The 113809-nt window shown below is 40.9% G+C and carries 114 protein-coding genes, 8 tRNA genes, 2 other RNA genes, 5 pseudogenes and 1 other annotated feature (2 of these 130 cut by a window edge); of the genes and pseudogenes, 71 read left to right on the top strand and 58 right to left on the bottom strand.

Annotated features, from left to right (window positions below; genetic code table 11):
• The 5 genes from A6B41_RS09210 to A6B41_RS09190 form a co-directional block, all read right to left on the bottom strand.
• On the bottom strand, nt 1-146 hold the 5' portion of the coding sequence (locus A6B41_RS09210) for a PTS mannose/fructose/sorbose transporter subunit IIC (protein WP_027073761.1). It extends 655 nt beyond the left edge of the window; 146 of the gene's 801 nt are visible here — the first part of the coding sequence; the start codon lies at nt 144-146; its stop codon lies beyond the left edge, outside the window.
• 11 nt (nt 147-157) lie between these two features.
• Nucleotides 158-1135 (bottom strand): PTS mannose transporter subunit IIAB, encoded by a 978-nt coding sequence (gene manX, locus A6B41_RS09205; protein WP_027073762.1) that lies wholly within the window; start codon nt 1133-1135, stop codon nt 158-160.
• 289 nt (nt 1136-1424) lie between these two features.
• Nucleotides 1425-3701 carry a bifunctional glutamate--cysteine ligase GshA/glutathione synthetase GshB gene (gshAB, locus tag A6B41_RS09200; protein WP_027073763.1) on the bottom strand — a complete coding sequence of 759 codons (2277 nt, stop codon included), beginning with the start codon at nt 3699-3701 and terminating at the stop codon, nt 1425-1427.
• 166 nt (nt 3702-3867) lie between these two features.
• A complete protein-coding gene (gene asd / locus A6B41_RS09195) occupies nt 3868-4758 on the bottom strand; it encodes an archaetidylserine decarboxylase (RefSeq protein WP_027073764.1) in 891 nt (296 codons plus the stop codon).
• A 166-nt stretch (nt 4759-4924) separates the two neighbouring features.
• Entirely contained in the window at nt 4925-5269 is a 345-nt protein-coding gene (locus A6B41_RS09190; protein WP_027073765.1) for a ComEA family DNA-binding protein, read from the bottom strand.
• A 296-nt stretch (nt 5270-5565) separates the two neighbouring features.
• Between A6B41_RS09190 and A6B41_RS09185 the strand changes: the two genes are divergently transcribed.
• The 13 genes from A6B41_RS09185 (at nt 5566) to cysE (ending at nt 18513) form a co-directional block, all read left to right on the top strand.
• Nucleotides 5566-6852: a LysM-like peptidoglycan-binding domain-containing protein gene (locus A6B41_RS09185; RefSeq protein ID WP_027073766.1), complete on the top strand. Its 1287-nt coding sequence runs from the start codon at nt 5566-5568 to the stop codon at nt 6850-6852.
• Between the two features lie 56 nt (nt 6853-6908).
• A complete protein-coding gene (locus A6B41_RS09180) occupies nt 6909-7325 on the top strand; it encodes an MliC family protein (protein ID WP_027073767.1) in 417 nt (138 codons plus the stop codon).
• Between the two features lie 31 nt (nt 7326-7356).
• The gene (waaF, locus tag A6B41_RS09175) at nt 7357-8394 is read left to right on the top strand and encodes a lipopolysaccharide heptosyltransferase II (RefSeq protein WP_027073768.1); all 1038 of its coding nucleotides are present in this window, start codon (nt 7357-7359) and stop codon (nt 8392-8394) included.
• 66 nt (nt 8395-8460) lie between these two features.
• The gene (rfaC, locus tag A6B41_RS09170; protein ID WP_027073769.1) at nt 8461-9420 is read left to right on the top strand and encodes a lipopolysaccharide heptosyltransferase RfaC; all 960 of its coding nucleotides are present in this window, start codon (nt 8461-8463) and stop codon (nt 9418-9420) included.
• Nucleotides 9421-9539: 119 nt separating this feature from the next.
• Nucleotides 9540-9914 carry a 30S ribosomal protein S12 gene (gene rpsL, locus A6B41_RS09165; protein ID WP_005543325.1) on the top strand — a complete coding sequence of 125 codons (375 nt, stop codon included), beginning with the start codon at nt 9540-9542 and terminating at the stop codon, nt 9912-9914.
• Between the two features lie 130 nt (nt 9915-10044).
• The gene (rpsG, locus tag A6B41_RS09160) at nt 10045-10515 is read left to right on the top strand and encodes a 30S ribosomal protein S7 (protein ID WP_027073770.1); all 471 of its coding nucleotides are present in this window, start codon (nt 10045-10047) and stop codon (nt 10513-10515) included.
• Nucleotides 10516-10611: 96 nt separating this feature from the next.
• Entirely contained in the window at nt 10612-12714 is a 2103-nt protein-coding gene (gene fusA, locus A6B41_RS09155; protein ID WP_027073771.1) for an elongation factor G, read from the top strand.
• Nucleotides 12715-12771: 57 nt separating this feature from the next.
• Nucleotides 12772-13956: an elongation factor Tu gene (tuf, locus tag A6B41_RS09150; protein ID WP_027073920.1), complete on the top strand. Its 1185-nt coding sequence runs from the start codon at nt 12772-12774 to the stop codon at nt 13954-13956.
• Nucleotides 13957-14268: 312 nt separating this feature from the next.
• Entirely contained in the window at nt 14269-15567 is a 1299-nt protein-coding gene (gene tig, locus A6B41_RS09145) for a trigger factor (protein ID WP_027073964.1), read from the top strand.
• A gap of 161 nt (nt 15568-15728) precedes the next feature.
• On the top strand, nt 15729-16181 hold the full coding sequence (locus A6B41_RS09140) for a rhodanese-like domain-containing protein (protein ID WP_027073965.1): 453 nt from the start codon (nt 15729-15731) through the stop codon (nt 16179-16181).
• Between the two features lie 20 nt (nt 16182-16201).
• On the top strand, nt 16202-16696 hold the full coding sequence (gene secB, locus A6B41_RS09135; RefSeq protein WP_027073966.1) for a protein-export chaperone SecB: 495 nt from the start codon (nt 16202-16204) through the stop codon (nt 16694-16696).
• Nucleotides 16677-17687 (top strand): NAD(P)H-dependent glycerol-3-phosphate dehydrogenase, encoded by a 1011-nt coding sequence (gpsA, locus tag A6B41_RS09130; protein ID WP_027073967.1) that lies wholly within the window; start codon nt 16677-16679, stop codon nt 17685-17687. The genes secB and gpsA overlap by 20 nt, the downstream gene beginning before the upstream one ends.
• 10 nt (nt 17688-17697) lie before the next feature.
• Complete coding sequence (cysE, locus tag A6B41_RS09125; RefSeq protein ID WP_027073968.1) at nt 17698-18513, top strand: serine O-acetyltransferase; 816 nt, start codon at nt 17698-17700, stop codon at nt 18511-18513.
• A 75-nt stretch (nt 18514-18588) separates the two neighbouring features.
• Here cysE and A6B41_RS09120 read toward each other — a convergent pair whose 3' ends face one another.
• The 21 genes and pseudogenes from A6B41_RS09120 to A6B41_RS09020 form a co-directional block, all read right to left on the bottom strand.
• On the bottom strand, nt 18589-18813 hold the full coding sequence (locus A6B41_RS09120; protein WP_027073969.1) for a sulfurtransferase TusA family protein: 225 nt from the start codon (nt 18811-18813) through the stop codon (nt 18589-18591).
• Between the two features lie 12 nt (nt 18814-18825).
• Nucleotides 18826-19824: pseudogene (locus A6B41_RS09115) on the bottom strand (YeeE/YedE family protein); the annotation flags it as partial.
• A 383-nt stretch (nt 19825-20207) separates the two neighbouring features.
• The gene (locus tag A6B41_RS09110; protein ID WP_027073970.1) at nt 20208-21047 is read right to left on the bottom strand and encodes a DUF5906 domain-containing protein; all 840 of its coding nucleotides are present in this window, start codon (nt 21045-21047) and stop codon (nt 20208-20210) included.
• Between the two features lie 18 nt (nt 21048-21065).
• Nucleotides 21066-21971: a hypothetical protein gene (locus A6B41_RS09105; protein ID WP_027073971.1), complete on the bottom strand. Its 906-nt coding sequence runs from the start codon at nt 21969-21971 to the stop codon at nt 21066-21068.
• Nucleotides 21971-22162, bottom strand: a complete 192-nt coding sequence (locus A6B41_RS09100) for a hypothetical protein (RefSeq protein ID WP_027073972.1) — start codon at nt 22160-22162, stop codon at nt 21971-21973. The genes A6B41_RS09105 and A6B41_RS09100 overlap by 1 nt, the downstream gene beginning before the upstream one ends.
• A complete protein-coding gene (locus A6B41_RS09095; RefSeq protein ID WP_050436776.1) occupies nt 22155-22739 on the bottom strand; it encodes an ash family protein in 585 nt (194 codons plus the stop codon). The genes A6B41_RS09100 and A6B41_RS09095 overlap by 8 nt, the downstream gene beginning before the upstream one ends.
• 93 nt (nt 22740-22832) lie before the next feature.
• A complete protein-coding gene (locus tag A6B41_RS09090) occupies nt 22833-23123 on the bottom strand; it encodes a terminase small subunit (protein ID WP_050436777.1) in 291 nt (96 codons plus the stop codon).
• 67 nt (nt 23124-23190) lie between these two features.
• Entirely contained in the window at nt 23191-23526 is a 336-nt protein-coding gene (locus tag A6B41_RS09085; protein WP_050436778.1) for a hypothetical protein, read from the bottom strand.
• A gap of 106 nt (nt 23527-23632) precedes the next feature.
• Nucleotides 23633-23896 (bottom strand): hypothetical protein, encoded by a 264-nt coding sequence (locus A6B41_RS09080; protein WP_237052468.1) that lies wholly within the window; start codon nt 23894-23896, stop codon nt 23633-23635.
• A 14-nt stretch (nt 23897-23910) separates the two neighbouring features.
• On the bottom strand, nt 23911-24342 hold the full coding sequence (locus A6B41_RS09075; protein ID WP_032847326.1) for a terminase small subunit: 432 nt from the start codon (nt 24340-24342) through the stop codon (nt 23911-23913).
• Nucleotides 24339-24779: a hypothetical protein gene (locus A6B41_RS09070; RefSeq protein ID WP_027073973.1), complete on the bottom strand. Its 441-nt coding sequence runs from the start codon at nt 24777-24779 to the stop codon at nt 24339-24341. The genes A6B41_RS09075 and A6B41_RS09070 overlap by 4 nt, the downstream gene beginning before the upstream one ends.
• Nucleotides 24780-24928: 149 nt before the next feature.
• Complete coding sequence (locus A6B41_RS11200; RefSeq protein ID WP_167325174.1) at nt 24929-25066, bottom strand: hypothetical protein; 138 nt, start codon at nt 25064-25066, stop codon at nt 24929-24931.
• Between the two features lie 22 nt (nt 25067-25088).
• A complete protein-coding gene (locus A6B41_RS09060; RefSeq protein ID WP_032847329.1) occupies nt 25089-25817 on the bottom strand; it encodes an antA/AntB antirepressor family protein in 729 nt (242 codons plus the stop codon).
• A 10-nt stretch (nt 25818-25827) separates the two neighbouring features.
• On the bottom strand, nt 25828-26046 hold the full coding sequence (locus A6B41_RS09055) for a helix-turn-helix transcriptional regulator (RefSeq protein WP_027073975.1): 219 nt from the start codon (nt 26044-26046) through the stop codon (nt 25828-25830).
• Between the two features lie 170 nt (nt 26047-26216).
• Nucleotides 26217-27209, bottom strand: coding sequence for a hypothetical protein (locus tag A6B41_RS09050; RefSeq protein WP_027073976.1), 993 nt, complete (start codon nt 27207-27209; stop codon nt 26217-26219).
• A gap of 371 nt (nt 27210-27580) precedes the next feature.
• Complete coding sequence (locus A6B41_RS09045) at nt 27581-27889, bottom strand: helix-turn-helix domain-containing protein (RefSeq protein ID WP_027073977.1); 309 nt, start codon at nt 27887-27889, stop codon at nt 27581-27583.
• An 8-nt stretch (nt 27890-27897) separates the two neighbouring features.
• Nucleotides 27898-28230: a hypothetical protein gene (locus tag A6B41_RS09040; RefSeq protein ID WP_027073978.1), complete on the bottom strand. Its 333-nt coding sequence runs from the start codon at nt 28228-28230 to the stop codon at nt 27898-27900.
• A gap of 327 nt (nt 28231-28557) precedes the next feature.
• Nucleotides 28558-29784: an integrase arm-type DNA-binding domain-containing protein gene (locus tag A6B41_RS09035; RefSeq protein ID WP_027073979.1), complete on the bottom strand. Its 1227-nt coding sequence runs from the start codon at nt 29782-29784 to the stop codon at nt 28558-28560.
• 272 nt (nt 29785-30056) lie between these two features.
• Nucleotides 30057-30423, bottom strand: a transfer-messenger RNA (tmRNA) gene (gene ssrA, locus A6B41_RS09030).
• A gap of 71 nt (nt 30424-30494) precedes the next feature.
• Nucleotides 30495-31868 (bottom strand): rhodanese-like domain-containing protein, encoded by a 1374-nt coding sequence (locus A6B41_RS09025; protein WP_027073980.1) that lies wholly within the window; start codon nt 31866-31868, stop codon nt 30495-30497.
• Between the two features lie 8 nt (nt 31869-31876).
• Nucleotides 31877-32869 (bottom strand): YeeE/YedE family protein, encoded by a 993-nt coding sequence (locus tag A6B41_RS09020; RefSeq protein WP_027073981.1) that lies wholly within the window; start codon nt 32867-32869, stop codon nt 31877-31879.
• A gap of 190 nt (nt 32870-33059) precedes the next feature.
• On the opposite strand from A6B41_RS09020, the gene A6B41_RS09015 reads away from it, so the two are divergent.
• The 3 genes from A6B41_RS09015 (at nt 33060) to A6B41_RS09005 (ending at nt 35978) form a co-directional block, all read left to right on the top strand.
• Nucleotides 33060-34397, top strand: coding sequence for an MFS transporter (locus A6B41_RS09015; protein WP_027073982.1), 1338 nt, complete (start codon nt 33060-33062; stop codon nt 34395-34397).
• A gap of 150 nt (nt 34398-34547) precedes the next feature.
• Nucleotides 34548-35507: an RNA polymerase sigma factor RpoH gene (gene rpoH, locus A6B41_RS09010; RefSeq protein WP_027073983.1), complete on the top strand. Its 960-nt coding sequence runs from the start codon at nt 34548-34550 to the stop codon at nt 35505-35507.
• A 162-nt stretch (nt 35508-35669) separates the two neighbouring features.
• Nucleotides 35670-35978 (top strand): DUF3144 domain-containing protein, encoded by a 309-nt coding sequence (locus tag A6B41_RS09005; protein WP_032847334.1) that lies wholly within the window; start codon nt 35670-35672, stop codon nt 35976-35978.
• An 11-nt stretch (nt 35979-35989) separates the two neighbouring features.
• Here the strand turns inward: A6B41_RS09005 and A6B41_RS09000 are convergent, their stop codons facing one another.
• The 3 genes from A6B41_RS09000 to A6B41_RS08990 all read right to left on the bottom strand — a co-directional run bounded on the left by A6B41_RS09000 (nt 35990) and on the right by A6B41_RS08990 (nt 37281).
• Entirely contained in the window at nt 35990-36298 is a 309-nt protein-coding gene (locus A6B41_RS09000) for a BrnA antitoxin family protein (protein WP_027073985.1), read from the bottom strand.
• Between the two features lie 20 nt (nt 36299-36318).
• Nucleotides 36319-36558, bottom strand: coding sequence for a BrnT family toxin (locus A6B41_RS08995; RefSeq protein WP_237052467.1), 240 nt, complete (start codon nt 36556-36558; stop codon nt 36319-36321).
• Nucleotides 36559-36741: 183 nt separating this feature from the next.
• Entirely contained in the window at nt 36742-37281 is a 540-nt protein-coding gene (locus tag A6B41_RS08990; protein ID WP_027073986.1) for a KdsC family phosphatase, read from the bottom strand.
• 69 nt (nt 37282-37350) lie between these two features.
• Here A6B41_RS08990 and A6B41_RS08985 point away from each other — a divergent pair, with 69 nt between their 5' ends.
• Both A6B41_RS08985 and typA read left to right on the top strand, forming a co-directional pair.
• A complete protein-coding gene (locus A6B41_RS08985) occupies nt 37351-38034 on the top strand; it encodes a YggS family pyridoxal phosphate-dependent enzyme (RefSeq protein ID WP_027073987.1) in 684 nt (227 codons plus the stop codon).
• A gap of 164 nt (nt 38035-38198) precedes the next feature.
• The gene (gene typA, locus A6B41_RS08980; RefSeq protein WP_027073988.1) at nt 38199-40046 is read left to right on the top strand and encodes a translational GTPase TypA; all 1848 of its coding nucleotides are present in this window, start codon (nt 38199-38201) and stop codon (nt 40044-40046) included.
• 49 nt (nt 40047-40095) lie between these two features.
• On the opposite strand, the gene rimI is transcribed toward typA, so the two are convergent.
• Both rimI and A6B41_RS08970 read right to left on the bottom strand, forming a co-directional pair.
• Nucleotides 40096-40533: a ribosomal protein S18-alanine N-acetyltransferase gene (gene rimI, locus A6B41_RS08975; protein ID WP_027073989.1), complete on the bottom strand. Its 438-nt coding sequence runs from the start codon at nt 40531-40533 to the stop codon at nt 40096-40098.
• Nucleotides 40526-40948 carry a DNA polymerase III subunit psi gene (locus A6B41_RS08970; protein ID WP_027073990.1) on the bottom strand — a complete coding sequence of 141 codons (423 nt, stop codon included), beginning with the start codon at nt 40946-40948 and terminating at the stop codon, nt 40526-40528. The genes rimI and A6B41_RS08970 overlap by 8 nt, the downstream gene beginning before the upstream one ends.
• A gap of 143 nt (nt 40949-41091) precedes the next feature.
• Here A6B41_RS08970 and rsmC point away from each other — a divergent pair, with 143 nt between their 5' ends.
• From rsmC to hisIE, 13 genes and pseudogenes are all read left to right on the top strand, one after another.
• On the top strand, nt 41092-42078 hold the full coding sequence (gene rsmC, locus A6B41_RS08965; protein ID WP_027073991.1) for a 16S rRNA (guanine(1207)-N(2))-methyltransferase RsmC: 987 nt from the start codon (nt 41092-41094) through the stop codon (nt 42076-42078).
• Between the two features lie 120 nt (nt 42079-42198).
• Nucleotides 42199-42321 (top strand) — a sequence feature (His leader region).
• Between the two features lie 22 nt (nt 42322-42343).
• A pseudogene (rhuM, locus tag A6B41_RS08960) lies at nt 42344-43336 on the top strand (RhuM family protein).
• A gap of 17 nt (nt 43337-43353) precedes the next feature.
• Nucleotides 43354-44412, top strand: coding sequence for a histidinol-phosphate transaminase (gene hisC / locus A6B41_RS08955; protein WP_027073992.1), 1059 nt, complete (start codon nt 43354-43356; stop codon nt 44410-44412).
• Between the two features lie 9 nt (nt 44413-44421).
• Nucleotides 44422-44877: an IS200/IS605 family transposase gene (gene tnpA, locus A6B41_RS08950; RefSeq protein WP_027073993.1), complete on the top strand. Its 456-nt coding sequence runs from the start codon at nt 44422-44424 to the stop codon at nt 44875-44877.
• A gap of 149 nt (nt 44878-45026) precedes the next feature.
• Complete coding sequence (gene hisB, locus A6B41_RS08945) at nt 45027-46115, top strand: bifunctional histidinol-phosphatase/imidazoleglycerol-phosphate dehydratase HisB (RefSeq protein ID WP_027073994.1); 1089 nt, start codon at nt 45027-45029, stop codon at nt 46113-46115.
• A gap of 90 nt (nt 46116-46205) precedes the next feature.
• The gene (locus A6B41_RS08940; RefSeq protein ID WP_027073995.1) at nt 46206-46895 is read left to right on the top strand and encodes a GNAT family N-acetyltransferase; all 690 of its coding nucleotides are present in this window, start codon (nt 46206-46208) and stop codon (nt 46893-46895) included.
• An 8-nt stretch (nt 46896-46903) separates the two neighbouring features.
• A complete protein-coding gene (gene hisH, locus A6B41_RS08935; protein ID WP_027073996.1) occupies nt 46904-47497 on the top strand; it encodes an imidazole glycerol phosphate synthase subunit HisH in 594 nt (197 codons plus the stop codon).
• A 98-nt stretch (nt 47498-47595) separates the two neighbouring features.
• Nucleotides 47596-48425: pseudogene (locus A6B41_RS11195) on the top strand (BRO-N domain-containing protein).
• Between the two features lie 98 nt (nt 48426-48523).
• The gene (locus A6B41_RS08920; RefSeq protein ID WP_050436779.1) at nt 48524-48934 is read left to right on the top strand and encodes an endonuclease domain-containing protein; all 411 of its coding nucleotides are present in this window, start codon (nt 48524-48526) and stop codon (nt 48932-48934) included.
• Between the two features lie 11 nt (nt 48935-48945).
• Nucleotides 48946-49695 (top strand): 1-(5-phosphoribosyl)-5-[(5-phosphoribosylamino)methylideneamino]imidazole-4-carboxamide isomerase, encoded by a 750-nt coding sequence (hisA, locus tag A6B41_RS08915; protein WP_027073997.1) that lies wholly within the window; start codon nt 48946-48948, stop codon nt 49693-49695.
• The gene (gene hisF / locus A6B41_RS08910; RefSeq protein ID WP_027073998.1) at nt 49677-50456 is read left to right on the top strand and encodes an imidazole glycerol phosphate synthase subunit HisF; all 780 of its coding nucleotides are present in this window, start codon (nt 49677-49679) and stop codon (nt 50454-50456) included. Before hisA ends, hisF begins: the two co-directional genes overlap by 19 nt.
• A 21-nt stretch (nt 50457-50477) precedes the next feature.
• Complete coding sequence (locus A6B41_RS08905) at nt 50478-51122, top strand: hypothetical protein (protein WP_032847338.1); 645 nt, start codon at nt 50478-50480, stop codon at nt 51120-51122.
• A complete protein-coding gene (hisIE, locus tag A6B41_RS08900) occupies nt 51115-51762 on the top strand; it encodes a bifunctional phosphoribosyl-AMP cyclohydrolase/phosphoribosyl-ATP diphosphatase HisIE (protein ID WP_027073999.1) in 648 nt (215 codons plus the stop codon). The genes A6B41_RS08905 and hisIE overlap by 8 nt, the downstream gene beginning before the upstream one ends.
• A gap of 81 nt (nt 51763-51843) precedes the next feature.
• Here hisIE and hslO read toward each other — a convergent pair whose 3' ends face one another.
• Both hslO and hslR read right to left on the bottom strand, forming a co-directional pair.
• Nucleotides 51844-52737, bottom strand: a complete 894-nt coding sequence (hslO, locus tag A6B41_RS08895) for an Hsp33 family molecular chaperone HslO (RefSeq protein ID WP_027074000.1) — start codon at nt 52735-52737, stop codon at nt 51844-51846.
• 214 nt (nt 52738-52951) lie between these two features.
• Nucleotides 52952-53362: a ribosome-associated heat shock protein Hsp15 gene (gene hslR / locus A6B41_RS08890; protein WP_027074001.1), complete on the bottom strand. Its 411-nt coding sequence runs from the start codon at nt 53360-53362 to the stop codon at nt 52952-52954.
• Nucleotides 53363-53448: 86 nt separating this feature from the next.
• On the opposite strand from hslR, the gene nudE reads away from it, so the two are divergent.
• The 7 genes and pseudogenes from nudE to A6B41_RS08855 all read left to right on the top strand — a co-directional run bounded on the left by nudE (nt 53449) and on the right by A6B41_RS08855 (nt 59621).
• Complete coding sequence (gene nudE, locus A6B41_RS08885; protein ID WP_027074002.1) at nt 53449-53988, top strand: ADP compounds hydrolase NudE; 540 nt, start codon at nt 53449-53451, stop codon at nt 53986-53988.
• 23 nt (nt 53989-54011) lie between these two features.
• Nucleotides 54012-54815 (top strand): 3'(2'),5'-bisphosphate nucleotidase CysQ, encoded by an 804-nt coding sequence (gene cysQ, locus A6B41_RS08880; protein WP_027074003.1) that lies wholly within the window; start codon nt 54012-54014, stop codon nt 54813-54815.
• 76 nt (nt 54816-54891) lie between these two features.
• The gene (zwf, locus tag A6B41_RS08875) at nt 54892-56379 is read left to right on the top strand and encodes a glucose-6-phosphate dehydrogenase (RefSeq protein ID WP_027074004.1); all 1488 of its coding nucleotides are present in this window, start codon (nt 54892-54894) and stop codon (nt 56377-56379) included.
• A gap of 51 nt (nt 56380-56430) precedes the next feature.
• Entirely contained in the window at nt 56431-57129 is a 699-nt protein-coding gene (gene pgl, locus A6B41_RS08870) for a 6-phosphogluconolactonase (protein WP_027074005.1), read from the top strand.
• 24 nt (nt 57130-57153) lie between these two features.
• Nucleotides 57154-57270 (top strand): annotated as a pseudogene (locus tag A6B41_RS08865) (aspartate/glutamate racemase); the annotation flags it as partial.
• A 168-nt stretch (nt 57271-57438) separates the two neighbouring features.
• Nucleotides 57439-58893 carry a decarboxylating NADP(+)-dependent phosphogluconate dehydrogenase gene (gene gnd, locus A6B41_RS08860; protein ID WP_027074006.1) on the top strand — a complete coding sequence of 485 codons (1455 nt, stop codon included), beginning with the start codon at nt 57439-57441 and terminating at the stop codon, nt 58891-58893.
• A gap of 134 nt (nt 58894-59027) precedes the next feature.
• A complete protein-coding gene (locus tag A6B41_RS08855) occupies nt 59028-59621 on the top strand; it encodes an SGNH/GDSL hydrolase family protein (RefSeq protein ID WP_027074007.1) in 594 nt (197 codons plus the stop codon).
• A gap of 70 nt (nt 59622-59691) precedes the next feature.
• Here the strand turns inward: A6B41_RS08855 and A6B41_RS08850 are convergent, their stop codons facing one another.
• The 6 genes and pseudogenes from A6B41_RS08850 to A6B41_RS08825 form a co-directional block, all read right to left on the bottom strand.
• Complete coding sequence (locus A6B41_RS08850; RefSeq protein ID WP_027074008.1) at nt 59692-62556, bottom strand: valine--tRNA ligase; 2865 nt, start codon at nt 62554-62556, stop codon at nt 59692-59694.
• An 83-nt stretch (nt 62557-62639) separates the two neighbouring features.
• Nucleotides 62640-63212 carry a hypothetical protein gene (locus A6B41_RS08845; protein WP_027074009.1) on the bottom strand — a complete coding sequence of 191 codons (573 nt, stop codon included), beginning with the start codon at nt 63210-63212 and terminating at the stop codon, nt 62640-62642.
• A gap of 204 nt (nt 63213-63416) precedes the next feature.
• Nucleotides 63417-64012, bottom strand: a pseudogene (locus A6B41_RS08840) (hypothetical protein).
• Nucleotides 64002-64172, bottom strand: a complete 171-nt coding sequence (locus tag A6B41_RS08835) for a hypothetical protein (protein ID WP_167325175.1) — start codon at nt 64170-64172, stop codon at nt 64002-64004. Before A6B41_RS08835 ends, A6B41_RS08840 begins: the two are co-directional and overlap by 11 nt.
• A 1-nt stretch (nt 64173) precedes the next feature.
• Nucleotides 64174-64608, bottom strand: coding sequence for a GNAT family N-acetyltransferase (locus tag A6B41_RS08830; protein ID WP_032847350.1), 435 nt, complete (start codon nt 64606-64608; stop codon nt 64174-64176).
• Entirely contained in the window at nt 64608-65045 is a 438-nt protein-coding gene (locus tag A6B41_RS08825) for a DNA polymerase III subunit chi (RefSeq protein ID WP_027074012.1), read from the bottom strand. Before A6B41_RS08825 ends, A6B41_RS08830 begins: the two co-directional genes overlap by 1 nt.
• A 244-nt stretch (nt 65046-65289) precedes the next feature.
• Between A6B41_RS08825 and lysM the strand changes: the two genes are divergently transcribed.
• The gene (gene lysM, locus A6B41_RS08820; RefSeq protein ID WP_027074013.1) at nt 65290-65733 is read left to right on the top strand and encodes a peptidoglycan-binding protein LysM; all 444 of its coding nucleotides are present in this window, start codon (nt 65290-65292) and stop codon (nt 65731-65733) included.
• Nucleotides 65734-65839: 106 nt separating this feature from the next.
• On the opposite strand, the gene A6B41_RS08815 is transcribed toward lysM, so the two are convergent.
• The 5 genes from A6B41_RS08815 to ubiD form a co-directional block, all read right to left on the bottom strand.
• Nucleotides 65840-66178 carry a glycine zipper 2TM domain-containing protein gene (locus A6B41_RS08815; RefSeq protein WP_032847352.1) on the bottom strand — a complete coding sequence of 113 codons (339 nt, stop codon included), beginning with the start codon at nt 66176-66178 and terminating at the stop codon, nt 65840-65842.
• 128 nt (nt 66179-66306) lie between these two features.
• Nucleotides 66307-66642, bottom strand: a complete 336-nt coding sequence (locus A6B41_RS08810) for a hypothetical protein (RefSeq protein WP_027074014.1) — start codon at nt 66640-66642, stop codon at nt 66307-66309.
• A gap of 147 nt (nt 66643-66789) precedes the next feature.
• On the bottom strand, nt 66790-69735 hold the full coding sequence (gene rne, locus A6B41_RS08805) for a ribonuclease E (RefSeq protein ID WP_027074015.1): 2946 nt from the start codon (nt 69733-69735) through the stop codon (nt 66790-66792).
• A gap of 552 nt (nt 69736-70287) precedes the next feature.
• Nucleotides 70288-70812: an isoprenylcysteine carboxyl methyltransferase family protein gene (locus tag A6B41_RS08800; RefSeq protein WP_027074016.1), complete on the bottom strand. Its 525-nt coding sequence runs from the start codon at nt 70810-70812 to the stop codon at nt 70288-70290.
• Nucleotides 70813-70949: 137 nt separating this feature from the next.
• Entirely contained in the window at nt 70950-72413 is a 1464-nt protein-coding gene (gene ubiD / locus A6B41_RS08795; protein ID WP_027074017.1) for a 4-hydroxy-3-polyprenylbenzoate decarboxylase, read from the bottom strand.
• Nucleotides 72414-72567: 154 nt separating this feature from the next.
• Here ubiD and znuA point away from each other — a divergent pair, with 154 nt between their 5' ends.
• On the top strand, nt 72568-73539 hold the full coding sequence (gene znuA / locus A6B41_RS08790) for a zinc ABC transporter substrate-binding protein ZnuA (protein WP_027074018.1): 972 nt from the start codon (nt 72568-72570) through the stop codon (nt 73537-73539).
• A 61-nt stretch (nt 73540-73600) separates the two neighbouring features.
• Here znuA and A6B41_RS08785 read toward each other — a convergent pair whose 3' ends face one another.
• Nucleotides 73601-74083 carry a hypothetical protein gene (locus A6B41_RS08785; RefSeq protein WP_027074019.1) on the bottom strand — a complete coding sequence of 161 codons (483 nt, stop codon included), beginning with the start codon at nt 74081-74083 and terminating at the stop codon, nt 73601-73603.
• Nucleotides 74084-74150: 67 nt separating this feature from the next.
• A complete protein-coding gene (locus A6B41_RS08780; protein ID WP_027074020.1) occupies nt 74151-74471 on the bottom strand; it encodes a zinc ribbon domain-containing protein YjdM in 321 nt (106 codons plus the stop codon).
• Nucleotides 74472-74614: 143 nt separating this feature from the next.
• Here A6B41_RS08780 and rnr point away from each other — a divergent pair, with 143 nt between their 5' ends.
• The 19 genes from rnr to recN all read left to right on the top strand — a co-directional run bounded on the left by rnr (nt 74615) and on the right by recN (nt 97861).
• A complete protein-coding gene (gene rnr / locus A6B41_RS08775) occupies nt 74615-77005 on the top strand; it encodes a ribonuclease R (RefSeq protein ID WP_027074021.1) in 2391 nt (796 codons plus the stop codon).
• Complete coding sequence (locus A6B41_RS08770; protein WP_027074022.1) at nt 77006-77275, top strand: hypothetical protein; 270 nt, start codon at nt 77006-77008, stop codon at nt 77273-77275.
• A gap of 245 nt (nt 77276-77520) precedes the next feature.
• Entirely contained in the window at nt 77521-77979 is a 459-nt protein-coding gene (mraZ, locus tag A6B41_RS08765; protein ID WP_027074023.1) for a division/cell wall cluster transcriptional repressor MraZ, read from the top strand.
• A gap of 19 nt (nt 77980-77998) precedes the next feature.
• Nucleotides 77999-78937 carry a 16S rRNA (cytosine(1402)-N(4))-methyltransferase RsmH gene (rsmH, locus tag A6B41_RS08760; protein ID WP_027074024.1) on the top strand — a complete coding sequence of 313 codons (939 nt, stop codon included), beginning with the start codon at nt 77999-78001 and terminating at the stop codon, nt 78935-78937.
• 15 nt (nt 78938-78952) lie between these two features.
• Nucleotides 78953-79264 (top strand): cell division protein FtsL, encoded by a 312-nt coding sequence (gene ftsL / locus A6B41_RS08755; RefSeq protein ID WP_027074025.1) that lies wholly within the window; start codon nt 78953-78955, stop codon nt 79262-79264.
• Between the two features lie 2 nt (nt 79265-79266).
• Nucleotides 79267-81327 (top strand): penicillin-binding transpeptidase domain-containing protein, encoded by a 2061-nt coding sequence (locus A6B41_RS08750; RefSeq protein ID WP_027074026.1) that lies wholly within the window; start codon nt 79267-79269, stop codon nt 81325-81327.
• An 8-nt stretch (nt 81328-81335) separates the two neighbouring features.
• Nucleotides 81336-82829, top strand: coding sequence for a UDP-N-acetylmuramoyl-L-alanyl-D-glutamate--2,6-diaminopimelate ligase (gene murE, locus A6B41_RS08745; protein WP_027074027.1), 1494 nt, complete (start codon nt 81336-81338; stop codon nt 82827-82829).
• Nucleotides 82830-83045: 216 nt separating this feature from the next.
• On the top strand, nt 83046-84440 hold the full coding sequence (murF, locus tag A6B41_RS08740) for a UDP-N-acetylmuramoyl-tripeptide--D-alanyl-D-alanine ligase (protein WP_027074028.1): 1395 nt from the start codon (nt 83046-83048) through the stop codon (nt 84438-84440).
• Between the two features lie 22 nt (nt 84441-84462).
• Nucleotides 84463-85545 carry a phospho-N-acetylmuramoyl-pentapeptide-transferase gene (gene mraY / locus A6B41_RS08735; RefSeq protein ID WP_027074029.1) on the top strand — a complete coding sequence of 361 codons (1083 nt, stop codon included), beginning with the start codon at nt 84463-84465 and terminating at the stop codon, nt 85543-85545.
• A gap of 63 nt (nt 85546-85608) precedes the next feature.
• Nucleotides 85609-86916, top strand: a complete 1308-nt coding sequence (gene murD, locus A6B41_RS08730; protein ID WP_027074030.1) for a UDP-N-acetylmuramoyl-L-alanine--D-glutamate ligase — start codon at nt 85609-85611, stop codon at nt 86914-86916.
• A gap of 8 nt (nt 86917-86924) precedes the next feature.
• On the top strand, nt 86925-88103 hold the full coding sequence (gene ftsW, locus A6B41_RS08725; RefSeq protein WP_027074031.1) for a putative lipid II flippase FtsW: 1179 nt from the start codon (nt 86925-86927) through the stop codon (nt 88101-88103).
• A gap of 124 nt (nt 88104-88227) precedes the next feature.
• A complete protein-coding gene (murG, locus tag A6B41_RS08720; RefSeq protein WP_027074032.1) occupies nt 88228-89283 on the top strand; it encodes an undecaprenyldiphospho-muramoylpentapeptide beta-N-acetylglucosaminyltransferase in 1056 nt (351 codons plus the stop codon).
• Nucleotides 89284-89365: 82 nt separating this feature from the next.
• Nucleotides 89366-90793, top strand: coding sequence for a UDP-N-acetylmuramate--L-alanine ligase (murC, locus tag A6B41_RS08715; RefSeq protein ID WP_027074033.1), 1428 nt, complete (start codon nt 89366-89368; stop codon nt 90791-90793).
• Between the two features lie 15 nt (nt 90794-90808).
• Nucleotides 90809-91720 carry a D-alanine--D-alanine ligase gene (locus tag A6B41_RS08710; protein WP_027074034.1) on the top strand — a complete coding sequence of 304 codons (912 nt, stop codon included), beginning with the start codon at nt 90809-90811 and terminating at the stop codon, nt 91718-91720.
• Nucleotides 91720-92511: a cell division protein FtsQ/DivIB gene (locus A6B41_RS08705; RefSeq protein WP_027074035.1), complete on the top strand. Its 792-nt coding sequence runs from the start codon at nt 91720-91722 to the stop codon at nt 92509-92511. The genes A6B41_RS08710 and A6B41_RS08705 overlap by 1 nt, the downstream gene beginning before the upstream one ends.
• Nucleotides 92512-92532: 21 nt before the next feature.
• Nucleotides 92533-93804: a cell division protein FtsA gene (gene ftsA, locus A6B41_RS08700; protein WP_027074036.1), complete on the top strand. Its 1272-nt coding sequence runs from the start codon at nt 92533-92535 to the stop codon at nt 93802-93804.
• Nucleotides 93805-93835: 31 nt separating this feature from the next.
• Nucleotides 93836-95068, top strand: a complete 1233-nt coding sequence (ftsZ, locus tag A6B41_RS08695) for a cell division protein FtsZ (protein ID WP_027074037.1) — start codon at nt 93836-93838, stop codon at nt 95066-95068.
• Nucleotides 95069-95099: 31 nt separating this feature from the next.
• A complete protein-coding gene (gene lpxC, locus A6B41_RS08690) occupies nt 95100-96020 on the top strand; it encodes a UDP-3-O-acyl-N-acetylglucosamine deacetylase (protein ID WP_027074038.1) in 921 nt (306 codons plus the stop codon).
• A 161-nt stretch (nt 96021-96181) separates the two neighbouring features.
• Nucleotides 96182-97861 carry a DNA repair protein RecN gene (gene recN, locus A6B41_RS08685; RefSeq protein WP_027074039.1) on the top strand — a complete coding sequence of 560 codons (1680 nt, stop codon included), beginning with the start codon at nt 96182-96184 and terminating at the stop codon, nt 97859-97861.
• Nucleotides 97862-97913: 52 nt separating this feature from the next.
• On the opposite strand, the gene A6B41_RS08680 is transcribed toward recN, so the two are convergent.
• Nucleotides 97914-97989: transfer RNA gene (locus A6B41_RS08680), tRNA-Ala, on the bottom strand.
• A 79-nt stretch (nt 97990-98068) separates the two neighbouring features.
• A complete protein-coding gene (gene gltX, locus A6B41_RS08675) occupies nt 98069-99508 on the bottom strand; it encodes a glutamate--tRNA ligase (RefSeq protein ID WP_027074040.1) in 1440 nt (479 codons plus the stop codon).
• A gap of 175 nt (nt 99509-99683) precedes the next feature.
• On the opposite strand from gltX, the gene A6B41_RS08670 reads away from it, so the two are divergent.
• From A6B41_RS08670 to A6B41_RS08655, 4 genes are all read left to right on the top strand, one after another.
• Nucleotides 99684-99759 (top strand) — tRNA-Val (locus tag A6B41_RS08670).
• Between the two features lie 53 nt (nt 99760-99812).
• Nucleotides 99813-99888, top strand: a tRNA-Val gene (locus tag A6B41_RS08665).
• A gap of 51 nt (nt 99889-99939) precedes the next feature.
• A tRNA-Val gene (locus A6B41_RS08660) sits at nt 99940-100015 on the top strand.
• A 49-nt stretch (nt 100016-100064) separates the two neighbouring features.
• Nucleotides 100065-100140, top strand: a tRNA-Val gene (locus tag A6B41_RS08655).
• A gap of 136 nt (nt 100141-100276) precedes the next feature.
• Here the strand turns inward: A6B41_RS08655 and mltF are convergent.
• The 5 genes from mltF to A6B41_RS08630 all read right to left on the bottom strand — a co-directional run bounded on the left by mltF (nt 100277) and on the right by A6B41_RS08630 (nt 102978).
• Entirely contained in the window at nt 100277-101773 is a 1497-nt protein-coding gene (gene mltF, locus A6B41_RS08650; RefSeq protein ID WP_027074041.1) for a membrane-bound lytic murein transglycosylase MltF, read from the bottom strand.
• 119 nt (nt 101774-101892) lie between these two features.
• Nucleotides 101893-101969, bottom strand: a tRNA-Arg gene (locus A6B41_RS08645).
• A 65-nt stretch (nt 101970-102034) separates the two neighbouring features.
• A tRNA-Arg gene (locus A6B41_RS08640) sits at nt 102035-102111 on the bottom strand.
• A gap of 13 nt (nt 102112-102124) precedes the next feature.
• Nucleotides 102125-102219 (bottom strand) — tRNA-Ser (locus A6B41_RS08635).
• A 210-nt stretch (nt 102220-102429) separates the two neighbouring features.
• Nucleotides 102430-102978 carry a hypothetical protein gene (locus A6B41_RS08630; RefSeq protein WP_027074042.1) on the bottom strand — a complete coding sequence of 183 codons (549 nt, stop codon included), beginning with the start codon at nt 102976-102978 and terminating at the stop codon, nt 102430-102432.
• Nucleotides 102979-103070: 92 nt separating this feature from the next.
• Between A6B41_RS08630 and A6B41_RS08625 the strand changes: the two genes are divergently transcribed.
• Entirely contained in the window at nt 103071-103922 is an 852-nt protein-coding gene (locus A6B41_RS08625; RefSeq protein WP_027074043.1) for a thymidylate synthase, read from the top strand.
• Nucleotides 103923-103983: 61 nt separating this feature from the next.
• On the opposite strand, the gene A6B41_RS08620 is transcribed toward A6B41_RS08625, so the two are convergent.
• The 4 genes from A6B41_RS08620 to A6B41_RS08605 all read right to left on the bottom strand — a co-directional run bounded on the left by A6B41_RS08620 (nt 103984) and on the right by A6B41_RS08605 (nt 106800).
• Nucleotides 103984-104274: an HU family DNA-binding protein gene (locus tag A6B41_RS08620; protein ID WP_226318009.1), complete on the bottom strand. Its 291-nt coding sequence runs from the start codon at nt 104272-104274 to the stop codon at nt 103984-103986.
• Nucleotides 104275-104392: 118 nt separating this feature from the next.
• Nucleotides 104393-104983, bottom strand: a complete 591-nt coding sequence (locus A6B41_RS08615; protein ID WP_027074044.1) for a YjaG family protein — start codon at nt 104981-104983, stop codon at nt 104393-104395.
• Between the two features lie 85 nt (nt 104984-105068).
• Nucleotides 105069-106133, bottom strand: coding sequence for a uroporphyrinogen decarboxylase (gene hemE / locus A6B41_RS08610; RefSeq protein WP_027074045.1), 1065 nt, complete (start codon nt 106131-106133; stop codon nt 105069-105071).
• A gap of 109 nt (nt 106134-106242) precedes the next feature.
• A complete protein-coding gene (locus A6B41_RS08605; protein ID WP_027074046.1) occupies nt 106243-106800 on the bottom strand; it encodes a UPF0149 family protein in 558 nt (185 codons plus the stop codon).
• A gap of 79 nt (nt 106801-106879) precedes the next feature.
• Between A6B41_RS08605 and A6B41_RS08600 the strand changes: the two genes are divergently transcribed.
• The 7 genes from A6B41_RS08600 (at nt 106880) to A6B41_RS08570 (ending at nt 113297) form a co-directional block, all read left to right on the top strand.
• Nucleotides 106880-107170: a cell division protein ZapA gene (locus A6B41_RS08600; protein WP_027074047.1), complete on the top strand. Its 291-nt coding sequence runs from the start codon at nt 106880-106882 to the stop codon at nt 107168-107170.
• Between the two features lie 104 nt (nt 107171-107274).
• A non-coding RNA gene (ssrS, locus tag A6B41_RS08595) (6S RNA) lies at nt 107275-107469 on the top strand.
• Nucleotides 107470-108048 carry a 5-formyltetrahydrofolate cyclo-ligase gene (locus A6B41_RS08590; RefSeq protein ID WP_027074048.1) on the top strand — a complete coding sequence of 193 codons (579 nt, stop codon included), beginning with the start codon at nt 107470-107472 and terminating at the stop codon, nt 108046-108048.
• Nucleotides 108045-108833, top strand: a complete 789-nt coding sequence (locus A6B41_RS08585; RefSeq protein ID WP_027074049.1) for an IclR family transcriptional regulator — start codon at nt 108045-108047, stop codon at nt 108831-108833. The genes A6B41_RS08590 and A6B41_RS08585 overlap by 4 nt, the downstream gene beginning before the upstream one ends.
• A gap of 126 nt (nt 108834-108959) precedes the next feature.
• Nucleotides 108960-110474: a sodium/proline symporter PutP gene (gene putP / locus A6B41_RS08580; RefSeq protein ID WP_027074050.1), complete on the top strand. Its 1515-nt coding sequence runs from the start codon at nt 108960-108962 to the stop codon at nt 110472-110474.
• A 72-nt stretch (nt 110475-110546) separates the two neighbouring features.
• Nucleotides 110547-111704, top strand: coding sequence for an MFS transporter (locus A6B41_RS08575; RefSeq protein ID WP_027074051.1), 1158 nt, complete (start codon nt 110547-110549; stop codon nt 111702-111704).
• Between the two features lie 186 nt (nt 111705-111890).
• A complete protein-coding gene (locus A6B41_RS08570) occupies nt 111891-113297 on the top strand; it encodes a cytochrome-c peroxidase (RefSeq protein ID WP_027074052.1) in 1407 nt (468 codons plus the stop codon).
• A gap of 69 nt (nt 113298-113366) precedes the next feature.
• Here A6B41_RS08570 and rsmI read toward each other — a convergent pair whose 3' ends face one another.
• Nucleotides 113367-113809 carry the 3' portion of a 16S rRNA (cytidine(1402)-2'-O)-methyltransferase gene (rsmI, locus tag A6B41_RS08565; protein WP_027074053.1) on the bottom strand. The gene runs 430 nt beyond the window's last position, so the window shows 443 of its 873 coding nt (coding positions 431-873); its start codon lies beyond the right edge, outside the window; its stop codon occupies nt 113367-113369.

Below are 113809 nucleotides of genomic sequence, written 5' to 3'. Positions count from 1 at the left end.
CCGGTTGTCACATCACCTAATACTAACCCAATCATTGTACAAGCAATAAGTGGGCGGTGAGTTTGCCACTCATCAAGAATTGAACCCATACCGGAGATACAGGCAACGAGGAATAAAAGCACAATTTGTAATGCTGAGAGTTCCATATTGATTTCCTTTAAATTAAGTTATGTTTTTTCAATAAATCCATCATATATTGACGGCTATCGCTTGATACTTTACGTACCTCTAATTCAACACCTTTAGCATCAATTGCTTTAAATGCATTAATATCTTGTTGATCCACTGCGACAGCGTGGCTGACCATTTTTTTCCCTTCTTTATGGGAGATGCCGCCAACATTGATGCTACTAAGTGGAATTCCACCCTCTATGAGAGCTAATACATCAGTTGGATTTGTAAATAAAAGCATGACACGATCGTTGGCATATTCAGGGTTGTTGTACACTCGAATCATTTTAGCGACATCAACTACGTGGGCAGTAACACCAAGTGGTGCAACGCTTTTTAGCATGGTAGTACGGACACTATCTTTTGCTACTCCATCATTAACGACAATAATACGGCTAACTTTGCTTTCTTTCGTCCAAACTGTCGCAACTTGGCCATGGATAAGGCGATCATCAATACGAGCAAGAGCAATTGTCATACGGCGACCATCATCAATAATTTCAGGTTGCGGTGCTACCGTTGCTTCTTGGGCTACTGTAGGCTCAGAAGGAGTGGCTACTTCAGGTTGGTGATTAAGAGAGCGAATGCCTGTTGAGCCGGCTTCTAATGCCACCTCAACTAATTCTTCTAGAGATTCAACGTCATCGCGGGCCATACAAGTGTTGACTAACATTGGAATGTTAACACCTGCAACAACATCCATACCGGTTTTTCCATCTTGGAAACGGTTTGCGGCATTAAATGGACTACCGCCCCACATATCCACTAAAAACAGCACTTGATCGCAGTTTGATAATGGACCTTCAAGAAGGGCTTGATATTTACCCATTATAGTTTCTGCATTTTCTCCGGGAACAAAATCAATGTAGGCTACATTTTCTTGTTCCCCGATTAACATCTCAGTGGTTTTGAGAAGTTGTTCTGCAGCAACACCATGGGTCGCTACAATAATAGCAATGCTCATGTATTACTCCTTTAGAGGGATTTAAGTTTATTTAACGGGCGTGATTTTAATATGATAATTATTTTAAACAATAAATTAATTATGAAAGTGTGATCTATATCACAGATGTTAAAATGCTTTGCCTGTAAAATGGTCAAAATGTATTTTGTTTATAACATATTTGTAACAAACGACTATTTTATATAGGGTGATTTGAGAGGGCGGAATCTCTATTTGGAGTCCTGTTATACTTAGGTAAGATTGAGGGTAATTGCATAAGCAATTACCCCTAATTTGAAATGAGAGAAAACTAAGATCTAATTTCCGGAAACAGCATCTTAATGATAGCTTTTGTTAAGCGCCGAGATTTTCCTTGATAAGGGAAAATATGCATCATCATCATTGGATTGAAATTTGCTTCGATAACGCCCCAAGAATCAAGATTAGGCTGTGCAGGCTGAGTGAGATCTTGAATGATTAAATCCACCCCGCAAACTTTAGCTCCCATTGCATGAGCAATGCCGACAGCAAGTTGTTTATAGCTCTCATGCATTTGGTCAGTCATATCAATGGAATCTCCACCGGTACTGATATTAGAGTTAGCCCTTAGTTGTGCTACCTGATCTTTTTCCGGTATAGAATCGACGGTTAAGCCTTGTTCTTTGAGCTGTAGTTGCTCAATTTCACCTAAGGCAATTTTCTTAAGCGGGGTGCGAGAACCATCGCCACGTAGAGGATCAGTATTTTTCATTTCTACTAATTCCTTCACGCTGTGAATACCGTCACCAATGACGTTTGCCGGCACTCGCAGCAGGACTGCTAAGGTTTCATCACCTAAGACAAAAAAGCGATACTCAGTACCGATCAAATAATCTTCTACCATCACTTCTTTATCTTCACGGAAGGCAATTTCAATAGCTTTTGCAAAATCTTCTCGATTTTTAACCGCTTGTTGGAAAATAGTAATGCCCAAACCGTAGTTAGTGGATTTGGGCTTAATCACCACTGCTTTTCCCTCAAAAAGCGGATAGTGAGCAACAGCCTGTTCAATTGTGGTAAATTCCACACTTTTCGGCACATTAAATCCGGCTTTTGCCAATACTTTTTTGGTCACGACTTTGTTTTCCATAATCAACGGCGAAATATATTGATCGTGGCTGGTCATATTGCCGTTTTTCACATATTCCAAATGATTGCCAAATTGGAGGGCAAGGAATTGGTCGTTTTCGTCTAATAATTCGACATTAATACCTTGTTGAATCAAATCAAAGAATAGCGCTTGGGTAGAAAGTTCCATATTGTCAAATGCAGATAAAGCATAAAAACGATCGAAGGCTTGAGCTTTATAATCTTGGGCTAATTTTGCACCTAAAGATTTATAGCTGCCAAATTGCTCTATAGCCTTAATTAAACGTCCATTAAGTGTTTTGCGAGGATCGGCAAATTGGGATAATTTTTCACGCACGAGAGCCTTTATTTCCTCTGAGGCATTTAATTCGTTCAGCATTACCAAGATTTGCGTTAAGATGGTTTCCCCTTCGGCTCGGAAAGCAGTTTCAGTACGAGGATCTTCCAACGCCACTTGGTAAAGTGTCTGTTTGCCGATTTCTACCTCTTTTTGACCGCTTGTTTCTTCCAGCCAAAGCATGCCAAGTAAGAAATAGTGGATAAATTTTGCATCATCTAGCGTTATGCCGTAAGGCGCAAATGGATTTAAATCAAATAAGCGAAATTCAGCGTATTTCACACCACTTTCTAATAAATCACGTGCTTTTTTGCCACCACGTAAGCGCACGTTGGAATAGAATTCTTTCTCTGCAATTAACAAACCTTTTTCCACTTGAGCTTCAAGGCTTTCAACGTAGCTTTCCAAGCTATCGTGATTGACTACTACATTCGGCGAATTGACATAGCCATAAGGGCTGGAACGCAAACTACGGACTAATTGCCCCTCTGCAAGCGGTGATTTTCCGTAAAAATATTGCGATTCCACTGTTGGTGTAGCGGCAAGTAAGTAAAGCAAGATCCACTGATAACGCAAGAAGTTATTGGTAAGCTTCATATAAAGTGCGTTTTGGAAGGTTTTTAAATCTTGATATTCCGTTTGCAAAGCAAAGGCTTTTTCCACAAACTCAACGGAAAGTTGGAAATTATAATGTATGCCGCTGACCATTTGTTTATACTTACCGTAATTGGCAGATAGATGTTCTCGATATTTGACATCTTCCGGATTATCGAGCTGTGCTTCTTGAATCAGCTCTTCCGGTGGTAAGCCGGCAGGCATGCTCAATGGGAAGATATATTCATCTTCAGGCAAAGAGCGTAAAACCACTTCGTGAATGGCAGAAAGCCAGCGAAAAGTATCTTCCAATTTTGCATTGGGTGGTGTGATTAACTCTAATTGACTTTCGGCAAAATCAGTTTGGATATAAGGATGATATGAGCGATTACCAAAAATAGCTGGATGTGGGGTGGTGACAATATTGCCTTTAATATCAATACGTTGGCTCTCTTTTTCCAAACCAAAACAGCCTTGTTGGAATAGGAGTGCTAAATGATTTTCTCGGATAATTTGTTGTAATTTCATCATCTATCCTTTTAAAAAATGGAATGAATACCTTAGCACGATAACATAAATAAAAGGCTTAGTGAAATAGTGGGTTTTAGTTTATTGGAATGAGGTAGATGATTTTGTTATAAGAAATCTGCACCTAAATTTAGATGCAGATTTGTGTTTTATTTTGGTGATTTAATTAGATGAGTTGCCCTAAAGCCTCACCCATTCGGGTTTTAGCGCCTGCTGTTAATTCAGGTTTTAAGGCCACTTTTCCTTTCGGGAATAGGTTAATCACAGTTGAGCCTAAGCGGAAAGCGCCCATTTCATCACCTTTTTTCAGATGAATTGCTTTCTCACCTTCGTTTTCGTAGTTCCAGACAATGACTTCATCGGCACGAGGAGGGTTAATTACGCCAGCCCAAACGGTACTCATGCTTGCGGTGACGGTTGCACCCACTAAAATTTGTACCATTGGTCCGAATGCGGTATCGAATTCGCAGATAACTCGCTCATTACGGGCAAACAGATTTGGTACGTGTTCGGCTAAAAACGGATTCACCGAAAATAATTCGCCCGGCACGTAGATCATTTTGCGTAATGTGGCATCACACGGCATATGGACACGATGGTAATCACTTGGTGATAAATAAGTAGTAATAAATGTACCGTCTTGGAATTTTCCTGCCATTTCTAGATCATTGGCTAATAAAGTTTCTAAGGTAAAGAAATGCCCTTTAGCCTGTAATAAGCGATTATTAGAAATATCACCTGATTCACTGACTTTACCGTCTGCAGGTAAGCAAAGCGTATTAGTATCTGCATTAATTGGGCGAGCATTTTCTTTTAGCTCACGAATAAAAAATTCATTGAAAGTAGAATAATCAGATGCTTCGGTTTTTGCTGCTTCAGATAAATTTACGTTGTACTGTTTAGCAAATAATTTAATGATAAAGTGGGTGACTGCTCCCCATTTTTGTTCAGCTAACCAACCTGCTGCACGGGTAATAGCAAGTTGCGGTAGTAAATAGTGCAGAGCGATTTTTACTCTTTGTAAATAAGTTGGAGTCGGGTATGATTTTAATTGCATTACGATTATCCTCTCTTAATTAAAAACCTGGTTGTGTTTTTAAATGAGGGCGAAGTATAACAAATACAATACAAAATACATAAAAAAATTAGAAATGTTGAAGTGGCTACAAAGAAAAAAACAGAAAAGAGGACTTTGTAGATTACCCACTTCAACGTATTTTCTATTATTCTAAAACGATATTAGCGCGATTTTTTTCTAAAGTTGCTTGCCCAATTCCTGAAACTTCAGTGAGTTGTTCTATACTTTTAAAATTACCGTTTTTAGTACGGTAATCTACAATCGCCTGTGCTTTTTTCTCACCTATACCAACTAATTTATCCTGTAGTTCGGCTGCACTTGCTAGGTTAATGTTAACCGCATTAGGGTTGATTTTACTTTGGTTTGTAACTTGTTCCACCGCTTGAGTAGACGATGTTTGTTCCGTATTAGTGATAGGTTGGGTTTGGGCGAAAGTATGGCTGGATAAACCGATTAATAAGCTTAAGGTAAATGCTTTTATTTTTTTCATAGTTATGTCCTTGTTGTTGAGTGAATTTCAAGTCAGAGATTAAAAGTGAATAAGATTTACTGCAACGTGAGAAAATAAATTTTTCGATATGGATCGAAAAAATAGAAAAAGCATAAACTTATCCTCTTGCATTTGGTCTGAAATAAGGTGAGATTGAGAGAATTTGCAAAAAATTAAGAAAAAATGACCGCTATTTACGTAAATTTATTTTAAATAAAGTGATGAATTGTTTTAAATGCTTTAAAATAGTAACATTTTTATTTAGCTTGAATTAATTAACTCTATTTGGAATTAACATGACACAAAATAACTTTCGTAAAGAGCCTGTTTTCGGTGAACCTTTAACGCCTACTGAAGAGAATGCAGTAGCAGAATCTAATCCAACAACTGAACGTAACAAACCTTATGTTTCTTTACATTCAACTCAAACGCCCGGCCATACCTTCACGCCGATTATGAAACGCCCGGAGCCTGTTGAACAGCCGCAAGCTGAACAAATGGCAAAATCGGCAAAAGAGTTTCAATTTACGCCAACTTCAGAGGAAGTTGAGCAAGTAACTTCAGAAGTAGAAGAAACGGTCTTAACATCAAGTGAAGCTCGTATTGAATTAAATGAAAAAGTAGAGGAAGAAATTGTGGTGAAACCTATTAACGAGGGCTTTACTACTGAACGTGTTATTCCAAATGTTACAGCGACAGCAGCAGGAGCATCAGTGGCTGCAGCAGCAACGGCTGCAACGGTGAAAACAGACAGTATGCTTAAAGCGAAAATGCCTGCAAAAACACGTCGTTTATTATTGGTAGCGTTATTAGCATTGGCATTATTGGTTCTTTTCTTTTTATTAAAACCAAGTACACCTGAAACAGTAGAAGAACTGCAATCTCAGCAAGGTAGTAGCTTACCGATTGAGTTCCGCCCCGTGGATGAAGCAGAAGCAAAACGTGCGGAAGAACAGGCTCGAGCTGAACAAGAGGCCGCAGCGAAACAGTTGCAGGAACAAGAACAAGCTGCGCTACAAACCCAGCAAAATGTGAATGAGCCTCAATCTTCAACTCCGGCACAAAGTGAGCAAACAGTTAATACTCAGACTCAATCTGTTACTGAGCCACCTGTTGCGGCAAAACCAGTTGAAAATAAACCTGTTGTAACTCAGCCTGTTGTTAAACCTCAAACGCAGGGGAGTGTAGTTTATCAGCCTGAAACAAAATCACAGCCTAAAACTCAGCCTAAAGCTGAACGTGTAACGACTCAACTACAGAAAGAGGTTGCTAAAGTAGCTCCTAAGTCTGCAACTGAAAAAGCGCCATTAAAAGCAGAAGTTGAGAAAGCTACAGTTTCATCTATGGCAACTAAAACGATGACTGTGCCAAAAGGGGTATCATTAATGCAGGTGTTCCGTGATAATAATTTAAATATCTCAGACGTGAATGCTATGAGTAAAGTGAACAATGTCGTAAGTAATTTAAAAGTAGGTGAACGTGTAACTGTGCGTTTAGATAAAAATAACCGTGTAGTTGAAATGAGCATCGGCTCTGGAGGTAAATTTACACGTCAATCAAATGGTAGCTATACTTTTAAATAAAATAAATAGAGAGCAACGCTACAAACGTTGCTCTTTTTTTTGAAAAAGGAGTACAGATGAATTTATTTCTAAAACAACATAAACTTATTGGGTTAGTGGCAGTGGCAATATTAACTGGTGCTTGTACTCCTGCGGTAACACCTGTGGAGCAGATTCATCAGGCGCAGAGAGTTAAAGAGCCGATGCAAACAGTGACTACCCAGATCGGGCAGGCCTCTGAAGTTGTGATCTATCGTTGTAAAAATGATAAAAAAGTAGAAGTTGAACGCCAGAACAAAACGAGCAATTTCACAAAAAAAGAAATGGTAACGGTCAGTTTTCAAGGCATATCGCACCAACTTTCTGCAGCAGTCACCAAAAACGGTAAAAAATATACTAATATCCGCTGGACATGGCATGAAACACGTGATGGCAAAGCTTTTTTGTATAACAATACCAAAAAAACATTAGCAGCAAATTGTGTTAAACAATAGCAAGCGGTAAGATTTTCAGAGAATTTTGCAAATGAATATTTTAGTGATAGGGCCTTCTTGGGTCGGGGATATGATGATGTCCCATTCACTGTATCAACAGTTGAAAGTTCAATACCCGGGTTGTCAGATAGATGTTATGGCACCGGATTGGTGTCGCCCGCTATTAAGCCGTATGCCGGAAGTTCGTAAAGCTATTTCTATGCCAATTGGGCATGGGGCTTTTCGTTTATGTGAACGTTACCAAATTGGAAAAAAGCTTAGAAATCAATATGATATGGCAATTATATTGCCTAATTCATTAAAGTCAGCTTTTATTCCGTTATTTGCCAAAATTGCTAAACGTCGCGGCTGGAAAGGGGAAAGTCGCTATTTCTTGTTAAATGATCTACGTAGCAATAAAAATGATTATCCGATGATGGTGCAACGTTATGTAGCACTCGCTTTTGAACAAGGCACTATTCCGAATGCAGATCAGTTGCCGATTGCTTACCCTTACCTTAAAACGGATTTGCAGCAAATTGCTCAAACCAAAGCGAAATTTGAAAAGCAGTTTGCTTATGCACAAGAGCGTCCCGCTATTGGCTTCTGCCCCGGAGCAGAGTTTGGACCGGCGAAGCGTTGGCCACATTATCATTATGCTGAACTTGCCAGAGTATTGATTAACCAAGGCTATTCGGTGCGTTTATTCGGCTCGAAAAAAGATGAAGAGGTAGGTGAGCAGATTCGTTTAGCCCTACCTGAAAACTTACAGCGTTATTGTATCAATCTTGCCGGTCAAACAGATCTCAACCAAGCGGTTGATTTAATTGCTGACTGCCAAGCCGTTGTAAGTAATGATTCAGGCTTAATGCACATTGCTGCCGCCTTGGATAAACCGTTGGTTGCTCTCTACGGCCCAACTAGCCCGCAATATACGCCACCTTTAGCTCACAATGCGGTGATTATCCGTTTGATTGAAGGTGGACTAATCAAAATCCGCAAAGGCGAAGGCGCAGAGGGCTATCACCAAAGTTTAATTGATCTTAGCCCTGAAATGGTGATGGCAAAACTGAGCGAATTATTGGCGTAAATTCAATACAAGCGGTTAAATCTTGCAAATTTTTTGTCAAAAACGACCGCTTGTTCTGTTAAAACTATGAAAGTTCTAATCGTAAAAACCTCCTCAATGGGTGATGTTCTACACACTCTGCCAGCCCTAACCGATATGCGAAAAGCGATTCCTAACTTGCAGGTGGATTGGGTCGTTGAAGAAAATTTTGCTGAAATTCCTATTTGGCATTATGCGGTGAGAAAGGTAATTCCCGTTGCGATTCGTCGTTGGCGGAAAAATTTATGCAAGCGTTCAACATGGCTTGAGTGGCAGCGTTTTATCAAAGAGTTGAAAAGTGAACAGTATGATGCGGTCATTGATGCTCAAGGCTTAATCAAGAGTGCAGTATTAGTTACCCGACAAGCCCAAGGTAAAAAATTTGGCTATAATAAACAGTCTGCCCGTGAGGGATTAAGTAGTCTGTTCTATGATGTAACTTTTGATATTCCTTACCAGCAACACGCGGTAGAGCGAATCCGTAAACTCTGTGCTAAATCCCTAGCTTATCCTCTAGTGCAGAATCAGGGTGACTATGCCATTGCTCAGCATTTTGCAAAAAATCAAACAAAAATAACCGCTTACATTATGCTGATTCATGCTACAACCCGAGCAGATAAGCATTGGAAAGAATCTTATTGGTCTGAAGTAATAAAATCTCTGGCAGAGCAAGGGCTAGAAGTGCGCTTGCCATGGGGAAATCAAATAGAAAAAGAGCGAGCTGAGCGTTTGGCAGCGGTGGCAGAGAATGTAATTGTGTTACCGAGAATGACTTTAACCGAATTGGCTATGCAAATTGAAGGTGCTCAAGCGGTAATTTCAGTTGATACAGGGTTGAGCCATTTAACAGCAGCATTAGATAAACTTAATGTGATTTTATATGGCGCAACTGACCCTAAGTTAATCGGGGCTTATGGTAAAAATCAGCACTATTTGACTTCTGATAAAATGGATAATATTTTGCCGACTCAGGTACTGAAAAAACTAAAAACAGTGATTGGAAAATAATCACTTCGGTATCTGCCGAAGCTTGACTTCTATACGTGATTCATTTAGAATTTCTCGTCCTTTCCTATGAAAGGATATTTTTAATTTTATTTTTAATAATTTTAACTGGAGCTTTTTTAATGGCAACTATCAACCAATTAGTACGCAAACCGCGTGTGAAAAAGGTTGTAAAAAGCAACGTTCCTGCATTAGAGGCTTGCCCGCAGAAACGTGGCGTGTGTACTCGTGTATACACTACTACACCTAAAAAACCGAACTCAGCATTACGTAAAGTATGTCGTATTCGTTTAACAAATGGCTTTGAAGTAACTTCATACATCGGTGGTGAAGGTCACAACCTTCAAGAACACAGCGTTGTATTAATCCGTGGCGGTCGTGTTAAAGACTTACCGGGTGTGCGTTACCACACTGTACGCGGTGCATTAGACTGTGCTGGCGTGAAAGATCGTAAACAAGGTCGTTCTAAATACGGCGTTAAACGTCCTAAAGCTTAATGGTTCTCCGTTGAGTAAGGCCAAACGTCTAAATTTTAATATTTAAACCATAAACTCCAGTCAATATGCCTTAAGGCAGATTAGATGAGTTTTGGATATCCTGAAGATTTAATATACGGAGAAATTTCCAATGCCACGTCGTCGTAGTATTGAACCACGCAAAATTCTTCCAGATCCGAAGTTCGGTTCAGAATTACTTGCAAAATTTATTAACGTTTTAATGGTAGATGGTAAAAAATCTACTGCAGAAAAAATCGTTTACGGTGCATTAGAAGCTTTAGCACAACGTTCTGGTAAAGAAGCGTTAGAAGCATTTGAAACAGCATTAGAAAACGTACGTCCAACAGTTGAGGTTAAATCTCGTCGTGTTGGTGGTTCTACTTATCAAGTACCGGTAGAAGTTCGCCCAACTCGTCGTAATGCATTAGCAATGCGTTGGATTGTAGAAGCAGCTCGTAAACGTGGTGACAAATCAATGGCATTACGTTTAGCTAACGAATTATCAGACGCAGCAGACAACAAAGGTTCAGCAGTGAAAAAACGTGAAGACGTTCACCGTATGGCTGAAGCTAACAAAGCGTTTGCTCACTTCCGTTGGTAATCGTTTAAGTAAGCTTATTCAAGGCTTCATCTCAGTTTGCGGTGAAGCCTTACCCTTATTAAGAATTTCAATTTAAAACCAAAAGGTAAGAATTAAATGGCTCGTCAAACCCCTATTGAAAGATACCGTAATATCGGTATTAGTGCGCATATCGACGCGGGTAAAACAACGACCTCTGAACGTATCCTTTTCTATACAGGTGTAAGCCATAAGATCGGTGAAGTTCATGATGGTGCTGCAACAATGGACTGGATGGAACAAGAGCAAGAGCGTGGTATCACAATTACTTCTGCTGCAACAACTGCGTTCTGGTCTGGTATGTCTCAACAATACCCACAACACCGTATTAACGTTATCGATACTCCGGGACACGTTGACTTTACTATCGAAGTAGAGCGTTCAATGCGTGTTCTTGACGGTGCGGTAATGGTTTACTGTGCAGTAGGTGGTGTTCAACCACAATCTGAAACTGTATGGCGTCAAGCTAACAAATATAAAGTACCACGTATTGCGTTCGTAAATAAAATGGACCGTACTGGTGCTAACTTCCTACGTGTTGTTGAACAAATCAAAACGCGTTTAGGTGGTAATTCAGTTGCATTACAACTTCCAATCGGTGCTGAAGATAGCTTCAAAGGTGTTGTTGACTTAATTAAAATGAAAGCAATCAACTGGAACGAAGCTGACCAAGGTATGACTTTCACTTATGAAGACGTTCCTGCGGATATGTTAGAAGCATGTGAAGAGCATCGTGCAATGTTAGTTGAAGCTGCAGCTGAAGCATCAGAAGAATTAATGGAAAAATTCTTCTCTGGTGAAGAATTAACAGAAGATGAAATCAAAGCTGCGTTACGTCAACGTGTATTAGCAGGTGAAGTAATTCCTGTATGCTGTGGTTCTGCATTCAAAAATAAAGGTGTTCAAGCAATGCTTGATGCGGTAATTGATTACTTACCGGCACCAACAGATATCCCAGCAATTAAAGGTATTAATGAAGATGAAACCGAAGGTGAGCGTCATGCAAGTGATGATGAGCCATTTGCTTCATTAGCATTCAAAATTGCAACTGACCCATTCGTAGGTAACTTAACTTTCTTCCGTGTGTACTCAGGTGTAATTAATTCTGGTGATACTGTTTACAACTCTGTAAAACAAAAACGTGAACGTTTTGGTCGTATTGTACAGATGCACGCAAACAAACGTGAAGAGATCAAAGAAGTTCGTGCGGGCGACATCGCTGCTGCAATCGGCTTAAAAGATGTAGGTACTGGTGATACATTATGTGCATTAGACGCACCAATCATCCTTGAGCGTATGGAATTCCCTGAGCCGGTAATCTCTGTTGCAGTTGAGCCAAAAACTAAAGCTGACCAAGAGAAAATGGGCTTAGCATTAGGTCGTTTAGCACAAGAAGACCCGTCATTCCGTGTTCACACTGATGAAGAGTCTGGCGAAACCATTATCTCAGGTATGGGTGAATTACACTTAGACATCATCGTTGACCGTATGAAACGTGAATTCAAAGTGGAAGCGAACATCGGTAAACCACAAGTATCTTACCGTGAAACTATCCGCACACGTGTTAACGATGTGGAAGGTAAACACGCAAAACAATCTGGTGGTCGTGGTCAGTACGGTCACGTTGTTATCGACTTATACCCATTAGACCCAGAAGGTCCTGGCTATGAGTTCGTAAACGAAATCAAAGGTGGTGTAATCCCTGGCGAATATATCCCTGCGGTTGATAAAGGTATCCAAGAACAACTTAAATCTGGTCCATTAGCGGGTTACCCGGTAGTTGATTTAGGTGTCCGTTTACACTTCGGTTCATACCACGATGTTGACTCATCTGAACTTGCGTTTAAACTTGCTGCATCATTAGCATTTAAAGCAGCATTCGCGAAAGCAAGCCCAGTATTACTTGAGCCAATCATGAAAGTAGAAGTGGAAACTCCACCGGATTATGTTGGTGATGTAATCGGTGACTTAAGCCGTCGTCGTGCAATGGTTAACGGTCAAGAAGCGAACGAGTTCGTTGTTAAAATCAATGCTGAAGTTCCACTTTCAGAGATGTTTGGTTATGCAACAGACTTACGTTCACAAACTCAAGGTCGTGCATCATACTCAATGGAACCTTTAAAATATGCTGAAGCACCGAAAAATGTTGCTGATGCTATTATTGAAGCTCGTAGAAAATAATGTTTAACCTGAGCCATAGCAATAGGGCTGTGGCTCATTTTTTAGGAAGATATTAAAGTGTCTAAAGAAAAATTTGAACGTACAAAACCGCACGTTAATGTGGGTACAATCGGCCACGTTGACCATGGTAAAACAACTTTAACAGCTGCAATCACAACGGTATTAGCGAAACACTTTGGTGGTGCAGCGCGTGCATTCGACCAAATCGATAACGCGCCGGAAGAGAAAGCACGTGGTATCACCATCAACACTTCACACGTTGAGTACGATACAGCGACACGTCACTACGCACACGTTGACTGCCCGGGACACGCGGACTATGTTAAAAACATGATTACCGGTGCAGCACAAATGGACGGTGCTATCTTAGTAGTAGCGGCAACAGACGGTCCAATGCCACAAACTCGTGAGCACATCTTATTAGGTCGCCAAGTAGGTGTTCCATACATCATCGTATTCTTAAACAAATGCGATATGGTTGATGACGAAGAGTTATTAGAATTAGTTGAAATGGAAGTTCGTGAACTTCTTTCTCAATACGACTTCCCGGGTGATGACACTCCAATCGTACGTGGTTCTGCATTACAAGCATTAAACGGTGTTGCAGAGTGGGAAGAGAAAATTCTTGAATTAGCAAACCACTTAGACACATACATCCCGGAACCTGAGCGTGCGATTGATAAACCATTCTTATTACCAATCGAAGACGTATTCTCAATTTCTGGTCGTGGTACAGTAGTAACAGGTCGTGTTGAGCGTGGTATCATCCGTACTGGTGATGAAGTTGAAATCGTAGGTATCAAAGATACAACGAAAACAACGGTAACCGGTGTTGAGATGTTCCGTAAATTATTAGACGAAGGTCGTGCGGGTGAGAACGTAGGTGCATTATTACGTGGTACTAAACGTGAAGAAATCGAACGTGGTCAAGTATTAGCGAAACCGGGTTCAATCACGCCACACACAGACTTCGAATCAGAAGTTTACGTATTATCAAAAGAAGAAGGTGGTCGTCACACTCCATTCTTCAAAGGTTACCGTCCACAATTCTACTTCCGTACAACGGACGTAACAGGTACAATCGAATTACCTGAAGGCGTAGAAATGGTAATGCCGGGCGATAACATCAAGATGACTGTAAGCTTAATTCACCCAATCGCGATGGACGAAGGTTTACGTTTCGCGATTCGTGAAGGTGGCCGTACAGTAGGTGCTGGTGTTGTAGCGAAAATCATCAAATAATTAAGCGAAAGTTTATATTTGAGATAAGCGAACAAAGCGAAAGAGAGGTATATCGAAAGATATGCCTCTTTTTTATTGCTTCAAATGGATAGTACAAAGTCTCAATTTGCAAAATGGTGACCAAAAAAGACCGCTTGCAATGAGGTAGGCGTATGCAGGCGGTTAGATTTTAGGTATGTTTTGTGAAACGAAGAGGTTTTCTGTGATTTAGCCTCTCTAGCAATGAGTTTCTGCTCGACAGTTTATCGATAGAACGCTACAATAGCCGTCTATTTATGTATCTTTTTTATATCCCTAAACCGAGGTTTAAGAATGTCATTTTCAATTGAAACATTAGAAGGCTTACAACGCCGCGTAACAATTAACGTACCAGCTGACAAAATCGAAGCAGCATACAAAGAACAATTAAAAGGCTATGCGAAAAATGCTCGTGTAGATGGTTTCCGTAAAGGTAAAGTGCCACACTCAATCATTGAACAACGTTTCGGTATCGCAGCTCGTCAGGATGTATTATCTGAAGAAATGCAACGTGCATTCTTTGAAGCAGTGATTGCGGAAAAAATCAATCTTACGGGTCGTCCAACATTCACCCCGGACAACTATCAACCGGGTCAAGATTTCAGCTTCACTGCAACCTTTGAAGTGTTCCCAGAAGTGGAATTAAAAGGTTTAGAGAATATTGAAGTTGAAAAGCCAGTTGTTGAAATCACAGATGCTGATTTAGATAAAATGGTTGATGTGTTACGTAAACAGCAAGCTACTTGGGCAGAAACAGCAGAGGCAGCAAAAGCAGATGCACGTGTAACAATCGATTTCGTTGGTTCTGTAGATGGCGAAGAGTTTGAAGGCGGTAAAGCATCTGACTTCGTATTATTTATGGGACAAGGTCGTATGATTCCAGGTTTTGAAGATGGTATTGTAGGCCGCAAAGCAGGTGAACAATTTGATATTGATGTGACTTTCCCGGAAGAGTATCACGCTGAAAACTTAAAAGGTAAAGCAGCTAAATTTGCTATCACCTTGAAAAAAGTAGAAGATATGGTATTACCTGAATTAACAGAAGAGTTTGTGAAAAAATTCGGTAACGCAAAATCAGTTGAAGAATTACGTGCAGAAATCAAGAAAAATATGCAACGTGAATTAAGAAACGCAGTAACTTCTCGTGTTAAAGCACAAGTGATCAACGGTTTAATTGCACAAAATGATGTTGAAGTACCAGCAGCTGCAGTGGAAGAAGAAGTAAATGTGTTACGTCAGCAAGCTGTTCAACGCTTTGGCGGTAAACCTGAAATGGCAGCTCAATTACCGGCTGAATTATTTGAAGCAGAAGCGAAACGCCGTGTGCAAGTAGGTTTATTACTTTCTTCAGTTATTGCATCTAATGAATTAAAAGTAGATGAAAAACGTGTTGAAGATATGATCGCAGATATTGCATCAGCTTATGAGCAGCCGGCAGAAGTGGTAGCACATTATGCGAAAAACCGTCAATTAACAGAAAATATCCGTAACGTGGTATTAGAAGAACAAGCGGTTGATGCTGTATTAGCAAAAGCGAAAGTAACTGAAAAAACAATGTCATTCGATGATGTAATGACACAACAGGCACAATAATTTCCTTAGTTAAGGTGGGCAAAAGCTCACCTTTTATTACTTACAAGCGGTTACTTTTTAGTAAAAATTTACCGATTAAGGTTCTTCTTACAGAATCGGTATTTGCAAAATTTTAATGGAAAACGACCGCTTATTTATGTTAATTTTGAGGAAATTCAGCGATGGAACAACTTACTTTTGCAGAGCAGATTCAGTTATTTGTAGCCAACCATACGATTATGGTTTTTGCTTGGGTGGCTTTATTGGGAGCGGTAATTTTCAGCTTTTATAAATCTGCTACCAGCAAATACAAAATTGTGGATAATGCACAGGCAACGCAATTAATTAATAAAGAAGGTGGTGTTGTGATTGATGTCCGTTCGGATGAAGAATTCCGTATGGGGCATATCATTGATAGTATTCACATCTTACCTTCAGATCTGAAGGCTAATAAAATCCATCAGATCGAAAAATATAAAGATCGTCCGGTTATTTTTGTTGATACCAATGGGTTAAGTTCTGCAGGCTTAGCAAACATTATTGCTAAACAAGGTTTTAACAAGGTGTACGTGTTAAAAGAAGGTATGGCAGGCTGGCGTGCGGGCAGTTTACCGACGGTAAAAAAGCATAAATAATTTATTTATAAGGAAATTTTATGTCAGAAGAAAATCAAGTTGCTTCAACAGAAGAAGCTACTCAAGCCCCTTTTGAGCTTCAAATTCAACGTATTTATGTAAAAGATGTTTCTTTTGAAGCACCAAATTTACCGAATATTTTCCAACAAGAGTGGAAACCACAACTAGGTTTCGAACTTGATACGGAAACTAAAGAAATTGGTGAAGATTTATACGAAGTTACGCTTCACATTACTGTTCAGACTACACTAGAAGATAGTGGTGATGTAGCATTTATCTGTGAAGTTAAACAAGCTGGTGTGTTCACGATTAAAGGTATCGAAGGTATTCAACTTGCACATTGCTTAGCATCTCAATGCCCGAATGTGCTTTACCCTTATGCTCGTGAATTAATTTCTAGCTTAGTAAATCGCGGTACATTCCCGGCATTAAATCTTTCTCCTGTGAATTTTGATGCGTTATTTATGGATTACCTCCAACGCCAAGAACAAGAAAATGAGTGGAATCTATTCTGAACCTATTACTGTTTTAGGGGCCGGCTCTTATGGGACTGCATTAGCTATTGCTCTTGCTCGTAACGGGCACAAAACCTATTTATGGGGACATAATCCGCAAAAAATGGCACAGCTTGCCGAGCAACGAATTAACCAAGAGTTTTTACCGGATATTGTTTTTCCTGAAGCATTGGACGTGCTGGCAGATTTAGAGATTGCATTAAAAAAAGCCAAAGATTTGCTAATTGTGGTACCAAGCCATGTATTTTCTGATGTATTAGCTCAAATTAAGCCGTTTTTATCCAAACAACACCGCATCATGTGGGCGACCAAAGGGCTGGAAAGAGATACAGGAAGATTATTACAGACAGTTGCAGAGGAAATTCTGGGGGAAGATCATCCACTGGCTGTGCTTTCCGGTCCAACTTTTGCTAAAGAACTTGCAGCTGGTTTGCCGACTGCTATTTCGCTTGCTTCAACCGATCCTGTTTTTGCCGATGAAATGCAGCAGCGAATTCATTGCTCAAAGGCATTCCGTGTTTACTTAAATAATGATATGGTAGGCGTACAGCTTGGTGGGGCAATTAAAAATGTGATTGCCATTGGTGCCGGCATTTCAGATGGCATGGGCTTTGGTGCTAATGCCAGAACAGCATTAATTACCCGAGGGTTAGCAGAAATCAGTCGCTTAGGCGTATCTCTCGGAGCTGATCCAAAAACCTTTACCGGCATGGCTGGTTTAGGTGATCTGGTGCTGACTTGTACCGATAACCAATCCCGTAACCGCCGTTTTGGCTTAGCTTTAGGGCAGGGAAAATCGGCAGAATTAGCGATCGCCGAAATAGGACAAGTAGTGGAAGGTTTTTATAATACCAAAGAGGCTTATCTGCTAGCGCAAAAACAAGGCGTAGAGATGCCAATTGTAGAGCAAATCTACCAAATGCTGTTTTGCCAAAAAAATGCAAAAGATGTGGTAACCACTCTATTAGGTCGTGAACGTAAAGGTGAATAAAGAGGATACTATGGATAAATTAGAAGTTGATAAAATCTGGCAGGAAATTCGGGCAGAAGCTCAGCAGTTAGCTGAGTGTGAGCCAATGCTTGCAAGCTTTTTCCATTCTACTATTTTAAAGCATTCACATTTAGGAAGCTCTCTTAGCTATATTTTGGCGAATAAACTTGCTAATTCCATTATGCCGGCGATTGCTCTAAAAGAGATTATTGAAGAAGCCTATCGTGCAGATCCGCGAATTATCCATAGTGCAGCCTGCGATATTAATGCTGTTCGCACCCGAGACCCGGCAGTTGATAAATGGACAACGACCTTACTTTATTTAAAAGGATTTCACGCTTTACAAAGTTATCGCGTCACCCATTATCTCTGGAATCAAGGTAGAAAAGCGCTTGCCGTTTACTTACAAAATGAAATTTCAGTTGCCTTTGATGTGGATATTCACCCTGCTGCCAAAGTAGGCTGCGGCATTATGTTTGACCACGCAACAGGTATTGTCGTGGGCGAAACCTCGGTAATTGAAAATGATGTGTCGATTCTACAAGGCGTAACGCTGGGTGGAACAGGCAAAGAACACGGAGACCGACACCCAAAAATTCGTGAAGGTGTGATGATTGGGGCGGGAGCGAAGATTTTGGGGAATATTGAAATCGGACGCTATTCCAAAATTGGCGCAAATTCTGTGGTATTACAGCCGATTCCAGATCACGCAACTGCTGCAGGTGTGCCGGCACGCATTATCGGCAAATCATCAGAACAAAGACCGGCGTTTGATATGAACCAATATTTTGAAGATGAACAAGGCTTGTTTGGTGATGGTATTTAATCGACAAGCGGTCGATTTTGGGTAAATTTTTGCAAATGAAAAGGGGCTTTGCCCCTTTTGATCTTTTTGTTCTACTTAGGATTTTTGAATCACAATTTCCCAAGCTGCATCGCCAATTTGTGCGAAGTGGGTGACAGGATAATTGTTTTCTGCCGCCCAACGTGGAAGGTTTTCGGTTGCTTCTGCACAGGTAAATTGGATAGCCAGCTCATCGCCCACATTCAGATCAACGATTTTCTTCTTCGCTTCCATTAACGGATAAGGGCATAAGTGTCCTTTTGTATCAAGTTCATAACGCATAGTTATTCTCCTTTATTGAGCTTGTTTGGTTGGGCGAACATAGACGAAATGGGTCATAATCCAAACGCCTATCATAATGAAAAAGAGGGAAATCCAGCCTTTAGCACTCATGACTGCAGTAGCGGTTAAGCCGTTTCCGATCGTACACCCGCCGGCAAGTGAAGCACCAACACCCATCAGTAATCCGCCAATCACGCTATTACGGCAAGTGGTTAAATCAGGCATTCGCCATTTAAATTCTTTGCTACCTTTGGCGGCAATGTAAGAGCCGAGCATAATGCCCAGTACTAGGAATACGCCCCAGTTGATTAATTTTGCATCGCCTGTTACCACATAATGTACGATATTGGCAGATGGGCCGGTAATACTAAGGCCTGCGGATTTTCCGCTGATAGCATTCGCTCCCCAAGCGGCAAAGGCTAGTAAGCCAATCAGCACCGCAGCAAAGAATGGGTGGTAGCGTTTTTCAAACAGATAGTGACGAAGCCCCGTCCATTTTGGTGGCAATGCAGCCACTTTTAAAGCAGGTTTGGATAAAGTGCGATAAACAAGGATAGCGGTAACAATAACTAAGATACCGACTAATAACCAAATCTGCACACCAAAGATGGCAGATAAATTTTCTTCCATTTTGCCGTATTGCATCATTGATTTGGTGAACTCACTTAAAGCTCCGAAATGCATTGCCGCAGCACTAACCATATACATCACCAAGGCAATCCAAGCACTGATTAAACCCTCTCCTGCGTGATACCAAGTTCCAGTGGCACAACCGCTGGCTAAGATAATGCTCATCCCGAAAATGAGTGAGCCGATAATTGTTGCAGGCAGTGAAAAATCTTTATAAGGAGAGGCGATAAAACCCAGCTCAATCAGCGAAACTACGCCGATACTTTGTACCGAAATCGCAATCAGCAACGCATAGAACATTCGGTTGTTTTTGAGGAGGTACATATCGCGAAATCCACCAGTTAGGCAGAAGCGGGAACGTTGAAAGACAAAACCAAGTAATCGCTGGGGTCATCTGAATTGAGCGCTTCCAAGTATTGATAATTAAGGATTTGTTTCAGTTCAAATTTCTATTGTACTCCTAAATATACTCCTAAAATCAAAAGTACCTCACTAAATAGCTTGTTTTGTGATCAATGGTATAGTTATTGATTTAAACCTCTAGCATATTTATTAAAAGTTTAGAAAAATAGTTTTGAAAAAAACATCACCATTATCACCATAAATAGGCTTGAGGTATTGATATATAAGGCTTTGTGGTGTGGTGATGTTTTGGTGAAGTTGGTGATAAATAGTGATTTTAGGTGATGTTTTTGGGGATTTTTAGGTAATAGGCAGAAAAAAACCTAGCATATTTCAGCTAGGCTTATGATGTGGCGGTTGGACTAACCGTCTCGCCATTCGTCCATAGTGCTTTGGTAGTCTTTATAAGAGATATTTAACGTTTTATTTCCTGTTTTCATTACTTCAATAATCTGTGCTTGTTCTCCGCTTGCTCTAAGAGCTTCAGGAAAAGCCTTTTTAAAATGCTGGAGTGATAACGGCTTTTGTCCGATACAATCACAAAAGAATAGATAGGCTTTATAGAGTGCTTTACTTTCGTTTAGTGATGTTCTCGTTGAACCCCATCGCATAGAGATTGGCTTGCTATTGTCTATCTTGAAATGTGTAGCAAAACTGATCAAGTGATTACTCTCTCGCTGCATTTCTATCGCTTCGCCTTGCTTTTGGTGTGATAGCAATGCTTCCCTTGCCTGTTCGGGGTTCGGAAAAGTGTTTAGCAAGCGGTGAACAATACCATAAATTTCCTCTTTGACCTTTTCAATGAAGTCATCATCTCGTACATCATCAGGAATTTTACGCCCAAAGTAGAATGTAACCTTACGCCTTAAATGTCCGCTGTTTTGGTTTCCGTCTCTGCCATCTGTAAATGTGATGACGTTGTTTGTAGCATACATAAAAATGATTTTAGGGTAGTAGTCTATACCTTGCTTGTAGAGTAATCTAACGCCTACTGCTTCGCCTCCTGTTGCTCGTTTTAATCCGTCTGCGTTTCCGCAGTAGTACGGCTGTTCAGGCGATAACACTAGCGATTTACCAATAATCTTCGCTAACTCGGTTTGTTCATCAAATCCGCCAATATCAAGAATAGTTGTATTGCCTCTTCCGTTAATCACTTTCGCAATTTCGCCAAAGATTGATTTACCCGCACCCGCTACGCCCACCACCTCAAAATATAACTGCTATTTGTGGCGGTTGGTTAAGACTGCATATAATGCCCCTAATAGGGCTTTTCGCTTGTTTGAGTTGCCATTAGAGGCAAAGTCTAGCCACTGGTCAAAGTGCGGTGTATTGGTGCTGTTTGGATTTATTTCGTAGTCCTCAATCTCTCGCAAATAATCTTCTTTGGTGATGGCTGTAAATTCTCCTGTATGCTTGTTTAACTTGCCATTTGAAAATCCGATAATATCGGGTGAACCATCTGGCATTTGGGGGATTTTTCGTTCTACCAGTTTAGCTAGGCTAGTAATTTTTCGGTCTGAAAAATCAATATCAATCTCTTCAAAAAATGCCATTATCTGCCGTTCAAGCATTTCATTATCAAGCGATTGCCAGTAAATGCCGTTGTAAAGGTAATTTATGCCTAACTTGGTATCTCGTGCCAGCGGTTGCGGCTGCCATTCTAAAAAGGCTTTTAATAACTCCTTTTGTGTTGGGTTATCGGATACTTCTATATTGCTCTCGTCTTTCACACTTCCGCCATCATCTGCATACTCCTTACGCAAACGGGCTATATATTCGCTAGCATTTTCTTCAAGCTGTAAAGCCTCATCATAAAAGGTCACCGCTTCAGCCGTTGAATGTTGGACTAGGTTTCTACAAATAGCGGATTTCTCCACCTCTGTAAGCTCTCCAGCTCGGTAGATTGAGATTGTCCCCACCTCTACCGCCAATTTCAAGCGGTCGATTTCTTGAAGTTGTTTACCACCTAGAATGATAGGCTGATAATTTGGCTCGGCTTTCGTCCACTCTAGCACGGTTTGTTGCTTGGTTTTATCCCACGCATTGCTACCAGCTATGATACAGGCTTCGTATGGCTTGCCTTTAGGTTGCTTGCTGATATTTGGGGCATTTTTGAGTTTAGTCATTATTGCCCCCCTGTTAAGTCTTGGATTTCGCTAACAGTATCAGCAAGAGATTTTGAAATAAGGTCTAGGCTTCCTTGAAACTCGCCATCTCTAACATCTCCAATGCTTACTTTGCTTAGTAGTGTGAGTATTGAAACGGTATCCCATAGCTTGCCGATAGCTTCATTTAAATCTGGCTTATGTTTAGACATATTGCACCTCCTCCGCCATTGTGTAAGCTGAAAGCACGGCAAATAAGCGGCTAATTCTTGCTTGAGCTTGTTCTAAACTCTCGGCTTGAATCCGGATTGTGTAGTGTGGAAATGATGTAAAAGGTTTTTGGGTTTTGCGTAGGTCTAAACGGCTTACGGCTTTGAATAGGTAGATCATTGGTGATAGCTCCGTTTGAAATGATTTAGGAACTACCGCAAGTTTCCACGCTTGGCGGTAGAACATAACGGGGTGGAAAACTGCCTCAAACGGAATGCAGCCAACGATTAAGCATTGCCCATTACGCCCTACCATTGAGAGAAGAACGCTTAATGCGTTTTCTTTAGGTGTGCGTATGCTACGAACAAAAAAAGCACGGTTAAAAGGCGTGCTACTATTCGCCGTTTGAGATATATTCGAGTTTCCACGCTCGGCTGTAGATTTTGCTACAACGAGGGCATAATAGCCTAAAATGGCGGCTTTTAGCAATTTACTTGCATTTGAAAGATTTTCAATTTCTTCAAAATTATGATGAACAAAATCGATATTTGTTCTAGAATGTAAGTTGTAAGTTTTCATTTTTAACCTTAATTTTTACCCCTAGTTGTGTATGGCTAGGGGTTTTTGTTTGCCTGTTTTGGGTAAAATCGACTGAATAAAAGTCAGGTTTTATCAGGGATCGTTTTTTAGGTTATCGCTTTCTAACCATTCCGCCATCAGTGAGCCTTTTCTAAACTTTGGCAAGCGTTCGCCCTTTGCTTTACGTTCTATAATCAGCTCTTTTAATCGATTAAATACCCTGTAATCATTCATCATTTCGCTTGCCCTTGCTCGCATTGAGTGTGGTTTCATTGAGCCTGTATTTACTGATTGATAGGCTTTTAAAATATTTCCGCACTCAAGGTAAGCGATACAAAAGGCTTCTTGTTTGGCGGTTAGGGTTTCTGTTTGTGCTTTTGGCATTGTGATTTCCTCTGTAATGCCTCCCTAGAATTTCGGGAGTTAATTCCCTATTATTTCGGGAGCGTTGCTACACTTCAAAACGGCTTAAAATCTGCTGTGCTTGTTCGCTCGTGATAGCGATTTCTCCTCTTAGCCCTGCCTTATGATTTAGCCAGTCAATAACCTTTTGGGTGGTTTGGTGGTCTGGGGTGGTATAACGGTAATATTGCCCTTCTCCGTTTACTGTCTTTTCCCATTCTCGTTTGAATTTCACGCCTAATAGATTTTCTGCTGTGTTGATATAGTTTCGTCCGCTGGTAAAATTCAGCTCAAATACGCCCTCTCGTTCACTAAATCCGTTAGGGTTTGTGATAAGAAAGAGTAGAGCTTTTTCTTGGTTGGTTTGTGTATGTGTTGCTCTCATTTCGTTATTCCCTAATCCGCTTGTTTAATCGGTTTATAATGTGTCGGTTCAAATTCGCCTTTATCCACGTTAGCAACGTGTAGAGCCGTTTCCTCAAGCTGTTTGATTATAAATACCTAGCCCCATTTCTAAAGGCTTTAAATTGCGTGTTTTGGTCGCTTGTAAGCGTGCTATTCGCTTTTAATTCATTCATCAGTGCTAAGCCCATTTTCAAACGGTCAGCCAGTTCTTCACACTCTGTAGCTAATACTTTTTTGAAGTGATAGCAATCGGGGAAATCTTGCTTACAACGCTCAATAGCGATTTTGTTTAAGGCAAATAAGCGGTTAGTTTGTGGGTAGGTTTTAAAGTTTGGTTTGAGTGTTTTCATTTTTTAATTCCTCGTTAAACAGTTGCTAAAAGCTCTAGGGCCATCTTTCTAAATTCATCTTCAGAAAGGTTAACTTGTGGTTTTAAGCTGTTATCGCTGGAGGTGTGATCGATAATTTGCTTATCTAGCCCTAATAACTTCGCTTTACCCATTGTTGCTTGTGTCATTGCGTTTGGGTTCTCTTTGGTTTTAGCTAGTGTTCTAGCCTCTTCTAACTCTCTTAAAAGGTCATCAACGGTTAATTTATGGCGTTCTGCGTGTTCGGCTTTCAGTTCCTCAATCCTTGCCGTGATCTTGCCGTTATCCATCAGTTCTTTTGCTTTGCGGTGGACCGTTTCGGGTTTCATTTCTACCGCTTCGTATGCTTGGCGATATGCTTCGCTTGCGTTGCCTGTTTCGATATAGGCAAGACAAAAAAATTCTTGCTTTGGTGTGAGTTCGCTCATTGTTTCCCCTCCTTTATTCGTTTTTCAGCAAATAGATAATCAATTTCTTTTCGATAGTCTTTATTCATCATCTCCTTTGTGATTTCGTTGCCGTGTTGGTCAATAAAAGGGTTTGTACGTTGTGGATGGGGTAGTTTGTTAATTTCCGCTAATAGGTCATCATTCACTAATAACGGGGTAGCGGTTAGTTGTTGATGATAGGCAATAATTGCTAGTGCTTCTAAAAATCCTGTTGCTCCTGCCATTTCAATATTGATATGGCCTTCTAAATCAAGAGAAAGCACACCGATAAAAAATGCCTTGCCGTTATCGTGGTGGACTCGTTCAATTCGGATATGTGGGAAATCTAAAAAGCTTAATGTTGCTTTGATTGGCTCATTCATTAAGGCGGTAATACCTGGCAAATTTAATTCGTGTTTAAGTTGTTTTTGTGTCATTTGTCTAATTCCTCATTCTCTCCGTCACTTTTCGCAGTTGGTTGAGTTGTTTTCTTAAAATCATCAGCGTGGTTAGAACGCTTTCTACTGGCATTGCCTCGTATTGCTTCTCTAGTGCCTCTATTCGCTTGCCTAGCATTATTAAAAGCTCAGGCGTAAGGCTCAGTTTCAGAATAAAGGCTTAAAAACGTGAATACAGGCGTTTCCTTGCCTTTGTCATTTTCTAGGTAATGGCGGATAGCTAACCGCATTAAAACTGGGTTTTGCTTGGCGGTAATACACTTCATTTGCTATTCCTTTTTATGGACTCTAAGAATTCGCTTGTAGCAGACGGTGAGCAAGTGCTGTTAGCTGTTTTTTGCGTGTGGAATAATCTATATCCAGCTCAAGTAATGCTGCATTTGTTTTTTCTAACTCTGTGAGTAAGGCAAGTTGCTCATCATTGAAATAATCTCTCGCATTGCCTTCGATACCTTTCTCTGCTTTCCACACTTTGAAATTTCCGCCAATAACGAGACTATTTAGTAAATTCTGTTCATTGATGAAGTAGTGTGCTTGTGGTTGCTTACCTTGTCGGATTAGGTGCTTTTGTAGTGCCTCCGTCATTTTGTGGTTATGGTCAATGCTTGCCAGTCGTTCAGCCGTCGCCTGTAGGGTGTTACGGTGTACTTTGGGGGCATACTGTTTCAAGGCTCTTTCTGCATTGATGAAATGTTGGCGGATTACTTGTCCTATTTCATTTCGCTCCATCAAGCAAATGTGCTTGGCGGTATCTATGGAGAGAATGTACTCATTTACTTTCTGAGGTCTTGCCATTGGAGACGGCTCATTATTTGTGCTCCCCCGTTTTGGTGAGCTCAATTCTTGAACAATAATAAAATCTTGTTCTTCAATAAAATTTGCACCCTGTAAACGAGATTTAATCCACGTTGAGAAATCTCTACCCACCTTTAACGCTTGGTGTAAATTACGGGCGTTTATGCCTTGAAAATGGTCGTTTGCTACGATTTCTAAAATCTGATTAAGTGATTGATTCATTGTTTCCCCCTTATACTCGGCTATCCGCCAATGATTGAATAAATGCGTTGATTTCGCTTTCGAGATAGCCTACTGAATTAGCCCCTAGTTGGATTTTCTTCGGGAAGTCTGGGCGGTAGCGTTTTGATTTCGGGTTCTGCCAGTCTTGGAATGTACTTTTACTTACTCCTAAACGTGAGATAGTTTCTAAACGTCTTAGGATTTTTTGAGGTGTTGTTTCAGGTGTCATTATGGTTCTCTCTATCTGTTGGGAATGGATAAGCCGTGATAGTCATCGGCTGCTCGATAGGGATTCTAAGAAAAGAGAGATTGTTCAGGGGGAGAATGAACTATTGAACTGTGTTCATTGAACAAATGAACTGTTTGAATAAAAAATCCGCCATAATTAGCGGATTTTGATTAGGGTTCTAAATATTTCTTAAGTGTATTTTTAGATGGGATTGCCTCATTCGGGTATTTATGGCTTAGCATTGTATGGAGTTCGCTATAAGTCGGCATTCTACCATCTTTCCTAAATTCACTTTTTTGAATAATTAGCTTGATAAAGTGGGCTAATTTATCTTGATCTGTTTTAGATGGTATATTTCCCTCAAATATTAATGGCATATCTGTTTGTTCTAATTGTGTTTCTATCTGTAGGCTTTTATTGATATAGGCTTCTAGCTCTTCTTTTTGAAAATAGAAGATATTTGAAAAATCCTCTTCATCATAAATTTCTTTTAAATCATTATTATTAGATAACTCATCAGATGAGATGTAGTAAGGTTGTAAGCCAATAGGGTAAAATATGATTTCCTTTAGTTTGAAATAAAAATGATCTAATGGACTGTTTACTACATAATAATTATTTAAACTTTTTTGGAGCATTTTATAGAATAGTTTTGAATTTAAAAAGTTTTTACTCGAGATATCTTCTAACATTCGGCTTTCAACCATACCATTAATAATATCAAATTGCTTTCCTAATCCATCAAATACTGGAAAATAAACTGACGCATAAGGATAACGTAGCTCACTAAAATGAAACTCGCCATAAGGATTGTACGAAACTTCAACTTCAATCTTTGTTTGTTTATCTTTAAGCAACAATATATCTTTATATCCGTTGGAACTCTGTAAAACTTCTATATTGCTATCTGTTAAAGCTTTTGTAATGCGTTCAGTAACATCTAATAATTGTGTTTCTATGATTGACTCAAAAACTCCTTTTAACCCATTGATTTTATAAAGAGGATTGCTGTCATTGAATCTAGGAATTGAATAGATATTATTGAATGCTCTAAATTCTCCTTTTGAAGCTAGAAAAATTAAATCCCATTCTTCTAAATTTAATCCTTTGGATTTAACAAAATCACTAGCTTCAGCAAGTGATAAAAATTCTTGAGTAAGCATACATAAACGCCCCTTTGCGTAGCCCTTTACTGTGAGAACGTGGAAAGAGAAATAAAGGGCTTTCTCCTTTCGTGTCGGTTAATTACTCCACCACTATCCACGCTAATTTGAATAAATCCGTATAGGTGCGGATTGAACTTGATTGGCTGTATTTTGCCAATTATTCAGATAAATTACAAATGAAAAGCTGTTTTTTATTACAGTAATAGAGGGTGTTCAAGCAGTTATTTTCTATAGAAATTCGATTCCAATCTGATTCATTTTTAGTACCGACTCCGTACCGTTTGCGGATACATACGAGGAGCATTTAAGGAACAGTACGAGAGAGAAGCCAAAGTAAAAAGCCGTCAATTTTCATCAACGGCTGATTTTTAAAGTCGTGCTATTTGTTCAAATACCTGTGGGGATTGTTCCACTAATCGCAAAAGAATAGTAGCTTGTGGGTTTGGGGTGCTTTTCCCTTGCTCCCACCCTTGATAGGTTTTTACGCTTGTTCGTAAACGTTGAGCAAATACCGCTTGAGAGAGGTTTAATCTTGCCCTAATCGCTTTTACCTCATCGGCTGTAATATGCAACGGTTCAGGGTGTGATAGTGTTTCAGTGCGTAGTGTCCGCTTGCCCTCGAGGTGTTCCTTCATTGCCGTTAAGCCTTCTAATAAATCATCGTATAATGTAGCCATAATAACCCCTATAAAGTCTTTATTAAATCAATGATAGCACTCAATGATTTACGTTGTTCTGTGGTTAAATCTTCTTGTCTATCTTTGCCGTATGCAGTAACTAAATAAATTTGATCACGGCTGATAAAGTAATAATAAATCGCCCTTATTCCGCCCCGCTTCCCTTTGTTGCGTTTGCTATCTGCTAGTCTGATTTTTCTTAGACCATTCAGCCCCTGTATCAAGTCCCCTTTTTCAGGGTTATTTAATAGCTCATTTTGGAAAGCTCTATAATCCTCATCAGTTAAGTTTTCATCTCTAAAACGCTCAAAAGGTGGCAATTCAATAAAAGTCAAATTCATTCTATCCGTTCCTGTACGGCTCTATTAGGTGTTATATTATCCGCAATATGCGTATAAATCAAGGTGGGTTTTAGATATAAATAATCAAGCATTTTAAAAAATTAGGTGATGTTTTGGTGTTTAGGTGATATTTTGGTGATGTTTTTTTGAAAATATCACCATTCATCAAGCCTTGATATATAAGGCTTTGTATCTATTTAGGTGAAAAAGGTGATATTTTTTCTAAAAGTTTGGTTGTAAAAAAATATATATAGAAGAACGAGAATAAAAAAGCCGTTAGGAGTTACCCAACGGCATTACAAGCGGTCATATTTGGCGGAAAATTTACTAGGCTACTTTTAAATGATATTGAGGCAAGCTACCCTGTGAACATTCCTCTACAAAATCCGCCCACGTCTGAAGAAGTTTAAAACGCTGTTCTAGTCTCTCCCCTCTGTCATAGGCTAATTTTACCCGATCTGAATTAATGTGAGATAAAGCCACTTCGATTAAATCGCTGTTGTAGCCCTTTTCATTTAAATAAGTTGAGGCAATCGACCGCATACCGTGAGCTACTAACTTACCTTTATAGCCCATTCGCTTTATAGCACTGTTGGCGGTTTGTGTGTTAACGTGAGTCTTTGGATTTTTCACACTTGGGAACAAATATTCTTTTCCGCCACTCAACTTTTTAATCTCCCTTAAAAGTGCGATAGCTTGCCGCGATAGTGTAATTTTATGTTCAATGCCTCGCTTCATATTTTCAGGTGGAATAGTCCATAGTTTCGCCTTTTCGTCTATATGCTCCCATTTTGCCCTTGCTGATTCGTTCGGGCGGGTCATAATGAGTAACTGCCACAGAATCAAATAACGAGTCTGTAAGTGAATTTGAGCGTTTTGTAGCGTATATAAGAACTCGCCTAAATCTTCGGGCTTGATAGTTTTAAAATGCTCTACAGTTGGACTATCGAACTCTTTCGCAATGTTGGCCGTAGGGTTAAAAGGTATCATTTCCCTATGTACGGCAAACATCATAATTTCGTTATGCTTTTGAATTGTCCGCTTTAACTTCTCTAGCTTGCCTTCGTCTTGGTACTGCTTAAAGGCTTTAATCGCTATTGGTGCGGTTATCTGAGTGATAGGCATTTTTCCAAAGTGGGGGAGTAGGTTATTTTTGATTAAGGCCATCACATCTTTTTGATAATTCTCTGAAAAATTTTTCTTTGTCTTACGGTGTTCCAGCCACAACCACGCTACATTTTCGTAAGTATTGTTTATCTCGTTAGCTTTTGCCTGTGCTTGCTGTTGTCGGTAGATTTGAGGATCGATATTTTGAGCCAGTAAAGCCCGATATTCTTCTCTGATTTCCCTTGCCTGTGCTAAAGAAATATCAGGATAACCGCCTATGCTTAAATCATTCCGCTTTTTTGTGAACGGTCTTTCATACCTAAACCGCCACAACTTAGAATTTTGCGTAATAACAAGTAGCAAACCGCTACCGTCTCGCAATGGGCTATCTTCGGGCTTCGCTTTTCTTATCTGTGTGTCATTCAAAGGTGTGATTTTTCTAGCCATAACAAACCTTTAGGAGTATGAAATTTAAATATTAGGAGTATGATTTTGTTTAGGAGTACAAAACTAAAAGCGATAAAGCCTTATCTAAACAGGCTCTAAAGTGGTTTTAGGAGTACAAATTTTTAGGAGTATTTCTGCGTACTCCTAAATATACTCCTAAAATCTTCGGATTTGATTGTACTTGATAGGTACGCATAGGGCAATAAAAAAGCCTTGAGCTATTGTAATTCAAGGCTTTTTTGGTATCTATAGAACTCTATAGGTTTATAATTTGGTGGAGCTGGGGGGATTTGAACCCCCGTCCGAAATTTCTCTACCTTCAGTACTACATGTTTAGTCTAGTCTTTAATTTCGCTTATCCACAGCGGACAGACACGCAATGAATAAACTAGCTATGTTCAATTTAGTGCTTCGATCCTATAGCTGCGGCTTCAACACGATCTCGTTTTGGGTGACTTATCTTTACCCTCGTCTTACGAGCGGAAGCTGAGGAGATAAGGCTTTAAAGCAGGTTATTAAGCTGCTAAAGCGTATTGTTCGTCGTTTGCGACTATTTTTTTGCGGTTTGTTTACGAGGCCTACCGCACCTCGACATGCACCTTGGGCTTCGCCAATCCCGTCGAATCCAAAATCAGCCCCAAAAGTCTGGTAATTCTAGCGGAAAGCGGTCGGTTTTGCAAAATAATTTGCAAATTCGACCGCTTGCGTGATTAACTCTTACAAGAAAGCCCTGTTCTTGGCGTGGTGCCGAAGAAGTTTTTTGCATTCGGTTTTGCCGCATTGGACGGTGCTTTGGTTGGCAGTGATGAATCCATTTGCCACGCATTCCAGCCGCCGTCATACACAATCGCATTTTTCCAACCTGCCATTTGGGTCATAAACCACGGAATGCCTGCACGCCAGCCCGTGCCGCAGTAGAACGCTAATGAGTCGTTCGGTTTGATGCCCTGTTTTTCCCATAAAGCGAAAATTTCTTTTGGGTTACGCAGTGAGCCGTCTGGATCGTAGTAGTCCGCCACGTTAGAAGAGTCTGTGCCGGCATAGCCCCAAATTGCCCCCTCCGGTTCGCCTTTGCCCGGAATGTAGTCGTAGCCGCTGATCGTGCCTAAATGCTCTTCCCACGCACGAATACTCACGAGTTTTACGCCCTCTTTCTGCTTGGCGTAGGCTTCTTGGGCGGTGTCAATCGAAAGTTGCGGATTGGCAGGGATTTTCACGCCAAAGTCGGTCGCAGGGGTTGGCGTGTTTACGGTGGTGTCGATTGGGAACTCGTTATTGATCCACGCATTCATTCCGCCGTTGAGGATACGCACATCTTCCACGCCAGCCCATTTCAACGCCCACAACACACGGAACGCCGCCAGTTGGTTTTCGGAGTAAAGCACGATGGTTTTATCTTTGGTGATGCCGTTTTTCAGCAAGTTTTGCTCGATGATTTCAGGCGAAGACAAGTTCCACACCGGTGCATTTTCGATCCAGTCGGTATCGAAGTGGTAGGCTCCTGTAACGTGCTGTTTGTAACCGGCAGCTTGATCGACCGGCCCCCACGAAACGTGGAAGACCATCGTTTCCGTGCCGTTGTGGGTTTCCGGTTTTTTGCCTTCCAACGCATCTTTCAGCCATTGTGCCGAAACGAGCCAGTGGTAGTTCGGGAAGCTTTCCAGTGGAGCGGTCGAATCTTGAGTATATTTTACAAAATCCTTAAACTGCTTCACTTTGTAGCCTTTGGCGGTGAACTCGGCACTCACTTTCTCTAAGTTGTCGAGGTTGTCATCGTACAGCACGATAGTTTTTTCTTTGGTGATGCCTTTGTCGGCAGCAAAGCTCTCGAAATAGTCGGGGTGAATGCCCTCAATCCACTCGGCGGTGAACTGAACGGCGTTCGGAATATGTCCGCCACGGGCGGTTTTACTGCTTTTGAAGCCGTTGTAGAAGGTGTCGCCACGGGTATCGACAATCACAAATTCAGGGTTGTCTTTGGCTTTCAGCAAATCGGCTTGCGAAATTTCGCCGCTTTTTTGCTCGTTACAGCCTGCCAATAAGCCCAAAGCGAGAGCCAATGCAGATAATTTTAAGGTTTTCATAAAAACTCCTAACAAGTTGATTCTAAAGGATTTTTGCGAAGAATGAACACGCACCACACGCCAAACATCATCACGAATGTTGCAATCCATCCTTGCCAAGAGAAATAAGCTGTGCCGACTACTGCATTTGCCATTGTGCAACCGCCGGTGAGTGCTGCACCTACGCCCATCAGCACGCCACCGCCGACACTTTTGCCGAAATCAGCCGTTGAAAGCGGTTTCCAGCGGAACGTCCCCGCCAGTTTGGCGGAAAGGAACGAGCCAATCACCACGCCAATTACGAGGTACGTTCCCCAATTCAAATAGCGTTGCTGCCCGAGCGTGACATATTGCAGCGTATGCCCAAGCGGAATACTGAAACTCAGCCCGAATTCACGTCCGCTTTCCGCGCTCAACGCCCAGCCGAGAATGCTCACCAAACCGAGCATAATGGCAGTAAAGTGCGGCGACCAAATTTGACGAAACGGTTGGCGGGGAACAAGCGGTTGAATTTGGCGATTTTTTTGCAACGCCCACAGCGCAAGCAGGCAAATCGGTACAATAAAATAGAGGCTGGAAACGCCCACGGTTTGCGGAATGGTCACGAGCGAACTCTCCGCTTCAAGCTGCGATGCCACCCAAAATTTCAGCACGCCCGTTTGGGTCGCCACAGTGGTAATCGCAAACACAATCAGCGTGATGATAGCAGCGATCATTCCCTCGCCGGCCCGATAAAGCTGCCCTGATACACAACGGTTCGCCACGCCCATACCAACGCCGAATAAAAACGCCCCGAGCAAGGTCGCCAAAATCGGCATTGATGAAGTAGGAAAACGGATCACGCCCTGTTGTTGCAACACAAAAAAACCGACCGACTGCACCGCAATCGCAATTAAAAGAGGAGAAAAGGAGGCGAAATCTCGCTTAAATACGATGTTACGCAACTGACCGGAAAGGCAAAATTGCCCCCGTTGCAAAATGACGCCGAGCAACAGCCCGACAAAAAGACCGGAAATCAACATAGATTAAACCTTAATACTATGAAAATAAGAAAAGTGTCCAGATTATAACAGTTGGCAGTAAGATAACAATGAGAAAATAAATCAAAAATGAGATCTAGATCTCTTGTTTTTTCGCATATTGGGAATAGTATGTGCCTTGGTTTTCCAAATCTTCACTTCATCACAGTTATTTTAACTTAAGGAGTCCTCCATGACTTTGGCTTATGCTCAAAGAGAGCCTGAAAAATTTGCAACATTTTTGAAACGGCAAAAAATGATTTTTATTGTAGCGTTTTTAGGTTATGTCTGTGCTTATTTGGTGCGTAATAACTTTAAACTTATGTCGAAATCAATTATGGTCACTAACGGTTGGGATAAAGCAGATATTGCAATGTTGCTATCTTGCTTAACTATTTCCTATGGACTGGCGAAGTTTTATATGGGGGCATTGGGTGATAAGGTTGATTTGCGTAAATTGTTCTCGATTTGTTTGGCGGCAAGTGCGGCTATTTGCTTGATTATCGGGTTTTATCATACTTCAATTATAGTCTTAGCTGTTTTATTAGTTTTATGCGGTGTGGTGCAAGGGGCATTGGCTCCTGCATCGCAAAATATGATTGCCAATTATTACCCGAATAAAACCCGAGGGGCAGCTATTGCAGGTTGGAATATTTCGCAAAATATGGGCTCGGCATTATTACCAATGATGATTGCGATGATGACGACAATGGGGTTCATTGTGCCTTCTACAGGTAATGTATTGCTTGCTTTCTTAGTGCCGGCAGTGTTGGTTCTTTTATTTGCGATTTTCTGTTGGAAATACGGCGGTGATAATCCTGAAGCCGAAGGATTAGATTCCTTACGTACAATGTATGGTGATGCCGGTGAGTCTAACGTGGCTTCAGAGGAAGAAAAACATAATCTTGGGTATTGGCAGTTAATTTGGAAATATGTTTTTCTTAATCCGGCGTTGTTGTTAGTTGCCGCAGTGAACGTAGCACTCTATTTTGTGCGTTTTGGTATTGAAGACTGGATGCCGATTTATTTACACGAAGTTGCCAAAATGGGAGATGCAGAATCCCATGTAGCTATTTCTGTTTTAGAATGGGTCGCTATTCCCGGTTCGCTTGTTTTTGCGTGGTTAGCGGTAAAATATCCAAATAAAATGGCAAAAATGGGTGCAATAGGCTTATTTATTATGGTTGGCGTGGTATTTGCTTATGAGTTGGTGACAGCAAGTGGTTCGCCAAATTACGCATTACTATTAGTGATTTGCGGTATTTTAGGTGCGCTAATTTATGGGCCACAGTTAATTGTAAATATCTTAACCATTAACTTCGTGCCACTTAATGTGGCAGGTACTGCAATTGGTTTTGTCGGCGTGACCGCTTATTTAATCGGTAATATGGGGGCGAACTGGATTATGCCGATTATTGCCGATAGTTTTGGTTGGTTCTGGTCTTATGCCATTATTGCTGCTCTTTCCGCCTTTTCAGCTGTTGGCTATTTAATTTTAGCTAAACATGAGGAAAAAACGGTCAAAGCCTAATTTTATTCATTACTCCTGAGTATTAAAAGTTGAGTTTTAATCGGAACTCAACTTTTTTATTACGTTCTAAGAAAAGATTTACAATATTACTAAGATATAGTTTAACATTGTTATAATATGTTGGTTGCGGATAGTTTTAAGAGATAGAGAATGAAAAAATTTGACGAAAATGAAATTGAAGATGCTGAAATTATTGAAGCTGAGCTTGTTGAGCCGGGCGAGATAGTTGAAGATTCTCCAAATGTAGAAGCAATGCACCCTGCGTTAGTTTCTGCATCCATGCCGGTGCCACAAGGCAATTTGGATAGCTATATCCGAATGGCGAATCAATATCCGATTCTTTCCGCTGAGCAAGAAAAGGAGCTTGCCGAACGTTATTATTATGATGAAGATGTTGAGGCAGCAAAACAGCTTATTCTCTCGCATATGCGTTTTGTGATCCACATTGCCCGTGGCTATATGGGCTACGGATTGCCGCTGGCGGATTTAATCCAAGAGGGCAATATCGGCTTGATGAAGGCGGTAAAGCGCTTTGACCCGAATGTGGGCGTGCGTTTGGTTTCATTTGCAGTGCATTGGGTGAAAGCAGAAATTCACGAATATGTACTGAAAAATTGGCGAATTGTGAAAGTCGCCACCACCAAAGCGCAACGTAAACTGTTCTTTAATCTGCGAAAAAATAAAAATCGCTTGGCGTGGTTTAACGAAGAAGAGATCAAAAAAGTTGCTGATGATTTGGGCGTGACGGTGGAGGAAGTGCGTGAAATGGAATCGCGTATGACCGGGCAAGATCTCGGTTTTGATTTACCTGCCGGTGAAGACGACGAAGATACTTACGCTCCTTCTATGTATATTGAAGACAGCAGCTCCAATTTTGCCGATGATTTGGAAGATGAGCAGCATAACGGGCAAGCCACGGCACAGCTTGCTTATGCTCTAGCAACGCTTGATGAACGCAGCCAAGATATTATCAAAACCCGTTGGTTAGATGATAATAAGGCGACCTTACAAGATCTTGCCGATAAATATGGTATCTCAGCCGAGCGCGTTCGCCAGCTTGAAAACGCGGCATTGAAAAAAATTAAAGAAGCAATTTCATTAGACGATTAATGAATAACCTACAAGCGGTGATTTTTTACTCGCTACGCTCGCACTTCGTGCCGTCGGCAGAGCCGACGTTCAAACGCAAGCGTTTGTGCAAAATTTTACGCAAATATCACCGCTTGTATTTATTTCATCCAAATAAAATTTTACGATGAAAACGAGGATATTATGATTAATATTTCAGACAAACAAATTGACCCCACTTTCTACCAACGTGCAGACGGTTTTATCAATATCGCTAACGCCCATTTGCAAAACATTGCCCCAACTCAAGTTAGCAACGCGATGCTTTTTGCCTGTGCCAGATTTAACGCCTATGTCGCTGCCAGCAAAGCAGAATACAAACAACAATTAGCCGATTCCAGAGAAGAGGTGATTAACTACTTTGTCGAACAATACAAAGAGATGCTTACCGCCAATTTAGACGAATACATCTACCACTTCGAGCGTTATATTGAAGGAAAAAAGGCGGATTAGTGTTATACGGTTTATGGCGAAGCTTGCTTTATAAAATCGCTGAACACTTGATTAATGCGGCTTTGCCAGCCTTTCCCTGAGGCACGAAAAGCCTCGACTACGGTTTTATCTAACCGTAACGATACCAACTCTTTTTGGGAACCGCTTGGTCTGCCCCGTTTTTTAATTGCAGTTTCAAATTCTGCTTGGCTAACAGGGCGGTCATCTTCATCTACACCGTTCCAAACAAAATCTTGAGTTTCAGGAATGGACTCAATAGCAGAGAGTAGCTGTTTTTTAGTTAATGGTTTATTCGTCAAAGTAGTTTTGTAGGTATTCATAATATGCTTCTCTTTCCGCTTTAGACGCTTTGCGAAAGCTGATTAAGCGAATATGATCTTCTCGTTCGGTATGGGCAAGGGATAACACCAGTAATCGACCAAAGGAATATGCAAGATTGCGTTGTTAGTTCATTATTACGAATAGTTTCAACATCAAATCGATAAGGCGAAGATAAAACCTCATCGGCATCAGCAAAATCTAATCCGTGTTTTTCCAAATTGATTTGGCGTTTGGTTTCGTCCCAAGTATAGATTTTCACAATTATTGTATATACATAAAATAAATTTAACCAATATTGAATAAAATTTAGCAAGGTTGAATGAGAAAATCAGATTGAAAAATGATATTTTCGATGCAGATCGCAAAATGAGATATGGTAGCTTGATTTATTGATAAGAAAGGAATAGGGGATAATTTCCCCTATATTGATGAGATAGCGTTACTACTGAGCCATTTTCTCCGCAATGGTTAAAAAACCGTCTGCGGTTTTAAAAATTTCGCTGAAGCCTTGGGCTTCTAGAATTTTATCGGAAACTTCACGAAAAGCACCTTCGCCGCCGGCTTTTTCTAGCACCCAATCCGCTTGGGCTTTGATGTAATCGTGGGCGTTGCGGGGAGCGATGGCTAATCCGCACACCTCAAAAGCAGGTAAATCTAAGGTATCATCACCGATATAGGCGGTTTGTTCCGGTGTGACGCCTGCTTTTTCCATCAACTCAAAGCAGGCGGAACGTTTTTCCATTTTGCCGAGTAGGGCTAAATCAATTTTTAATACTTCTAATCGTTTGCGGAGCAAGGCAGAATCTCCACCTGAAAGTACCGCCACTTTAATGCCGCAACTTTGCAACATTTTCACGCCTAAGCCGTCGTGAACGTGGAAACGTTTCATCACTTCGCCTTGGTCGGTGTAGTACATTCCTCCGTCGGTTAAAACGCCATCAACATCGGTAATCACGAATTTAATCTTGGTTAGGTCTAACATTTTTTTGCCTCAAATATGGTATGATTTTGCCATTATAGCGTTTTGCTTTTAGTTTACAAAGGAACGGAAATGTCGATTTCAGCGAATTTAGTGCAAATTCATCAAAAAATTCAGCAAATTTCAAATGCGTGCCAACGGGAAAATGTACGTTTATTGGCAGTCTCCAAAACCAAACCTGTTGAGGCGATTCAAGCGGCGATTGATGCCGGACAATTCGCTTTTGGCGAAAATTACGTGCAGGAAGCGGTCGAAAAAATAGAATTTTTTGCAAATCGAACAGATCTAGAATGGCATTTTATTGGGCCATTGCAATCGAATAAAACCAAACTGGTTGCTGCTCATTTTGATTGGATTCAAACGGTGGATCGGCTCAAAATTGCTGAGCGTTTAAATGAGCAGCGTCCAAGTGACAAAGCTCCGCTAAATGTGCTGATTCAAATTAACATCAGCGATGAAAATTCCAAATCAGGTATTCAAGCTGAGGAGATGTTGCCGCTCGCCCAAGCGATATCCCAATTACCGAATTTAAAATTGCGTGGCTTAATGGCGATTCCTAAGCCGGAAAGCGAGCCGGAGCAACAAAAAATCGCCCTTTGCAAAATGCAGCAACTTTTTAACCGCTTGCAAACGGAATTTGACGGCATTGATACCCTTTCAATGGGAATGTCGGACGATATGCAAGCCGCGATTGAATGCGGTTCGACCATGGTGCGAATTGGTACGGCGATTTTTGGGGCGAGGGATTATCAGTAATTGAGTAAGGTTGGGAGATATTTGCAAAATCTTTTACAAATTCCACCGCTTGTTTTGTAGCCAAAAAACGAAAAAGTCTGTATAATTCGACCTCCAATTTCTAGACTCTCGCCGGTTTTGATGGGCGAGAGTTTTTATTTTCATTCACTTAAAAAGATATTCCAATGCAAAATGTAGATATTAATAAATTGCGTAACATAGCAATTATTGCACACGTAGACCACGGTAAAACAACGTTGGTTGATAAACTTTTACAACAATCAGGCACTTTTGAAGCAAGTCGTGGTGATGTTGATGAGCGTGTTATGGACTCAAACGATCTTGAAAAAGAACGTGGCATTACTATTCTTGCTAAAAACACCGCGATTAACTGGAACGGTTACCACATCAACATCGTAGATACCCCGGGGCACGCCGATTTCGGTGGCGAAGTTGAGCGTGTACTTTCAATGGTGGATTCTGTGTTACTCGTGGTTGATGCTTTTGACGGTCCGATGCCACAAACCCGTTTCGTAACGCAAAAAGCGTTCGCTCACGGCTTAAAACCAATTGTGGTTATTAATAAAGTTGACCGCCCGGGTGCTCGTCCTGATTGGGTGGTGGATCAAGTATTTGACCTGTTCGTCAACTTAGGTGCGACCGATGAGCAATTAGATTTCCCAATTATCTACGCTTCAGCATTAAACGGTGTGGCAGGCCTAGAACACGAAGAGTTGAGCTCTGATATGACGCCACTTTATGAGGCGATTGTAAAACACGTTCAACCACCACAAGTGGAATTAGACGCACCGTTCCAAATGCAGATTTCACAGTTAGACTACAACAACTATGTGGGCGTTATCGGTATCGGCCGTATCAAGCGTGGTTCGGTAAAACCTAACCAAGCGGTTACGATTGTCGATAGTGAAGGCAAAACCCGTCAAGGTCGTATTGGGCAGGTGTTAGGCCACTTAGGTTTACAACGCTTTGAGGCAACAGAAGCCTTCGCTGGTGATATTATTGCGATTACCGGTTTAGGCGAATTAAATATTTCAGATACTATCTGTGATATTAATGCAGTTGAAGCTTTACCGGCATTAACGGTTGATGAACCAACAGTAACCATGTTCTTCTGTGTAAATACTTCTCCGTTCTGTGGCCAAGAAGGTAAATTCGTGACTTCACGCCAAATTCTTGAGCGTTTAAACAAAGAGTTAGTACATAACGTAGCATTGCGTGTAGAAGAAACCCCTAACCCGGACGAGTTCCGTGTATCTGGTCGTGGTGAATTACACTTATCGGTATTAATCGAAAATATGCGTCGTGAAGGTTACGAATTAGCGGTTTCTCGTCCGAAAGTAATCTATAAAGAAGAAAATGGCAAACAACAAGAGCCGTTTGAGCAAGTGACAATTGATATTGAAGAACAGCACCAAGGTTCAGTAATGGAAGCCTTAGGTATCCGTAAGGGTGAAGTGAAAGATATGATCCCGGATGGTAAAGGCCGTACTCGTTTAGAGTATGTGATTCCAAGCCGTGGTTTAATCGGTTTCCGTAATGAATTTATGACGATGACGTCAGGTACCGGCTTACTTTACTCGACATTCAGCCATTACGATGATGTGAAACCGGGCGAAATTGGTCAGCGTAAAAACGGTGTGTTAATTTCAAATGCAACGGGTAAAGCATTAGCTTATGCGTTATTCGGTTTACAAGAGCGTGGTAAATTGATGATCGACCACGGTGTTGATGTATACGAAGGTCAAATTATCGGTATCCACAGCCGTTCAAACGACTTAACCGTAAACTGCTTACAAGGCAAAAAATTAACCAATATGCGTGCTTCAGGTAAAGATGATGCGATTGTCTTAACCACACCGGTACGTTTCTCATTAGAACAAGCGTTGGAGTTTATTGATGACGATGAGTTAGTGGAAGTAACCCCACAATCAATCCGTATCCGTAAACGCCTATTAACGGAAAACGACCGCAAACGTGCAAGCCGTACAACGACAAGCACCAGCACACGTTAATCGATAAAAAAGAGCGACTTAGGTCGCTCTTTTGTTTTTTTTAATTGGGCTATAAATACAACGCCATTACCACTGCATTTTCTTTTCCACCTTCGGGAGTCGGGTAGTAATTTTTCCGAATAGTCACTTCATTAAACCCTAGAGAATCATAGAGTTTTTGTGCCGCAATGTTGGATTCTCGAACTTCTAGCCAAAGGGTTGCTATACCACGTTTTTGTAGTTGCAAAATTAATTCGGAAAGTAACCGCTTGCCAAAGCCTTGGTGCTGAAAATCAGGATCGACTGCAATATTAAACAGTGTGGCTTCATCTAGTACTATTTGGCTGATAGCAAAAGCGACAATTTTGCCGTTTTCCACATATTTTAAATTCAAGTATTTATCACCTTGATTATTCAGCAGTGTGCCTTTCGACCACGGCACTAAATGGGCTTTTTGCTCAATCTCAAACAAACGTTCAAAATCAGCCTGCCGGATTTCTTCAATCACTATTTTTCTCCAAATGGTTGGAATAGGCTTCCATTTGCTGCCAAAGTTGGCGTTTGTGAGTAGAATAGGTTAAATCTTGCCAACAAGTATTTTGCCAAGCGGTCGAATTTGCAAAATTTTTTGCAATTTTAACCGCTTGTTCCTCCGCTTGAATCAGCCATATTATTGGCGAATGTTGGAAGACTAACCGCTGAGATTGCTCAGCATTCAGCCATTGATATTCCGATTTTTGCAACCCTAATGCCAGCAAAATATCTGAAAACAGGCGGCTGGTTTGGTGATCTTCCTCACAGATCACAATAAATCTCACATTTTTATTTAAACGAATTTGAGCATCGCCTTTTAGCACTTGCGGTTTAGTTAAAACCCATTGCGAAATACCCATTTCATTTAACAGCAAATCACGCCTATTCATCTTAAACCTCATAAATTTTACGGCATAGTACCAAAACTCAGGCAAATGAGGAAATTTTTTGCGAAAATTAGCGGATTTCACAAGATTTATCCGCCTAAATTCGGTATATTCAATGCTAAATTTTTTAGGGAAGGCGAGAAAAAATGCTCTCATTAGAAAGCGAAGTGCTTGAACGCCACTTGGCGTTATTTGAAAATAAATCGGTGTTATTGTTTGGTGATGTACGAGATGACTTCGCCCAACAGTTAAAATCTGCCCCGAACGTGGCAATCTTTAGCAGCTATTTTGACTACGCCCGCCACCGCTCGAATGTGCAATTTGGCTTGGTGTGTGATCTTAAAGCGGACTTAGCGGTATTTTATTGGACGAAGAACAAACAAGAGTGCCAATTCCAATTAATTCAATGGCTATCACAATGCCAAGTGGGGCAGGAAATGTTGATTATCGGCGAAAACCGAGCGGGTGTTCGCTCGGTAGAAAAATTGCTTGAACCATTCGGTAATATCGCCAAAATTGATTCCGCCCGCCGTTGTGGCCTTTATCATTTTGAGCTACAAAGCGTGCCGAAGTTCGATTGCAAAAAATTCTGGAAATCTTACCGCTTGCAAACGTTAGATATCTTCGCTCTGCCGGCAGTGTTTAGCTCGGCAGAATTGGATAACGGCACAAAATTATTACTTTCTACTTTCAGCAAAGAAGGCAGATTAAAAGGTAAAGTGTTGGATTTAGGCTGCGGTGCCGGGGTAATTGGGGCAACGCTGAAACAGCAATTCCCGAAAATCAAACTGACAATGAGCGATATTCACGCAATGGCACTGGAATCTAGCCGCTGCACCTTGGCGGAAAATCAGTTAGAGGGCGAAGTGATAGCGAGCGATGTGTTCTCTCACATTTCAGAACGCTTTGATTTAATTGTGTCGAACCCACCATTCCACGATGGCGTAGATACTGCCTATCGAGCTGTAGAAGAGCTCATTTTTCAAGCGAAAAACCATCTCACCAAGGGTGGTGAATTACGCATTGTCGCCAATGCTTTTTTACCTTACCCGGATTTGCTTGATAAAGCCTTCGGCAAACACGAAGTGCTGGCAAAATCCACTAAATTTAAGGTGTATTCGGCAAGAACATAACAAATCTGACGCCCAGAAAAAATGCAAAATTCGTATAAAAAACACTTGCTATTTAGGATGTCTTAGCGTAAATTCTTTTCAAACTGTTTGGAGAAACACCATGAATTTTAACTACACTTCACATCACCACCGTTTAACCTGATATCTTTCGGGCATTTGGTGTGTGCGGAAGATAAATCTTCCGAGCAAGTGTAGCAGTCAAGAAACAATCTCTCGGAAGGCAACTTTCGAGAGATTTTTTTATAAATAAAATTTAGGGGTAATAATGAAAAACCCGATTGAAATTTACCAAAGTCAAGATGGCACAACGAACATTGAAGTTCAATTTAATCAAGATACTGTTTGGCTATCGCAGGCACAAATGGCAACGCTATTTGGCAAGGATGTGCGTACTATTAACGAACATATTGCAAACGTGTTTTCAGAAGGCGAATTAGAGCAAGATTCAACTATCCGGAAATTCCGGATAGTTCGTCAGGAAGGTTCTCGCCAAGTGAGCCGTGAAATCGAACATTATGATTTGGATATGATTATTTCTGTCGGCTATCGTGTGAAATCCCCACAAGGCGTAGCTTTTCGCCGTTGAGCAACCGCTCGTTTAAAAGATTATCTGGTTAAAGGCTATGCTATCAATGAACGCCGTTTGAAAGAAAAAGGGATTGAATTTGAGCAGGTTATCGGATTGTTGAGCCAAACGTTAGCCAATCAGGCATTGGTGACGGCAGACGGGCAAGCGGTGCTGAACGTGGTGCAAGATTACGCTCGCAGTTGGAGTTTGCTCCAAGCCTATGATGAACAAAGTTTGCAAGCCAATCCGCATAAACAATCAGAGATGATTTCGCTTGAAATGGAACAAGTATGGTTGGCGATTTCACAGCTGAAACAAACTCTTATCGAAAAAGGCGAAGCGACAGAATTGTTCGGCAATCCTCGAAATGATGGCTTGGCTTCTGCAGTGGCGACGATTGAACAAGGCTTTGGCGATGAACTGTTTTACCCGAATGTTGCCAGCCGTGCAGCGAATTTGCTCTATTTTGTGATTAAAAACCACCCTCTCACGGACGGTAATAAACGCACAGGCTCGTTCTTGTTTTTGTGGTATTTACGCCTCAATCAGCATTTGCTCGCTAAGCCTGTGGAACAGCTGATTAATGACAATACCTTAGTTGCTTTAGCGTTGCTAGTGGCGGAAAGTATGCCTGAACAAAAGGAATTGATGATTAAACTAATTGAGCATTTTATTTTATTAAAAGCATAACAATACAGGAACACAATATGACAATCTCACAACTTTCCCGAAAAAACATTCGATCCCTGACCCCGTACCAATCCGCCCGCCGATTGGGCGGCAGTGGCGATGTGTGGCTGAACGCCAATGAATACGCGGTGTCGCCGAACTTTGATTTAACCGACCGTACTTTTAACCGCTACCCCGAGCCGCAACCGCAGGCGGTGATTGAGGGCTACGCCCGTTATGCAGGTGTTTCGCCTGAAAATGTGCTGGTGTCTCGTGGTGGTGATGAGAGCATTGAGCTGATTATTCGGGCATTTTGCGAGCCGAATGACTGTATTCTCTACTGTCCGCCGACCTACGGTATGTATGCAGTGAGTGCCGACACTTGTGGTATTGCTGCTAAAACCGTGCCACTGACTGCCGATTTCCAGCTTGATTTACCGCAAATCCAAGCCAATTTGGATGGTGTGAAAGTGGTGTTTGTGTGCAGCCCGAACAACCCGACAGGCAACCTGATCAAGCGGTCAGATTTGCTCGAACTTTTGCAAATGACCCCAGGCAAAGCGATTGTGGTGGTCGATGAAGCCTATATCGAATTCTGCCCTGAGGCGAGCCTCGTTAATGAGCTGAAAAACTTCCCACATCTGGCGATTATCCGCACGCTCTCCAAAGCCTTTGCCTTGGCGGGCTTGCGTTGCGGCTTTACCTTGGCGAACGCCGATCTGATTGGCGTGCTGCAAAAAGTGATTGCCCCGTATCCGCTGCCTGTGCCCGTTTCCGACATAGCCGCCCAAACCCTTTCGCCACAAGGCATTGAGCAAATGAAAACCCGTGTGGCGGAAGTGCTCACTCTGCGTGCCGATTTGCAAAAAAATCTCGAAAACCTACCGCTTGTAGAAAAAGTTTTTGAGAGCGAGGCAAACTATCTGTTATTCAAATGCCAAGACGGGCAGAAAGTGTTTAAAGCCCTTTGGGAACAGGGGATTATTTTGCGGGATCAGCACAAGGCGTTGGGGTTGAGGGATTGTATAAGGATTACGATTGGGACGGAAGAAGAAAATCAAAGAGTGATTGAGGCGATTAAAGTACTGAGTCAATAAGGGGTGAAAGTGAGCTACACCAGAAATCTCTACCATATTATTTTTCGGACTAAACAAGGCATACCTGCGATTATGGTTGAACACGAAGAAATTCTCTATCGTTATATTTGGGGCTTTGTGAAACAGCGGAATTCAGTGCTGTATCGAGTAAATGGAATGCCAGATCATATTCATTTGTTTGTAGATTTGCATCCAACCGTTGCAGTTGCTGAATTTGTTCAGCAGCTAAAAAATGGCTCACACTTATTATTGGAAAAACATAAAGCAGAATTTCCACTTTTTGTCGCGTGGTCAAAAGGCTACTGTGCTTTGACTTACAGTGAAAGGGAAAAAGCCAAAATTATTAACTACATTAAAAATCAAAAAATACACCATCAATCTCACTGTTTTGTCGATGAAATGAAGTTTTTATTGCAAGATTCAGGGATAGAGGTTGATGAGCAATATTTTGAGCGGCATTTATAGCCTAGCACGGCATAGCCGTACTAGGTTAGGCATAAGTCAGTCCCTTTGGGACTGAATACAGAGAGGCAAAGCCTCTCACTGATGATTAACCCCATACGCTTTGGCGTATGGGGAAGTAATGGATAAGATAAATACACAGGAGAAACCCAATGCAACCAACCCTTTTCATCGACCGCGACGGCACGCTCATTGACGAGCCAAAAACCGATTTCCAAATCGACAGCTTGGAAAAACTCAAATTTGAGCCGAACGTGATTCCAGCCTTGCTCAAACTCAAAAGCAAATACCGTTTTGTGATGGTCTCGAACCAAGACGGCTTGGGCACGAGTTCGTTCCCACAGGAAGATTTTGATAAGCCGCATAACGCAATGATAGCGTTGTTCAACTCGCAAGGCATTGAATTTGATGATGTCTTGATTTGTCCGCACAAGCCCGAGGACGGCTGCGACTGCCGCAAACCGCACACCAAACTGCTGCAAAAATACATCGACCGCCAACTGTTCGACCCTGCCCACAGCTTTGTGATTGGCGACCGTGCCACCGATATGCAACTGGCGGAAAACTTGGGTATTCGTGCCTTGCAATACCACTCTGAAAAGCTGAACTGGGATTTAATCACTGAAAAATTGCTCGGCGAGCCTGTCACCAACATCGGTGACCGACCAAAGCGCTTTGCCGAAGTAGTGCGCAAAACCAAAGAAACCGACATCAAAGTACAAGTCTGGCTGGACGAAACAGGTACAAACGAAATCAGCACAGGCGTGGGCTTTTTCGACCATATGCTCGACCAAATCGCCACCCACGGCGGTTTCCGAATGAACATCACCACCAAAGGCGATTTGTGGATTGACGAACACCACACGGTTGAGGACACCGCCTTGGCTCTTGGTACGGCATTAAAACAAGCGATTGGCGACAAACGTGGCATCGCCCGTTTCGGCTTCGTACTGCCGATGGACGAATGCAAAGCCGAATGCACAATGGACTTATCGGGTCGCCCGTTCATCAAGTTCAAAGCCGATTTCAAACGCGACAAAGTGGGCGATTTCAGCACCGAACTGACCGAACACTTCTTCCAATCCATCGCCTTCACGCTGCTCGCCACCTTGCACATCAAAGCTTGCGGCTCCAACGACCACCACAAAATCGAAAGCCTGTTCAAAGTGTTTGGCAGAACGCTCAGACAATGTATTCGCATTGAAGGGAATGAATTGCCGAGTAGTAAGGGTGTATTATAGTCACCGTAGGGGCGGGTTTTAACCCGCCCGAAAGTGCGGTTGGAGTTTGCAAAATTTTGGGGGATTTTGACCGCTTGCTAGGAGAAAAAGATGTCATACAACGAATTTAACCAGCCAATAGGCGAGCCATTGTTCGATTATTCATTGGGCGAATTACCGAGCGCTACCTTATTGCAAGGGCGTTTTTGCCGTTTGGAAAAATTGTCGGCGGAAAAACACGGCAGCGATTTATTTGCCGTCTATTCATCGCCGGCACAATATTGGACTTATTTGCCGATTGAGCGTTTTGACGATTTTGCTGCATTGCAGACGTATTTAGTCGAGTTAGAAAAATCGTCCGATCCTTATTATTTTTCGATTATTGATGAGCAGACCAATCAAGCCGTTGGTACATTTGCCTTGATGCGGATTGATCCTAAAAATCGGAGTATTGAGGTGGGCTGGGTGATTTATTCACCAGCATTGCAACGTACGAAAATCGCTACTGAAGCCCAATTCATCTTGGCAAACTATGTTTTTGAAACGCTCCAATACCGCCGTTATGAATGGAAATGCGACCGTCTCAATGAGCCATCGCAAAATGCCGCCAAACGCTTGGGCTTTAGCTACGAAGGCACGTTTCGCCAAGCAGCGGTTTATAAAGAACGAAATCGTGATACGGCGTGGTTTTCAATGTTAGACAGCGAATGGAATCATCACAAAAAGCGCTTTGAAGCGTGGCTTGCAGACGATAATTTTGATGAATACGGCAGACAGAAAAAATCTCTGTCTGCATTATAAGGAACTCTATGACAAATCTCGTCATCATCGACACAGGCTGTGCCAACCTGTCTTCGGTCAAATTTGCTTTTGACCGCCTTGGCATTCAAGCTGAGATCTCCCGAGATCTCAACAAAATCCAATCTGCCGATAAACTGCTGCTCCCCGGTGTGGGAACGGCAATTGCGGCGATGAAAAACCTGCACGATCGCCAACTAATTGAAACGATCCAAAATGCTACCCAGCCAATGCTTGGCATCTGTTTGGGAATGCAGCTGATGACCGAATTTTCGACCGAGGGCGACGTGGCGACTTTGGGTTTAATGGGCGGTAAAACCGAGCTGTTGCCAAATACGGGCTTACCGTTACCGCATATGGGCTGGAACCGTGTGCAGTACCAAGCCGACCATCCGTTATTCCAGGGCATCGAGCAAGGCAGCCATTTCTATTTTGTGCATAGCTACGCCGTCCGCCCGAACGCTCACACTATCGCCACCTGCGACTACGGCGTGCCGTTTTCGGCAGCAATTGCTAATAAAAACTTCTACGGCGTACAGTTCCACCCTGAACGTTCGGGCGAAGCCGGGGCGAAGTTGCTACGGAATTTTGTGGAGAATATCTAATTTTGCGATCCCGATCGCAAAGTTTGAAAATAGCGCTTGATTTCTCCTTTTATTTCGACAAAATTACTGTTAATTTAGCCAGTAAAAGAGAATAAAAAATGAATGAAATCAAACTATTTGAAAACAGCCAAATCCGCTCAGTGTGGGATAATGAAAAGGAAGAATGGTTCTTCTCGGTGGTGGATGTGGTGCAGGTACTGACAGAAAGCAGCAACCCACGCCGCTATTGGAGCGATTTGAAACGCAAAATCAAGGACGAAGAGGGCGGAATTGAACTGTACGAAAAAATCGTACAGTTGAAATTAAAAGCTCCCGACGGAAAAATGCGTGAAACTGATGCCACTGATTTACAAGGCATTTTCCGTATTATCCAGTCTGTGCCGGGCCGTTGAAAATGTGGCTGGCGGAAGTCGGAAGAGAACGGATTGATGAAATTGTTGATCCGGAATTGACTATCGACCGTGCGTTGGAAACCTACTTGAAGAAAGGCTATTCTCGGGAGTGGATTAATCAGCGGCTGCAAGCCATTCAGGTTCGCAAGGAGCTGACGGACGCTTGGCAAGATCACGGCGTGCAGCAAGGCAGAGAGTTCGCTATTCTCACCAATGAAATCACACAGGCGTGGAGCGGAATGACGACTCGCCAATATAAGGATTTCAAAGGGCTGAAAAAGGAAAACTTGCGTGACAATATGAGCACCACCGAGCTGGTGTTGAATATGCTTGAAGCGGCGACTAAAGATATTACTCAAATCAGCCATCCGCAAGGGTTGGGAGAGAACAAAACCGTGGCGAAACGTGGCGGCAATGTGGCAAAAGTCGCCCGAGAAACCTTAGAAGCCGAAACCGGCAAGCCTGTGATTACGCAACAAAATGCGATTGATTTTGCGGCGGTGATGGAACAGGTGGTGAAGCAGGTGAAGAAATAGGTTACGAGTAATCCCCTCGCCCGCTTGCGGGAGAGGGTGGAGCAAATCGAAAGATTTGCGGAGGGAGAGGGGAAAACGATCTCAGCCGGGGGATAAATATGCGAAAAACAGAAACCGCCAATTTGCGACAAAATGCTAAAACTCTGCGTTCCAATATGACAGATGCAGAACGCATTTTATGGTATCACTTACGAGCAAAACGTTTTTGTGGCATAAAGTTTTATCGACAAAAAATTATAGGAAGCTATATTGCTGATTTTCTCTCTTTCAATCCTAAATTAATTATTGAATTAGACGGTTCGCAACATGCTGAACAAATGGAATATGATCGTATTCGTACGGCATATTTAGAAAAACAAGAATTTACCGTTGTCCGTTTTTGGAATGATGAGGTATTGCGGAATATCAATATGGTTTTAGAGGTTATTTATCGCCATATCCCCTCTCCCTCCGAAAATCCTACGGATTTTCTCCACCCTCTCCCGCAAGCGGGCGAGGGGAATATATAACAGGAAAAACAATGAAACACACTCAAATCATCCCCGCCCTGGATTTAATTAACGGGCAAGTGGTGCGGTTGCACCAAGGCGATTATGCCAAACAGACTACCTATACCGATGACCCGATCAATCAGTTTGCCAACTATGTAGCACAGGGGGCGAAGCAGTTGCATTTGGTCGATTTAACGGGGGCGAAAAATCCTGCTGAAAGACAGACCGCACTTATCGGCAAAATCATCGCCGCCACCAACTGCCCAATTCAGGTCGGTGGCGGTATTCGCACCGAGCAAGATGTGGCGGATTTATTGGCGGTGGGGGCGAGCCGTGTGGTGATTGGCTCGACGGCGGTGAAGCAAAGCGCTTTGGTCAAAGGCTGGTTCGAAAAATACGGCGCAGAGAAATTCGTGCTGGCGTTGGACATCAATATCGACCCAAACGGCAACAAAATTATCGCCATCAGCGGTTGGCAAGAGGCGAGTGGTGTGTCGCTTGAAGATCTGATCGAGGATTATCAAACGGTCGGCTTACAACACGTTTTATGCACCGATATTTCCCGAGACGGCACGCTGGCTGGCTCAAACGTGGAGCTGTACCGTGAAATCTGTGCCAAATATCCCGAGATTGAATTCCAATCCTCAGGCGGTATCGGCAATTTGGCGGATATTGCGGCACTCAAAGGCACAGGAGTGGCAGGCGTGATTGTGGGGCGTGCGTTGTTAGAAGGCAAATTTAATGTGGCGGAGGCAATCGAATGTTGGCAAAACGGATAATTCCTTGTTTGGACGTGCGTGACGGGCAGGTCGTCAAAGGCGTGCAGTTCCGCAATCACGAAATCATTGGCGATATCGTGCCGTTGGCTCAGCGTTACGCCATCGAGGGGGCAGACGAGCTGGTGTTTTACGACATCACGGCATCATCAGACGGTCGCACGGTGGATAAAAGCTGGGTGGAGCGTGTGGCACAGGTCATCGACATTCCATTCTGCGTGGCGGGTGGGATTAAAACCATTGCCGATGCAGAGCAGATTTTCGCGTTCGGGGCGGATAAAATTTCGATCAACTCGCCCGCCCTTGCTGATCCTGATTTGATTTCCCGCCTTGCGGATCGTTTTGGCGTGCAGGCGATTGTCGTCGGCATTGATAGCTGGTTTGAAGCCGAGACGGGCAAATACTGGGTCAATCAATACACCGGCGATGAAAAACGCACCCGCCAAACCAATTGGCAGCTGCTCGATTGGGTGGCAGAGGTGCAAAAACGTGGCGCAGGCGAAATCGTACTGAATATGATGAACCAAGACGGCGTGCGTAATGGCTACGATTTAGTGCAACTGAAAAAAGTGCGTGAAGTTTGCCAAGTGCCACTGATCGCCTCGGGCGGAGCGGGCGAAATGGTGCATTTCCGTGATGCTTTTATTGATGCGCAGATCGATGGGGCGTTGGCAGCTAGCGTGTTTCATAAGCAGATTATTAATATTGGTGAGTTGAAGGCGTATTTGGCGGCGGAAGGGGTTGAGATCCGTAAGGTTGATTAATTTCTGAGAAAGTATTAGAAAATGGCAAAATATAAAAAAATAAGAGGAATAAATCGTCGCTTAAAGGCGATTAAAGATTGGAGGGAGAAAAACCTGTTTTTTGATAAAGAAAGCCTATTATCTGAAGATTGTCTATATCTAAAATTTAGGGTTGATCCTTGGAGCCGCTTATCTTTAACAAATTCTGATTATCCTGAACCTAATCATCAATTTAGAGAGATGATAATTGAAGCTTTTTCGGATATTTATGATCTCTGGAAAGAAGAACTAGACAAATTGAATTTAGAGTATTATCTAAAAATTTGGATTATATTTCCTCATTTTCGTGAGAGTCAGCTTGTTTGTGCTATTAATGATAAAATTGATTGGTATAACAATGTTTTTGCAGAAGGAGAGGATATAGTATTTCCTAAGAATAAATTTAGTGAGCAATCGAATAAAATTCTAAATAAATATAATTGGACACACGTTGTTAATATTAATTTGTTAGATGAAGAAAATTATGTAGGGAATGAACAAGATTATGTTTCTCTTCAAGATTATGAAGAAGTAAAAAAGAGATTTGAGCGTTTTTTAAAAACCGAACATAAAACAGTAAATATAGACGGAAAAACATATCATATTGAGAAAATTTGCGATGTTTGGGTCGGAGATAAAAATGGATAATTTTATACAACAAATCAACTGGCAAAAAGTCGATAACCTTCTCCCCGTTATCATCCAAAACGCCCAAACATGTGAGGTGTTAATGCTTGGCTATATGAACGAAGCAGCTCTCATCAAAACCCTAAGCGAAAAGCGAGTTACTTTCTACTCTCGCACCAAACAACGTTTATGGACAAAAGGCGAAACCTCGGGCAATTTCTTGAATGTGGTGGATATGAGCCTCGATTGCGACAACGACACGCTCTTAATCCTCGCCGACCCAATCGGTGAAACCTGCCACACGGGAGCGGAGAGCTGTTTTCATCAATTTGAACACGAGCAGCCTGATTGGATCTTTTTCTCTAAATTAGAACGAACGATCGCCGAGCGTAAAAATGCTGATTTTGAAAGTTCTTACACCGCAAAACTTTACGCCAAAGGCACGCACAAAATTGCCCAAAAAGTCGGCGAAGAAGCTGTGGAAAGCGTGATTGCGGCAATGAAAAATGATCGGGATGAGTTGGTGTCAGAAGTGGCGGATTTAGCCTACCATTTAACGGTGTTATTGCATAATGCAGACTTATCGTGGGCAGAAGTAAATGCCAAATTAAAAGAACGGCATAAAGGCATTGGTTTGCACCCAGAGGGTTCGAATAAGTAAAATGCAAGCGGTCAAATTTCCAGAATATTTTGCAAATTGCAAAAAATCAGGAAAATTCGACCGCTTGTTTAGTTAGATGGCTTAATTTAAGCCTAATGAGCTTAATTTTTCCGCTTCTTCTTTAAAACCTTCAATTGCTGCTTTGTCGAAGAAATATTGCGTACCGCAACATTCGCATTGCATATCGATCACGCCTTGTTTTTCGGCTAACATTTCTTCAATTTCCTCTGCCGGCACAAGTAACAATGCCGAGCCTGAACGTTCTCTTGAGCAGCCGCATTTGAATTCGGTGTCTTGCGGCGGATAGACTTCCACTTGTTCTTCGTGGTAGAGGCGGTAGAGTAGCTCTTCGGCTTCTAAGCCGAATAATTCTTCGTCTTTTACCGTTTCGGTCAGCGTAGCTAAATGCTCGAAATCATCACGAGAGCCTGTGCCGTCCGGCATAATTTGCAGTAACATTCCGCCTGCCACCGCTTTGCCTTCATATTCGCCGTTGCGAATAATGAGATGTGTTTTAAGCTGTTCCGAGCGTTCAAAATAATCTTCCAAACATTCACGAATAGTCGGTTTGTCGAGGGCAATCACACCTTGGTAGCGTTCGCCGTCGGTTGGGATAATTGAAATTACCAACACGCCGTTGCCGATCATTTCAGATAATGTTGCGTTGTCTGCAATATCCGCCTGAATACGGGCTAAAGCACGCAGTTGTTGCTGATCGTTGCCGTTTACCACCACAAGTTTTAATGCTCCGTCACCTTGAATTTGTACGGTAATGGTGCCGTTAAATTTCATTGTCGCGGTTAAAAGGCTGGTGGCAACTAACATTTCGCCCAATAAATTTTGCACCGCTTTCGGGTAGTGGTGAGTGTTGAGGGTTTCGGTGAAGGTGTTGTTTAAACGCACCCATTCGCCACGCACTGCTCGTTCTTTGAATAAGTAGCGGTAAAGTTTATCGTTGTCTTTGGTATAACTCATTGTGTTTCCTAGTCTGCAAGCGGTTGATTTTTGGTAAATTTTTGCACAAACGCTTGCGTTTGAACGTCGGCTCTGCCGACAGCACGAAGTGCGAGCGTAGCGAGTAAAAAATTACCGCTTGTAAAAATAAAAAGGTGAGCAAATTGCCCACCGTGCTTCGCTGCTTCACAATATAAGGGCAATTTTGCGAATTACAAGGGCTAATTGTCATCGTTTAGCTAAATTCTTGCTCTTTAAATTTAATTAAATCCCGTCGCTCTTTTTTGTTTGGTCGACGGTCCGGGTGGGGCATGGAAAGCGCATTGGCTTTGCGGGCAAATGCCATTGCCTCTCGGTGTTTGATACTTTTTTCCGTTTCTTGGTAGAGCAGTTGTGCCTCGGGCGCTCCACGGCGTTGGTCGCTTAAGGCAAGTACCTCCACCTCTTTTTCTTCATTGCCTTGGCGAAGCTTGATAATTGCTCCAACTTCGACTGCTTTGCTGACTTTCGCACGTTGTCCGTTGTAATGTACTTTTCCGCCTTCAATCATTGCTTTTGCAATAGAGCGGGTTTTATAGAAGCGAGCAGCCCAGAGCCACTTATCTAAACGGACTTCGCTATCGTCTTTTTCATTTTTATTTTTCATTTTCTGCCTTAAAATCAAAACAATGTAAGAATAATAGAGATAAAGTCTGATTTTTCAACTAAAATAACTCAAAAAGGTGAGATAAAATGACCAAACTTCTTCCTGAAATTTTAAAAATTGAAACTATTGCGAAAACTCGCATTTTTGAGGTGCAAGCAGTTGATTTGCGTTTTTCAAACGGTGAGGAGCGGACTTATGAGCGTTTAACACCGCAACGCCGTTCTTCCGTGTTAGTGATACCTATCCAAAATAATGAGCTGATTTTCATTAAAGAGTATGCGGTGGGCTCTGAGCGTTATGAATTGAGTTTTCCGAAAGGGATTGTTGATTTAGGAGAGGAGCCAGTTGAAAGTGCGAATCGAGAATTACAGGAAGAAATTGGTTTCGGGGCAAGAAAACTGGCATTTTTGCGTTCACTTTATAGTGGCCCAAGTCATATGTATGGTTTAATGCACGTGTTTGTGGCGGAAGATTTATACCCCTCTCAATTAGAAGGTGATGAGCCGGAACCTTTGGAAATTGTACGTTATCCGCTTGATAAGATGGATGAATTGCTGGCGGATGCGTGTTTTGCGGAAGCTCGAAATTTATCAGCGTTATTTATGCTAAGAGATTATTTAAAATAAAAATAAGCCTTTCGGAGGCAATTATGCAAACTTTAAATCAAACATTACTTGATACTATTATCGCTCTTGCTAAGGAAGCCGGTGAGCATTTAAAACAATTTTATGCTCGCTCGGTTGAGATCACAATTAAGGCTGATGACACACCGGTCACAGAAGCAGATTTATTTATTAGCCAATTTATTACCCAGCATTTACAGCAACTTACGCCGAACGTGCCGGTGTTGTCGGAAGAGAGCTGTGATATTCCCTTAACAGAACGCCATCAATGGCAAGAATACTGGATTATTGATCCATTAGATGGCACACAGCAATTTATTAATCGAACTGATCAGTTTTCGATTGTGATTGGTTTAGTGCAGGAAAATCAGCCTGTTTTGGGCGTTATTTATGCCCCAATTCTTGATAAGCTTTATTTCGCAATGGCTGGCGGTGGTGCATTTTTGCAAGAAAATGGCAAAATTCGACCGCTTGTAAAATCAGTCTTTAATGAAAATGCACTGGTAGTTGCAGTAGGTAGCCGGCATCATTCGGATAAAGCAAATCAAGCATTGGTAAAAAGTGGAGTAAGCTTTTTGCAATATGGTTCAAGCAGCTTAAAAGCAGGGCTGGTTGCTGAAGGCAAAGCTGATTGTTATATCCGTTTTGGTGATACAGGAGAATGGGATACTGCCGTGGCGGAAGTGCTACTTAAAGAAGTCGGAGGAGCTATTTTTGATTTTAATTTTTCGCCATTAACTTATAATCAGCGTGAAAGCTTAATTAATCCTTACTTTTTGATGGTTGCAGATAAAAAACAACAATGGGATAAAATATTTTTATTCAAATAAGGGATTCCCATTAGCAATTTTTATGATAATCTTGCAACATTAAACAATATTTTAACAAATACAGGATATATAGAAGATGAATGCTGAAAATAGTTGTGTGGTCATTTTTGGTGCCTCCGGCGATTTGACTTTTCGTAAATTAATTCCCGCCCTTTATAATTTATATAAAATCGGAAGACTCGGTGAGCATTTCTCAGTATTAGGTGTTTCTCGTTCAGAATTGACAGATGAGTTATTTCGCCAAAAAATGCGTGATGCTCTGGTAAAGTTTGAAAAAGCAAGCGGTCCAAAATTAGATGAATTTTGCGAGCACCTTTATTATCAAGCTGTGAATACCTCAGATGCGGTGGATTACGCTAAGTTGTTACCTCGCCTAGACGAATTACACGATAAATATCAAACTTGCGGTAATACACTTTACTACCTTTCAACGCCACCAAGCTTATATGGTGTGATTCCTGAATGTTTAGCGGCTCACGGCTTAACCACTGAAGAATTTGGTTGGAAGCGTATTATTGTGGAGAAACCGTTCGGCTATGATATTGAAACGGCAAAAAAATTAGACGTTCAAATTCATAAATGCTTTGAAGAGCACCAAATTTATCGTATTGATCACTATTTAGGTAAAGAAACTGTTCAAAACTTATTGGTTTTACGCTTCTCTAACGGCTTATTTGAACCACTTTGGAACCGTAATTTTATTGATTATGTAGAAATTACCGGAGCGGAATCTATCGGTGTAGAAGACCGCGGCGGTTATTATGATGATTCCGGCGCAATGCGTGATATGTTCCAAAACCATTTGCTGCAAGTATTAGCGATGGTTGCGATGGAGCCTCCTGCAATTATTAATGCAAACTCAATGCGTGATGAAGTGGCGAAAGTATTGCACTGTTTGCATCCGTTATCGGAAGAAGACGTGAAAAACGATGTAATTTTAGGTCAATACGCAAGAGGCACGGTCGATGGTGAAGAAGTGGCGGGCTATTTAGAAGAAAAAGGTGTGCCGGCAGATTCCAATACTGAAACCTTTATGGCGGTGAAATGTGAAATCGACAATTGGCGTTGGGCGGGCGTGCCGTTCTACGTGCGTACCGGTAAACGCTTGCCGACCCGTGTGACCGAAATTGTAATCCACTTTAAAACCACACCACACCCGGTATTCAGCCAAAATGCACCGGAAAATAAATTGATTATCCGTGTTCAGCCGGATGAGGGTATTTCAATGCGTTTCGGTTTGAAAAAACCAGGTGCTGGCTTTGAGGCAAAAGAAGTGTCAATGGATTTTCGTTACTCCGATTTAAGCACTGCTTCCAGCCTATTAACCGCCTACGAGCGTTTATTACTTGATGCGTTAAAAGGTGATGCTACCTTGTTTGCCCGTACCGATGCCGTACACGCCTGCTGGCGATTTGTTCAGCCGATTTTAGACTATAAAGCTAACCGTGGCCGAGTGTATGAATATGAAGCGGGTACTTGGGGACCGACAGAGGCTGATAAACTCATTGCCAGACATGGCAAAGTGTGGCGGAAACCGTCTGGTACGTTAAAAAAGAAAGTGTAAATTTTTTAGTTCCCCTCTTTGAGCTAAGAGGGGGATATAACGAGGCAAATTATGAATAAAGTTATTTTCCCAACTGCCCAAGCTGCGGTAGAACAAATCGCACAGGAATTTGTGGAATACAGCCAACAAAACCGCCCTGTGCATATTTCACTTTCCGGTGGTTCAACGCCTAAATTATTATTTAAAACTTTGGCACAAGCCCCCTTTAATACTGAAATTCAGTGGCAAAATCTGCATTTCTGGTGGGGTGATGATCGTATGGTTCACCCAACCGATCCTGAAAGCAATTACGGCGAAGTACAAAAATTATTATTTGACCACATTAACATCCCAGCGGAAAATATCCACCGCATTCGTGGCGAAGAAAATGTGGAACAAGAACTTGCAAGATTTTCGGCAGAATTGACCGCTTGTGTGCCGAATCTCACTTTTGATTGGATTATTTTGGGCATGGGGAATGATGGGCATACCGCTTCACTTTTCCCACACCAAACTGATTTTGCCGATCAAAATATTGCTGTGATCGCCAAACACCCCGAAACAGGGCAAATCCGTATTTCAAAAACGGCATCGCTAATCGAAAAAGCCAAACGGATTACCTATTTGGTGACAGGGGCAAGCAAAGCGGAAATTTTAAAAGAAATTCAAACCACACCAGCAGAAAATCTGCCTTATCCGGCTGCCAAAATTCAGGCGAAAAATGGCGTGACGGAGTGGTATTTGGATAGCGATGCAGCACAGCTTTTATAAGAAAAGAATATGAAAACACTTGGTATTTTAGGCTGTACTGAAATCGGTTTATTAATTCAGCAGAATGACTGCCAGTTACCGTTTTTTGATACAGCTGAGTTACATAGCCAAATGGCAGTGGATTTTATTTTAGAGCAATAAATTTCGGCATTAGTGAGAGTGCAAAATAACATTTACAAGCGGTCAAATTAGCAAAAAATTTTACACAAACGCTCGCGTTTGAACATCGGCTTTGCCGATGGCACGAAGTGCGAGCGAAAGCGATAAATTCGACCGCTTGCACAGAATCAAAACTAACAGGAGAAAACAATGTCAGTAAAAGGCGACATCGGCGTTATCGGTTTAGCGGTAATGGGCCAAAACTTAATTTTGAATATGAACGACAACGGCTTTAAAGTAGTGGCGTATAACCGCACGACTTCAAAGGTGGATGAGTTCTTAGAAGGTCCGGCAAAAGGTACTAATATTATCGGAGCTTATTCTCTGGAGGATTTAGCTGCTAAGTTAGAAAAACCACGCCGTGTAATGCTTATGGTACGTGCCGGTGAGGTAGTGGATCAATTTATTGAGGCGTTAGTGCCACATTTAGAAGAAGGTGATATCATTATTGATGGCGGTAATTCAAATTATCCGGATACCAATCGTCGTGTGCAAGCTTTAGCTGAAAAAGGCATTCGCTTTATTGGCTCCGGTGTTTCCGGTGGTGAAGAAGGCGCTCGCCACGGACCATCTATTATGCCGGGTGGTGATGAATCTGCATGGCCACATGTGAAACCTATTTTCCAAGCGATTTCAGCCAAAACCGAACAAGGTGAGCCTTGCTGTGATTGGGTTGGTCGTGATGGAGCAGGTCATTTTGTGAAAATGGTTCATAACGGTATTGAGTACGGCGATATGCAGTTAATCTGTGAAGCTTATCAGTTCTTAAAAGACGGTTTAAGCTTAAGCTATGATGAGATGCATGAAATCTTCAAAGAATGGAAAAATACCGAGTTAGATAGTTATTTAGTGGATATTACCACCGATATTCTTGCTTATAAAGATGAAGATGGCGAGCCATTAGTTGAGAAAATTCTTGATACCGCAGGACAGAAAGGTACAGGTAAATGGACAGGAATCAACGCGCTTGATTTCGGTATTCCATTAACCTTGATTACCGAATCGGTATTTGCTCGTTGTGTTTCTGCTTTCAAAGATCAACGTTTGGCAGCCTCAAGACTGTTCAATAAAGAAATCGGTAAAGTTGAAGGCGATAAAAAAGAGTGGGTGGAAGCAGTTCGCCGTGCATTATTGGCTTCAAAAATTATCTCTTATGCACAAGGCTTTATGCTAATTCGTGAAGCTTCCGAACAATTCGGTTGGGATATTAACTACGGTGGTACGGCATTATTATGGCGTGAAGGCTGTATTATTCGCAGCCGTTTCTTAGGCAACATTCGTGATGCATATGAAGCGAACCCATATTTAGTGTTCTTAGGCTCTGACCCATACTTCAAAGATATTTTAGAACACTGCTTGGCAGATTGGCGTAAAGTAGTGGCGAAATCAATTGAAATCGGTTTACCTGTGCCATGTATGGCATCTGCGATTACTTTCTTAGATGGCTATACTTCAGCTCGTTTACCGGCAAACTTATTACAAGCCCAGCGTGACTATTTCGGTGCACATACCTATGAGCGTACTGATAAACCACGCGGCGAGTTCTTCCATACTAACTGGACAGGCCGTGGCGGTAACACCGCTTCAACCACTTACGATGTCTAATTAATCTTTTTAAGCCACTTGATGTAATATTAAGTGGCTTTTTTATAGGGATTTTTTTCAATATATCTTGGAGTGAATATTGCTCGATGTGTATAATAATGGAGTAATATTTCAGCTATATTTAAGGAGAATCTATGCTCACCGATCAAGATATTTTTAACCGCTATCAAACTAAAGAGGCAGAATTTAAAAAACGGGCAGATATTACCCTTATCGGGCATTCTTTATTCGATATGTGGGGCGATATGGAATACGGCACACCGAATTTAGCTGGGCAAAGTGTGGCGAATTTAGGCTTATCCGGCACCAGTACCCGTCAATATTTAGATGTGATCATTAAGCCAAACCGCATTCAACATGTCGGTAAAAACGTCTTTATTTTCTTAGGCGTGAACGATATCGTTAAAGAGCCGGACTATTCACCAAAACAAGTGTTGGATTGGATTGAGGGAATCTTGGCGCATTTAAAACAACTTTCTCCAGATTCCCGCTACTTCTTGTTAGAGGCAACACCGGTTAATAATATCGCTACTACCGATAATCCGGCAATTAAAGAGATGAATGCCTATTTTGAGGCTCATTGTCCGTCTGAGCTAACTTATGTGAAAACATGGCAGCATTTCGCCAACAAAGAAGGAAAACTTGACTTGAGCTTATGTCACGATGGATTGCACTTTACCCAAGAGGGATATGATCGTTTAAAAGCGATTTTGGAAGCATATTTGTAGTTTATAGTCAGAAATAGCAAGCGGTCAGTTTTTTGCAAAATTTTACAAAATTCTGACCGCTTGTGTTCAATTAGAGTGCTTCAATTTCTTGATACTGCACCTGCAATTTAGTAAGTCCCGAAAGATACTCTTGCATTTTTTCACGCTCTTTGGCGATAACTTGCTCCGGGGCCTTTGCCACAAAGGCTTCGTTGGAGAGTTTGCCTTCGATGCGAGCGACTTCACCTTTGAGTTTTTCCATCTCTTTGGTTAAGCGGGATAACTCGGCTTCTTTGTTAATAAAGCCGGCCATTGGGATCAGGATCTCGCCATTTGCCACCAATTTCGCTACCGATAGCGGAGCATTTTCGCCGGTTTCCAGCACTTTCACGCTATCAAGTTTCGCCATGGATTTGAGCAATACTTCGTTAGCATTCAGAATTGCCACTTCGTCCGCCGAGAAGTTACGGGCAATCAGGTCTAAGCCTTTACTTGGGGCAATATTGCTTTCTGCACGAATGTTACGCACCGCCACAATCACCTCTTTAATGAAGTTGATTTGGTTTTCAGCTTGTTCATCAATCGCAAGCGGGTCAAATTGTGGGAATTTTTGCAACATAATGGTATCTGCGGAAATCGCCAAGAAGCCTTTCACTTTCTGCCAGATCTCTTCGGTGATAAACGGCATTACCGGGTGAATTAAACGCAGTAATTTTTCTAACACATTCACCAGCGTGCGGCTTGCCCCACGGCGTTGTGCGTCTGTACCTTTGAAGAAGATCGGTTTGGTCAGCTCCAAGTACCAGTCACAGAATTGATCCCACGTAAATTCGTAGATCGCATTTGCCACTAAGTCAAAACGGTATTGGCTGAGTGCGGTGCGGAAAGTTTCCACCGTACGGTTGAATTGGCTTTCAATCCAACGATCCGCAAGGCTGTATTCCACTTCACCTTCGCTTAAATCGAGTTTGTCGTTAGTCAGCACATAACGGCTTGCATTCCACAATTTATTGCAGAAGTTACGGTAGCCTTCTAGGCGTTTCATATCCCAGTTGATGTCTCGACCGTTGCTCGCCAAGGCGGTGAGCGTGAAACGCAATGCGTCCGTACCGTGTGCAACAATGCCGTCCGCAAACTCTTTGCGAGTCGCTTTGGCGATTTTCTCGGCAAGCTGTGGCTGCATCATATTGCCCGTGCGTTTTTCCAAGAGAGCTTCAAGGGAAATACCGTCGATCATATCAATCGGGTCTAGCACATTACCTTTCGATTTGGACATTTTCTGCCCTTGCTCGTCACGAATCAGACCAGTTACATACACGGTTTTGAACGGCACTTGCGGTTTGCCGTTTTCATCTTTGATGAAGTGCATGGTGAACATAATCATACGAGCCACCCAGAAGAAGATGATGTCAAAACCGGTGATTAACACATCGGTCGGGTGGAACATTTTGAGTTCTTTGGTCTGTTCCGGCCAGCCAAGGGTGGAGAATGTCCACAAGCCTGATGAGAACCAAGTGTCTAGTACGTCTTCGTCTTGTTTTAATGGCAAGTCCGCTGGTAAGTTGTGCTTCGCACGCACTTCTGCTTCATTACGAGCGACATAGACGTTTCCTTGCTCGTCATACCACGCTGGGATACGGTGTCCCCACCAAAGTTGGCGAGAGATACACCAGTCTTGGATATCACGCATCCAAGAGAAGTAGAGATTTTCGTACTGTTTCGGCACGAATTGGATTTCGCCGTCTTCCACCGCTTTGGTCGCCACTTCCGCCAAAGGTTTAACAGAAACGTACCATTGGTCGGTTAGCATTGGCTCAATCGGCACGCCACCACGGTCGCCATACGGCACTTTTAAGTCGTGCGGTTTGATTTGATCGAGCAAGCCCAACGCTTCAAAATCAGCCACGATTTTCTTACGAGCCACAAAACGCTCTAAGCCTTGATAGTCGGCAGGAATTGGAGCTTCGTAGCCTGCAAGTGGTTTGCCGTCTGTGCCTATAATTTCGGCTTCTGCACGAATATCGGCATTCAGTGTCAGAATATTTACCATCGGCAAGCCGTGTCGTTTGCCCACTTCGTAGTCGTTGAAATCGTGTGCTGGAGTAATTTTCACCACGCCTGTACCGAACTCACGATCCACATACTCGTCGGCAATAATTGGAATCTCACGGTTGGCAAGCGGTAGCACGACCGTTTTGCCAATCAGCGATTGATAACGCTCATCTTCGGGGTGAACGGCAACCGCTGTATCGCCCAACATCGTTTCAGGACGGGTAGTTGCCACCACCAAATAATCCAAGCCGTCCGCCGTTTTCGCACCATTGGCAAGCGGATAGCGGAAGTGCCAGAGCGAGCCTTTGCTCTCTTTGTTTTCCACTTCCAAGTCAGAAATCGCCGTATGCAGTTTCGGATCCCAGTTTACCAAGCGTTTGCCACGGTAAATCAAGCCCTCATCAAACAGGCGAACGAAGACTTCTTTCACCGCATTAGACAAGCCCTCGTCCATCGTAAAACGCTCACGATCCCAGTCAATCGAGTTGCCCAAGCGACGCATTTGCTGGCTGATTGTACCGCCCGAATAGGCTTTCCAATCCCAAATTTTGTTGATAAACGCCTCACGACCATAATCGTGACGGGTTTTACCCTCTTCGGCCGCGATTTTACGCTCCACCACCATTTGAGTCGCAATCCCTGCGTGGTCAGTCCCCGCTTGCCAAAGGGTGTTGTTGCCTTCCATACGGTTGAAACGGATTAAGGTATCCATCAACGTCTGCTGGAAAGCGTGCCCCATATGCAACGAGCCAGTCACATTCGGCGGCGGAATCGCGATACAGTAGCTTGGTGCTGATAAATCTTCGCTCGGTTTAAAATAGCCTTGCGATTCCCAGTGTTGGTAGAGCGCTTGCTCTACAGCGGAAGGGTTGAAACGGTCTTCCATTTTGAAGTTTTGGGTCATTTTTTAGTCTCTTTTGTAGGGTGGTTTCAGCCCACCATATTTACTTAAAATTGAAATGGTGGGTTAAATTCCACCTTATGAAACTAGTTTATTAATTTAATAAGCTCAATTATTTTTTGTTCAATTTTCTGATTTTCTTCTTGACAGGGATCTACATATTCTTCTTTTCCATCCAAGGGCTCTATCCAACTAATACCACAAATTTTCTTTTGACTTTCTAATTTATTAATTTGATCTTCAATAAGAGCATTTTTTGTTTTTGGTCTATTTTTGATTACTTGGGTAGATTTCTTTATTTGATTATAGCTATTCTCTAAAATTTTATATTCTTTATTTATAGTTTGATTCCGATTAGTTAATTCTTTTAATAAACTATTACTTTTTTCTAATTCTGCTTGAATATTTTCAAGTTTATTTCTGAATAGTTTATTATCATCTTTTAAAATAGAATTTTCTCTCTTAATTTCTTCATGTTCTTGTTTCAATTCGGTGTATTCATCTTTAAATGGTTTAAGGTATTCAATATTCTTATTTAAGGCTTCAGTATGTTCTGAATTGATATATTGCATAAGACTAAACATTCCTATTGCGTCTGCAAGGCAGCTATTAAAGACCCAAACAATCGGCCGTTTTTTAATATGTTCATCGAAACTCATATTTTTCCCTGGTAGCGTTCGCCTCTGACGGAGTGGTTTATTTTCAGTAATTTTTGCAAAATTTTACCTAAATCCAACCGCTTGTCACCCCACACGAGCCGTGTGGGGTTACGCATAGTTGAGCCACGCTGTGGCTCTTTATTCTTTCTAAATTACAGCCCCAGCGGAGCTGGGATGGGATTATCGAGCCTAGCACGGCTCGTGCTAGGCAGTCTTAAATCCTAATTCCACTACTTCATCACAAAGCTGATTGCACCAATTGGGTATTTTTTTCTGAAATTTTTGTTATTTTCTTATCCGCAATTTGGAAAATCAAATTCGGCTTTGTTTCTGAATTATCATAAATTAGCGTTTCATCATTGATAAAAATTGCTTCAATTAAAATTTTAACGACTGATGTGATAACGCTTTCTAATCGTTTCTTCATCAATAAAATGCCCGCTGGCTTTCACTATTGCTTTTACCCGTTCAATGTTAATGTCAGGGTCATCAACGCCAATATAATTTAGCCGAGTTCTGAAATTTCCTGCCTTGGCATTTTCCATTCGTTTTAGAATAGATTTGCCTGAAAGTGTCGATTCCATTGAAAATGCAATCTGATTTTTTACTGCAAACTAAAATAGCTTGATTGCTTTTCTACCTGCTTCAATATCGGCTAATCTTGGATTGAGTGGGTTAATCTGCATCGCGATGTTATCCGAATCAATCACAATTTCGACTTTATCTTGATTGAAAGCACGCAACGTAGATTTCCCGGCTCCATTGGTGCCATAGTAAAAAATTGCCAGACTATTGTGCATATTTAATCACTTTTTCTGTACCGTCTGGATAATGCTGAATCAAATCCCCATTTTCTCGGCGATACGTCAGCACTTCGTGCTTTTTCTTTTCTTCAAACCACGCGGTAAAGAGGATATCCAGCTCTCGTTGTTTTTTGAGTAATTCTTCACGGCTTGTCATTTTATTTCTCCCAAACCATATCCAAATGCGGTATCCCATCCTCCAAATACATATCCGACACCGCTTTGAAGCCAAAACTGTCATAAAACCCTTGCAGATAGCTTTGGGCTTGGGCGTGGATGGGTTGAGCGGGGAAATGCTCACGGCTGTAATCCATTGCTTTCTGAACCAATTCCCTTGCCAAGCCTGAGCCACGAGCTTCTTTTGCCACCAACACTCTGCCAAGATGTACGCCGTCATCACTTGGAATCAGGCGGCAGTAAGCGGTCAGATTGTTTGCATTTTTTGCAAAGAAATGCACCGCTTGCAGGTCTTTGTCATCGACTTCTTGGTATGGGCAGTTTTGCTCAACCACAAACACCGCTGTGCGGAGTTTGTAGATGTCAAACAGTTCGAGCGTAGTTAGTTCATCGAAACCTTTGGTGTGCCACAGCATTAAGCATTCTCCGTACTCAACTGCCAGCCCATTTGGCGGTACTGCTTATAACGCTCACGGGCTATCGCTTTTTCAGCTTCATCGGTCGGCACAAAATCGATCACTTGGTTGAAACTTGCTACGAAATTCGGGATTTGGCGTTGCAGCGAAATCAGCAGATCGCGATGTTGTGCATTGCGTTTGCCTTTCCACGAAATTTCAACCGGTGTGGCGTAGGTGGTGATTTCACCCGATAAATTATGTGGTACAAAGGAGTCCGGTTCTCTTGCCCAGAGTGCTTCATCAATATTCATCGCTTGTTGTTCGGTTTCACAGGCAATTAGCACACGCTTGCCGGTTCTCCAAGCTTGAGCGGCTAGCTCGCAGGCTTGAATTTCAGCGGCAGATATCTCGGCTAAATCAGCCTGACTTAATAGATAAAATTGCACCTGTTTCACAGAATATTCCCAAACAATCTCTTGATGTATTTAAACGGTAGATTTTAGCTGAAAATCAGTGAAATATGAAATCTAAGCGGCATTTTTTGTAAAAAATATGCGAAAAATTACCGCTTGTAGCTGTTTTCAGTTGGCGGGTGGTTGAACTAATTAAATTTTGCTTGTTCTAATATTAGGAATGCACTATTTCCCGTAGTGGAAATTGTGTAGAATAAAACCCCTGTACTATTATGAGGAACTTACTATGGGCTTATTTGATTTTGTTGGCGACATTGGTCGTAAATTATTTAATAAAGAAGAAGATGCGTCAAAAGCAGTTACTGAACATTTAGCGGAAGATAATCCGGGTGTGGAAAATGTGAATGTAACTGTTGAAAACGGTGTGGCAAAAATTTCAGGTATTGCTTCAACGGCAGCAGCTGTTGAAAAAGCAGTCTTGATGGCAGGTAATGTGGCTGGTATTACTAAAGTGGATATTGAAGCATTAGAACTTGAAAGAAGCCAACAGTTAGCGGGTGACGATGAGTTTTATGTTATCCAAAAAGGCGATACTTTATGGGAGATCGCAGCTAAGGCATACGGTAACGGTGCAAAATATAAAGCGATTGTGGAAGCAAACAAAGAAGTAATTAAAGACGAAAATAAAATCTTCCCGGGGCAAAAAATCCGTATTCCGAAAAGTTTATAATTAATCATATTCTAAAAGCCAAGCTTATACAGCCTGGCTTTTTTAGTTTTTATAAGCAATAAAAAATTTAGAGCCTATACAGGCTCTTTATCAATTACAGGAATATTTATGCAAATTTAGGATGGGCGCGTTTATACTTTTTGGGAGAGTGCTTTTTATGTTTATCCCATTTGGATTTTGATTTATGTGATTTTTTATCACCTTTATTCCTATAGTCTTTGCTATCTTTTCGTTTATGGTCATTCCATTGGCTACCAATTACACCGCCTAAAGCTGCTCCAGAGACGGTTGAAACCATATCATTTCCTATGGCTGCTCCCGCTGCTCCACCAACTACAGCTCCAACTACAGTATCTTTTTGTTGGCGGTTTAACGCAGTAGCTTGAGCAGAAATTGATGTAGCAAATAATGCAACTATAAAGCTTTTTACTAGAATTGTTTTCATTGTATTTCCTTTACTCATCGATTCTTGATTTCTTGAATCATCGTACGTTTGATACAAAATGGTAATTAAAGTGAGTTCAAATTGATATAAAAGTCCTGCATGGCAGGACTTTTGCATTTGGTAAAAAATTATTTATTTTCTACCGCTTGTTTTACTTCTTCAACTTTGGCTTCCGTAGCTGCTTTGACTTCATTCGCTTTTTCCGTTATAGCTTCTTTTGCTTCAGCTGCTTTTTCTGCTACTTCATTTTTAATTTCAGTTGCTTTCTCAGCAGTAGTTTGAGCTGCTTCAGAAGTAGCTGTTTTAACTTCTTCTAATTTTGTTGCTGCGGCAGCTTTAATTTCAGTTGCTTTTTCCACAACGTCATTTTTAATTTCAGCTGCTTTGTCAGTTGTTGCTTGATCGCAGGCTGCAAGGGTGATTGTTGTTCCCAACATTAATAATGCTAAAATTGATTTTTTCATTCCGAGTTCCTTAAATAGTCAAAATAATTACACTTAATAAGTGCAATTTATTAGTCAAAATTTCCTAAAAATAGTTCATCGGTTTAATAAAAAATGCCTATTGTTTAATCAACAATAGGCATTATAAGTTAGAGGTTTCTACTATACTTAAGTATTGGTAGATCGAGGTGCAGACTCTACTTGACTCACTGCGCTGCTGTAGCCGCCAAAGCCTTTTCCGTAGAAGTAATATTTTGAATTTTGCCATTGAGTAATGGCAAAACTTTCTGGACTTTCTGCCGGAGCAGCCGCAACCGTCATGGCTGATTGAGTATGTTTAACTCGAGAGAATGTGCCGAGTTTTCCATCGAAAGTATAGCTACTTTCGTAATTAGAACGTGGCGCTTCGATTGTTTGGTTTTCCGCAGCTATTGCCGGTGCAACAGTCGCTTTTGATTGGAATTTACCTACGCGTTCATTCTTCTCTTTGACTAAATCACGTTCAGAATGTTGAGAAACAACGCTGCCAAATGGAGCAATATGTTCTTTCACATCTGATTTTTGGATTTCAGGTGTTGGTTGCGCAACTTCTTCCGTTTTTGTTTTTGCTTGTCCTAACTTTTCCTTCACTAAGTCGCGTTCAGTTGCTTGTGCAACAAAACCGCCTAATGGAGCAACAGAAGTAGATGGTTTAGCTGAGAGTTTATGCTCTGGCTGTTCTATTTCCGTAGTGACTCTATTTTCTTGCTGCTCAAGCATTTCATCAACGGATAGGAATTGTACTTTCTCTTCCACTTTTGTTGATGTTGTCAGTTTTACCCAAACTTTACCGCTGGCAAGCTCCGGAGAAGCAACCGCTGCGGTTAATGGCATTGGTGAAGGTGTAATTGCACGTTGATTTTCACGACGACGCTGATTGCCTACGCGCAGATGACGAGGTAAACGGCGTTGGCGGTTATTTTCACGTGTTTCCGTGTTATTTTCCGCTACCGGTTCAGCTACAAGCGGTTGAATTTGTGAAATATTTTGCACATTTTCAACTTCAGCTACTTTTACAGTAGTTTCGGCAGCATTCACATTTTCCGTTACAGCAACGTCTGAGGTTTCGACACGAACTTTTTTGCGTAAATCACGTCGTTGACGACGTTCAGTTTGATTTTCGCGAGAGTGAGTTCGTGTTTCTTGTTCACTAACCCCAACCACTTCTTCAATCACTGCTCGGCGTTGTTTTTTCTCAGGGCGGCTTGCTTTTTCTTCTTGCTGTGCCACTTGAGCTTGTTGCTGTTTACGTTCTTGATTTTCTGCCTTTGTATTACGGCTGGAACGTTCACGGCGTTGGCGACGATCGCGTTGATTACGTGATTTCGGTTTTGGTTTTTCTTCTACTTTTTCTTCAGTTGCAAACCAACCTTTGATTGCAGCAACAAGACGGCTAAAGAGTGATGGTTTAGCCGGTTTTGTAGGCATTGGTGAAGGCTGAAGGTTTAGTTCAGAGCTTTGTAATACAGATTCGACCGTAATAACAGGCTCATTACGAGTGACTAATACATCATCATTACTATGATTGTGATAATGAGGATGATCGTCTTCTTCACGCGCTTCATAATGCTTGGTTAAATCGTAGCTTAAGGTTGGTGTTACTTCATTTTCACGCAAGCGATAAACGCTAAAATGTGGCGTTTCCATACTTTCAGCCGGTACAACCACAATTTGTACATCGTGACGTTTTTCAATGCTGGAGATGGCTTTACGTTTTTCATTTAATAAGTAGCTTGCAATTTGCACCGGCACAATGGTGTGAACCTGAGCGGTGTTTTCTTTAATGGCTTCTTCTTCCAATAGGCGCAAGATTGATAAGGCGATAGATTCGTTATCCCGTACTTTACCTGTGCCTTGGCAGCGAGGGCAGATGTGCGATGAAGCTTCACTGAGTGATGGACTTAAACGTTGGCGGCTCATTTCTAATAAACCGAAACGAGAAATGCGGGCAAATTGGATTCTTGCACGGTCTTGGCGTGTTGCTTCACGGATGCGGTTTTCTACTTCACGTTGGTGACGAACCGGGGTCATATCAATAAAGTCGATCACGATTAAGCCACCTAAGTCACGTAAACGTAATTGACGGGCAATTTCATCTGCTGCTTCTAAGTTGGTGTTTAATGCCGTTTCTTCAATATCGCAGCCACGGGTTGAGCGTGATGAGTTGATGTCAATTGAGGTTAATGCTTCAGTTACATCAATAACGATTGAACCGCCTGACGGTAAACGCACTTCACGTTGAAACGCTGATTCAATTTGCGATTCGATTTGGTAGTGGCTAAATAGCGGTACTTCACCTTCGTATAAACGTACACGGTTGATGAAATCCGGACGAACTAAGCGGATATGGTTTTTCGCTTTTTCAAACACTTTTTTGTTGTCGATTAAGATTTCACCAATGTCACGGCGTAGGTAATCGCGGATTGCACGCACAATCACATCACTTTCTTGATGAATTAGGAAAGGTGCAGGACGAGATTCTGCCGCTTTTTTGATTGCTTCCCAGTGATGTAATAAGACTTTTAAGTCCCACTGCAACTCTTCCGGCGATTTACCGACACCGGCGGTACGCACGATTAACCCGACATCTTCAGGCACTTCTAAGCAGTCTAAAGCCTCTTTTAACTCTAAACGCTCATCGCCTTCAATACGGCGGGAAATACCACCTGCACGAGGGTTGTTTGGCATTAATACTAAATAGCTGCCGGCAAGCGAAATGAAGGTTGTTAAGGCTGCTCCTTTGTTACCTCGCTCTTCTTTGCTGACTTGAACAATGACTTCCTGACCTTCTTGGATAATATCTTTGATATTCGGGCGACCGTTAAACACATAGTCTGACGGGAAGTATTCGCGGGAAATTTCTTTTAATGGTAGGAAGCCGTGACGTTCTGCACCGTAATCTACGAATGCTGCTTCAAGGCTGGGTTCAACGCGGGTAATTTTACCTTTGTAGATGTTTGATTTTTTTTGTTCGTGACCCGGGCTTTCAATATCCAAGTCAAATAAGCGTTGCCCATCAACAAGAGCAACACGCAACTCTTCTTTTTGAGTTGCATTGATTAACATTCTTTTCATTGTGTTTTCTCATTATTTTGTTTCGTTTTGTTTTACATGGTCATTCCGACCCATTTTTTCAGGAATTATTTTGTGTCTATCTCACGACTGTCTAGATTCCTGATGAAGTGTTGATAGTTGTCTTACGTTCATTCTTCTTGTCTCAAAGAAACTGCAAAATCAATCACTTAGGGCTTGTTTATTCCTTTTACAAGCGGTTGTTTTTGCCCAATTTTTTGCAATTGTTCTGTTGCTTTTTGAAGGCAAAAATAACGAGGTATTATCGCATTTTAACGCTCGAAAAGGCAAGGTAATTATTGGTTGGTTGAGAAGTAATTTCATTGGGGGCAAAAATAGCTTTATACACTTTGTTTGTAGTGAAAACCATAAGAGACTGCCGTAGCTGCTACAACAATTAAGTTCTGGATTTTGAGAGAATTTTTTGCTGAATGTAAAGCTTGCTAAAATCAGATGTTGATTATTATGGGAGAGCAAGGTGGATATGTATATAACGCAGCTTTTAGCCGCGTTATACAAGGGGTAGTAGGGCTTAACCAACGAAATGTAATTAACTTAGTTATTTATTTGATTAAATAACGGTTTCATTACTTTTTCTTCTTGGTAAATTCGAGTACATAAAACCAACAAATAAAGAGGGAAAATGTAAATTAACGTATTCCAAGCATGGCAAAGAAATACTAAACCAATTAATTCCGGCAAAATATTTAAAAAATAGTTAGGATGCTTAATTGTCCGAAAGAGCATTGAAGTATTGATTTTGTGATTAGGTAAAATATAAAGTTTTACTGTCCAGATTTCTTTTAACTGCGAAATTACCCAAAATAATGCAACATAAGCTAACAACATAACTACAGCACCTAAAAAGCTAAAAGAATCCCAAGTGTGGTAAAAATAATTTGCCTCAAAGATTGCTGAAAAATAGAATAAAACATGCAGAACTGAAAGTAAGATTGAGATTTTTTTGCCATATTGTACCGCTCCATTTTTAATTAGCCTTTTTTCATTTTTAATTGAAATACTGAGGCTGTATAAGCGGACAATAAAAAAGATTATAAAGGTTAAATTAACCGATAACATAAGTTCTCCTTTTAAATATTATAAAAATAATTAACCACAGAATATATTAGGCTCCAAAAGACAAGAGTTGCAAAATTTCCAATAAATTCAACCGCTTGTATAGATGGGGTGGTTCGTAATTCTGTGGTTAATTGATATTATAGACCAAGCTGGTCCCAAATTTCATCAATGCGTTTGACCACTTTAGGATCTTTTTTAATTGGAGTGCCCCATTCTCTAGTGGTTTCTCCCGGCCATTTATTCGTTGCATCAATTCCCATTTTTGAGCCTAACCCTGCAACCGGTGAGGCAAAATCAAGATAATCAATCGGAGTATTTTCAATCAAGGTGGTGTCTCGTGTAGGATCGCAGCGGGTGGTAATTGCCCAAATGACATCTTTCCAATCTCTTGCGTTTATATCATCATCACACACAATTACAAATTTGGTGTACATAAATTGGCGTAAGAATGACCAAACCCCCATCATTACCCGTTTAGCATGACCTGCGTATTGTTTTTTGATGGTAACAACCGCAAGGCGATAAGAACAGCCCTCTGGTGGCAGATAAAAATCGACAATTTCCGGGAATTGCTTTTGTAAAATCGGGATAAACACCTCGTTTAACGCCTCGCCTAATACCGCCGGTTCATCAGGTGGTCTGCCGGTGTAGGTAGAGTGGTAAATCGCATCTTTTCGCATTGTAATATGGGTTACGGTAAACACAGGAAAATATTCTTGCTCATTATAGTAGCCGGTGTGATCGCCATAAGGTCCTTCCAATGCGGTTTCTTCAAGGTCGATATAGCCCTCAAGGACAATTTCTGCACTTGCCGGCACTTCTAATTCATTGGAGATAGATTTCACCACTTCCGTTTTTTGCCCGCGTAATAAACCGGCAAAGGCATATTCAGATAATGTATCCGGAATAGGAGTCACTGCCGCTAAAATTGTAGCTGGATCAGCCCCTAACACCACAGAAACCGGAAATGGTTTATCCGGATTTTCTGCTTTCCATTCTTGGAAATCTAAAGCACCGCCACGGTGAGAAAGCCAACGCATAATCAATTTGTTTTTACCAATGAGTTGTTGGCGGTAAATACCTAAATTCTGGCGTTTTTTATATGGTCCTTGAGTAACGGTTAGCCCCCAAGTAACCAGAGGGGCAATATCACCTTGCCAACAGTGCATGATGGGTAACTTGCTGAGATCAACATCTTCACCTGAAATCACAATTTGCTGACAATCTGCTTTGCTTAACACTTTAGGCGGCATATTTAGTACTTGTTTCCATTGTGGAAGTTGACCGATTAAATCTTTAAAACCTTTTGGCGGCTCGGGTTCTTTTAAAAAGGCAAGCAGTTTACCCAGCTCTCGCAAGGCTTTGGTATCTTCTTGACCCATTCCCATTGCGACCCGTTTTGGCGTGCCGAATAAGTTGCAAAGCACAGGAATATTACTACCTTTCGGATTTTCAAACAGCAATGCCGGCCCATTTTTACGTAAGGTGCGGTCGGCAATTTCGGTCATTTCTAAATAAGGATCGATCTCGTGTTTTATGCGAACCAATTCCCCTTGATTTTCAAGAAAATCAAGAAATTCTCGTAAATTTTTATATTTCATAGCGGCCAAATTTGTTAGTTTTTTTGCAAATGCAAGTATATAGAAAAAAGCAGGTGAAAAATACCCATAAAAAAATTATAGAAATTTTATGTGATTTTGTTAGAATATCTAGGTTTAAATTATTCGTGAAAAATAGGAAATAGGGGAAAACATTATGTTCAAAAAAACATTAATCGGATTAGCCGTTTTAGGAGCAGGTGTCGCTCAAGCGGATGTATTAACCAGTATTAAGCCGTTAGGTTTTATTGCTAATGCTATTACCGATGGAGTAACGGAAACTAAAGTATTACTCCCTGCGTCGGCTTCACCGCATGATTACAGCTTAAAACCTTCAGATATGTCTCAATTACAATCTGCCCAGTTAGTGGTTTGGATCGGCGACGGTTTGGAAGGCTTTTTGGAAAAAAGCATTGAAAAATTGCCAAAAGAAAAAGTGTTGACATTAGAAGATGTAGAGGCAATTGAGGCTATTGTTGATAAAGCAAGCAAAAAAGAAGATAAAGACGATGAGCATAAGCATGAACATAAAAATGAACATGCTCATAAACATGGACATAAGCACGGTCATAAACATGAAGATCACGAGCATCATGGTCATAGCCATGATGAAGATTGGCACATTTGGCTTTCAGCGGAGGCAAGTGAACTGGCTGCTGAACAAATTGCCGCTCGTTTAAGCGAACAATTACCGGAGCAGAAAGCAAAAATTGCGGATAATTTAGCAAAATTTAAAGCAAATTTAGTTGCTAAAAAGGCAGAAATTGCGAAACAATTAGGGCATCTAAAAAATGTAGGCTATTACACTTTCCATGATGCTTATGGTCATTTTGAACGTGATTATGGTTTAAATTCGCTGGGTTCATTTACTATTAATCCGACCGTTGCTCCTGGAGCAAAAACATTAGCTGCAATTAAGAAAAATATTGTGCAGCATAAAGCAGAATGTTTATTTGCAGAACCGCAATTTACGCCGAAAGTGATTGAAACTTTAGCTAAAGAAACAAAAGTGAATGTAGGGCAGTTAGATCCACTCGGTGCAAATATTAAGTTAAGTGCAACGGCTTATCCGGAGTTTTTACAATTACTGGCGAATGAATTTAGCCTATGTTTAGGAAAAACAAAATAAGATCCTATAGATAAAAATAGCCCCATTTAATATTCTTAAATGGGGCTATTTTGGTAACTCATTATTTTACAACGATTTTCTTACCATTAGTAAAATCAATCTGTTTTGCTACAGTTAAATGACCAACCGACACTTCATTTGTAGAGAAAATTTGTTTTGCCGGCTCAGGTAAATTATCTAGTGGTAGAGTAACAGTAATACTTTCTTTTTTACCTGATGCAATATCTTTATCCAGTTTAGTTTTGATTTCTTGGATAAAGAAAACTTGATTATTTACAGTAAAAGCAGATGACCAGTTGAGATTTTTGATTCTATTTTTACCTTTGTTAGTGACTTCGTAGATGAGTACTACAATATTTTGATTATCTTGAGTTGCAATGCCTCGTTGAGTTAAATTGATACTGACATTTTGATTAAAGGATTTTAAATTTGGATCTTCTGCTGCCTTTTGCTGTGTTGCTGCTTTTGTAGTATTCGCAGCTTGTGCATTAAAGGTGAATAATGAAAAGACAGATAAAGCCAAAAGTGTGTTTTTAAATAACATAGCACGTTTCCTTTTTGAATAATATTTGCAAAAGCAGCCTAATTTAGACCAATTATATATTCAGATTTTATGCCTTTTTCAGAAATTCAGATTTAAGCATAATTTTGCCGCAATCGACATTATGATCGCCATTGACTAAGCGTATCCCTTTGAATTTAGTACCTTTTTTCAGCACCTCAGAAGAACCTTTTAATTTTAGGTCTTTGATTAATAACACATCATCGCCGTCGGATAATAAATTACCATTGCTGTCTTTAACAATTAAGACATCTTCTTCTTGTAGATTTTCTTCACCCGTCCATTCATAAGCACAATCAGGGCAAACAAATTGAATTGAATCATGATAAGTATTTTCGCCTTTACATTCAGGGCAAGTTGGGTAAGTCATTATTTTTCCTCAAATAAAATAAAAAACTAATTATATAACGAAATCTGAAAAAATGGTAAGCGGTCAAATTTGAGTGATTTTTTACCACTTTATCTGAAAGTCAGTTAGAATAGGGCAAGATATTACCAATAAAGGAGGATGCTATGATAGTCGATCCAAATTATCAAAAAGAATTAGAAAAATATGAAAATCCGGTGCCAAGCCGAGAATTTATTTTAGAGACCATCCGTGAATATAACGCCCCAATGAGCCGCGATGAGTTGCTAGAAGCATTTCATATTTATGATGAAGAGCGAGCGGAAGGTATTCGTCGCCGTTTACGTGCGATGGAAAATGACGGTGAATTGGTTTTTACTAAAGGTAAGCGTTATGCCTTGCCGGAAAAAATGGATTTAATTAAAGGAACGGTGATAGGTCATCGTGATGGTTATGGATTTTTACAGGTAGAAGGTAGTGAAAAATCTATTAAAAGTGAAGATTGGTTTATTCCTAATGCTCAAATGGTTCGTGTAATGCATGGTGACTTTGTATTAGCCCAACCAAATGGTACCGATCGCCGTGGGCGTAAAGAAGTGCGAATTGTACGAGTGCTTGAAGCTCGTAAGAAACAGATAGTCGGCCGCTTTTTCCTTGAAAGCGGGATTGGCTTTGTCGTGCCGGATGATAGCCGTATCAATCAAGATATTTTAATTCCCGATGAATATCGTATGGGAGCAAGAATGGGACAAGTTGTTGTGGTTGAACTACAAGAACGGAAAGCCAGTTTCAGCCGCCCGGTCGGTGCTATTACCGAAATCTTAGGGGATAATTTGGCTCCGGGGATGGAAATTGAAATTGCTTTACGCAACCATGATATTCCTCATGCTTGGCCGGATGGCGTAGAAAAACAGATTCGCCAATTTACCAGTGAAGAAGTGCCGGAAGAGGCAAAACAAGGTCGAGTTGATTTGCGTCCATTACCACTTATTACCATTGATGGTGAAGATGCCCGGGATTTTGATGATGCGGTGTTTGCTCGCAAAGAGGGGGATGGCTGGCGTTTATGGGTAGCGATTGCTGATGTAAGTTACTATGTTCGCCCAAAAACGGCATTGGATCTTGAAGCTTTAAATCGAGGAAATTCAGTTTATTTTCCAAATCGAGTAATCCCAATGCTGCCGGAAGTGCTTTCAAACGGCTTATGTTCACTTAATCCACAAGTAGATCGTTTATGTTTAGTAGCAGAGATGACGCTTTCTGCAAAAGGTGAGCTAACAAGCTACCAATTTTATGAAGCAGTAATGAATTCACACGCTCGCCTCACCTATACTAAAGTATGGAAAATGTTAGAGGGAGATGAAACCTTACGTGAACGTTATGCTCCGCTAGTGCCTCATATTGAAGAGCTTTATGCTATGTTCAAAATTCTCATGAAAGCACGTCATAAACGTGGTGCAATTGAGTTTGAAACCATTGAAAATCAATTTATTTTTAATCCGCAAGGTCGGATTGAACGCATTGAGCCACTTATTCGTAACGATGCTCACAAGTTAATTGAAGAGTGTATGATTCTGGCAAACATTGCCGCGGCTCGTTTTGTCGAGGAAGCCAATGAGCCGGCATTGTACCGTATTCACGACAAGCCAAGTGAAGAAAAAGTGATGAGCTTTAAATCCTTTGTGCGTGAATGTGGTTTGACTTGGGATGTGGGTTTAGAACCGAGTCCGAAAGATTACGGTGTTCTACTTGAGCAAATTGCGAAGCGGGCAGACAAAGAGCTGATTCAAACCATGTTGCTACGCTCGCTGAAACAGGCTGTTTATGCAGCGGATAATATTGGTCACTTCGGTTTAGCATTAAGCGAATATGCTCATTTTACCTCACCGATTCGCCGCTACCCTGATTTATTGTTGCATCGAGCAATTAAATATCTAATTGAAAAGGGCAAAGGCAATAAACGCCATTACACTGATGGCGGCGGTTATCACTACAAGCTCGATGATATCGACCAATTTGGTGATAAATGTTCCGCTACAGAACGCCGTGCGGATGAGGCGACAAGAGAGGTCGCAGATTGGTTAAAATGCGAATTTATGCAGGATCATCTTGGTGCAGAGTTTGATGGTGTAATTTCAAGCGTAACCGGCTTTGGTTTGTTTGTGAAGCTCAACGAGCTACTAATTGATGGCTTGGTACATATTTCAACCTTGGATAATGATTATTATCACTATGATGCTGACCGTCAACGTTTGGTTGGTGGTAGTGGCGTGATCTACCGTTTAGGTGATGCAGTACGTGTGAAGGTGATTAATGTCAATCTCGATGAGAAAAAAATTGATTTTGAACTACTTACTGAACACAAAAAAAGTGGTAAAACGGCAAGGAAAAAGGCTAAGTTAGAGGCAACCAAGCCTATTTTCAAAGAACCTAGAACGGTGAAAAAAGCAGAGAAAAAACCGGCAAAATCGGTAAGAAAAAGTAGAAAAACAACCGCTAGTAAACCGAAAGTAGCTAAAAAGAAAAGCTCGGCTAAAACTAAAAAATCAGGGGAATAAATGAACTACAAAAAACAGATTCTGTTTAGCATTTTATTTGCATTACTGATGGCAGTAATCAGTTATTTTGTGTTTACTTATCTCCCTTATGATTGCGGTAATTTAACTCAGTTAACCTATACGCAACGCCTAGAATGCCGTACAGTTGAAGTGTTGGGGATCTATTATTGGTTGCCTCATACCACTACGCTGTTTTTTAGTTCAATTCTATTTTATTGGATTGTTTATGGCGTGATTGCAGGAGGAAAGTTTTTGCTAGAACGTAGATAGAACAACTTGAAATAACCGCTTGTATATTCAATGATACAAGCGGTTTATTTTTGGTAAAAATTTGCAAAAACAGTTAAAAATCACAAAAGCCTATCTGAAAAGATGGGCTTTCATTTTGTAAAGAAACTAAAACTCCTTGATAGATGTACAACTAATCTATAAAATTCATCAATTAAGTGGGAAAAAGTGGAGTATTGTGGAACTTTATCCTAATTTTACCTCTTCTAAATAGGGAAAAGATCAAAATGTTTCGTGGTGTTAGTTCAATCAGCATTGATAGTAAAGGGCGGATCGCAATTCCGACACGTTATCGTGCCGAATTGTTAGAAAAGCATCATGGCATTTTGGTTTGTACCGTAGATATTCGCCAACCATGTTTGTTGCTTTATCCATTACATAAATGGGAAGTGGTTGAGCAAAAATTATTGGCGTTGTCAAATTTTGACCCAGTTCAACGAAGAATCCAACGTGTGATGCAAGGTTTTGCAACCGAATGTGAAATGGATTCTGCAGGGCGTGTGCTATTAAGCCCGGCGTTACGTCAGCATGCTCAACTTGAACAGCAGATTATGCTAGTTGGGCAGTTAAATAAATTTGAAATTTGGCAAGATAAACAATGGCAGGCTCAAATTGCCGAGGATCTTGCTTTTGGTAGTTCAGCAGAAATGTTGGATTGCGATGCACTGAAAAATCTTTCTCTATAACAAATAATCGGAACCGCAGATGAGTGATTCTCCAAAACATATTACCGTTCTTTTGCACGAAGCTGTTGAAGGTTTGGCAATTAAGCCAAACGGTATTTATATTGACGGCACTTTCGGGCGAGGAGGCCATTCTCGTTTAATTCTTTCTAAGTTAGGTGAATATGGTCGTTTGATTGCGACAGACCGCGATCCCCGTGCTATTGCAGAGGCGAACACTATCAGCGACGTTCGTTTTCAAATCAAACATACGGCTTTTTCTGCTATTCCTGAAATCTGTGAGGAGATGGGATTAATAGGCAAAATTGACGGAATATTATTAGATTTAGGTGTATCTTCCCCACAGCTTGATGAAGCTGAACGCGGTTTTAGCTTTATGCGTGACGGGCCTTTGGATATGCGCATGGATACTACCAAAGGTTTATCTGCCGCAGAGTGGCTGGCACAAGTTTCAGTGGACGATTTAGCGTGGGTGCTGAAAGAATTTGGTGAAGAGCGTTTTGCTAAACGTATTGCACAAGCGGTCGTTTCTTACAATAAATCTGCAAATGAAAAAATTTCCCGTACTTTACAATTAGCGCAAATTATTAGCGATGCAGTGCCGTTTAAAGATAAACATAAACATCCTGCGACTCGCTCATTTCAAGCAATTCGAATTTTTATTAATAGTGAATTAGATGAGTTGGAGAAAGCCTTAAATGCAGCTTTAAGTGTATTGGCACCGGAAGGCCGTTTGTCGATTATCAGTTTCCATTCTCTTGAAGACCGTATGGTCAAGCAGTTTATGCGTAAGCATAGTAAAGGAATGGAAGTACCGAGAGGATTACCGATTTTAGAATCTGAGCTGAATAAAAACATTCCACTAAAAACCATCGGTAAAGCAATTATGCCGAGTGAAGCCGAAATTGAAACAAATACTCGCTCGCGTAGTGCAGTATTACGTATTGCCGAAAAGCGTTAATTTATAGGAATCGCTATGTCAAACGAACGTTATCCTTTACATCAAATTATTATTGATGACATTTTTAGTCATAACAAGGTCGCGATTTTACTATTGATAGGCGTGGTTATTTCAGCGGTTGCTACAATTTGGGTAACACACCAAACCCGTTTATTAGTTAGTGAGCAAGGTCAGCTTATACAAGCTAATCAGCGATTAGAAAGTCAGTATACGAATTTGTTGCTGGAAGAAAACAGTCGCAGTGGAAGGGCAAGGGTAGATGCCGCAGCGAAGTCCTTTGGTTTACAACCGATTAAAAAAGAGCAAGAAATAATTTTAGTTGAATAAAAATGGTTACATCAGTCAAATTAAAGCGTAAAAAAGAAACGCCTATTAATAAAGCAGAATCTCAAAAAGCGGACAGTAAAAAATTACCGAGTTTTTTACCAAAACGTTTTGCAGTTGTTGCTTTTTTGATGGTTGTCATGGTTGCGGGCTTGTTAGGCCAAGCAGCTTATATTCAACTTGTTGATTCGGAAAGATTAATTAAAGAAGCAAATAACCGCTCACTGCGGACTAAAGAACTACAATTTACTCGCGGCAGAATTTTAGATCGCAACGGACGCTTTCTCTCTATCAGTGTGCCAATGTATTCATTAACTTTAGATCCAAGAGAATATTTTGACACTAAGCTACGCCGATCAAACGAAAGTTGGCGGGCCTTGGCAATTGAGATGGAAACATCTAAAAGCAAGATTGAAGCAAGCGTTAATAAATTTATTGAAAAGAAAAATGTTTCTAAAGAGAAAGTGGATTTTGACCCTCGCTCTACGCTAAATACTAAAAGTGAGGGCTATTGGACACAGCTTTCTCAAGTAACAGGATTAGATTACAACACCTTACTTGAAAAAGTACGAAATAATCCGAATTCTGTTTTTTTGCGTTTGGATAATGAAAATGCCGAATTAGAACGCAAAAAATTCCAAGCATTAAGTAAAGAAATCGGACGTTCATACAATGATGTAATGACCGAGCTTTATGCAAAAAACCGTCAGCGATTTGTTTATCTTTCCCGCCACGAATCGGAAGCGATTAGCGAATATGCAAAAGAACTTGATATTAGTGCATTGGTAGTGAAAGTGGAATCTCGCCGTTTTTATCCATTAGCAGAAGAGTCTTCCCAACTTATCGGTTTTACTGATAAAGATGATATGCATGGCTCTGAGGGTTTAGAGCGTAGCTTTGATTCACTGCTTATCGGTAAAAACGGTAAGCAAATTATCCGTAAAGATGCTAAAGGTAATATTGTTGAAAATATTCGTTCGGAAAAACAATACGATCCGCAAGATGTAATGCTCAGCATTGATGAAGAATTGCAATCAATGGTTTACGGTGAGATTAAAAAGGCGGTTCAGGAAAATAATGCAGAGTCAGGTACAGCCGTGTTGGTAGATGTACAGACCGGTGAGATTCTGGCGATGGCAAATGCACCATCTTTCAACCCGAATAAGAGAGACAGCTTCAAGCCTGAGCTAATGCGTAACCGCGCAATTACCGATACTTTTGAACCAGGATCAACAGTAAAACCTTTTACTGTTTTAACTGCATTACAGCAAGGGGTAACTTATCGTGATGAAGTTATCAGCACTCGTCCGTTTGTGGTAAATGGACATACCATTAAAGACGTTGCTCCAAGAGATAGCTTGACGCTTACCGGAATTTTGCAGAAATCCAGTAATATTGGGGTGAGCCGCTTAGCATTACGTATGCCATCGACTGCTTTAGTTGATACTTACACCAAAATCGGCTTTGGTAAAGACACCGGATTGGGACTAGGCGAGCAGCGAGGGTCTAATGGTGATCGCAAACGCTGGGCAGATATTGAACGGGCAACGCTCTCTTATGGATATGGCTTAAATGTAACGCCATTACAACTTGCACGAGCTTATGCAACCTTAGGTAGTTTCGGTATTTATCGTCCACTGTCGATTACTAAAGTGGATCCGCCTGTGATAGGTGAGCGTGTATTGCCGGAAAAAATCACCCGCGATGTTGTACATATGATGGAAAGTGTGGCAGCTAAAGGCGAAGGTGGGCAGCGTGCGGCAGTAGATGGCTACCGTGTTGCGATTAAAACCGGTACAGCCCGTAAATTAGAAAATGGCAAATATGTAGAAAAATATATCGCTTATACCGCCGGTTTAGCCCCGGCAAGTGATCCGCGTTTTGCGTTAGTGGTATTAGTGAATGAACCAAAAGCCGGTAACTATTACGGTGGTTTTGTTTCCGCCCCACTTTTCTCCCGCATTATGGGTTATACGCTGAAACAACGTAATATCAAGCCGGATAATTTAACTGAAGATACACAAAGTGCAGTACGTGAAATAAAATTAGAACGCAGAGTTAATTAAGGCACACTATGAAACGTTTACTTCCTTTTCTGACAGAGCTAGATGCTTGGGTTGAAGAATTAACCGAGCTAAATGAAATGACCTTGGATAGCCGCCAAATCAAACAAGGCGATCTCTTTGTGGCATTAAAAGGTCACCAAGTTGATGGCAGACAATTTATTAATAAAGCGATTGAGCAAGGTGCAAGCCTTGTGCTGGCAGAAGCGGATGATGATCAATTTGAAGTTGAGTTAGATCCTGCATTTGCAAAATTTAACCTAGATCGTACCGCTTGTTGTAAGGTAGTTTCGGTACCACATCTTCCCAAATTACTGTCTGAGATTGCAGGAGCTTTTTACGACAATCCATCACAAAAACTAGTCTTATCGGGCATTACTGGCACTAACGGAAAAACGACTACGGCCCAATTACTAGCACAATGGCGGAATTTATTAGGTGGAAAATCTGCAATGATGGGAACCATTGGCAACGGTTTATATGGCAAAGTACAAGAAGCAGTAAATACCACAGGCTCTGCGATTGAAATCCAACGCAATTTAGCCGATTTTGTAGAACAAGGGGCAGATTTCTGTGCAATGGAAGTTAGCTCACACGGTTTGGCTCAATTTAGAGCGGAAGCTTTAGAATTTGATTTGGCAATATTCACAAACTTAAGTCGCGATCATCTCGACTATCACAACACAATGGAAGAATACGCCGAAGCCAAATTCCGTTTATTCAGTGAGCTGAAAACCCACACTCAACTAATCAATGCTGATGATGAAATCGGTGCAAAATGGCTAAACAAATTACCAAATGCAGTTGCTGTTAGCACTCAGCCGGATTTTTTAAGTAACCACCGTTTTGTGAAAGCCACAGAGGTAAAATTTACCCTCCAAGGGGCAAGCATTAAATTTGCTTCAAGTTGGGGAAATGGTGAACTTAGCAGTCGCTTAATCGGGGCGTTCAATGTGAGTAATCTACTCACTGCTTTTGCCGGCTTGCTGGCGCTTGGTTTTAATATTAATGAATTAGTGAAAACTGCTCCGAATTTGGTCGGCGTGGCAGGTAGAATGGAATGCATTACTGCAAACAATAAACCAATGGTGATTGTGGATTATGCCCATACGCCTGATGCCTTAGAAAAAGCCTTACAGGCTGCACGCTTGCATTGTGAAGGCGAACTTTACTGCATTTTCGGCTGTGGCGGAGACAGAGATGCGGGCAAACGCCCATTAATGGCAGCAATTGCAGAAAAACTCGCAGATAAAGTGATTGCTACAGACGATAATCCTCGCACCGAAAATAACCAAAATATTATGGCAGATATTGTTAAAGGCTTCGCGAAACCACAAACGGTACAAATTATCCACAATCGTGAAGAAGCGATTAAAACGGCAATCGAACAAGCTAAAGCTAGTGACGTGATTTTAATTGCAGGCAAAGGCCACGAAGATTATCAAATAATTGGGGCGGAGAAATTGCATTTTTCGGATCAGGAAACGGCGAGAAGATACCTTTAACATTTATTTTAATCAAATCTCCCCCTCCCCTCTTTGCTAAAGAGGGGTGCTCGTGCAAAGCATATTTTTAGTTCATCTGGCGATTTGCGGTTTTATGTAGAAAATAAACTTCAAATTTGTGTAGATCTGATTCCCCTCTTTAGCAAAGAGGGGTTAGGGGAGATTTGGCAGAGTTAATATACGCTCATATTTAATGATTTATATAAGAAAAACAAAATGATAAAACTAACAACCCAGCAAATTGCTGAAATCTTAAATGCTCGACTTGTCGGAAATGGCGAAACAGTTGTGGAAACTACCAGCACAGATACCCGTCAAGCGGTCGAAAACGGCTTATTTTTTGCATTGAAGGGCGAAAATTTTGATGCCCATAATTATCTTGTCAATGCTGTTGAACAAGGCTGTGTGGCGGTAGTGGTTGAGCGGGAATGTGAGATTAACGTACCGCAAATTATTGTGGCGGATACCCATTTGGCATTGGGTGAATTAGCAAAGTGGTTAAAGGCGAAACTAAATCCGAAAACGGTCGCGATGACAGGTTCTTCCGGCAAAACAACCGTGAAAGAGATGACTGCAAAAATTTTGCAAAAAATGACCGCTTGTGAAGATGAAGTTCTCTATACTTTCGGTAACTTAAACAATGAGTTAGGTGTGCCTATGACCTTGCTTCGCTTAACCGAACAGCATAAATATGCGGTGATTGAGCTGGGGGCGAATCACATTGGCGAAATTGCTTACACAACCTCGATTGCACAACCTGATGCTTGCTTGGTGAATAATGTTGCTGCCGCGCATTTAGAGGGGTTTGGTTCGCTAGAAGGTGTGGCAAAAGCCAAAGGTGAGATTTACCGCGGTTTGAAAGAAGGTGGTAAGGCGATTGTAAACTTAGCTTTCTACTATCCGCAGTGGCAGCAAGAAATTGGCTCGCACGAGCTAAATTCTTTCTCTTACGTTAGCTCAGATAGCGATTCTTACGCGGATTACTGGGCGGATAATGTTGAGCTGCAATTAAATGGCTCACGTTTTACGTTACACACGCCACAAGGCGAAACTGAAATTCAGTTGCCCTATTTAGGCAGCCATAATATCAGCAATGCGTTGGCGGCAACTGCACTTGCAATGTCGGTAGGGGCAACACTTGAGGCGGTTAAAGCAGGTCTTGAGCAGCGTTCAATGGTAAAAGGGCGTTTGTATCCGGTGCAGATTAATGAGGATTGCTTGTTCATTGATGATACTTACAATGCCAATGTAGATTCAATGAAATCGGCAGTTTCAGTATTACAAAATTACCCTGCTTATCGAATTTTTGCAGTAGGTGATATGGCGGAATTAGGGGCAGAAAGCGAAGTCTGCCATCAAGAGGTAGCGGATTTTGCTGCTCAGGCGAATTTAGATTTAATCGTTAGCTTTGGCAAAGAGAGTGCGGTAATTAGCAATAAGGCAGAAAATCACTTCACTGATAAACAAAAAATGGTGGAATTTTTAACGCCGATTATTTTGCAAAAAATTGAGCAAAAACAACCGCTTGTATTATTAGCCAAAGGCTCTCGTAGCCAAAAAATGGAAACGGTGATTTCCGAACTGTGTAAACAATTTAACGTAAATTTCTAATTATTATTTTAAGGACTAAACAATGTTAGTTTGGCTTGCTGAATATCTTGTTCAATATAATACAGCGTTTAATGTTGTATCTTATATTACTTTCCGTGCCATTATGGCGTTATTAACGGCAATGGGAATTGGGCTCTGGATTGGGCCGAAGGTAATTCGCCGGTTGCAAATTTTGAAATTTGGCCAAGAAGTGCGTAATGACGGACCGGAAAGCCACTTTAAAAAACGTGGTACCCCAACTATGGGCGGTATTATGATTTTGATTGCCATCGGTGTCAGCACATTATTATGGGCAAATTTAACTAATCCTTATGTTTGGTTCACCTTATTTGTGTTATTTGGCTATGGTGTGGTGGGATTTATTGATGATTATCGTAAAATTGCGCGTAAAAACACAGACGGCTTAATTGCCCGTTGGAAATATTTTTGGTTATCTGCCATTGCCTTAGTTGCCGTATTTGGGATGTATGCGGTTGGGAAAGATACCGCAGCGACTCAATTAGTCGTGCCGTTCTTTAAAGATGTTATGCCACAATTAGGCGTGTTCTACATTATCTTAGCTTACTTTGTGATTGTTGGCACCAGTAACGCGGTGAATTTAACTGATGGCTTAGACGGCTTGGCAATCGTGCCAACCATTATGGTTGCCTCCGCTTTTGCCTTGATTGCATGGGCAACAGGTAACTTTAACTTTGCTCAATATCTACATATTCCGTTTATTCCAAATGCGGGTGAATTAGTAATCCTTTGTACCGCGATTGTGGGGGCAGGTTTAGGTTTCTTATGGTACAACACCTATCCGGCACAAGTATTTATGGGCGATGTCGGCTCGCTTTCATTAGGCGGTGCATTAGGTGTGATTGCCGTACTTGTTCGCCAAGAATTATTGTTAGTTGTAATGGGCGGTGTATTTGTGGTGGAGGCACTGTCGGTAATCTTACAAGTGGGTTCATACAAATTACGCCAAAAACGTATTTTCCGTATGGCACCGATTCACCACCATTTTGAATTAAAAGGCTGGCCGGAGCCACGGGTTATCGTCCGTTTCTGGATTATCACGCTAATGCTTGTGTTAGTGGGCTTAGTGACGCTTAAATTACGTTAAAGTACATAAGGTGCATTTTTATTAATGCACCTTATACTGTTTTTTAGATTTAGAGAAAAAATTATGCAAAACCAATACCAAGATAAAACAGTCACTATTATCGGATTAGGCACAACAGGCCTATCTTGTGTTGATTTCTTTATGCGTAAAAAAGCGAATGTACAAGTGATTGATACACGAGAAAAACCGGCAGGTGCAGAGCGCTTAGATAAAAGGATTCCTTTACACACAGGCAGTTTAAATAGTGAGTGGTTGCTCAAATCGGACTTAATTGTCATAAGTCCGGGGCTTGCATTGGCGAGCCCTGAAATTCAGCAAGCAATTCAAGCCGGGGTTGAAGTAGTGGGTGATGTAGAACTTTTCTGCCGTGAAGCAAAAGCGCCAATTATTGCTATAACCGGCTCAAACGGTAAAAGTACGGTAACTACACTGACTACCGAGATGGCAAAACAAGCCGGAATCAAAGTAGGGATGGGCGGTAACATTGGTGTGCCTGTGCTGAGTTTGTTAGAAGAAGATTATGAACTTTTTGTTTTAGAACTATCCAGTTTCCAATTAGAAACCACTTATTCGCTAAAAGCTCAAGCAGCAACGATTTTAAATATCAGCGAAGATCATATGGATCGCTATAATTCGATTGCGGATTATCGTGCGGCAAAATTACGTATTTATGACAATGCCAAATACATTATTGTGAATGGTGAAGATCCGCAAACTTACCCTGATCAAGCGGTCAAAAACTTGATACGTTTTGCAGAACAAAATGCCGAATACACGATGAGCAACGGTTTGCTTTATGTAGGTGATATTGCGGTGATGAATACCTCTCAAATGCTCATCAGCGGGCGTCATAATGAAATGAATGCTCTAGCAGCGATGGCATTGGCGGAGGCTGCAAATGTACCACGTGAAGGAATCGTAAAAGCACTCCAAGTTTATGGTGGTTTACCACATCGTTTCCAAGCAATTCCAACTAATGACGGCGTACGTTGGGTCAATGATTCTAAAGCGACTAATGTTGGTAGTACAGTTGCGGCATTAAACGGTTTAAATGTGGCAGGTACGCTTTATCTATTATTGGGTGGAGATGGAAAAGCGGCTGATTTCTCCGAATTAAGACCGCTGATTAATAAACCGAATATTGTCTGCTACTGTTTCGGTCAAGACGGTGCAGATTTAGCGGAATTAAGTGAGCAAAGTGTTTTAGTTGAAACAATGGAGCTAGCTGTTGAAGCAATCCGAGCGAAATTGAAAAGAGGTGATATGGTGTTGCTTTCACCGGCCTGTGCAAGTTTGGATCAATTTAAGAATTTTGAACATCGTGGTGATGTGTTTATGGCACTCGCACAAAAACAAGAGCCACAAGGATAATAGGCGCAATGTTAGAAAAAGTTAAAACAGAATGGGATAAATGGGTAAGGTTAACACCGGTTAATTCACTTTATGATAGAACACTGATCTGGCTATTTTTAGGCTTGTTAATAATTGGTTTTGTGATGGTAACATCTGCCTCTATTCCTGTTAGTACAAGATTGAATAACGATCCCTTTTATTTTGCGATTCGTGATGGCTTATACATTATTGCCTCTATTATATTTTGTTATATTTTTGTACAAATTCCGTCTGAGAAATGGGAACGATATAACGTTGTTTTATTTTTCGTAGCAATCAGCTTTTTGATTGCGGTATTGATTTTTGGTCGTTCTATTAATGGTGCTGTGCGTTGGATTCCGCTTGGGATCTTGAATTTCCAGCCTGCGGAACTGGCAAAGCTTGCGGTTATTTGTTATTTCGCCAGCTTTTATGTACGTAAATATGATGAAATCCGTACCGAAAAAGCCAGTTTCTGGCGACCGGCAGTAATTTTGTTTATATTTGGTTTCTTGCTGATTTTACAGCCAGACTTAGGCAGTACCTTTGTATTATTCGTGCTTACATTCTCAATGCTTTTTATTGTTGGGGCGAAAATAATGCAATTTATGTTTTTAGGCGTCGTTGGTGCAGTTTTATTTGCCGTATTGATTTTAACCTCAGAATACCGTCTAAAACGTGTAACCTCCTTCATGGATCCTTTTGCGGATGCTTATGGCGATGGCTTCCAATTGTCTAATTCCCAAATGGCATTTGGGCAAGGTGAATTTTGGGGGCAAGGGCTAGGTAATTCGGTGCAAAAATTAGAATACTTACCTGAAGCCCATACCGATTTTGTGATGGCAGTTGTGGGCGAAGAATTCGGCTTCTTCGGTATTATGTGCATTGTGCTTTTATTGGTGTTATTGACGGTTCGAGCATTAAAAATCAGTAAAGAATCGCTTATTCTAGAAGAGCGTTTTAAAGGTTATATGGCATTTGGAATTGCGATTTGGATCTTCTTACAAGGCTTTGTAAATTTAGGGGTGGCATCCGGCTTATTACCTACTAAGGGATTGACTTTCCCTCTTGTAAGTTACGGAGGTTCAAGTTTAGTGATTATGTCCGTTGCTATTGCTGTGTTGTTAAGAATTGATCACGAAAATCGAACAGTTAGGATCGGGCATGCGAAAATTAAAGCCTCTTAGTTACAAGCGGTCAGATTTTTATTTTATTTTGCAAAAATAGTGATCTTCTACTTGCTTTGAAAGCACAAGCATAGTGAGTAAAAATCGGGTAGAATATAGCGTTTTTATAATCAAAGAGTTCGGTATGACTAAAAAATTATTAGTGATGGCTGGTGGCACCGGTGGGCATGTTTTCCCGGCAATTGCAGTAGCTCGAGAGCTACAAAAACAGGGATGGGAAATTCGCTGGTTAGGTACAAAAGATCGTATGGAAGCCATCCTTGTGCCAAAACATGGTATTGAGATTGATTTTATTGAAATTTCGGGGCTGAGAGGTAAAGGTTTAGGTGCGTTATTAAAAGCCCCTTTTGCTATTTTTAAAGCGGTTATGCAGGCCCGCAAAATTATTCAAAATTATAAACCTGATGCAGTTTTAGGAATGGGCGGCTATGTTTCTGGCCCAGGCGGTATCGCTGCTAAATTATGTGGCGTACCCGTGATTTTACACGAGCAAAATGCGGTAGCAGGTTTAACTAATGTGTGGCTGGCAAAAGTTGCGCGCCGAGTGTTACAAGCTTTCCCGACGGCTTTTAAAAATGTCCAAGTGGTTGGTAATCCTGTGCGTGAAGATTTATCAAACTTGCCTACACCACAAGAGCGTTTTGCTGAAAGAGGGTATCCAATCAATATTTTAGTGATGGGCGGTAGTCAAGGAGCAAGAGTGATTAACCAGACTGTGCCGGAAATTGCTAAAGTTCTGGGGAGTGATGTGTTTATTAGCCATCAAGTCGGTAAAGGGAATTTAGATGGTATTGCAGAAGTTTACCAACAAACCGGCAATGGCATTGCGTCTGAATTTATCGATGATATGAAAGCGGCTTATGAATGGGCGGATATTGTGATTTGTCGTTCGGGAGCTTTAACTGTGTGCGAAATTGCAGCGGTAGGTTTGCCGGCAATTTTTGTTCCGTTTCAACATAAAGATCGTCAACAATTTTTAAATGCTTATTATTTGGCAGAAGATGGCGCAGCAGTCATTATTGAGCAAGCGGATTTTAATCCACAGTCGTTACTAAAAGTATTAGAGCCATTAATTGCTGAGCGTCAAAAATTATTGGACATGGCGATCAAAGCCCGCGCCAAAGCGACACCAACAGCAGCACAACGTGTGGCTGAGGTAATTATTCAAGAAGCGAATTGATCTACAAGCGGTTAAATTTTACGTAAAATTTGCAAAATAATTGAAATTTTTAACCGCTTGCAAACAGATAACAGGATAGAAGATGAAAAATTTCCAAGACAAAATTAAAAAATTAGTCCCTGAAATGCGTCGCGTGAGCCAAATTCACTTTATCGGGATTGGTGGTGCAGGCATGAGTGGTATTGCCGAAGTATTATTAAACGAAGGTTATGCTATTTCGGGATCAGATATTGCTGATGGTGTGGTAACCCAGCGTTTATCTGCTGCAGGAGCAAAAGTTTTCATCGGGCATCAAGCCGAAAACGTAGCCGGTGCTAGTGTGGTTGTGGTGTCAACGGCGATTGATGAAACCAACCCTGAAATCATGGCTGCCTGTGAGGCCCGTATTCCTGTGATTCGTCGTGCAGAAATGTTGGCTGAAATTATGCGTTTCCGTCATGGTATTGCGATTTCGGGTACGCATGGTAAAACCACTACCACGGCTATGATCTCAATGATTTATACAGAAGCGCAGTTAGATCCAACTTTCGTAAACGGTGGTTTGGTAAAATCAGCCGGAAAAAATGCCCACTTAGGTGCAAGTCGTTATTTAATTGCAGAAGCGGATGAAAGTGATGCATCATTCTTACATTTGCAGCCTATGGTATCGGTTGTAACTAATATTGAGCCTGATCACATGGATACCTATGGTGGTGACTTTGAGAAAATGAAAGATACCTACGTGAATTTTTTACGTAACTTACCTTTCTATGGATTAGCAGTGATGTGTGCAGATGATGCAACAGTGATGGAAATTGTCCCTCGTGTGGGTCGCCAAGTTATCACTTATGGTTTTAGTGAAAAGGCTGATTACCGCATTGAAGATTATCAGCAAACCGGCTTCCAAGGGCATTACACTGTAGTTTGCCCAACAGGTGAGCGTATTGAGGTGCTGTTAAATGTACCTGGTAAGCACAACGCATTAAATGCTACTGCAGCACTCGCTGTAGCAAAAGAAGAAGGGATTGAAAATGAGGCGATTCTTGCAGCGCTTGCAGATTTCCAAGGTGCCGGTCGTCGTTTTGACCAATTGGGTTCATTTATTCGCCCTAACGGCAAAATTATGTTGGTAGATGATTATGGTCATCATCCGACAGAAGTGGATGTTACTATTCAAGCTGCTCGCCAAGGTTGGGAAGGTAAACGTGTAGTGATGATTTTCCAGCCACATCGTTACTCTCGAACCCGTGATTTATTTGATGAGTTTGTGCAGGTTCTCTCTAAAGTAGATGCTTTGATTTTATTAGATGTGTACGCTGCAGGTGAGGCTCCAATTGTTGGTGCGGATAGTAAATCTTTGGCTCGTTCTATCCGAAATTTAGGTAAAGTCGATCCAATTTTGGTCTCTGACACTGAGCAATTAGGTGACGTTTTAGATCAAATTATTCAAGACGGTGATTTGATTTTAGCTCAAGGCGCAGGGAGTGTAAGCCGAATTTCTCGTGGTCTGGCGGAAAGCTGGAAAGATTAAAAAGGGTAAAAATAAATGAGCATTAAAAACGAAAAAATTGCGGTATTGTTCGGTGGCGTATCACAAGAGCGTGAAGTTTCTCTTAATTCGGGTGCTGCGGTAACAGAAGCGTTAAAAAGCCTAGGTTATAATGTTGAAGGTATTGATACGAAAGAATTTCCGATTGAAAAATTAAAAGAGAAAGGGATTCAGCGTGTCTTTAATATTCTACATGGTGGTATTGGCGAAAATGGTGTATTGCAAGGCGCTTTAGAACAAATGGGCATCCCTTACACGGGGTGTGGTGTGATGGCTTCAGCGGTAACCTTAGATAAATTTCGTACTAAATTATTATGGAATGCCGTAGGCTTGCCAACCGCAGATATGGTTGTTGTTCAGCGTGGACAAGCGGTCGATTTTGAAGGAATTATTGCAAAATTAGGCTTACCGGTATTTGTTAAGCCATCATGTGAAGGCTCAAGTGTTGGGGTTTTTAAAGTGAAAACCAAAGAGGAGTTAGAGCCTGCTATTACTGAAGCTTTAAAATTTGACTCAATTGTTTTAGTTGAGGAGTTTTTAGCTGGTAATGAGTACTCTGTACCGGTGCTAGATGGTCAAATATTGCCGGCAGTGCAGGTTATTCCGGATGGTGAATTTTATGATTACCACGCGAAATATGTATCGGATAACACCCAATATGTTGTACCTGCTTTAAATGATGAGCGTCAGGCAGAAGTAGCGAAATTAGTTAAGGCTGCTTACGATGTAGTAGGTTGTCGTGGTTGGAGCCGTATTGATGTGATGGAGGATGCGAAAGGCAATTTCCGTTTGGTAGAGGTGAATACCAATCCGGGAATGACAAGTCACAGCATTTTCCCTAAATCGGCTGCAACTGTCGGCATTTCATTTGAGAAATTAGTTGAGCGAGTATTGGAGTTAAGTGTTTAATGGGGATTTTCCGCAAGAAAAACAGCACAAATGTGCGTTTGAATGTTATTAATCCAAAAACTTCAGTTTCTTCACGTAAATGGCTAGTATTCATTAAGCCGTTAATTGTGTTATTATGTGTACTATTTATATTTGGTATTTATAGTAAGTGGCAGAGTATTCTTGAGAGTTGGGACAAAACTCCGATTCGAGCTTATGCTTTGACCCATAAAACAGAATTTACAACGAATGCAGATATTCGGGAAACTTTATCAAGAGAACCGGCTCTAAAAGGATATTTTGGACAAGATATTCAAGAGGTCAAAGATAAACTTTTATCTATGCCTTGGGTCAAAGATGTGGTTGTTCGTAAGCTTTACCCTGATCGTTTAAGCATTACGTTAGTTGAGCATAAGCCTGTTGCTGTTTGGAATGATATTAATTTTGTATCGGAACAGGGAGTAGTGTTCTCTCTACCTAAAGAGAGAGTAGAGCAAAACGGGCTGCCTTTGCTTTATGGACCAGATACAGAAGGTAAAAATGTACTGGATGCTTGGAATAAAATTCGTACAGATTTAAATGCTCGTAAGTTAGATTTAACATCAGTTTCTGTCGATAGTCGAGGTTCATGGACAATTAGACTTACCAATCAAGTTGAATTAAGGTTGGGAAGGGGCGAGTGGACTTCGAAAATAGATCGTTTTGTGACGATTTTTCCTGAAATTAATGTGCCTGAAGGGAATCGATTAGCCTATGTTGATTTACGTTACCCACATGGTGCAGCAGTTGGTTTCAGCCCTATAAAAAATTAAACATAGTAAGTATACAATAGTATGACAAAAGCAGCAGAATCAAAAATTATTGTTGGCCTTGATATTGGAACATCAAAGGTAGTCGCAGTTGTTGGTGAAGTATTACCCGACGGTGTTATTAATGTTATGGGGGCAGGTGTATGCCCTTCTAAAGGCATAGATGGTGGTGGTGTTATTGATCTAGATGCCGCAGTAAATTCGATTCAACGCGCAATTGAACAAGCGGAATCTATTGCTGATTGTCAGATTATGGGCGTGACTTTAGCTATCTCGGGTCAGCATATCATTGGCTTAAACGAAGTTGGCTCGTCAACATTATCAAGTGGGATTGTTACTCAAGATAACATCGAAAGTGCTGTTGATATGGCAAAAGCAATTAAATTGCAGGATGGGCTGGAAACTTTACATATGATTCCTCAGGAATATCATGTTGATAGATTACCGGCAACCAAAAATCCGATTGGTTTATCCGGTATGCGTTTACAAGTACAAGCCCATTTAATTGCTTGTCATCAAGCTTGGCTTAAAAATTTAAAAAACGCTGTAGAGCGTGCGAAGTTAAAAGTTGATCAAGTTGTTTTTTCAGGACTTGCCTCTAGCTATTCTGTATTAACTGAAGATGAAAAAGAATTAGGTGTATGTTTAATTGATATTGGTGGCGGTACCATGGATGTTCTGGTTTATACAGACGGTGCATTAAGATTTAGTAAAGTGATTCCATTTGCCGGCAATACGATAACCGATTATTTAGCTAGAGTATTTACAACATCTCGTCCTGAAGCAGAGAGCCTTAAAGTAAGCTATGGCAGTGCTATTTCTCCACCAACGCATAATGCAGATAAAAAAATTGAGGTAGTGGGATTAGGCGGACGTATGGCTCGTACTTTTACCCGAACCCAAGTTTCAACGGTAACATCTCAGTGCTATAGTGATCTATTGAAAGTGGTTGAAAATGAGCTAACACAATTGCGTCATGAGCTATTCCAAAAGGGCATAAAACAAGAATTAATTGCGGGGATAGTAATTACAGGTGGTGGTTCACAAATTGAAGATATTGTAGAATGTGCTAAATCTATTTTTGGTTCTCAAGTACGAGTTGGCTATCCATTAAATATTACAGGTTTAACCGATTATGTGAATAAACCTCAGTATGCAACAGCATTAGGGCTTTTACAGTATAGCCACTATAATTATACTGAACAAAGCACAATTACAGATTCTAATGAAGATATTTTAGGCGCTTTTGGTCGTGGTACCAAAAAAGTTATCGATTTCTTCAAATCAAAATTTTAATAGTGTTATTTAAACACGCAGGGAGATAAAAATGTTTGAACCTATTATTGAACAAACGCAAGATGCTATCATTAAGGTAGTGGGTGTTGGCGGCGGCGGCGGTAATGCTGTAGATAGAATGTCTCGTTCTGCCGATGATATTAAAGGTGTTGAATTCTTTGATGTTAATACGGATGCTCAAGTTTTAAGAAAAAGAACGACACGTCAAACTATTCAAATTGGTGCAAGTACCACTAAAGGCTTAGGTGCAGGCGCTGATCCGATGGTAGGTAAACAGGCTGCAGAAGAAGATCGCGAGGCCATTGCGAATGCATTAAAAGGTGCAAATATGACCTTTATTGCTGTAGGTATGGGAGGTGGTACAGGAACAGGTGCGGCTCCTGTAGTGGCTCAAATTGCAAAAGAGCAAGGCTCATTGACAGTGGGTGTTGTAACTAAACCTTTCCGCTTTGAAGGGCCTCGTCGTATGCGTTTTGCTGATCAAGGTATTAAGGAACTTTCTCAGTATGTTGACTCTCTAATTATCATACCTAATGATAAGTTACGTGGTCTTGGTAAACAAACGACAGCTGTAGATGCTTTTGCGGCAGCAAATGACGTATTAAGTAACTGTGTGCTAGGTATTACTAATATGATTACCAGCTCGGGCGGTTCTACCGGGGCAGATATTAACGTAGACTTTGCGGATGTTCGCACAGTAATGTCTGGTAAAGGCCATGCTATGATTGGTACTGGCTTTGCTGAAGGTGAAGTAGGTGAAGGGCGTGCTGAAAAAGCAATGAATGATGCAATTTCAAGCCCACTACTTGAAAATGTGGATATTTCTGGCGCAAGTGGTATGTTAATTAACATCAGTGCAGGTACAGATTTCTTATTAGAAGAAGTTTATGCTATGATGGATCTAATTTATGGGTTTGCGACAGAAGATGCGGCAATTGTTTTCGGCTGTAACTACTATCCGGAAATGGATGGAAAAGTAAGTGTAACACTTGTTGCAACTGGTATTGGGCAGCCTGAAGAAGCATTGCATATGCCAAAGGCTCCACCTGTATATCCAGCTCATGGCCATCAACCTCAAGTTGCTCAACCTTTACAGCAGCAACAGCAACCAACATTTACTCAACCGGGTTATGGGCAGCCAAATCAATTTGGTGGTCAGACACAACAGGTACAGCAACCTGTTGCACCAAAACCTCAATCGGTAGATACAGCACAGATTTTTAACCCTAATTCAATTCCGGGTTTTATGAGAAATAGTCAATAACTTCCAAAATTTTGGAAAGTAAGGGCAAAATATGATTAAACAAAGAACATTAAACCAAGTAGCAAAAGTAACTGGGATTGGCTTACACAGTGGCAAGAAAGTAACTTTAACGTTACGCCCTGCGCCTGCTAATACAGGTATTATTTATGCTCGTACCGATTTAGAGCCTGCAGTTTATTTCCCTGCAAGTGCAGATTCTATTCGCGATACACAGCTATGCACATGTATGATTAATGATGATGGTGTACGTATCTCAACGGTAGAGCATTTAAATGCAGCTATGTCAGCATTAGGCTTAGATAATGTCATTGTGGAAGTAGATGCACCTGAAATTCCAATTATGGATGGCAGTTCAAGTCCTTTTATCTATTTATTTTTAGATGTAGGCATTGAAGAACAAGATGCACCTAAAAAATTTATCCGCATCAAAGAAACAGTGCGTGTTGATGAAGGAGAAAAATGGGCAGAGTTAAAACCATATAATAATGGGTTTAAATTAAACTTTACTATTGATTTTGAACACCCTCTAATTTCAAAAGATGTGTGTTCCTACTCAATGAATTTTTCTGCTGAAAATTTCATTCATCAATTAAGCCGTGCGAGAACTTTTACATTTATGAAAGATGTTGAGTATCTTCAGTCTATTGGCTTAGCTCTAGGTGGAAGCTTAGATAATGCAATAGTACTAGATGAATATCGTATCTTAAATGAAGATGGTTTACGTTTTAAAGATGAGCTTGTTCGCCACAAAATGCTTGATTCAATCGGCGATTTATATATGTGTGGTTATAATATTCTCGGCGAATTTAGTGCTTACAAATCAGGTCATGGCGTAAATAACAAGTTATTACGTGCAGTATTAGCTAATCAAAATGCTTGGGAATTTGTTACTTTCGAAGATAAGGAGCAAGTGCCACAAGGCTATCAAGTTCAACAAGAAGTCTTTATCTAAATTTCTTTCTATTTAAAGCGAGCAAAATAATATGCTCGCTTTTTTACTCCCTTCTTTAATTTATTGTATAAATTTTCAGTTTTTTTACTTTCATCTCTTTACTGTTTAAAAAAACAGTTGTACTATATTTGTATACAGTTATTTTTAGATAGGAGCTTTCCATGCTCAATCAACTTACGATTAATAATTTTGCGATTGTACGAAATCTTATTTTAGAACTTAATGATGGAATGTCCGTGATTACTGGGGAAACCGGTGCGGGTAAATCAATAGCAATTGATGCTTTAGGTTTATGTATTGGCTATCGCTCTGAAGCTGGCATGATTCGACATGGGGCAGAAAAAGCCGATATTACTGCCACTTTCACTATGCAGAAAGATAGCCCTGCATATCAGTGGCTTGAAGAGCATGATTTACTTGATGAAGATACGCCTAATGAGTGTATTGTTCGTCGTATGATTAATATAGATGGTCGTTCTAAAGCCTTTGTAAATAATCGTCCTTTACCTATTTCCCAACTAAGAGAATTAGGGCAATATCTTATCCATTTGAATGGGCAACATGCACCTCAATTACTTTTAAAAAATGAGTATCAGCTTGAAATTGTTGATAACTATGCGAGTTTACAGCCTTTATTGCTAAAAATGGCGGAGCAATATAGCAAATGGAAGAGTTTGAATAAACAGGTGCGAAATTTCCAGCAACAATGCCAAGAAAATGAAGCTCGTAAACAATTACTACAATATCAAGTAGAAGAATTAGATGAATTTTCTATTAAAGAAAACGAATTTGAGGAGTTGGAAGAAAAGCATAATATATTGTCTTCTTCAGAAGAATTGACCGAACTTTCGGATGAGGTACTGAATTTGTTAAGTAATAACGATATAAATGCACAGGATCTTATCTATAAGGCGTTACGTGATTTAGCGCATTTAGTTGAGGTAGATAGTGACTATCAAAGTGCTCAGGAAATGCTTAATGAGGCACTGATTCAAGTACAGGAGGCAAGTTCGGAAATCGCTCAATTAGCCGGAAGGATTGAGCAAGATCCTATATTGTTAAATGAACTAGATAATCGCATTTCTCAAGCGTTCTCACTTTCTCGTAAGCATCATATTCAAGCTAATGAATTATGGCGACACCATGTTAAGTTGAAAGAGGAATTACAGACATTAATTGATTTTGAAGACAATGAAGAACAATTGATTCAAGATGAAAAACAAGCTTATCAAGAATGTTTGGAATTAGCTGAAGTGATTTATCAAAAGCGGGCTGAAGCAGCAAATAAATTATCTCAGCAAGTAACCAAGCAGATTAAACAATTAGCAATGGAGAATGGTGAGTTTTTTATTCATATACAGCATGATATTAAAAAATTATCCTCCAATGGGGCTGACTTTGTAGAATTTAACTTGCAAAGTAATTTAGGTCAGCAACCTCAACTATTAGCTAAAATTGCTTCTGGTGGAGAGCTTTCCCGTATCTCTTTAGCGGTACAAGTTCTTACTGCTAATAAACTCTCTACGCCTACCATTATTTTTGATGAGGTTGATGTTGGAATTAGTGGCGCAGCTGCTACAACGGTAGGTAAGTTATTACGTAAATTAGGAGAAAAATGCCAAGTATTATGTGTTACACATTTACCACAGGTAGCAAGTTATGGAAATCACCATTTTAACGTGCATAAATATGTTGAAAATAGTCAAACGGAAACTCAAATGGCGTTACTTTCAGAAAAAGATCGTGTTCAATCCCTAGCGAGATTATTGGGTGGAAGTCAAATTACCGAAACAGTGCTGGCTAATGCACAAGAAATGTTAGATTTAGCAGCTAATTCTTAGAAATAATGTATAAAAAAATCGTATCAATAAATATTGATACGATTTATGAATTTGGTGGAGGTAAACGGGATCGAACCGATGACCTCTTGCATGCCATGCAAGCGCTCTCCCAACTGAGCTATACCCCCTTGATATGGGCGGAATGATATGCTTTCCGCCCTAATATGTCAATCGCTTTAATGAATGTGACTTCCGATTGGTTAAAAACTAGCTGTTTGCTTGAATAAAACGGATTGCTTTTTCAAGACGAGCTAATGTTTTCTCTTTTCCAACTAATTTAGCGGTAATATCCATGGAGGGAGATTGCCCAGTGCCTGTAACAGCTAAACGGAATGGCATACCTACTTTACCCATACCAATTTCCAGCTCTGCAGCTGTTTGGTTCATTGCTTCATGGATATTCTCAACTGTCCAGTCGTTACAAGCGGTTAATTTTTCCAATAATTTTGCAAGTGGAGCAATAGCTTCAGCTTTAAAGTTTTTAGCAGCAGCTTTTTCTTCATAAGATTCGAAATCTTGATAGAAATAAGTGCTGGCTTCAGCAATCTCTTTTAATGTTTTGCAACGTTCACCTAAAACAGGAATAATTTCAGCAAGGGCCGGACCTTTGCTGAAATCAAGACCTTGTTGGTTCATATGCCATTCTAAATGTTTTGCTACATAACTTGGCTCAAGTGAGCGAATATAGTGATGGTTGAGCCATTGTAGTTTTTCAGTATTGAATGCGCTTGCTGAGCGACTTACAGAGTGAATATCAAATAGCTCAATCATTTCTTGGCGAGAGAAAATTTCTTGGTCGCCGTGTCCCCAGCCTAAACGTACTAAGTAGTTAATTAAGGCTTCTGGTAAATAGCCATCATCACGATATTGCATCACACTTACTGCACCGTGGCGTTTAGATAATTTCTGTCCATCGTCACCATTAATCATTGATACATGTGCATAAGTTGGTACCGGAGCGCTTAACGCTTTTAAAATATTGATTTGCCGAGGGGTATTATTAATATGATCTTCACCACGTACAACGTGAGTAATACCCATATCCCAGTCATCTACTACAACGCAGAAGTTGTAAGTTGGTGAACCATCTGTACGGCGGATAATTAAGTCATCTAACTCACTATTACTGATTTCAATACGCCCGCGTACCGCATCGTCAAAAATCACAGAGCCTTCTTGTGGGTTTTTAAAGCGTACCACGTGTGGCTCATTTTCTGAATATGCTTGGTTATCTAAACAATGGCGATCATAACGAGGCTTTTCTTTATTTGCTTCTTGCGTGTTACGTAATTCTTCTAAACGCTCTTTTGAACAGTAGCAACGATAAGCTGTGCCAGCCTCAATCATTTGGTCGATAACTTGATTGTAGCGTTCAAAACGTTTTGTTTGGAAATAAGGACCATGTTCCCAAGCTAAGTTTAGCCATTCCATGCCTTCTAGAATAGCTGCCGTTGCTTCGGGGGTTGAGCGTTCTAAATCGGTGTCTTCAATACGTAATACGAATTCACCGTGGTTATGCTTTGCATAAAGCCAAGAATAAAGAGCTGTACGAGCACCACCTACATGTAAGTAGCCTGTTGGGCTTGGTGCAAAGCGAGTACGTACTTTGATATTTGGATCTAAAGGGAAAAGGGTTTCAATTTTCATCTTAATATTGCCTAATCATTATTTTTTAAGGAAAACTCATCTATTTTACTACTCTTGAGAATGAATAATAGTAAAAAATTGACTTTCTGGGGTAAAAAATCAGCAAACAGGGTAAAAAGAGCAAAAAGCGTTTGACGAAAGAGCAAAAATCTCTATAATTCACTTCCACAACGTCGGGCGATTAGCTCAGTTGGGAGAGCACCTCCCTTACAAGGAGGGGGTCACTGGTTCGAGACCGGTATCGCCCACCAATTCAACATTTTGAAATGTTCCGTACGTTGAATACAATCCAATTTTTGAAAACGGGCGATTAGCTCAGTTGGGAGAGCACCTCCCTTACAAGGAGGGGGTCACTGGTTCGAGACCGGTATCGCCCACCACTTCAACTTTAAGTGTTTCGTTTTCAAATCCCTTTGATTTAAGTCTCAAGTGGGCGATTAGCTCAGTTGGGAGAGCACCTCCCTTACAAGGAGGGGGTCACTGGTTCGAGACCGGTATCGCCCACCACTTAAGACTAAAATCATAAACTTCAATTGCGAATTTATTCGTATCTGAAGGGCGATTAGCTCAGTTGGGAGAGCACCTCCCTTACAAGGAGGGGGTCACTGGTTCGAGACCGGTATCGCCCACCACTTTCTTCAATATTACAAGTAGACTAAATAAAAATCCCTTTCAGGCTATTTGCTAGAAAGGGCGTTTCGTTAACAAGCGTTTTTTTGCATTTGCATAAAGGATTTTCGGCGTGATGAGATAAGCCGTTTTCGCTCCTTAATTTGTTTGATTTGACGTAGTCTTAGTTTCCTCGTGGGTAGGGATTTCTTTTTTTTCAATTTTCTCATTGGAAGAATTCTCCTGTTTTGTTTGCTCATTAGTAATATTTTCTTGTATTTTTTGTTCTTCTACACGTTGGTAGTTGATAATACTGCTGTAATAGCGTCTGATATTTTCTACATATTGTAAGGCTTCATATCCACGTGCATAGCCATATTTTAAATGAGTATAATAGCGTTTTTCTGCCAGAAGTGGGAGATTCTTTTTCACATCTAACCAATTATCAGGATTGCCACCTAATTGCTTTGTTAAACGGCGCAGATCGAGCAAATGCCCTAATCCCATATTATATGCAGCTAAACTATACCAAATTCTATCTGCTTCCGGAATTGATTCCGGCATTTGTTTCATTAGCATATGTAAATATTCAGAGCCTGCTTTGATACTTTGGGCAGGATTAGTCCTATCTGAAATTTTCATTCGTTCCGCAGTATCTTTAGTGAGCATCATAATTCCTCGAACTCCTGTTGGAGAGGTGGCATTTGGATCCCAATGGGACTCTTGATAAGCGATTGCGGCTAACATTTGCCATTCTAATTCACCCTTATATGCTTGGAAGAGAGGTTCATATTTAGGTAGAACGGTTTTTATTGCATTCAAATAGCTTTGAATATCAACATAATCAAACTTGGCTAGGTGGTTAAAATATTTTTCTTCAATCCTTGAGACTAAGCCTGTTTCAATAGAGTCTGACATAAAATCCAATAATGCGGATTGTAGCTCGCTATAAGAGCTTCTTGCTAAATACCATAAAATCGGATTTTCATCAGTTAGGTCAAAACCGACTGCTATGTTTGGATTAATATGTTGGGCTGAAGAAATATCTACTGACATTGCAATAGTATAGGGAATTTTCCCTTGAGCCACTTTTAGCAATAATTCCTCTTGTGTGAATTTATCCGAAATTTGCCATTTTAACTCAGGGTTTTCCTGTTTAAGCTGATTTAATATAGGAATAACAGCAGAACCGCTAGGAATGATTATATCCTCTTGTAAATCTGATAGTCTATAAGGCCTCAATGTTCCTTTTTTATAAGCCACTTGCCACGATGCAGAATAATAAGAAGGTCCAATTTGGAACTCTTCTGTTAATTCAGCATGATATGGTAAACCGGCAGCAGCAATATCAACATCATTATTTCTTAAGGCGTCAAACAGTTTTTCGCTGCTATCATAAGTTTTAATTTCTAATTTAACATTTAAATATTGAGCAAATGCGCTGGCTAAATCGTATTCGATGCCACTTGTGCCTTCAGGTCCGACAAAATAAGAGAGAGGGTGATTGATCATCCCAACTTTTAGATTTCTACTCTGCTGAATTTGTGTATAGTGATTTGCTTCCGAATGGACGATTTTCTGCCAAGGCGAAACCATATCCCAAGCCCAAAGTAGCAATGTAACTGCTATAAAGAGACTGGCAATTAATCCTTTCAATTTAATATCCTCATCATGTCGACTTCGTGATAAGTCTAACTGAAATTATATAGGAACGAAAACAATAGTTTAAAAAAACTGATAATAAAAGAGTTAGGAAAGATTGAATTTGAATGAAATGGCGCACCCGAGAGGATTCGAACCTCTGACCGCTCGGTTCGTAGCCGAGTACTCTATCCAGCTGAGCTACGGGTGCGTATTTGAATTTGTGAGATGATTTAATTTATCCGCAACCATTTTATTTTAGAGTAATTAATAAAATGGCGCACCCGAGAGGATTCGAACCTCTGACCGCTCGGTTCGTAGCCGAGTACTCTATCCAGCTGAGCTACGGGTGCGTGATAAAGTAAATGGCGGTGAGAGAGGGATTCGAACCCTCGATGGAGCTTTTGAACCCCATACTCCCTTAGCAGGGGAGCGCCTTCAGCCTGCTCGGCCATCTCACCACTCACTATGTCTGTGGGCGACATATTACTAGAATTTGAAAAGATGTCAAATTCTTTTTCCGTAAAATTGCAAAATACAGATTGTTTGCCTATGGAATAAGCAAAACGTTGTTTTTTTAAGATTTTGATGAATAAAGATCAAACATTTCATAAGGTTATAAATAAAGCGGTAAAATTTTTGAAAAATTTTACCGCTTGTAGCACTAAGTTTTATTTTTTACGCTTAGTTTTTTTATCTTTAGTTTTATGTTCATCTTCTGCAATGGTTTTTACGCAAAGGTGTAAAATCTGCTCAACGCCATTTTTAATATATTCATCACCACGAACTTTGTTTTTTTGTAAGTCTAACATAGCATCGTGAATACCTTGAGTGATACTTGTAGGTTGTACAAGACCCCAGCAGTTAGGGTCTAAATGATTAAAGTTACCTTGTAAATCAGCAGCATAAAGCACACCACTATAGTAAGCGTAAATATTATGATCCAGCATACGATTCATTGTCATTGCTCGGATTTGCTCAACAGGTAAGGTAACTTTTTTTGTATACCAATTATTTACTCCATTCATAAAAGCATTAATGTCATAACTTTGATTTACTCTGTCTGCATAAGTTTGAGCGGTAGCACCATAGGCAATTGCATAGGATTTTTGATCAACTTCATTGTCATTTAAACGAGTCCAGCTGCTGTTCTTTGATGAACAAGCAACTAAAACAGATAATGTAGTGAAGACTAAAATGGATTTAATAAAATGTTTCATATCCATAACTCCTTATTGTAGTGGCTCATAAAGTTTTAGCTATTTTACCGAATAAATGGCAAAATTACTTAAAATTTTTTAGGGGGGTGAAAATGAAACAGTATTTAGATTTGTGCAATCGTATTGTGCATGAGGGAAAGTGGGTTGCTAATGAGCGAACAGGAAAGCGTTGTTTGACTGTGATTAATGCTGATTTAGTTTATGATGTCGAGAAAGGGGAATTTCCGTTGGTGACTACGCGCCGCAGTTATTGGAAGGCCGCCATTGCAGAGCTTTTAGGCTATATTCGAGGCTATGATAATGCAGCAGATTTCCGTACTCTAGGGACTAAATCTTGGGATGCGAACGCTAATGAAAATACGGCTTGGTTAGCAAACCCATACCGTAAAGGTGAAGATGATATGGGGCTGGTTTATGGTGCGGTAGGGCGTAATTTTCCAAAACCTGATGGCGGCTCAGTGGATTTACTTCGTCAAATTGTAGATGATTTGAAAAACGGCATTGATAATCGTGGTGAAATTTATACTTTTTACCATCCAGGTGCTTTTCATATGGGCTGTTTACGCCCTTGTTTGCATAGCCATCATTTTTCATTACTTGACGGTACGTTATATTTAAACAGCATACAACGTTCAGCTGATGTGCCGCTTGGTTTAAATTGGAATATGATCCAATGTTATACCTTTTTAGCACTTATGGCACAGATTACCGGTAACAAAGCGGGAAAAGCTTATCATAAAATTGTTAATGCCCATATTTATGAAGACCAATTAGAGCTAATGCGTGATGTGCAATTAAAGCGAGAACCTCTGGTTGCTCCGAAATTAATTATTAATCCTGATATTAAATCGCTGGAAGATTTAGAAACTTGGGTAACTTTAGCCGATTTTAAAGTGGAAGGTTACGAATACCATCCGCCTATTCAGTATCCATTCTCTGTTTAATTAAATGAAAAAGCCTAGATAATTTTATCTAGGCTTTTCTTTTTTATATTCTTTAAAAGAATTATTTTACTAAGTCTTTTAACGCTTTACCTGAAACGAATGCAGGTACTTTTGCTGCAGCAATTTTGATCTCTTCACCAGTTTTTGGGTTACGACCAGTACGTGCTTTACGCTCATTTACTTTAAAAGTACCGAAGCCGATTAATTGAACAGCATCACCTGCTTTTAAGCTTGCAGAAATTGCATCAAGAGTTGCTTCTAATGCAGCTTTAGCATCTTTCTTCGTTAAGTTTGCACCTGCTGCGATAGCATCGATTAACTCAGTTTTGTTCATAGTTTTATCCTCTAAGATATGTGTTTTTAATAAATGACGTAAAACGTCTGATAAGTTCTTTTAAACCTCACCATAGCTTAATTCAAAGTTGAGATTTCTCAAAGAGTTATTAAGCAAGATTTTGTAAATATTTATGTTATTGGTTAATATTTAACCCGATATTGCTAATGCCACTTGCACGAATTTCATCCTTTAAGCCAAAAATGAGATCGAGATCACGTTTTTCACACTCATTCAATAAACGGTAGATTTGCCATTGAACATCTAGTTCTTCTTGGATTTCAGAAGCATTTTTCAATTCTTGATCATTGAGTTCTTTTTCTTGTTGCATCTCCAAATAGCTTGCTACTGTTCCAAGAGAAATTTGGCTGATTCGTATAGCTTGCTCTAATGTTGAGCCGGCAATAATACTGTGGAGTAATTCAGAAAGTGCTTCACAGGCTTCTTGTGCAGGTAAAACACCGAAAAACTCATAATCGTTTACATCCGGAATAATCTCTTCTAATTTTTCCAGTTGATTATCAAAGTTGATTTTAACCCCTTTTACAGTGAGATATTCCCATACCAAATTCAAAATATTTTGGAAAATTTTTGCTTTTTCGCCTTGCTCGGTTACTTCGCAAAAAAGTTGATAATTAGGATACATCCTTTCACAAAGGCATGCCATAAAGGTAAGGTTTTGCCAAGGTTCAAAGCGTTCCATACGTTTATGAATCGGATTTCGCATATTGTTTCCTTATAAGTGCAAGCGGTCAAAAATATCTAGATTTTTACATGTGCAAAAAATTGCCGATTTTCGACCGCTTGTAAGATTATTTATGATACGGCTTAGAGAAGTTATGGATAGCATCCACAAATACTTTCGGGCTTTCTACCGGCACATCAAGGTGAATGCCATGGCCAAGATTAAAGACGTGTCCACTGCCGTTACCGAAGCCGGCAAGAATATTTTTCACTTCTTGTTCAATGCGTTTTGGGCTGGCATAAAGTACACTTGGATCCATATTACCTTGTAAAGCCACTTTATTACCTACACGGCGACGGGCATCAGCAATATCGACTGTCCAATCTAAGCCTAAGGCATCACAACCTGTTTCTGCCATTTTTTCCAGCCATAAACCACCACCTTTAGTGAAGAGGGTAACCGGTACTTTACGCCCTTCATTTTCACGAATTAATCCGTCCACGATTTTGTGCATATAGCGTAGTGAAAATTCTTCATAATCTTTATGAGCCAATACACCACCCCAAGTATCAAACACCATCACCGCTTGGGCCCCGGCTTTGATTTGAGCGTTGAGGTATAAAATTACGCTATCAGCTAATTTATCGAGTAATTTATGTAGAATTTGTGGATCGGCATACATCATTTTTTTGATTTTAGTAAAGGCCTTGCTTGAACCGCCTTCAACCATATAAGTCGCTAGTGTCCAAGGGCTGCCGGAAAAACCGATTAATGGCACTTCGCCTTTCAGTTCTCGGCGAATGGTACGAACAGCATTCATGACATATTGTAATTCGCCTTCAGGGTCGGGAATTGGCAAGTTTGTCACATCAGATAGGCTTGATACAGGACGTGCAAATTTAGGTCCTTCACCGGCACCAAATGTTAAGCCTAAGCCCATTGCATCGGGAATAGTTAAGATATCGGAAAATAAAATAGCCGCATCTAAATCATAACGGCGTAAGGGCTGTAACGTCACTTCGCAAGCTAACTCTGCGTTACGGCATAAAGACATGAAATCACCGGCAACAGCACGAGTGGCTTTATATTCCGGTAGATAACGTCCTGCTTGACGCATCATCCAAACAGGTGTCATATCCACAGGTTCACGCAATAGGGCTTTTAAATAGCGATCATTTTTTAATTGTGACATCGTTTTTTCCTTTAATTTTGATTATGCAAGCGGTTATTTTTCTTGAAAATTTTGCATCTAATTTAATTGGTGTGGGGAATAGTGATTTGCCCCTACACCTAGTGTAGATTTAGTGTAATTGTGGTTTTTCCTTTGAGGCTGCCACACCTAATGCAAAATGGCTATGTAAGAATAGTGCTAACACACGTAGGTATTCTAACACTTCTTCGCCTGCTTCGAGCAGTTCCTCGTTATTATCATCGTCATTGTAACCTAATTTTGCGATTTCATCTAAATCATCAATAGCTTCACCAACTTCTTCTGTTTCTTGTTGCAATCTAGGTTGAGATAAGCCCAAGCCTAGTAAGAAACTGTTTGTCCATTCAGAAATACCATCAGCAAGTGCAAAGCCATCCTCTTCATTTTCCGGTAACCAAAGGGAAAATAACGGGTTCGCTTCAGTAAAGCTCTCGGTTAATTGTTGATAAAATTCGCTTAAGGTTTGTAATGGTGCGACGGAAAAAGCGTGTCCGTCATTGGTAAATTGATAGGTGAGTGTTTTCCAAGAATCATCTTGAATACCGCCTGCAATTAATCCACATAAGAAACCATGAAATTCAGCGGGGGTATATTCAATCTGTAATTGAGTAATAAGTTGTTTAAATTCGTTAGAGGTGTTAATAGCCATAATTGTGTTATTTGTGATTTTGCTAAAGAATGGCATAATATAGCAAAAATTTTAGACCTTAAGTGAGGATTTCGTATTTATGTCGGCAAATAATATCGAATTACAGATTTTTGGACAGGTTTTACGCTTGCAGTGCCCTCCGGACCAACAAGAAAATTTATTGGCTTCTGCTCAGCGTTTGGAAGAGCGTGTGGCGACATTGAAAGAGCAGTCCGGTATTATTCAACTTGAAAAAGTGCTGGCGATAGTTGCACTTAATCTCAATTATGAATTAGAGCAGGCTCAACGTCAAAATGCGGAGAATAAAAATGTATTGGTTGCTTGCATTGAACAATTAGATAACTCACTCGGAAAATTTCAATCCAACTAGTTGATTTTTCATCGAATTGGTTAGTAATAAGGCTAAAAAGTCTAGAATTTGAAATTTTATTTTATTGAACACTAGGAAAATGAATTAAATTCCGTTACTATAAATCTTGCCTGGGGTGTGCGTTACAAGTTACGTCCCTGAGCCGATAATTTGAAACTTTGAGTCGGACATCTAATGCTGGTGAGCAAGCTTACCTTGAGCCAAAAGCCTAGAGTAAGAAGCCTAAAAGCAGTTAAGTTTGACTCCCTTGAACCGACTGGTTCAAGGACCATTACTGGTAGCGGCATCTCGGGTATTTTATGAATTTATCAACTATTACTGATCTTCGTAGCCAATTGCGGCAATCTATGCGGCTTAAACGCCAAGCGTTAACTTCAAAACAGCAGTTGCAAGCTGCTCAATCCATTATTCCTCAAGCCATTTCACTTATTGAATCGTATCAAGCATCGCATATTGCATTTTATTTGCCCTTTAATGGCGAAATTTCTCCCCAACCTTTAATGGAACAGCTTCTTGCTCAAGGAAAAAAACTGTATCTTCCTGTATTGCACCCTTTTACAAGCGGTCAATTATTATTTTTAAATTACAATTGCAAAACTTCGTTAAAAATGAACCGCTTGGGTATTCAAGAACCTGTTTTAGATGTAAGAAATGTGCTGCTATTGCCTGAATTAGAGATGATTTTCACCCCTTTAGTTGCTTGTGACAAAGCTGGAAACCGCCTTGGTATGGGGGGCGGTTTTTACGATAGAACCCTTGCACAAACCAAGAATGTGATTAGTGTAGGTCTGGCGCATCAATGCCAGCAAGTTGAACAACTACCTATTGAGAGTTGGGATGTGCCGCTAGACCATATTATTTTGGGAGTATCAACATGAAAGAAAAAAAAGAAAAGGAATCGGCAGGGAATCAAAGTTTAATTCGAGGCTTAACCCTGTTAGAACTTCTGGCTAAGTTTCCTAATGGCTGTCCGCTAGCACATTTAGCGGAATTATCCGGGCTGAATAAGAGCACCGTTCACCGATTATTACAAGGCTTGCAGCAAGAAGGTTATGTTCGCCCGGCACCAACTATGGGAAGTTATCGCCTAACGACAAAATGTTTGGCAATTGGGCAAAGAGCATTAAGCTCGATTAATATTTTGCATATTGCAGCCCCGCATTTAGAGGCACTAAATCTCAAATTAGGGGAAACTGTTAATTTTTCTATGCGTGAGAAAGACGAGGCAATCCTGATAAATAAACTTGAAGCAACAACAGGGCTGATGCGTACTCGAGCCTATATTGGACAGCGAGTGCAGCTCTATTGTTCTGCAATGGGGAAACTGTTTTTAACCTATGGCTCGGCAGAGTATATTCCTCAATATTGGCAAGAAAAATCGGCCGTCATCCAGCCTCTTACCGTTAATACGATTACGACCATTGAAGGAATGAAAAAAGAGCTTGCCGCTATTCGGGAAAAGGGCTTTGCGATGGATGCAGAAGAAAACGAGCTGGGGGTTTCTTGTATTGCTTGCCCGATTTTCGATCATCAACAAAAAGTGCATTATGCAGTGTCTGTTTCACTTTCTACCGCTCGTTTAAATCAGCTTGGGCTGGATAATTTACTACCGGCAATTCAAGAAACTGCTGATAATATTTCTGCTGAATTGGGTGGGCGATAATTTTGCGGGAATAGGTAACTATTCCCCATATTTCGATAAAAAACACAGGTTAAGTGTTGCCATTTTGATTATTTCAGGTAATCTTCTTCCCTTTATAAAATATCAACAAAATCTAAGGAATCATCAATGTTTGTTTTTGATCCAACAACAATAATGTTTGTTGTCTATATTTTAGGCATGATTGCAATTGGTTTTATTGCCTATCGTGTAACTAACAATCTTTCAGACTATATTTTAGGTGGTCGCCGTTTAGGTAGCTTTGTTACTGCACTTTCCGCAGGAGCTTCGGATATGTCAGGATGGCTCTTAATGGGACTGCCGGGAGCTGTTTATGCGGGCGGTTTGATTGAAGGGTGGATTGCAATCGGTTTAACTATCGGTGCCTATTTGAACTGGAAATTGGTTGCAGGACGCTTACGTTCACATACCGAACACAGTGGTGATGCTTTAACCTTACCAGAATATTTTCACAACCGTTTTGGCGATAAAACCCGCTTAATTAAAATTTTATCAGCGGTCATTTTTTTACTGTTTTTTGCAATTTACTGTGCCTCAGGCGTAGTCGCCGGTGCTAGAGTGTTTGAGAACCTGTTTGGTTTGCCTTATCACCAAGCGATTTGGTACGGTGCTATTGCTACCATTCTCTATACCTTTATCGGCGGTTTCCTTGCAGTAAGTTGGACAGATACTATCCAAGCTTCATTAATGCTGTTTGCTTTAATTTTAACTCCGTTATTTGTAATGTATAACCTTGGCGGTTTTGATGAAATGCAGGCATTAATCAGCCAAGCAGGTGAAATGGCACAAAAAGATTATAATGATATTTTCACAGGCACCAGTGTGTTAGGCATTATCAGCTTAATGGCATGGGGCTTGGGTTATTTTGGTCAGCCACATATTGTGGTGCGTTTTATGGCGGCAGAAAGTGTGAAATCACTAGAGAATGCCCGTCGCATTAGTATGACCTGGATGGTTATCTGCCTTGTCGGTGCCATCGGGATCGGCTATTTTGGTATGGCTTATTTCTTTGGTAATCCTGACAAAGTGGGTACCGTTAGCCAAAATTCGGAGCAAGTTTTTATTGAGTTAGCGAAATTGTTGTTCAACCCTTGGGTGGCAGGGATTTTATTATCGGCAATTTTGGCTGCGGTAATGAGTACTCTCTCTGCACAATTACTGATTTGCTCAAGTGCAATCACCGAAGATTTATACAAAGGTATTTTACGCCCTAAAGCGACTGATAAAGAATTAGTTTGGTTAAGCCGTTTGATGGTACTTGTGGTAGCAGCTATTGCTATTTATATTGCCCAAGATCCAAACAGCAAAGTATTTGGTTTGGTGCGTAATGCGTGGGCAGGTTTCGGTTCCGCTTTCGGACCAGTAGTACTGCTTTCACTTTTTTGGAAACGCATGAATGGCTTTGGTGCTGTGGCAGGTATGCTAACAGGCGCGTTAATCGTGCATTTCTGGGGGGATATTACCGCGCAATTTAATTTTCCTGAAATTTACTCAATGATTCCAGGCTTTATCAGTGCAATGGTGATGATTGTGGTGGTTTCTCTCTTAACACCAAAACCGAATCAAGAAATTTTAGATACCTTCGACCGTGCGAATAAAGCATATTTGGATGAAGTAAAATAATAGAAGAAGTGGCTTAGAAATAGGCCACTTTTTATTTGCAAAAAATCTCCCAAAACCAACCGCTTGTAAACTATGACAAATATTCTTTTAGCGATAATCTATCTCTCTTTCATTAGCCTTGGCTTGCCTGATGCGATTTTAGGAGCGGCGTGGCCTTCTATGCATCAACAGCTTTCGGTACCGCTTTCTTATGCCGGCGTGGTGTCTGTGATTATGTCAATTGGCACGATCTCTTCGAGTCTTATGTCGCAAAAACTAACCTATCACCTTGGCACAGGCAAGTTGATGGTGATTAGCGTGGCTTTAACTGCCTTAGGTTTATGGGGATTTTCTATCAGTAGCTCTTTTGAGATGCTTTGCCTTTGGGCGATTCCTTATGGCTTGGGGGCCGGTGCGGTGGATGCAGCGTTAAATCATTATGTCGCTCTTAATTACGCCAGCCGCCATATGAGCTGGCTACATTGTATGTGGGGAGTAGGTGCATCACTCGGGCCGCATATTTTGGGTATTGCCTTACTGCATGGAAAAGGTTGGGATTCGGGCTATTTTTACATTTCGTTGTTCCAATTAAGTTTGACGATAGTGTTATTTTTATCGCTGCCGCTTTGGAAAGATCGTAAACAGGCGGCATATTCAGAACCATCTACTGCTCCGTTACCGCTTCGAGAAGTGATAAAAATCCCCGGTGTGAAGTATGGCGTGTTAGCTTTTATTGGCTACTGTGGCGTGGAACAAACTGCCGGCTTATGGGCGAGTAGCTATTTTGTGTTGGCAAACGATGTTGGGGTCGAACAAGCCGCTGCTTTTGGTAGCTTGTTTTTTATCGGCATTACCGTGGGCAGGGCTGTGAGCGGTTTTCTTACGTTCAAACTCAGCAACCACCAAATGATCAAACTTGGCTTTAGCCTGATTTTAATCGGTATTGTCATTCTCTTCTTACCTCTTGGTAAATATATAACTTTGATCAGTCTGATTATTATCGGGCTAGGTTGTGCACCGATTTACCCTTGCTTTATCCATTCTACCCCCGATTTTTTTGGGAAAGAAATATCACAATCGGTCATCGGCATTCAAATGGCGAGTGCTTATATCGGCGTGTTAGCTTTACCCCCACTGTTTGGGCTAATTGCAAGTGTGATTGGCATTCAACTGCTGCCGGTTTATTTACTTATAATGTTTGGGGGGATGGTTTATGCTTATTGGAATCTGTTAAGAAAAATTGAGAAATAACAAGCGGTTATATTTTCTGAAAATTTTGCAGATTTTTGCCCTTATTTGTATTTTAAGCTAAGTTTTACCTCTTATTATCATAGTTTAAATAAATCAGATCTATTGATCTTGCTCAAACTATCATATTCACTTTTTGTTAATAATGAACACCCTTATACCTAGTTTTAATTATTAAGGGTGATTATTATGAAAAAATTCCTTCTTTCAAGTATTGCGGTTGCAGCAATCGGCTATTTTTCTTTAGTGGGGTATGCTGCTTACTTTGATAAATCCAATTCAGAAAAGCTTTTAGCTGCAACGGAACTGCCGGAATCACATAAAGCGGTTATGCAGGTAATGTATAAAAACGGTTGCCAGTACTGTCATACACCGAATGCAGAATTGCCGGCTTATGCTAAATTGCCTGTTGCAAATCAAATTATCACTAATGATATTACTACCGGAAATCGCTTTTTCCGTTTAGATAAAATGATAGAGGGAATGAAAGATCCAAGCCAATTATCAGAAGCAGATTTAGCCAAACTTGAGCAAGTGATCCGAAATGGTGAGATGCCGGCAGCGAAATATATCCATATCCATTGGAGTTCTCGTCCTGATGAATCTGAGAAAAAAGTGATTTTAGATTGGATTGAAGCTCAGCGTAAAGCTTATTTCTTACCGCAGAACACCGAGGGTGTGGATGCTAAAAATTTAGTTCAGCCTATTCCTGAAAGCTTGCCGACTCATCCTAAAAAAGTGGCTTTAGGTAAAGAAATTTACTTTGATGGGCGTTTATCTTTAGACGGTTCTATTCAATGCCATACCTGCCATTTATTGAATCAAGGTGGTGTAGATAATTTACCTGTTGCAGAAGGTATTCATGGTAAAAAAGGCGGTATCAATGCTCCATCTGTGTTTAATGCTGCCTTGAATAAATGGCAGTTCTGGGATGGACGTGCAAAAACGCTAGCCGATCAAGCCGGTGGCCCACCAACTAATCCTGTTGAAATGGGTTCAAACAGTTGGGAAGAGATTGTGGCAAAATTTGAGCAAGATGAGGAGTTCAAAAAACGCTTCTTTGAGGTGTATCCAAATATTTCGCAAGCTAACTTAACCGATGCGATTGCAGAATTTGAGAAGACTTTATTAACACCAAACAGTGCTTTTGATAAATTCTTAAAAGGCGATCAAACAGCATTAACCGAGGCACAGAAACGAGGCTATGAGCATTTTAAAAATGCGAAATGTGATACTTGCCATACCGGCAGCTTGATGGGCGGACAATCTTTTGAGTATATGGGCTTATATGGCGATTACTTTAAAGCTCGCGGTACCGAAATGACGGATGCGGATCAAGGTCGTTATGCTCATACTCAAGACCCTACTGATATGCACCGCTTTAAAGTGCCAACTTTGCGTAATGTGGCATTAACTGCGCCTTATTTCCACGATGCTTCAGCGAAAGACTTGAAAGAAGCGGTACGCATAATGGGGCATTTCCAAAGCAATAAAGACTTTACCGATGCAGAGCTAAATGAAATTGTGTCGTTCTTAGAAGCCCTAACCGGTGAATATCAAGGCAAATTGCTTACTAATGAGAAAATAGCAAAATAATGCTGAAATAATGGAAAAGCAAGCGGTGATATTTCGCAACTTTTTTGCAAAATATCACCGCTTGTATTACTACTCAAAATGCTCTAATCCATATTGATATAACGCATTTTTCTTATAGTCAAAGGTTTCTGCCACAATAGCAGCGGCTTTTTTAAGCGGAAGTTCTTGGCAGAGTAGTCGTAAAAGTTTTATCGCTTGGCTGGAAAACTCGGCTTCTTCTGAGGTAGGTTTGCCTTCTACAATCAATACAATTTCGCCTTTAATACGATTGCTATCTTCATTCAACCAATCCATTAAATTTTCTAAGCTATCGCCGTGAATGGTTTCCCACGTTTTAGTGATTTCGCGAGCCATGACTACATAGCGCTCTGCACCGAAGACACTTTTCATATCGGAAAGGGTATCTAAAATACGGTGGGTAGATTCATAAAAAATCAGTGTGCGAGGTTCATTTTCCAGTTCGGTTAATTTATCGCAACGGGATTTTGTTTTTGCCGGTAAGAACCCTTCAA

The organism is Mannheimia granulomatis, from assembly GCF_013377255.1.
In the GTDB taxonomy this organism is placed as follows: domain Bacteria; phylum Pseudomonadota; class Gammaproteobacteria; order Enterobacterales; family Pasteurellaceae; genus Mannheimia; species Mannheimia granulomatis.
This window is presented reverse-complemented; position numbering and strand designations above follow the sequence as displayed.

What these genes read in the sequence shown, in the direction of transcription:
- A6B41_RS09120 (WP_027073969.1), bottom strand. Translation starts at nt 18,813, where the DNA reads ATGCGTTATGAACTTGATACAAAAGGACACTTATGCCCTTATCCGTTA.
- putP (WP_027074050.1), top strand. Translation starts at nt 108,960, where the DNA reads ATGTTTGTTTTTGATCCAACAACAATAATGTTTGTTGTCTATATTTTA.
- A6B41_RS08605 (WP_027074046.1), bottom strand. Translation starts at nt 106,800, where the DNA reads ATGGCTATTAACACCTCTAACGAATTTAAACAACTTATTACTCAATTA.
- A6B41_RS08970 (WP_027073990.1), bottom strand. Translation starts at nt 40,948, where the DNA reads ATGAATAGGCGTGATTTGCTGTTAAATGAAATGGGTATTTCGCAATGG.
- mraZ (WP_027074023.1), top strand. Translation starts at nt 77,521, where the DNA reads ATGTTTCGTGGTGTTAGTTCAATCAGCATTGATAGTAAAGGGCGGATC.
- A6B41_RS08920 (WP_050436779.1), top strand. Translation starts at nt 48,524, where the DNA reads ATGCGAAAAACAGAAACCGCCAATTTGCGACAAAATGCTAAAACTCTG.
- hisF (WP_027073998.1), top strand. Translation starts at nt 49,677, where the DNA reads ATGTTGGCAAAACGGATAATTCCTTGTTTGGACGTGCGTGACGGGCAG.
- A6B41_RS08990 (WP_027073986.1), bottom strand. Translation starts at nt 37,281, where the DNA reads ATGTTAGACCTAACCAAGATTAAATTCGTGATTACCGATGTTGATGGC.
- A6B41_RS09090 (WP_050436777.1), bottom strand. Translation starts at nt 23,123, where the DNA reads ATGCCAAAAGCACAAACAGAAACCCTAACCGCCAAACAAGAAGCCTTT.
- A6B41_RS08630 (WP_027074042.1), bottom strand. Translation starts at nt 102,978, where the DNA reads ATGAAACATTTTATTAAATCCATTTTAGTCTTCACTACATTATCTGTT.
- zwf (WP_027074004.1), top strand. Translation starts at nt 54,892, where the DNA reads ATGAATGCTGAAAATAGTTGTGTGGTCATTTTTGGTGCCTCCGGCGAT.
- hslO (WP_027074000.1), bottom strand. Translation starts at nt 52,737, where the DNA reads ATGAGTTATACCAAAGACAACGATAAACTTTACCGCTACTTATTCAAA.
- asd (WP_027073764.1), bottom strand. Translation starts at nt 4,758, where the DNA reads ATGCAATTAAAATCATACCCGACTCCAACTTATTTACAAAGAGTAAAA.
- pgl (WP_027074005.1), top strand. Translation starts at nt 56,431, where the DNA reads ATGAATAAAGTTATTTTCCCAACTGCCCAAGCTGCGGTAGAACAAATC.
- A6B41_RS08830 (WP_032847350.1), bottom strand. Translation starts at nt 64,608, where the DNA reads ATGCTGTGGCACACCAAAGGTTTCGATGAACTAACTACGCTCGAACTG.
- A6B41_RS09000 (WP_027073985.1), bottom strand. Translation starts at nt 36,298, where the DNA reads ATGAATACCTACAAAACTACTTTGACGAATAAACCATTAACTAAAAAA.
- A6B41_RS08770 (WP_027074022.1), top strand. Translation starts at nt 77,006, where the DNA reads ATGAACTACAAAAAACAGATTCTGTTTAGCATTTTATTTGCATTACTG.
- rpoH (WP_027073983.1), top strand. Translation starts at nt 34,548, where the DNA reads ATGAAAAAATTTGACGAAAATGAAATTGAAGATGCTGAAATTATTGAA.
- murC (WP_027074033.1), top strand. Translation starts at nt 89,366, where the DNA reads ATGAAAAATTTCCAAGACAAAATTAAAAAATTAGTCCCTGAAATGCGT.
- hslR (WP_027074001.1), bottom strand. Translation starts at nt 53,362, where the DNA reads ATGAAAAATAAAAATGAAAAAGACGATAGCGAAGTCCGTTTAGATAAG.
- A6B41_RS08780 (WP_027074020.1), bottom strand. Translation starts at nt 74,471, where the DNA reads ATGACTTACCCAACTTGCCCTGAATGTAAAGGCGAAAATACTTATCAT.
- A6B41_RS09100 (WP_027073972.1), bottom strand. Translation starts at nt 22,162, where the DNA reads ATGTCTAAACATAAGCCAGATTTAAATGAAGCTATCGGCAAGCTATGG.
- A6B41_RS09105 (WP_027073971.1), bottom strand. Translation starts at nt 21,971, where the DNA reads ATGACTAAACTCAAAAATGCCCCAAATATCAGCAAGCAACCTAAAGGC.
- rpsG (WP_027073770.1), top strand. Translation starts at nt 10,045, where the DNA reads ATGCCACGTCGTCGTAGTATTGAACCACGCAAAATTCTTCCAGATCCG.
- A6B41_RS08835 (WP_167325175.1), bottom strand. Translation starts at nt 64,172, where the DNA reads ATGACAAGCCGTGAAGAATTACTCAAAAAACAACGAGAGCTGGATATC.
- A6B41_RS08600 (WP_027074047.1), top strand. Translation starts at nt 106,880, where the DNA reads ATGTCGGCAAATAATATCGAATTACAGATTTTTGGACAGGTTTTACGC.
- A6B41_RS09190 (WP_027073765.1), bottom strand. Translation starts at nt 5,269, where the DNA reads ATGAAAAAAATAAAAGCATTTACCTTAAGCTTATTAATCGGTTTATCC.
- A6B41_RS08940 (WP_027073995.1), top strand. Translation starts at nt 46,206, where the DNA reads ATGTCATACAACGAATTTAACCAGCCAATAGGCGAGCCATTGTTCGAT.
- A6B41_RS08585 (WP_027074049.1), top strand. Translation starts at nt 108,045, where the DNA reads ATGAAAGAAAAAAAAGAAAAGGAATCGGCAGGGAATCAAAGTTTAATT.
- A6B41_RS08625 (WP_027074043.1), top strand. Translation starts at nt 103,071, where the DNA reads ATGAAACAGTATTTAGATTTGTGCAATCGTATTGTGCATGAGGGAAAG.
- A6B41_RS08705 (WP_027074035.1), top strand. Translation starts at nt 91,720, where the DNA reads ATGGGGATTTTCCGCAAGAAAAACAGCACAAATGTGCGTTTGAATGTT.
- A6B41_RS08845 (WP_027074009.1), bottom strand. Translation starts at nt 63,212, where the DNA reads ATGAGTTTCGATGAACATATTAAAAAACGGCCGATTGTTTGGGTCTTT.
- rne (WP_027074015.1), bottom strand. Translation starts at nt 69,735, where the DNA reads ATGAAAAGAATGTTAATCAATGCAACTCAAAAAGAAGAGTTGCGTGTT.
- hisH (WP_027073996.1), top strand. Translation starts at nt 46,904, where the DNA reads ATGACAAATCTCGTCATCATCGACACAGGCTGTGCCAACCTGTCTTCG.
- tig (WP_027073964.1), top strand. Translation starts at nt 14,269, where the DNA reads ATGTCATTTTCAATTGAAACATTAGAAGGCTTACAACGCCGCGTAACA.
- A6B41_RS09040 (WP_027073978.1), bottom strand. Translation starts at nt 28,230, where the DNA reads ATGAATTTGACTTTTATTGAATTGCCACCTTTTGAGCGTTTTAGAGAT.
- nudE (WP_027074002.1), top strand. Translation starts at nt 53,449, where the DNA reads ATGACCAAACTTCTTCCTGAAATTTTAAAAATTGAAACTATTGCGAAA.
- A6B41_RS09095 (WP_050436776.1), bottom strand. Translation starts at nt 22,739, where the DNA reads ATGAAAACTTACAACTTACATTCTAGAACAAATATCGATTTTGTTCAT.
- A6B41_RS09185 (WP_027073766.1), top strand. Translation starts at nt 5,566, where the DNA reads ATGACACAAAATAACTTTCGTAAAGAGCCTGTTTTCGGTGAACCTTTA.
- A6B41_RS08710 (WP_027074034.1), top strand. Translation starts at nt 90,809, where the DNA reads ATGAGCATTAAAAACGAAAAAATTGCGGTATTGTTCGGTGGCGTATCA.
- cysE (WP_027073968.1), top strand. Translation starts at nt 17,698, where the DNA reads ATGGATAAATTAGAAGTTGATAAAATCTGGCAGGAAATTCGGGCAGAA.
- znuA (WP_027074018.1), top strand. Translation starts at nt 72,568, where the DNA reads ATGTTCAAAAAAACATTAATCGGATTAGCCGTTTTAGGAGCAGGTGTC.
- A6B41_RS09015 (WP_027073982.1), top strand. Translation starts at nt 33,060, where the DNA reads ATGACTTTGGCTTATGCTCAAAGAGAGCCTGAAAAATTTGCAACATTT.
- gltX (WP_027074040.1), bottom strand. Translation starts at nt 99,508, where the DNA reads ATGAAAATTGAAACCCTTTTCCCTTTAGATCCAAATATCAAAGTACGT.
- ftsW (WP_027074031.1), top strand. Translation starts at nt 86,925, where the DNA reads ATGTTAGAAAAAGTTAAAACAGAATGGGATAAATGGGTAAGGTTAACA.
- typA (WP_027073988.1), top strand. Translation starts at nt 38,199, where the DNA reads ATGCAAAATGTAGATATTAATAAATTGCGTAACATAGCAATTATTGCA.
- hisIE (WP_027073999.1), top strand. Translation starts at nt 51,115, where the DNA reads ATGGATAATTTTATACAACAAATCAACTGGCAAAAAGTCGATAACCTT.
- A6B41_RS08815 (WP_032847352.1), bottom strand. Translation starts at nt 66,178, where the DNA reads ATGAAAACAATTCTAGTAAAAAGCTTTATAGTTGCATTATTTGCTACA.
- cysQ (WP_027074003.1), top strand. Translation starts at nt 54,012, where the DNA reads ATGCAAACTTTAAATCAAACATTACTTGATACTATTATCGCTCTTGCT.
- hisC (WP_027073992.1), top strand. Translation starts at nt 43,354, where the DNA reads ATGACAATCTCACAACTTTCCCGAAAAAACATTCGATCCCTGACCCCG.
- A6B41_RS08570 (WP_027074052.1), top strand. Translation starts at nt 111,891, where the DNA reads ATGAAAAAATTCCTTCTTTCAAGTATTGCGGTTGCAGCAATCGGCTAT.
- A6B41_RS08905 (WP_032847338.1), top strand. Translation starts at nt 50,478, where the DNA reads ATGGCAAAATATAAAAAAATAAGAGGAATAAATCGTCGCTTAAAGGCG.
- rsmH (WP_027074024.1), top strand. Translation starts at nt 77,999, where the DNA reads ATGAGTGATTCTCCAAAACATATTACCGTTCTTTTGCACGAAGCTGTT.
- mraY (WP_027074029.1), top strand. Translation starts at nt 84,463, where the DNA reads ATGTTAGTTTGGCTTGCTGAATATCTTGTTCAATATAATACAGCGTTT.
- A6B41_RS09140 (WP_027073965.1), top strand. Translation starts at nt 15,729, where the DNA reads ATGGAACAACTTACTTTTGCAGAGCAGATTCAGTTATTTGTAGCCAAC.
- waaF (WP_027073768.1), top strand. Translation starts at nt 7,357, where the DNA reads ATGAATATTTTAGTGATAGGGCCTTCTTGGGTCGGGGATATGATGATG.
- secB (WP_027073966.1), top strand. Translation starts at nt 16,202, where the DNA reads ATGTCAGAAGAAAATCAAGTTGCTTCAACAGAAGAAGCTACTCAAGCC.
- A6B41_RS09035 (WP_027073979.1), bottom strand. Translation starts at nt 29,784, where the DNA reads ATGGCTAGAAAAATCACACCTTTGAATGACACACAGATAAGAAAAGCG.
- A6B41_RS09070 (WP_027073973.1), bottom strand. Translation starts at nt 24,779, where the DNA reads ATGACACAAAAACAACTTAAACACGAATTAAATTTGCCAGGTATTACC.
- ubiD (WP_027074017.1), bottom strand. Translation starts at nt 72,413, where the DNA reads ATGAAATATAAAAATTTACGAGAATTTCTTGATTTTCTTGAAAATCAA.
- rsmC (WP_027073991.1), top strand. Translation starts at nt 41,092, where the DNA reads ATGCTCTCATTAGAAAGCGAAGTGCTTGAACGCCACTTGGCGTTATTT.
- A6B41_RS08985 (WP_027073987.1), top strand. Translation starts at nt 37,351, where the DNA reads ATGTCGATTTCAGCGAATTTAGTGCAAATTCATCAAAAAATTCAGCAA.
- A6B41_RS09085 (WP_050436778.1), bottom strand. Translation starts at nt 23,526, where the DNA reads ATGAGAGCAACACATACACAAACCAACCAAGAAAAAGCTCTACTCTTT.
- lpxC (WP_027074038.1), top strand. Translation starts at nt 95,100, where the DNA reads ATGATTAAACAAAGAACATTAAACCAAGTAGCAAAAGTAACTGGGATT.
- ftsA (WP_027074036.1), top strand. Translation starts at nt 92,533, where the DNA reads ATGACAAAAGCAGCAGAATCAAAAATTATTGTTGGCCTTGATATTGGA.
- A6B41_RS09180 (WP_027073767.1), top strand. Translation starts at nt 6,909, where the DNA reads ATGAATTTATTTCTAAAACAACATAAACTTATTGGGTTAGTGGCAGTG.
- hisB (WP_027073994.1), top strand. Translation starts at nt 45,027, where the DNA reads ATGCAACCAACCCTTTTCATCGACCGCGACGGCACGCTCATTGACGAG.
- A6B41_RS09050 (WP_027073976.1), bottom strand. Translation starts at nt 27,209, where the DNA reads ATGCTTACTCAAGAATTTTTATCACTTGCTGAAGCTAGTGATTTTGTT.
- A6B41_RS08785 (WP_027074019.1), bottom strand. Translation starts at nt 74,083, where the DNA reads ATGTTATTTAAAAACACACTTTTGGCTTTATCTGTCTTTTCATTATTC.
- A6B41_RS09055 (WP_027073975.1), bottom strand. Translation starts at nt 26,046, where the DNA reads ATGACACCTGAAACAACACCTCAAAAAATCCTAAGACGTTTAGAAACT.
- murF (WP_027074028.1), top strand. Translation starts at nt 83,046, where the DNA reads ATGATAAAACTAACAACCCAGCAAATTGCTGAAATCTTAAATGCTCGA.
- rnr (WP_027074021.1), top strand. Translation starts at nt 74,615, where the DNA reads ATGATAGTCGATCCAAATTATCAAAAAGAATTAGAAAAATATGAAAAT.
- A6B41_RS09005 (WP_032847334.1), top strand. Translation starts at nt 35,670, where the DNA reads ATGATTAATATTTCAGACAAACAAATTGACCCCACTTTCTACCAACGT.
- murE (WP_027074027.1), top strand. Translation starts at nt 81,336, where the DNA reads ATGAAACGTTTACTTCCTTTTCTGACAGAGCTAGATGCTTGGGTTGAA.
- A6B41_RS09075 (WP_032847326.1), bottom strand. Translation starts at nt 24,342, where the DNA reads ATGAGCGAACTCACACCAAAGCAAGAATTTTTTTGTCTTGCCTATATC.
- A6B41_RS08855 (WP_027074007.1), top strand. Translation starts at nt 59,028, where the DNA reads ATGCTCACCGATCAAGATATTTTTAACCGCTATCAAACTAAAGAGGCA.
- gpsA (WP_027073967.1), top strand. Translation starts at nt 16,677, where the DNA reads ATGAGTGGAATCTATTCTGAACCTATTACTGTTTTAGGGGCCGGCTCT.
- A6B41_RS08575 (WP_027074051.1), top strand. Translation starts at nt 110,547, where the DNA reads ATGACAAATATTCTTTTAGCGATAATCTATCTCTCTTTCATTAGCCTT.
- hisA (WP_027073997.1), top strand. Translation starts at nt 48,946, where the DNA reads ATGAAACACACTCAAATCATCCCCGCCCTGGATTTAATTAACGGGCAA.
- murD (WP_027074030.1), top strand. Translation starts at nt 85,609, where the DNA reads ATGCAAAACCAATACCAAGATAAAACAGTCACTATTATCGGATTAGGC.
- ftsZ (WP_027074037.1), top strand. Translation starts at nt 93,836, where the DNA reads ATGTTTGAACCTATTATTGAACAAACGCAAGATGCTATCATTAAGGTA.
- A6B41_RS08590 (WP_027074048.1), top strand. Translation starts at nt 107,470, where the DNA reads ATGAATTTATCAACTATTACTGATCTTCGTAGCCAATTGCGGCAATCT.
- rpsL (WP_005543325.1), top strand. Translation starts at nt 9,540, where the DNA reads ATGGCAACTATCAACCAATTAGTACGCAAACCGCGTGTGAAAAAGGTT.
- A6B41_RS08615 (WP_027074044.1), bottom strand. Translation starts at nt 104,983, where the DNA reads ATGCGAAATCCGATTCATAAACGTATGGAACGCTTTGAACCTTGGCAA.
- gnd (WP_027074006.1), top strand. Translation starts at nt 57,439, where the DNA reads ATGTCAGTAAAAGGCGACATCGGCGTTATCGGTTTAGCGGTAATGGGC.
- A6B41_RS08850 (WP_027074008.1), bottom strand. Translation starts at nt 62,556, where the DNA reads ATGACCCAAAACTTCAAAATGGAAGACCGTTTCAACCCTTCCGCTGTA.
- manX (WP_027073762.1), bottom strand. Translation starts at nt 1,135, where the DNA reads ATGAGCATTGCTATTATTGTAGCGACCCATGGTGTTGCTGCAGAACAA.
- A6B41_RS08810 (WP_027074014.1), bottom strand. Translation starts at nt 66,642, where the DNA reads ATGAAAAAATCAATTTTAGCATTATTAATGTTGGGAACAACAATCACC.
- A6B41_RS08800 (WP_027074016.1), bottom strand. Translation starts at nt 70,812, where the DNA reads ATGTTATCGGTTAATTTAACCTTTATAATCTTTTTTATTGTCCGCTTA.
- A6B41_RS09080 (WP_237052468.1), bottom strand. Translation starts at nt 23,896, where the DNA reads ATGAAAACACTCAAACCAAACTTTAAAACCTACCCACAAACTAACCGC.
- A6B41_RS09020 (WP_027073981.1), bottom strand. Translation starts at nt 32,869, where the DNA reads ATGTTGATTTCCGGTCTTTTTGTCGGGCTGTTGCTCGGCGTCATTTTG.
- A6B41_RS08750 (WP_027074026.1), top strand. Translation starts at nt 79,267, where the DNA reads ATGGTTACATCAGTCAAATTAAAGCGTAAAAAAGAAACGCCTATTAAT.
- murG (WP_027074032.1), top strand. Translation starts at nt 88,228, where the DNA reads ATGACTAAAAAATTATTAGTGATGGCTGGTGGCACCGGTGGGCATGTT.
- ftsL (WP_027074025.1), top strand. Translation starts at nt 78,953, where the DNA reads ATGTCAAACGAACGTTATCCTTTACATCAAATTATTATTGATGACATT.
- lysM (WP_027074013.1), top strand. Translation starts at nt 65,290, where the DNA reads ATGGGCTTATTTGATTTTGTTGGCGACATTGGTCGTAAATTATTTAAT.
- recN (WP_027074039.1), top strand. Translation starts at nt 96,182, where the DNA reads ATGCTCAATCAACTTACGATTAATAATTTTGCGATTGTACGAAATCTT.
- gshAB (WP_027073763.1), bottom strand. Translation starts at nt 3,701, where the DNA reads ATGAAATTACAACAAATTATCCGAGAAAATCATTTAGCACTCCTATTC.
- A6B41_RS11200 (WP_167325174.1), bottom strand. Translation starts at nt 25,066, where the DNA reads ATGAAGTGTATTACCGCCAAGCAAAACCCAGTTTTAATGCGGTTAGCT.
- hemE (WP_027074045.1), bottom strand. Translation starts at nt 106,133, where the DNA reads ATGTCACAATTAAAAAATGATCGCTATTTAAAAGCCCTATTGCGTGAA.
- A6B41_RS09060 (WP_032847329.1), bottom strand. Translation starts at nt 25,817, where the DNA reads ATGAATCAATCACTTAATCAGATTTTAGAAATCGTAGCAAACGACCAT.
- A6B41_RS09025 (WP_027073980.1), bottom strand. Translation starts at nt 31,868, where the DNA reads ATGAAAACCTTAAAATTATCTGCATTGGCTCTCGCTTTGGGCTTATTG.
- rfaC (WP_027073769.1), top strand. Translation starts at nt 8,461, where the DNA reads ATGAAAGTTCTAATCGTAAAAACCTCCTCAATGGGTGATGTTCTACAC.
- A6B41_RS09045 (WP_027073977.1), bottom strand. Translation starts at nt 27,889, where the DNA reads ATGGCTACATTATACGATGATTTATTAGAAGGCTTAACGGCAATGAAG.
- fusA (WP_027073771.1), top strand. Translation starts at nt 10,612, where the DNA reads ATGGCTCGTCAAACCCCTATTGAAAGATACCGTAATATCGGTATTAGT.